General features: G+C 31.4%; 103 protein-coding genes and 4 riboswitches (1 of these 107 running past the window's edge). Of the genes, 92 read left to right on the top strand and 11 right to left on the bottom strand.

From position 1 onward, the window contains the following. From lonB to yihA, 3 genes are all read left to right on the top strand, one after another. On the top strand, positions 1–906 hold the 3' portion of the coding sequence (lonB, locus tag KPL44_RS00515; RefSeq protein WP_216246448.1) for an ATP-dependent protease LonB. It extends 777 nt beyond the left edge of the window; only the last 906 of its 1683 coding nucleotides appear in the window; the start codon falls outside the window, past its left edge; it ends in the stop codon at positions 904–906. Positions 907–1197: 291 nt separating this feature from the next. Further along, a complete protein-coding gene (gene lon / locus KPL44_RS00510; RefSeq protein WP_216246447.1) occupies positions 1198–3555 on the top strand; it encodes an endopeptidase La in 2358 nt (785 codons plus the stop codon). Beyond that, the gene (gene yihA, locus KPL44_RS00505; RefSeq protein ID WP_216246446.1) at positions 3536–4159 is read left to right on the top strand and encodes a ribosome biogenesis GTP-binding protein YihA/YsxC; all 624 of its coding nucleotides are present in this window, start codon (positions 3536–3538) and stop codon (positions 4157–4159) included. The genes lon and yihA overlap by 20 nt, the downstream gene beginning before the upstream one ends. A gap of 183 nt (positions 4160–4342) precedes the next feature. Here yihA and KPL44_RS00500 read toward each other — a convergent pair whose 3' ends face one another. Further along, the gene (locus tag KPL44_RS00500; protein ID WP_216246445.1) at positions 4343–5071 is read right to left on the bottom strand and encodes a hypothetical protein; all 729 of its coding nucleotides are present in this window, start codon (positions 5069–5071) and stop codon (positions 4343–4345) included. A gap of 348 nt (positions 5072–5419) precedes the next feature. Between KPL44_RS00500 and KPL44_RS00495 the strand changes: the two genes are divergently transcribed. From KPL44_RS00495 to KPL44_RS00485, 3 genes are all read left to right on the top strand, one after another. Continuing rightward, complete coding sequence (locus KPL44_RS00495) at positions 5420–5845, top strand: hypothetical protein (RefSeq protein ID WP_253201568.1); 426 nt, start codon at positions 5420–5422, stop codon at positions 5843–5845. Between the two features lie 121 nt (positions 5846–5966). Next, a complete protein-coding gene (locus KPL44_RS00490; RefSeq protein WP_216246444.1) occupies positions 5967–6191 on the top strand; it encodes a hypothetical protein in 225 nt (74 codons plus the stop codon). Positions 6192–6246: 55 nt separating this feature from the next. Next, positions 6247–7194 (top strand): hypothetical protein, encoded by a 948-nt coding sequence (locus KPL44_RS00485; RefSeq protein WP_216246441.1) that lies wholly within the window; start codon positions 6247–6249, stop codon positions 7192–7194. A 74-nt stretch (positions 7195–7268) separates the two neighbouring features. Here KPL44_RS00485 and KPL44_RS00480 read toward each other — a convergent pair whose 3' ends face one another. Both KPL44_RS00480 and KPL44_RS00475 read right to left on the bottom strand, forming a co-directional pair. Then, positions 7269–7646 (bottom strand): bactofilin family protein, encoded by a 378-nt coding sequence (locus tag KPL44_RS00480; protein WP_216246440.1) that lies wholly within the window; start codon positions 7644–7646, stop codon positions 7269–7271. 285 nt (positions 7647–7931) lie between these two features. Beyond that, entirely contained in the window at positions 7932–8897 is a 966-nt protein-coding gene (locus KPL44_RS00475; RefSeq protein ID WP_216246438.1) for a VCBS repeat-containing protein, read from the bottom strand. A 104-nt stretch (positions 8898–9001) separates the two neighbouring features. Between KPL44_RS00475 and KPL44_RS00470 the strand changes: the two genes are divergently transcribed. Next, positions 9002–10255, top strand: a complete 1254-nt coding sequence (locus KPL44_RS00470) for an ABC transporter substrate-binding protein (protein ID WP_216246436.1) — start codon at positions 9002–9004, stop codon at positions 10253–10255. A 91-nt stretch (positions 10256–10346) separates the two neighbouring features. Here the strand turns inward: KPL44_RS00470 and KPL44_RS00465 are convergent, their stop codons facing one another. Further along, on the bottom strand, positions 10347–10757 hold the full coding sequence (locus KPL44_RS00465) for a Fur family transcriptional regulator (protein WP_216246434.1): 411 nt from the start codon (positions 10755–10757) through the stop codon (positions 10347–10349). A gap of 179 nt (positions 10758–10936) precedes the next feature. Between KPL44_RS00465 and KPL44_RS00460 the strand changes: the two genes are divergently transcribed. From KPL44_RS00460 to KPL44_RS00335, 26 genes are all read left to right on the top strand, one after another. Further along, entirely contained in the window at positions 10937–12349 is a 1413-nt protein-coding gene (locus KPL44_RS00460; RefSeq protein WP_216246432.1) for a PhoH family protein, read from the top strand. A gap of 283 nt (positions 12350–12632) precedes the next feature. Next, a complete protein-coding gene (locus KPL44_RS00455; protein WP_216246429.1) occupies positions 12633–13640 on the top strand; it encodes a phosphodiester glycosidase family protein in 1008 nt (335 codons plus the stop codon). 47 nt (positions 13641–13687) lie between these two features. Further along, positions 13688–14716, top strand: coding sequence for a hypothetical protein (locus KPL44_RS00450; protein ID WP_216246427.1), 1029 nt, complete (start codon positions 13688–13690; stop codon positions 14714–14716). Between the two features lie 152 nt (positions 14717–14868). Beyond that, positions 14869–15489, top strand: a complete 621-nt coding sequence (locus KPL44_RS00445; RefSeq protein ID WP_216247091.1) for a site-2 protease family protein — start codon at positions 14869–14871, stop codon at positions 15487–15489. Positions 15490–15538: 49 nt separating this feature from the next. Next, positions 15539–16201, top strand: coding sequence for a tRNA (guanosine(46)-N7)-methyltransferase TrmB (trmB, locus tag KPL44_RS00440; RefSeq protein WP_216246425.1), 663 nt, complete (start codon positions 15539–15541; stop codon positions 16199–16201). 153 nt (positions 16202–16354) lie between these two features. Then, positions 16355–16537, top strand: a riboswitch (cobalamin riboswitch). Positions 16538–16707: 170 nt separating this feature from the next. Then, positions 16708–17448 (top strand): energy-coupling factor ABC transporter permease, encoded by a 741-nt coding sequence (locus KPL44_RS00435; protein WP_216246423.1) that lies wholly within the window; start codon positions 16708–16710, stop codon positions 17446–17448. A gap of 5 nt (positions 17449–17453) precedes the next feature. Continuing rightward, on the top strand, positions 17454–17807 hold the full coding sequence (locus KPL44_RS00430) for an energy-coupling factor ABC transporter substrate-binding protein (RefSeq protein WP_216246420.1): 354 nt from the start codon (positions 17454–17456) through the stop codon (positions 17805–17807). After that, positions 17804–18586, top strand: a complete 783-nt coding sequence (cbiQ, locus tag KPL44_RS00425; RefSeq protein WP_216246418.1) for a cobalt ECF transporter T component CbiQ — start codon at positions 17804–17806, stop codon at positions 18584–18586. Before KPL44_RS00430 ends, cbiQ begins: the two co-directional genes overlap by 4 nt. Positions 18587–18660: 74 nt before the next feature. Beyond that, positions 18661–19515: an energy-coupling factor ABC transporter ATP-binding protein gene (locus KPL44_RS00420; protein ID WP_216246416.1), complete on the top strand. Its 855-nt coding sequence runs from the start codon at positions 18661–18663 to the stop codon at positions 19513–19515. Between the two features lie 160 nt (positions 19516–19675). Then, positions 19676–19900: riboswitch (cobalamin riboswitch) on the top strand. Between the two features lie 144 nt (positions 19901–20044). Beyond that, positions 20045–21589, top strand: coding sequence for a cobyric acid synthase (locus KPL44_RS00415; protein WP_216246414.1), 1545 nt, complete (start codon positions 20045–20047; stop codon positions 21587–21589). A 320-nt stretch (positions 21590–21909) separates the two neighbouring features. Then, the gene (gene cbiB, locus KPL44_RS00410) at positions 21910–22860 is read left to right on the top strand and encodes an adenosylcobinamide-phosphate synthase CbiB (protein WP_216247090.1); all 951 of its coding nucleotides are present in this window, start codon (positions 21910–21912) and stop codon (positions 22858–22860) included. A 47-nt stretch (positions 22861–22907) separates the two neighbouring features. Further along, on the top strand, positions 22908–24092 hold the full coding sequence (gene hemA / locus KPL44_RS00405; RefSeq protein WP_216246410.1) for a glutamyl-tRNA reductase: 1185 nt from the start codon (positions 22908–22910) through the stop codon (positions 24090–24092). Beyond that, positions 24056–24754: an NAD(P)-dependent oxidoreductase gene (locus KPL44_RS00400; RefSeq protein ID WP_216246408.1), complete on the top strand. Its 699-nt coding sequence runs from the start codon at positions 24056–24058 to the stop codon at positions 24752–24754. Before hemA ends, KPL44_RS00400 begins: the two co-directional genes overlap by 37 nt. Then, positions 24751–25626 (top strand): hydroxymethylbilane synthase, encoded by an 876-nt coding sequence (gene hemC, locus KPL44_RS00395; RefSeq protein WP_216104111.1) that lies wholly within the window; start codon positions 24751–24753, stop codon positions 25624–25626. Before KPL44_RS00400 ends, hemC begins: the two co-directional genes overlap by 4 nt. A gap of 28 nt (positions 25627–25654) precedes the next feature. Further along, positions 25655–27112 carry a uroporphyrinogen-III C-methyltransferase gene (cobA, locus tag KPL44_RS00390; RefSeq protein WP_216246405.1) on the top strand — a complete coding sequence of 486 codons (1458 nt, stop codon included), beginning with the start codon at positions 25655–25657 and terminating at the stop codon, positions 27110–27112. A gap of 127 nt (positions 27113–27239) precedes the next feature. Next, positions 27240–28205 (top strand): porphobilinogen synthase, encoded by a 966-nt coding sequence (hemB, locus tag KPL44_RS00385; RefSeq protein WP_216246403.1) that lies wholly within the window; start codon positions 27240–27242, stop codon positions 28203–28205. 101 nt (positions 28206–28306) lie between these two features. Then, positions 28307–29581, top strand: coding sequence for a glutamate-1-semialdehyde 2,1-aminomutase (gene hemL / locus KPL44_RS00380; protein WP_216246401.1), 1275 nt, complete (start codon positions 28307–28309; stop codon positions 29579–29581). A gap of 262 nt (positions 29582–29843) precedes the next feature. After that, on the top strand, positions 29844–31175 hold the full coding sequence (locus KPL44_RS00375) for a TM7S3/TM198-like domain-containing protein (protein ID WP_216246399.1): 1332 nt from the start codon (positions 29844–29846) through the stop codon (positions 31173–31175). Positions 31176–31279: 104 nt separating this feature from the next. Then, positions 31280–31843, top strand: coding sequence for a precorrin-6Y C5,15-methyltransferase (decarboxylating) subunit CbiT (gene cbiT / locus KPL44_RS00370; RefSeq protein WP_216246397.1), 564 nt, complete (start codon positions 31280–31282; stop codon positions 31841–31843). 351 nt (positions 31844–32194) lie between these two features. Further along, positions 32195–32485, top strand: coding sequence for a hypothetical protein (locus tag KPL44_RS00365; protein WP_216246395.1), 291 nt, complete (start codon positions 32195–32197; stop codon positions 32483–32485). A gap of 261 nt (positions 32486–32746) precedes the next feature. Further along, positions 32747–33004 carry a helix-turn-helix transcriptional regulator gene (locus KPL44_RS00360; protein ID WP_216246393.1) on the top strand — a complete coding sequence of 86 codons (258 nt, stop codon included), beginning with the start codon at positions 32747–32749 and terminating at the stop codon, positions 33002–33004. After that, positions 32985–33437 carry a peptide deformylase gene (def, locus tag KPL44_RS00355; RefSeq protein WP_216246391.1) on the top strand — a complete coding sequence of 151 codons (453 nt, stop codon included), beginning with the start codon at positions 32985–32987 and terminating at the stop codon, positions 33435–33437. Before KPL44_RS00360 ends, def begins: the two co-directional genes overlap by 20 nt. A 152-nt stretch (positions 33438–33589) precedes the next feature. Continuing rightward, the gene (locus tag KPL44_RS00350; protein ID WP_216246390.1) at positions 33590–34348 is read left to right on the top strand and encodes an alpha/beta fold hydrolase; all 759 of its coding nucleotides are present in this window, start codon (positions 33590–33592) and stop codon (positions 34346–34348) included. A gap of 86 nt (positions 34349–34434) precedes the next feature. After that, a complete protein-coding gene (locus tag KPL44_RS00345; RefSeq protein ID WP_216246389.1) occupies positions 34435–35226 on the top strand; it encodes an alpha/beta fold hydrolase in 792 nt (263 codons plus the stop codon). Between the two features lie 86 nt (positions 35227–35312). Continuing rightward, a complete protein-coding gene (locus KPL44_RS00340; RefSeq protein ID WP_216246388.1) occupies positions 35313–35810 on the top strand; it encodes an HD domain-containing protein in 498 nt (165 codons plus the stop codon). Between the two features lie 67 nt (positions 35811–35877). Further along, positions 35878–36015 carry a GyrI-like domain-containing protein gene (locus tag KPL44_RS00335; RefSeq protein ID WP_216246387.1) on the top strand — a complete coding sequence of 46 codons (138 nt, stop codon included), beginning with the start codon at positions 35878–35880 and terminating at the stop codon, positions 36013–36015. 562 nt (positions 36016–36577) lie between these two features. Here the strand turns inward: KPL44_RS00335 and asd are convergent. Then, positions 36578–37660, bottom strand: a complete 1083-nt coding sequence (asd, locus tag KPL44_RS00330; RefSeq protein ID WP_216246386.1) for an aspartate-semialdehyde dehydrogenase — start codon at positions 37658–37660, stop codon at positions 36578–36580. Between the two features lie 272 nt (positions 37661–37932). Between asd and speD the strand changes: the two genes are divergently transcribed. From speD to KPL44_RS00250, 16 genes are all read left to right on the top strand, one after another. After that, positions 37933–38751 carry an adenosylmethionine decarboxylase gene (speD, locus tag KPL44_RS00325; protein WP_216246385.1) on the top strand — a complete coding sequence of 273 codons (819 nt, stop codon included), beginning with the start codon at positions 37933–37935 and terminating at the stop codon, positions 38749–38751. A gap of 435 nt (positions 38752–39186) precedes the next feature. Then, positions 39187–39513, top strand: a complete 327-nt coding sequence (locus tag KPL44_RS00320) for a hypothetical protein (protein WP_216246384.1) — start codon at positions 39187–39189, stop codon at positions 39511–39513. Between the two features lie 288 nt (positions 39514–39801). Continuing rightward, positions 39802–40956, top strand: a complete 1155-nt coding sequence (locus tag KPL44_RS00315) for a glucose-1-phosphate adenylyltransferase (protein ID WP_216246383.1) — start codon at positions 39802–39804, stop codon at positions 40954–40956. 18 nt (positions 40957–40974) lie between these two features. Next, entirely contained in the window at positions 40975–42084 is a 1110-nt protein-coding gene (gene glgD, locus KPL44_RS00310) for a glucose-1-phosphate adenylyltransferase subunit GlgD (protein ID WP_216246381.1), read from the top strand. A gap of 73 nt (positions 42085–42157) precedes the next feature. Next, positions 42158–43591, top strand: a complete 1434-nt coding sequence (gene glgA / locus KPL44_RS00305; RefSeq protein ID WP_216246379.1) for a glycogen synthase GlgA — start codon at positions 42158–42160, stop codon at positions 43589–43591. 83 nt (positions 43592–43674) lie between these two features. Continuing rightward, on the top strand, positions 43675–46107 hold the full coding sequence (locus tag KPL44_RS00300) for a glycogen/starch/alpha-glucan phosphorylase (protein WP_331701824.1): 2433 nt from the start codon (positions 43675–43677) through the stop codon (positions 46105–46107). Between the two features lie 160 nt (positions 46108–46267). Further along, positions 46268–47422: a glucose-1-phosphate adenylyltransferase gene (locus KPL44_RS00295; RefSeq protein WP_216247082.1), complete on the top strand. Its 1155-nt coding sequence runs from the start codon at positions 46268–46270 to the stop codon at positions 47420–47422. An 18-nt stretch (positions 47423–47440) separates the two neighbouring features. Continuing rightward, complete coding sequence (gene glgD / locus KPL44_RS00290) at positions 47441–48559, top strand: glucose-1-phosphate adenylyltransferase subunit GlgD (RefSeq protein ID WP_216246377.1); 1119 nt, start codon at positions 47441–47443, stop codon at positions 48557–48559. 77 nt (positions 48560–48636) lie between these two features. Then, positions 48637–48738, top strand: a riboswitch (purine riboswitch). Positions 48739–48880: 142 nt separating this feature from the next. Beyond that, complete coding sequence (locus KPL44_RS00285; protein WP_216246375.1) at positions 48881–49456, top strand: xanthine phosphoribosyltransferase; 576 nt, start codon at positions 48881–48883, stop codon at positions 49454–49456. 54 nt (positions 49457–49510) lie between these two features. Continuing rightward, positions 49511–50617, top strand: a complete 1107-nt coding sequence (locus KPL44_RS00280) for a BMP family ABC transporter substrate-binding protein (RefSeq protein WP_216246373.1) — start codon at positions 49511–49513, stop codon at positions 50615–50617. Positions 50618–50741: 124 nt separating this feature from the next. Then, positions 50742–52262 carry an ABC transporter ATP-binding protein gene (locus KPL44_RS00275; protein ID WP_216246372.1) on the top strand — a complete coding sequence of 507 codons (1521 nt, stop codon included), beginning with the start codon at positions 50742–50744 and terminating at the stop codon, positions 52260–52262. Beyond that, a complete protein-coding gene (locus KPL44_RS00270) occupies positions 52263–53342 on the top strand; it encodes an ABC transporter permease (RefSeq protein WP_216246370.1) in 1080 nt (359 codons plus the stop codon). It begins immediately after the preceding gene. Beyond that, positions 53335–54273 (top strand): ABC transporter permease, encoded by a 939-nt coding sequence (locus KPL44_RS00265; RefSeq protein ID WP_216246368.1) that lies wholly within the window; start codon positions 53335–53337, stop codon positions 54271–54273. Before KPL44_RS00270 ends, KPL44_RS00265 begins: the two co-directional genes overlap by 8 nt. A 352-nt stretch (positions 54274–54625) precedes the next feature. After that, entirely contained in the window at positions 54626–55642 is a 1017-nt protein-coding gene (gene cbiG / locus KPL44_RS00260) for a cobalt-precorrin 5A hydrolase (RefSeq protein WP_253201565.1), read from the top strand. A gap of 160 nt (positions 55643–55802) precedes the next feature. Continuing rightward, complete coding sequence (gene rpsA, locus KPL44_RS00255) at positions 55803–56975, top strand: 30S ribosomal protein S1 (RefSeq protein ID WP_253201564.1); 1173 nt, start codon at positions 55803–55805, stop codon at positions 56973–56975. 99 nt (positions 56976–57074) lie between these two features. Continuing rightward, positions 57075–57521 carry an HNH endonuclease gene (locus tag KPL44_RS00250; protein ID WP_216246366.1) on the top strand — a complete coding sequence of 149 codons (447 nt, stop codon included), beginning with the start codon at positions 57075–57077 and terminating at the stop codon, positions 57519–57521. Between the two features lie 25 nt (positions 57522–57546). On the opposite strand, the gene KPL44_RS00245 is transcribed toward KPL44_RS00250, so the two are convergent. Genes KPL44_RS00245 through KPL44_RS00235 form a run of 3 tightly spaced genes read right to left on the bottom strand, consistent with a single transcriptional unit; the run spans position 57547 to position 59847 of the window. Continuing rightward, positions 57547–58326: a nitroreductase family protein gene (locus KPL44_RS00245; RefSeq protein ID WP_216246357.1), complete on the bottom strand. Its 780-nt coding sequence runs from the start codon at positions 58324–58326 to the stop codon at positions 57547–57549. 54 nt (positions 58327–58380) lie between these two features. Then, positions 58381–59178, bottom strand: coding sequence for a metal ABC transporter permease (locus KPL44_RS00240; RefSeq protein WP_216246356.1), 798 nt, complete (start codon positions 59176–59178; stop codon positions 58381–58383). A 9-nt stretch (positions 59179–59187) separates the two neighbouring features. Further along, entirely contained in the window at positions 59188–59847 is a 660-nt protein-coding gene (locus tag KPL44_RS00235; protein WP_216246354.1) for a metal ABC transporter ATP-binding protein, read from the bottom strand. 295 nt (positions 59848–60142) lie between these two features. Here KPL44_RS00235 and KPL44_RS00230 point away from each other — a divergent pair, with 295 nt between their 5' ends. From KPL44_RS00230 to cobS, 5 genes are all read left to right on the top strand, one after another. Further along, complete coding sequence (locus KPL44_RS00230) at positions 60143–60403, top strand: DUF3892 domain-containing protein (protein ID WP_071615060.1); 261 nt, start codon at positions 60143–60145, stop codon at positions 60401–60403. A 233-nt stretch (positions 60404–60636) separates the two neighbouring features. After that, a complete protein-coding gene (cobT, locus tag KPL44_RS00225) occupies positions 60637–61725 on the top strand; it encodes a nicotinate-nucleotide--dimethylbenzimidazole phosphoribosyltransferase (RefSeq protein WP_216246351.1) in 1089 nt (362 codons plus the stop codon). A gap of 13 nt (positions 61726–61738) precedes the next feature. Next, on the top strand, positions 61739–62326 hold the full coding sequence (locus KPL44_RS00220; RefSeq protein WP_216246349.1) for a histidine phosphatase family protein: 588 nt from the start codon (positions 61739–61741) through the stop codon (positions 62324–62326). Positions 62327–62339: 13 nt separating this feature from the next. Next, complete coding sequence (cobU, locus tag KPL44_RS00215) at positions 62340–62888, top strand: bifunctional adenosylcobinamide kinase/adenosylcobinamide-phosphate guanylyltransferase (RefSeq protein ID WP_216246347.1); 549 nt, start codon at positions 62340–62342, stop codon at positions 62886–62888. 58 nt (positions 62889–62946) lie between these two features. After that, positions 62947–63699, top strand: a complete 753-nt coding sequence (gene cobS, locus KPL44_RS00210; RefSeq protein WP_216246345.1) for an adenosylcobinamide-GDP ribazoletransferase — start codon at positions 62947–62949, stop codon at positions 63697–63699. A 229-nt stretch (positions 63700–63928) separates the two neighbouring features. On the opposite strand, the gene KPL44_RS00205 is transcribed toward cobS, so the two are convergent. Next, positions 63929–64840, bottom strand: coding sequence for a transposase (locus KPL44_RS00205; protein ID WP_331701811.1), 912 nt, complete (start codon positions 64838–64840; stop codon positions 63929–63931). Between the two features lie 239 nt (positions 64841–65079). Next, positions 65080–65209, top strand: a riboswitch (cobalamin riboswitch). A 161-nt stretch (positions 65210–65370) separates the two neighbouring features. Between KPL44_RS00205 and KPL44_RS00200 the strand changes: the two genes are divergently transcribed. From KPL44_RS00200 to KPL44_RS00120, 17 genes are all read left to right on the top strand, one after another. Beyond that, complete coding sequence (locus KPL44_RS00200) at positions 65371–66204, top strand: sirohydrochlorin cobaltochelatase (protein WP_216246342.1); 834 nt, start codon at positions 65371–65373, stop codon at positions 66202–66204. A 71-nt stretch (positions 66205–66275) separates the two neighbouring features. Further along, the gene (locus KPL44_RS00195) at positions 66276–67364 is read left to right on the top strand and encodes a pyridoxal phosphate-dependent aminotransferase (RefSeq protein ID WP_216246340.1); all 1089 of its coding nucleotides are present in this window, start codon (positions 66276–66278) and stop codon (positions 67362–67364) included. A 301-nt stretch (positions 67365–67665) separates the two neighbouring features. After that, positions 67666–68991, top strand: coding sequence for a cobyrinate a,c-diamide synthase (locus KPL44_RS00190; protein ID WP_216246338.1), 1326 nt, complete (start codon positions 67666–67668; stop codon positions 68989–68991). Positions 68992–69088: 97 nt separating this feature from the next. Beyond that, a complete protein-coding gene (locus KPL44_RS00185; protein WP_216246336.1) occupies positions 69089–69715 on the top strand; it encodes a precorrin-8X methylmutase in 627 nt (208 codons plus the stop codon). A gap of 64 nt (positions 69716–69779) precedes the next feature. Then, on the top strand, positions 69780–70043 hold the full coding sequence (locus tag KPL44_RS00180) for a ribosomal protein L7/L12 (protein WP_216246334.1): 264 nt from the start codon (positions 69780–69782) through the stop codon (positions 70041–70043). Between the two features lie 29 nt (positions 70044–70072). Then, entirely contained in the window at positions 70073–71158 is a 1086-nt protein-coding gene (gene cbiD, locus KPL44_RS00175) for a cobalt-precorrin-5B (C(1))-methyltransferase CbiD (RefSeq protein WP_216246332.1), read from the top strand. Between the two features lie 281 nt (positions 71159–71439). Then, positions 71440–72045: a precorrin-6y C5,15-methyltransferase (decarboxylating) subunit CbiE gene (gene cbiE / locus KPL44_RS00170; protein WP_216246330.1), complete on the top strand. Its 606-nt coding sequence runs from the start codon at positions 71440–71442 to the stop codon at positions 72043–72045. 105 nt (positions 72046–72150) lie between these two features. Beyond that, complete coding sequence (locus tag KPL44_RS00165; RefSeq protein WP_071614265.1) at positions 72151–72816, top strand: cobalt-factor II C(20)-methyltransferase; 666 nt, start codon at positions 72151–72153, stop codon at positions 72814–72816. Between the two features lie 154 nt (positions 72817–72970). Then, on the top strand, positions 72971–73723 hold the full coding sequence (gene cobM / locus KPL44_RS00160) for a precorrin-4 C(11)-methyltransferase (protein WP_216246327.1): 753 nt from the start codon (positions 72971–72973) through the stop codon (positions 73721–73723). A 20-nt stretch (positions 73724–73743) separates the two neighbouring features. Further along, on the top strand, positions 73744–74460 hold the full coding sequence (gene cobJ / locus KPL44_RS00155; RefSeq protein ID WP_216246325.1) for a precorrin-3B C(17)-methyltransferase: 717 nt from the start codon (positions 73744–73746) through the stop codon (positions 74458–74460). Between the two features lie 233 nt (positions 74461–74693). Next, a complete protein-coding gene (locus KPL44_RS00150) occupies positions 74694–75476 on the top strand; it encodes a cobalt-precorrin-6A reductase (protein WP_367302933.1) in 783 nt (260 codons plus the stop codon). 406 nt (positions 75477–75882) lie between these two features. Then, on the top strand, positions 75883–77661 hold the full coding sequence (locus tag KPL44_RS00145) for a glucosaminidase domain-containing protein (protein ID WP_216246323.1): 1779 nt from the start codon (positions 75883–75885) through the stop codon (positions 77659–77661). A gap of 247 nt (positions 77662–77908) precedes the next feature. Beyond that, a complete protein-coding gene (locus tag KPL44_RS00140) occupies positions 77909–78757 on the top strand; it encodes a DegV family protein (RefSeq protein ID WP_216246322.1) in 849 nt (282 codons plus the stop codon). Continuing rightward, positions 78739–79113, top strand: a complete 375-nt coding sequence (locus KPL44_RS00135; RefSeq protein ID WP_216246320.1) for a PadR family transcriptional regulator — start codon at positions 78739–78741, stop codon at positions 79111–79113. The genes KPL44_RS00140 and KPL44_RS00135 overlap by 19 nt, the downstream gene beginning before the upstream one ends. Before the next feature lie 233 nt (positions 79114–79346). After that, positions 79347–79595, top strand: a complete 249-nt coding sequence (locus tag KPL44_RS00130) for a type II toxin-antitoxin system prevent-host-death family antitoxin (RefSeq protein ID WP_216246318.1) — start codon at positions 79347–79349, stop codon at positions 79593–79595. A gap of 2 nt (positions 79596–79597) precedes the next feature. Continuing rightward, positions 79598–79909: a type II toxin-antitoxin system RelE/ParE family toxin gene (locus KPL44_RS00125; RefSeq protein WP_216246316.1), complete on the top strand. Its 312-nt coding sequence runs from the start codon at positions 79598–79600 to the stop codon at positions 79907–79909. A gap of 330 nt (positions 79910–80239) precedes the next feature. Next, positions 80240–81940 (top strand): methyl-accepting chemotaxis protein, encoded by a 1701-nt coding sequence (locus tag KPL44_RS00120; protein WP_216246314.1) that lies wholly within the window; start codon positions 80240–80242, stop codon positions 81938–81940. Between the two features lie 97 nt (positions 81941–82037). Here KPL44_RS00120 and KPL44_RS00115 read toward each other — a convergent pair whose 3' ends face one another. After that, the gene (locus KPL44_RS00115) at positions 82038–83063 is read right to left on the bottom strand and encodes a PTS transporter subunit IIC (RefSeq protein WP_216246311.1); all 1026 of its coding nucleotides are present in this window, start codon (positions 83061–83063) and stop codon (positions 82038–82040) included. 314 nt (positions 83064–83377) lie between these two features. Here KPL44_RS00115 and KPL44_RS00110 point away from each other — a divergent pair, with 314 nt between their 5' ends. Then, complete coding sequence (locus tag KPL44_RS00110; protein WP_216246309.1) at positions 83378–87004, top strand: 5'-nucleotidase C-terminal domain-containing protein; 3627 nt, start codon at positions 83378–83380, stop codon at positions 87002–87004. An 85-nt stretch (positions 87005–87089) separates the two neighbouring features. Here KPL44_RS00110 and KPL44_RS00105 read toward each other — a convergent pair whose 3' ends face one another. After that, entirely contained in the window at positions 87090–87794 is a 705-nt protein-coding gene (locus KPL44_RS00105; RefSeq protein WP_253201563.1) for a DUF4397 domain-containing protein, read from the bottom strand. A gap of 249 nt (positions 87795–88043) precedes the next feature. On the opposite strand from KPL44_RS00105, the gene KPL44_RS00100 reads away from it, so the two are divergent. The 20 genes from KPL44_RS00100 (at position 88044) to KPL44_RS00005 (ending at position 115084) form a co-directional block, all read left to right on the top strand. Further along, positions 88044–88403, top strand: a complete 360-nt coding sequence (locus KPL44_RS00100; protein WP_216246307.1) for a hypothetical protein — start codon at positions 88044–88046, stop codon at positions 88401–88403. Positions 88404–89152: 749 nt separating this feature from the next. Further along, positions 89153–90451, top strand: coding sequence for a hypothetical protein (locus KPL44_RS00095; RefSeq protein WP_216246306.1), 1299 nt, complete (start codon positions 89153–89155; stop codon positions 90449–90451). 89 nt (positions 90452–90540) lie between these two features. Next, positions 90541–94149, top strand: coding sequence for a beta strand repeat-containing protein (locus KPL44_RS00090; RefSeq protein ID WP_216246305.1), 3609 nt, complete (start codon positions 90541–90543; stop codon positions 94147–94149). Positions 94150–94314: 165 nt separating this feature from the next. Next, on the top strand, positions 94315–98010 hold the full coding sequence (locus KPL44_RS00085; RefSeq protein ID WP_216246304.1) for a beta strand repeat-containing protein: 3696 nt from the start codon (positions 94315–94317) through the stop codon (positions 98008–98010). A 515-nt stretch (positions 98011–98525) separates the two neighbouring features. Further along, positions 98526–99080 carry a hypothetical protein gene (locus KPL44_RS00080; protein ID WP_216246303.1) on the top strand — a complete coding sequence of 185 codons (555 nt, stop codon included), beginning with the start codon at positions 98526–98528 and terminating at the stop codon, positions 99078–99080. Between the two features lie 34 nt (positions 99081–99114). Beyond that, entirely contained in the window at positions 99115–99294 is a 180-nt protein-coding gene (locus KPL44_RS00075) for a hypothetical protein (RefSeq protein WP_216246302.1), read from the top strand. A gap of 346 nt (positions 99295–99640) precedes the next feature. Then, positions 99641–99799, top strand: a complete 159-nt coding sequence (locus KPL44_RS00070) for a hypothetical protein (RefSeq protein ID WP_216246301.1) — start codon at positions 99641–99643, stop codon at positions 99797–99799. Between the two features lie 192 nt (positions 99800–99991). After that, on the top strand, positions 99992–100354 hold the full coding sequence (locus KPL44_RS00065; RefSeq protein ID WP_216246300.1) for a hypothetical protein: 363 nt from the start codon (positions 99992–99994) through the stop codon (positions 100352–100354). A 2-nt stretch (positions 100355–100356) separates the two neighbouring features. Beyond that, the gene (locus tag KPL44_RS00060; RefSeq protein ID WP_216246299.1) at positions 100357–101262 is read left to right on the top strand and encodes a tyrosine-type recombinase/integrase; all 906 of its coding nucleotides are present in this window, start codon (positions 100357–100359) and stop codon (positions 101260–101262) included. 100 nt (positions 101263–101362) lie between these two features. After that, positions 101363–104131 (top strand): Ig-like domain-containing protein, encoded by a 2769-nt coding sequence (locus KPL44_RS00055; protein WP_216246295.1) that lies wholly within the window; start codon positions 101363–101365, stop codon positions 104129–104131. Positions 104132–104335: 204 nt separating this feature from the next. Then, on the top strand, positions 104336–104482 hold the full coding sequence (locus KPL44_RS00050) for a hypothetical protein (RefSeq protein WP_216246293.1): 147 nt from the start codon (positions 104336–104338) through the stop codon (positions 104480–104482). A gap of 113 nt (positions 104483–104595) precedes the next feature. Continuing rightward, positions 104596–104973, top strand: a complete 378-nt coding sequence (locus KPL44_RS00045) for a hypothetical protein (RefSeq protein ID WP_216246291.1) — start codon at positions 104596–104598, stop codon at positions 104971–104973. Beyond that, positions 104949–105476 carry a JAB domain-containing protein gene (locus tag KPL44_RS00040; RefSeq protein ID WP_331701792.1) on the top strand — a complete coding sequence of 176 codons (528 nt, stop codon included), beginning with the start codon at positions 104949–104951 and terminating at the stop codon, positions 105474–105476. The genes KPL44_RS00045 and KPL44_RS00040 overlap by 25 nt, the downstream gene beginning before the upstream one ends. Before the next feature lie 18 nt (positions 105477–105494). Then, a complete protein-coding gene (locus KPL44_RS00035; RefSeq protein WP_216246289.1) occupies positions 105495–105821 on the top strand; it encodes a DUF960 family protein in 327 nt (108 codons plus the stop codon). 147 nt (positions 105822–105968) lie between these two features. Beyond that, positions 105969–107186, top strand: a complete 1218-nt coding sequence (locus KPL44_RS00030; protein ID WP_253201562.1) for a transposase — start codon at positions 105969–105971, stop codon at positions 107184–107186. A 136-nt stretch (positions 107187–107322) separates the two neighbouring features. Beyond that, on the top strand, positions 107323–107661 hold the full coding sequence (locus KPL44_RS00025) for a hypothetical protein (protein WP_216246287.1): 339 nt from the start codon (positions 107323–107325) through the stop codon (positions 107659–107661). A gap of 517 nt (positions 107662–108178) precedes the next feature. After that, complete coding sequence (locus tag KPL44_RS00020; protein WP_216246286.1) at positions 108179–108985, top strand: SLAP domain-containing protein; 807 nt, start codon at positions 108179–108181, stop codon at positions 108983–108985. Positions 108986–109403: 418 nt separating this feature from the next. After that, entirely contained in the window at positions 109404–111197 is a 1794-nt protein-coding gene (locus tag KPL44_RS00015; protein ID WP_216246285.1) for a dockerin type I domain-containing protein, read from the top strand. A 47-nt stretch (positions 111198–111244) separates the two neighbouring features. Next, positions 111245–112060 (top strand): hypothetical protein, encoded by an 816-nt coding sequence (locus KPL44_RS00010; protein WP_216246284.1) that lies wholly within the window; start codon positions 111245–111247, stop codon positions 112058–112060. A 3-nt stretch (positions 112061–112063) separates the two neighbouring features. After that, positions 112064–115084, top strand: a complete 3021-nt coding sequence (locus KPL44_RS00005) for a cohesin domain-containing protein (RefSeq protein ID WP_216246283.1) — start codon at positions 112064–112066, stop codon at positions 115082–115084. Positions 115085–115343 lie beyond the last annotated feature (259 nt).

Raw genomic sequence — 115343 nt, 5'->3', positions numbered from 1 at the left:
GAAATATTTTTTAGAGCATTATTACCTGAAGAGTTACAACAAATTGCCAAAAATTCAATAAGTAAAATGGACCTTAAAATTTGCGATAAGGCACTAGACCTTGTAGGTAAATACTCAAGTAATGGACGTGATACTGTTAATTTAATTCAACTAGCTTGTGGAATGGCAATTAATGACGAAAGAGATGAAGTGAGTATTGAAGATATCGAGTGGGTTATAGAAAATGGTCAATATTCCCCTAGGGTTGAGTCTAGGATATCTGATAAACCACAAATTGGTTATGTAAATGGGCTTGCAGTTTATGGAGCTAATATAGGAGCTGTAATGGAAATTGAAGCTAGTGCCAAAAGAGTAAAGCTTAGAAAAGGCATTCTTAAAATTACAGGAATTATTGAAGAAGAGGAAATAAGTAGTAGTAATAAAAAACTTCGACGAAAAAGCACTGCAAGATCTTCAGTAGAAAATGTAGTTACAGTACTTGAAAAATATTTTAACATAGATTGTGACGATTATGATATTCATGTTAATTTCCCAGGTGGATCACCAGTGGATGGACCTTCTGCTGGAGTAAGCATAACAACTGCAATGTACAGTGCGATAAAAGGAATACCCGTGGATAACATGGTTGCTATGACAGGAGAGATATCAATACATGGTAATGTATTGCCAATAGGTGGTGTAAATGCTAAAATCGCCGCGGCTAAAAAAGCAGGAGCCACAAAAGTAATTATTCCAAGGGATAACTTTCAAGATAGTTTTAATACCATAGAAAATATTAAAATCATACCAGTTAATAACATTAGTGAGGTAATAAAAGAAGCGTTGCTTCTAGAAATACCTAAAAATATTAAAACTACATTCGAGCCAGAGGTAGACGTTATAGCGGCAAAGTCATTAAAAATTTAGTTTGTCATTTTTTTTAAAAAGGTAATCCATTTTAAAATATAGTGGATTACCTTTTTTATTTTAAAGGTTGTAGTATTGAAAAATAATTATATTATAGGTATACTATAGTAGTGTCACTATAGTAATATAGTGTTGCTATATTTATATACTGCTATTATGTAAATGTAGTGTAACTATAAAAATAAAACAAATAAGTATTTATAGTTTATGATATGGAGTTTATATAAAATTAAAATAATAATTTTATATTTATAAACGACGATTAATATAATATAGAAAAGAGGGAGAAAAATGGATAAAACAACAAAACTTCTTCCGTTAATTCCGTTAAGGGGTATGAATATATTTCCATATATGGTATTGCATTTTGATGTTGGTAGAGAAAAATCTATACTTGCCTTAGAAAATGCTATGCTAAATAATCAAGAAATTTTTCTGGTTTCACAGAAAGTATCGAAAATCGAAGAGCCAGAAGAAAAGGATATATATGAAATTGGTACTATTTGTAACGTTAAACAAATATTAAAGTTACCGGGAGATTCAATTAGAGTACTAGTTGAGGGAATGCAAAGAGGAAAAATTTCAGAGTATAAGGATAAGGAACCCTTTGTAAGTGTGGAAGTAGAGCTTATTTACGATGAACAAAGCGCAGATGATAAAAAATGTAAGGCATATATTAGACTTATAGATAAAGCTTTTGAAGAATACATAAATTTATCGGTTAACAGTTTTCCTGATGCGTTATTCAGTTTAGAAGAAACAGAAGAACCTGGAAGATATTGTGACATTGTAAGTTCCTATTTAATATTAAAGCCACAAACAAAACAAGAATTGCTTGAAATATTAGATGTTACTAAGAGACTTGAAAAACTGTTATTTATATTAAAGAATGAGCTTGAAGTCTTAAAAATAGAAAAGAAGATTGGAAGCAAGGTTAAAGGTAAAATAGATAAAATTCAAAAGGAATATTATCTAAGAGAACAAATGAAAGCTATACAAGAGGAACTAGGGGAAGATGACGAAAACAAAAAAGAAATAATTGAGTATGAAATCAAAATAAAAAAGGCAAAACTGCCTAAAGAGCCAAAAGAAAAAGCAAATTATGAGCTAAATAGATTAAAAAGTTCAGGAAATTATTCTGCCGATAGTGGAGTATCAAAGTCGTATTTAGATTGGATATTAGCTCTACCTTGGAATAAATCGACTAAAGATAACATTGACATAAGTAAGGCCAGAGAAGTTTTTGATAAAGAGCATTACGGGCTTGAGGATGTTAAAGAAAGAATAATAGAATATTTAGCAGTTAAAAAAATTAGCAAGACGCTTAAGGGACCTATACTTTGTTTGGTAGGGCCACCAGGAGTTGGTAAAACATCTATAGCGAAGTCTGTTGCAAATGCATTAAATAGAAACTTTGTTAGAATGTCACTTGGTGGAGTAAAAGATGAAGCTGAAATAAGGGGGCATAGAAAAACTTACGTGGGAGCAATTCCAGGTAGGATTATATATGCAATGAAACAAGCCGGATCAAAGAATCCATTGTTCTTATTAGATGAAATTGATAAGATGAGTGGTGATATTAAAGGCGATCCTGCAGATGCTCTTTTAGAAGTATTGGATAGTGAACAAAATGCTAGCTTTAGGGATCATTACCTAGAATTAGATTTTGATTTATCAAAAGTCTTATTCATAACTACTGCAAATAAATTGGACACTATTCCAAGAGCTTTATTAGATAGAATGGAAGTCATTGAGGTATCAGGATATACATCAGAGGAAAAATTTCATATTGCTAAAAATCATATTATTCCAAAGATGTTAAAAGAACATAATATGGATGATGGTAGTATAACCTTTTCGGACAATTCAATAACTTGTATAATTGAAAACTATACAAGAGAATCAGGGGTTAGAAGTCTTGAAAGACAAATTGCTTCTGTAATTCGAAAGGCAATAACAGAAATGGTAGAGAAAAACAAAAAGGGTGTTAATGTTACAGCATCTCATGTTAAGAGATATTTAGGTGCAGTTATGTTTACTTATGACAAAGCTGAAACTGAAGATAAAGTTGGTGTAGTAACTGGACTAGCATGGACTGAAGTTGGTGGGGTTACATTACCAGTTGAGGCGAGTGCTATGGATGGAACGGGTAAGCTAGAACTTACAGGACAACTAGGGGATGTTATGAAGGAATCCGCTAAAGCTGGATATAGTTATGTTAGAGCTAATGCTTCTAAGTATAATATAGATAAAGACTTCTATAAAAATAAGGATATCCATATTCATGTTCCAGAGGGGTCAGTACCTAAAGATGGACCATCGGCTGGTGTAACTATGATAACTGCAATGGTGTCTGCATTGACTAATAGAAAAGTAAGGCATAATGTAGCAATGACTGGCGAAATTACGCTTACAGGAAGAGTGCTACCTATTGGAGGGCTTAAGGAGAAATCATTAGCTGCATATAGAGCAGGTATTGATACAATTATAATTCCTTGTGAGAATGAAAAAGATACAGAAAAAATACCAAAGAGTATTAAGGACAAACTAAAATTTATATTTGCAAGTAAAGTAGAAAATGTACTTGAACATGCATTACTTGAAAATACATTAAATGGAGAGATAAATAATGGAGATAAAACAATCTGAATTTATAATATCAGCAGTAAAACCTGCTCAGTACCCAACAGATAATAGAGTAGAATATGCTTTTGTTGGAAGATCGAATGTAGGCAAGTCATCTTTGATAAATACTATAACAAATAGAAGAAAATTAGTTAAAGTTAGTGGAACACCAGGAAAAACTAGACTTATAAATTTCTTTTTAATAAATGATAGTTTTTATTTTGTAGATTTGCCAGGTTACGGATATGCAAAAGTATCCAAAACTGAACAAGCTAAATGGGGAAAAATGATGGAGGACTATTTAGTTCGTAGGCCTCAACTACAAAAGGTAGCATTACTAGTGGACTGTAGACGTAAGCCAACTAAAGATGACCTTCTAATGTACGGATGGATTAAACATTTTGGATATGAAGTTGTAATAGTTGCAACTAAAAAAGATAAACTAAACAGAGCAGAATTAGTAAAGAATAATAAGTTAATAAGGGAAACTTTACAACTAGATCCAAGTGAGGCGATTATAAATATCTCATCACTTAAAAAAATAGGGGTCAAAGAACTTTTAGGAAATATGTTTAACGACAGTTCAGAAGATGAACCACTAACTTCTAATGGAAATCCAATACTATAATAAGAAAAAAATTTCAGTAGAGATATAAAATAGATCTATATTACGGTGTGCAAGTTATTACTTGCACACTTCGTAATAAGGTCTATTTTTCGTTAACACTCCATTTTATATTAATTTTAATGTTTAACGACAGTGTTGGTAATATGACAATTTTTAAAGGAAGACAAAAATGGCTTCCTTAAATTATTTACACCGTTTTTCAATCAGGTTTAATGCCCTATATGCTTCTTTTATGATAAGGTCTTCATTATCATTGCGTATTATTTTTTTTAGTTCAGAGGTTGCAAATTCAATATTAAAAGCCGAAAATGCCATTGTAATTTTCCAACGAAGAATGTAATCATATTTATATTTTTCATAACACTTGATAAGTTTTTTAACAACAAAACATTCGTTAGGAATATCATTATAAAAGCATAAAAATCCTATGCCATCAATAACCTCTCGAATTACAAAAACATCATAATCGTTAAGGGATTCAACTAATATAGGCAATACCGATTTATTCATTTTCCCCATTACCCTTGCGATAATATCTCTTGGCAAAGGATAACTTATTTTTTCGGAAACTTTATTAGGTAATTTAATATGTTGATTTTTCCCTATTTTACCCACATAACTAAGCATTTGTTTCGCAATTTCACTATCTCCTTTTTCTAATGAACTACATATTTCTATTTTTGTATAGAGGGATTTCTCTTTCACAAGAGTTTCTAATAAAATAATACCTAAATCTAATTGCGAAATATTATTACAGTTTTCTAACAACCTTACAGCAATAGTTCTTTCTAATGCTTTTTTTGATTTTAACAAAACACATAATTCATCAATTGTCAGTAATTTATAATCATTAGTAATATCAGCATTATCTATATAACCACGTTTTTTCAAATCTTCCTTACTACTTTTCATATCTTACTCCTTATTGTTTACTAATTATAATTCTGTGATTAATAAACCTTATCCTAATATTGCGTCCGTATTTAATTGTACAACAGAGTAGTGTAAATATTCAATTTTTTCTCTCATATTCCATTTAGAAATTCTTATTTTGTAAATGGAAATTTCACGTTTTAATCTCTTATTACAAGGAATGCAGGAGAAAGTTATATGGATACATTTTATTTCATAAGTATTTATATGAAAATTTGTATCAATTTATTTCTGGGAGAATAGTATATATTAGAAACAAAAGAAAAAGATTTTAAAAGTAAATTAAGAAAAGTAATTAAAAGGAGCAATTAAAAGGAGGGTATTTAGATGGATATGAATAGCTTATTAAGTGGATTGGCTGAATCTCAAAAGAATGGTTCCAATAAAAGCTGCAATTGTAACAATGATGGCGGCGGATGTAACAATGGTGGTAACTGTGGCGGTGGATTCGGTGGTGGCAGCGGTATTTGGATAATCGTTTTATTACTTTTGTTTTGCTGCCAAGGTCAAGGACAAGATAGTGGTACTGTATGCGGATGTGAGCCAAAACACTGCAAGGAGCTTTGCAGATGTGGATCAAGTGGTAATGGTAATGGATTCTTTGGTTTAGGTGGATTCGGTGGCGGATGTGGCGGCGGTAGTGGTATTTGGATAATAATTTTAATTCTTTTATTGGTATGTAGTGGCAATGGAAGACAAAACAAAGGATGTACGAACAATATCATTAATTTAGATGGCTGCGACGACGAATAACTAGGAAAATTAATCATATGTGAAAAATATATATTAAGTAAACAATAGATAAATTATATGTTCTTAACTTTAGTTGAAATATGTAACACATTAAAATTTGGCCCAGAAAGGGGAGTTTTATATGTCTAAAAAAAGATGTTGTGGAAATGTAGCTGTAGCACCTGTAGTAAGCCCAGTAGGAAATCTATGCACAAATCCGATTTGTGCGATAATATTATTAATTATACTTCAAAGAACATGTCTACTTGAAAACAAAAATGCTTTCTTATTAATATTGTTATTCCTAGGTTTTTGTTTCTGTAAAGGTGGATGTGGCGGAAATGCAGTGAAGAGCTGCGGATGCTAATTTAAAAATAAGGGGGAGCTTAAATGCTCTCCCATTTATAAATGAGGTGATAAACATGTCAAAACATCATAAGCGTGATAGAAATAATATGGATAATAATAACATGAATAATAATAATAATAATAATAATAATAATAATAATAATCAGAACAACAATGGTAATGATGGAAATGGTAATAACAATAATCAGAATAACAATGCTAATAATCAACTAGCACAAATGATTAATGGAAACGGTGCAAATCCTTTGGTGGGATTAATATCTAGCCTTCTTTCAGGAAATGGTACTGGTAATGGGACTAGTAATGGTGGAAATATGATTGAGAGTTTACTTTCTGGGTTAGGAGGTAACAATAATAACATGTTAGGTAATTTACTAGGTGGGTTAGGTGGGCAGGACGGTAACATTCTAGGTAATTTACTTGGTAGTTTAGGTGGTCAAGACAATATTTTAGGCAATCTTATGGATAGTTTAGGTGGTCAAAGTAATAATATGAAAGTAAACTCAAATAATGCTTCTAACTCGGGTAATGTAAAATCTACACCAAATGTTGCAAAGAATAATAAAACCAATAGTAGTAGTAACAATAAGGTTAATATAAACAATGATACTGAAAACAATGATATAGTAAGTTCAAATAAAAATGATCAAGACAATGTATTTACAAATATATTTTCAGGTATGGGAAATATAGATTTAAGTGAAATTTCAAATATGTTATCTGGAATAGATTTAAATAATTTAGATTTAAATAGTTCTGATTTTAATGATATGATGAGTTCCATATCAAATAATGATTCTTTTGTAAATGATGATTCTTTTGAGAATAACGACGTTGAATTTAAACATACAAGTCCTAAGGAAAGTACACATAGTATTTTAGAAGGCCTAGAAGATGAAGATAAGGGGCAACTTATATATATATTAGCTCATCTAGTAGATGAGCAAAAGCTTGGAATGCTAAATAGAATTGTAGAGGAAAATTCCAACTTAAGACATTAGAATTATATAGATAAAAATTAGTAAGAGCAACACATAAATTTAAAACTTATGTGTTACTTTTTTATTTAAAATGTTTATAAATTATCAATGTTGTCATCAGGTTGTTCATAATTTGCCATGGTACATTTGCCATCAAGAATTCCACCCTCGGAGATCATTAATTTTTTCACCGAAATATCACCTCGGACTTTGCCACAACTTTCTATAGTTAAGGTGTTTGTGCAAGAGACATTTCCATTTATTATTCCATTTATATATGCATTATTACAGGTAATATCGCCTTCTATTCTGCCTGTTTCACCTAATACTATATCATCTTCACAAATTATATTTCCATCAATAGAACCATCTATTTTAATAAGACCATTTCCATTCAAAGAACCAATTATAGAACATTGCTGGCCAATTAAAGTTTCAATTCTATTTACATCTTTTTCTTTATTATTAAACATATACGATTCCCCCAATTTATATTATATTTTAAATTACCTATATACATAATAGGTTTGTAGTAAACCATCTTTATATAAAAATATTTTAATTTATCATTTATAATGAATAAAACTAAGTAAAAAGGTTAATATTATAAATGTAATCGGAGTTTAAATCTCCATTTGCATAAAATTAAAACATTTTATGCGTAACCCCCATCCCCCCTTGGGACCGGTAATACGGTCCCTTTTGTAAGTTTATAAGTGATATTAATATTTTATACATAATGTAATAGTTTTATGTTTTTACTTGATATCTATAGAGCTAATTTTAAAAGAAGGATCTTTATTAGTATTTGGGATAAGCTTTAAAATTAATTCTATAGTATAGTTTCTTGTTTCTTTTAAATCGCTTACCTTAGGGTCTAATAGATCATTTGTATTAGTTCCTTTAAAATTTAATGTCCATAAAACATCGCTAGCATTACCATCCTTGTCCCAATTGAAATCTTTAAAAACACCATCTTGGAAAGTTAATTGTACTTTTTTGTTGGATAAATCACTTAAGAGTGAAATATCATTACCATTTAAATCAGATGTAAAAAGGTCTTTTGGTATAGTTAATTCAGAAACTGGAAAGGTTGCCATAAGATTTATGAAACCGAGTACTGTGGTTTTACCCATATAATTATCAACATAGTTGTAGTCAAAAGATTTTAAACTATCTTGAATAAAAATATAACTAATAAGATTTAATTTTCCATCTTTGATATTCCCAGATAACATTTTAGGTGTTTTATTATTTTTACTGTCTACAAAACCTAAAATATTGTTTGTGCTGCTAAATATATCTTCATATTTTTCACCAGTCCAAAGGAAAACATGCTGCACTGCTTTATTATTTACAGATGCTTGAGTAAATATTTCAGGTACGTTGTTTCTAGATATGTCCATTAATGTTAGTCTCATAGGCCACTGCAGATAATAATTGCCAACGGTGTTGATTTTTTTAGAAGGTTCTAAATAATAGGATTTGTCTCCAGAATTTATTTGAATAAAGTATTTATCAGCATCTGTTTTTATGTAGAGTATATCCTTAGTTCCATCACCTGTTAAATCAACTTGCATCATTTTTGCTTCATTTACGATATTAAATGTACTTATTGCACTTGTTTTGAAAAGAAATAAAAATGTAAGCGATATGGTAAAAATGATAATGCCTAAAACATAATAAATATATTTCTTTTTTAAAAATATTATCTGTATCTTCATTTATTCCACCCCCCCTTAAATTATATGTAACAACTGCATATTTAATTAATTTATATTTAATAAATCTTAAAAATTAACATTTAATAATATAATGAGGTGAACTTATGAGAAAATCAAATAAATTTTTAAGAAACATATGTATAGTTCTTTTAATTCTAATTACGGTGTTTAGTTTGTCATCTTGCAAATGGGGAAGTGATAAAAAGAGTGAAGATCAAAAAAAATTAAATATATTTCTAGATACGACAGATGAACATTCTTATAAAATAAATAAGTTTTTAATTGATGATTACAAAAAAAACAATCCAGATGTTGTAATAAAATTAAATGATATAATAGGTGATAAAAGTAACATTATGGATACAATTAATTTGGGTACAGAAATAGATGTGATGTTCACGAGTAGAAATGATTTTATTGAACTTAGTAAAAAGGGAGTTCTAAGTGATATGGATGGAACATATGAGGACAACAATATTAATAGTAGATATTTTAATATTATGAGTTCTTATGGAAGAATAGGTGATAAATATTATGGAATAGGGGTTGTACCATATTCTATTGAATTATTTTATAATAAAGCAAACTTAGAAAAGCTAAAAATAGCTAATCCTAATAATTTAAAAGAGTGGTTAAATGTGTTAAAGCAAATTAATGGTAAGGGATTGAAGACACCTGTCGTACTAAATGAAGATATAGATGCGAGTGGTATTTTGTTTTCATTAATAGCTAGCACAGGCATAAATACTCATGAGGTTGAGGAAAGTTATGATAGTGGTGAGCAAGGCTATAAGAAACTTAAAAATATGCAAGGAGTATTTGATGAATTTAACTTGCTTACTAAAAACAATGGAATTACAAAAGATTCTTTTGAGTTAGGTAATGAGCAAAGTGTTACTAATTTTAATACTGGTGATTCACCACTACTCATGTGTGCTTCATATTATAATCCTAAACTTAATGGAAATAATATAGGTGTAATTAAAGACTATGATAATAATTCAAAGTTTGGGGCAAATATGCCTATTATAATTAACTCTATATTAAGTATCCCTGTAAATGCAAAAAATAGGGATAGTGCAGATGGTTTTATTCAATATGTATATAGTGATGAAGCTCAAGCAAGACTTGTGCAAAAGGGAATTATAACTGGAAATAAAGTTGCAAATAATAAAATATTAGGTATTGGTAAATCAATGGTTCAACATATGTATAAGGCTAATGACAATAGCATACCTATATTATATAATTTACCTAAAAAGATAAAAACCAATGTACTTTTGACCTTGAAAAAGATCATAGATGGAAATTATAGTTCTAAAGAGTGGGAAGAGATATTAAAGGAAAGTTATAAATGATATTAATATACAAAAAAATATGTTTCAAAGGTACATTATTAAATAAAAAGAAGTATGAAATTAAATTTCATACTTCTTTTTATTTAATGATTTATTTTTTACAATTTTCACATAAACCATAAAAATAAAGTCTAGTTGCTATTACGTCGTAATTAGTATATTGTTTTACATCTTCAAGTACATTTGAAAAACTTATACCTTCTATGTCATCAACTTTACCACAATTCACGCATTGTATGTGAGGGTGAGGTAGCATATTACAATCATATCTAAAATTACCTTCACCAACATTAAGTTCTATAATCAGTTCAACGCTTATAAGAGTTTTTAATGCTTTATAAACTGTAGCCAAACTCATAGTAGGATATGTTGGTTGTAAAGCTTTGTAAATTATTTCAGCTGAAGGATGTTCTTTTGTAGATTGTAAATATTTGTAGACAGCAATGCGTTGGGGTGTAAGCTTTAATTTTTTCTCTTTAAAAACTGTTGTAATGTTCTCCATATACACCATCCTATAATATTATTATATAATATAGAACTTATTATATAATAAAAGCTATTACTTGTCAAAATTATTATTATATAAAAAAGTAATAAAAAGTAAAATTTTATTTTGTTTTTTATTCATTTATAGAATTAATTACATATATTAGTAATAGAGAGAGAGGGGGAACTAATACTTTGAAAAAAACATATGTACTAGATACCAATGTTATTTTATATTCACCGAGTGCGATATTGTCCTTTGGCGATAATGATGTAATAATACCAGAAGTAGTATTAGAAGAACTAGATAGTTTTAAGAAAGATAAAAGTGATTTAGGAGCTAATGCTAGATATTCAGCAAGGCTTATTGACGAACTCAGAAAACAGGGGAAATTAAACGAGGGCATTGATTTAGAAAGTGGAGGAATATTACGGGTTGAAATGAATCAATATGATACCGAAATTCCGGCTTCTTGGAGTAAAGAAAAAGCTGATAATAGAATATTGCAAGTATGTAAAGGTATTAAGGAGCAAGGTGAAGATGTTTGGCTCATAACCAAGGATATATTTCTACGTATAAAGGCGGATGCTGCGGATATTAATGTAGAAGATTATTATGAAAAATTTGTGCCAGAGTATGACAATCAGTATACAGGGAGGATAGAGGTATTTGTGTCTCCAGAAAAGCTTCAGGAGTTTTTTAGTAAAAAAAGTATAGAGGCTACTGTATTGCTTGAATATAATGAGGAGTTAGAAGAGTATACTACTCCATTTTTATACACAAATCAATTTTTAATAATGCATTCAATGGAAAATCCAAAACAAACTGCATTAGCAAGGTATGATGGAAGAAATGTAGTGCCGCTTTATTATAAAGACAGTAAACCGTTAGGAGTTATACCAAGAAATGTTGGGCAGAGATTTATGTTAGAATCTTTAAGTATTGATTCAGTAAAAGCACCACTTGTAATTATTAAAGGTCCAGCTGGAACTGCTAAAACACTATTTTCATTAGCGGTAGGCCTTCAAAAGATATTACAAGAAAGTGGCGAACACCACCATGGTGGTGAACAACTCCTTGGTAGTGAAGAGTACAGAAGAATTTTAATTTGCAGGCCCAATGTTACTATGGATGAAGAAATAGGTTTTTTGCCTGGTACAGAGCAAGAAAAGATTTCGCCATTTATGAGGCCAATATTTGATAATTTAGAAATACTTGTGGAATCTGATGAAAAAGAGCGTTATAAGAATGAAAAACAATTATCAGATAAGATAAAAGACTTGTTCGATAGGAGAATTATAACTACTGAAGCGGTTGCTTACCTTAGAGGAAGATCAATAGTGAAAAATTGGGTAATAATAGATGAGGCCCAAAACTTATCACCAAAACAAGTAAAAGCAATAATAACTAGGGCTGGAGAGGGAACCAAATTGATCCTTATAGGTGATCCAGAACAAATAGATCATCCTTTTCTAGATAAAAGATCAAATGGATTATGTTATGCATCCGAAAAAATGAAGGGCAGTGACTTATGTTATCAGGTGACTTTAAAATATGATGAATGTGAGAGATCTCCTCTAGCATTTGAAGGATCAAAAAAATTATAATAAGGGGATTTATAGAAGAGAGTATAAAAATTTATACTTTCTTTTGTATAGAAGAGAGTATAAATTTTTATATTTTCTTTTGTGTAGAAGAGAGCATAAAAATTTATACTCTTTTTTTTATACTCGATTTTGTATAGAGGAGAGTATAAATTTTTATACTCTCTTTTGTATTAAATTATCATATATTAGTTTAATTTACAAAAATAACATAAAAATGTTGTATTAAATTATATGATTATACTGTACAATATAAAAGTACATAATAAAGAAAAGGATGGGAAGTATGAGAAAAATAAAAAAACGGAGAAAAACCAAAAAGCGTACAAGTACACTTGTTTTGTTATTTGTAATATTCGAATTGATTTTCACAACAATTACTGGCCCATTTATGCTTTATTATGGTCCCTTTAAAAATGTGAAGAGTACAGTGGTAGGTGCGGCAATGACTACTTATTCATTACAATGGCTTGCAACAACATTTTTATCTAAAGAAGCAATAGCAAAAATTATGAGCGATCAAACAGTGGATACTTTAGTTCAAAATAATTTAGATGGTGTAAAGGTAGAAAATAAAAATGATGATAGTATAGAAAGATATGATGTAACAGGAAATAAATTTAAAGGTTACATATTAATAATTAATGACCCAACTAGATTAAAAGTAGGGTATAGTAGTATGCTTCGTAAGGAAGGGCAGATAACTAGCGATATTGCAAAGGATAACAATGCAATTGCGGCAATCAATGGTGGTGGATTTAAAGATGAGGATAATGGATCGAAATGGACAGGAACAGGAGCAAATCCAACTGGAATTATAATGGCCAATGGAAAAACTGCTTTTAATGATATAACTGATGTAGATAAAAAAACAGAGGTTGTAGCAATGACTAGTTCAGGAAAATTATTAGTTGGTCCTCATAGCCTTTCTGAGATGAAAACAGCTGGAGTAACTGATGCAGTATCTTTTGGACCAGCACTTATAGTTAATGGACAAAAAACTATTACTAAAGGTGATGGTGGTTGGGGTATTGCACCTAGAACATGTGTAGCGCAAAGAAAAGATGGAGCGATAATATTTTTAGTAATTGACGGTAGACAGGCAAAAAGTTTAGGAGCTACTTTAAGGGAAGCACAAGATGTATTATATGATTATGGTGCTGTTAACGCTACTAACTTAGATGGAGGTTCTTCTTCTACATTATTTTATGATGATGAAATAATTAATAGCCCATCAGATAGTTTGGGAGAAAGGTCAGTACCTTCAATTATGTATATAGAGAGTAGAAAATAAGTATAAAATTTAAGTATAGGATATTTTGAAGTTAAAGGAGAAAAAATATGAGTTGGACGAAAAGAATAAGCATATGGATAGTAGTATCTTTATCTTTGCAATGTTTAGGTCTCTTTTACATTGATCATTATTTTTTAGCTACTGATTCAAAGGCAGTTTCCAAAAAAGTTGTCGAAGATATAAGTGCAAAAGTCAAAGATGTTGATATTAATATACCAGCAAATGCAAAAAATATATTAGCATCTTATGATGCCAAATATATATCTTATTACGATGATGAAAAATTGGTAATTGTTAATTGTTCGACTGGGAAAACTAAAAACATAAAGTCGGAAGATGGATGTAACGTTTCTTTTGCTACATGGGTTCCAGGTAGAAATAGAATGGTTTTCGTAGAAAAAGAAAGTGATGATGAATCTAGTGATTTAATATTATATTCTTATGATGTAGTAAAAGGTGAAAAAGTAAAAACAATAAAATTAGATTGGGGTGGTACTAACCCTAAAGTAGAAGATATTCAAACATCTACTTTAACAGGACTTATTTACGTGAAGGTATCAAACAATGCTAATAAAAGCAGCATTTATAGAATTGATAGAAACCCAGATATGTCAAAAATAGATACAATACCTAAACTCGTGGGTAATATCGCATTGATTCGCCATGAAGATAAATTGGTCTATGAAGGCTCGGTGTATAATAAAATATATGTTACCGGTAAAAGCAATGCTATAAGTGTGGGTGATGTTGATAATCTTACTTTAATTGGGGCTGCTGATGATGATAATATCTATCTTGCACAATTAAAAGATAATTTGATAAGCAAAGTTTATTATGGTAAAACGTCACAAGATACTAGTACATGGAAAACCATTAATTTACAAACACCTTGCGCTAAAGAAAATTTACTTCTATCAACTGGCGGTAAAATATATCAGAATGATCCACTAAAAGGTGTCATAAAAGATATAAGTTCTGGAACTCAAACTAGCTATAAAGGTAAATTTGTGCAATTGTATAATAAGGGAGTAGTATCTCTTGTAAATAACAAAATATCTTTTGTGCTTTTCAAGTAATAAGTGGATCCAGACTATGCCTTTGGCATAGTCTTTTGTTTACTAAGAAATTTGAAATTAAAAGTTTATACTAGATATTTAGTGAGTTTAATAAAAAATGAATGTGAGGGGGAGTAAATTTGGATACACAGCAAATATTGTATAAAATTTTAATGATACCAGCAATTTTAATAGCATTTACATTCCATGAGTATGCACATGCTATTGTAGCGGATAGGTTAGGCGATAAAACTCCTAGATTTCAAGGAAGACTTACACTAAATCCAATTGCTCATATAGATCCAATAGGATTTATTCTGATTATATTAACGGGATTTGGATGGGCGAAACCCGTTGAAACAAATCCTAGTTCTTATAAAAATTATTATAGGGATGATTTAAAAATTTCATTTGCTGGTCCATTTGCAAATTTGATTATAGGGTTTGTATTTGCAATTTTAACGGTGCTATTCTGGAAATTCTCACCTATTCACGGTACGGTACTTACCATTATTATAGAAATATTAAAGATTACAGTATCTATAAATTGTATGTTGTTTTTTCTTAATTTAGTTCCAGTGCCAGGATTCGATGGATATCATATAATTAGGGATTTGTTTCCAAAGTTTTTTTACAATATGTCAGATACATTTACTAGATATCAATTTTTGATATTTTTGGTTTTAATATTACCTATATTACCTGGTAATCAATCAGTTTTCACTTATATAGTGCAAGTGCCAGCTAATTGGGTATATAATATTTTTATGAACATCGCGTTAATGCTTCAATAAGAAAGTAAAGTTAAAAATTGTTATTATTATAAATGTAAGGAGAAAATATATGCGCTTAAGAAAAAAATATTGGGCTAGGCCGGAACTAGAAGCCAGCCATATTGTAAGAACAGATCAATATGATCATAAAGGAAATTGGAGTGAAGAATTTAAAAATGAAAATGAAATACATCTAGAGCTTGGATGTGGTAAGGGCAGTTTTATTGCAGAAAAATCTAGGCAAAATGATAACATTAATTTTGTAGGCATAGATTTAAAAGATGAGGTACTAGTGTTTGCACTTAGAAAAGTTATAGAAGCTCGCGGGGTTAAGGCAGAGCAAAATATAAATGTACGTCTTATGCCTTTAAACATTATGTTTATTGATGATGTATTTGCAAAAGATGAGATAAGTAGAATTTATATAAATTTCTGTAACCCTTGGCCAAAAGAACGACATAATAAAAGAAGATTAACTCACACTAAATTCTTAACAAATTACAAGAAATTTTTAAAAGTTGGATCTGAAGTTTGGTTCAAAACAGATGATACAGACTTGTTTGAAGACTCTGTAGAATATTTTAAACAATGTGGTTTTGAAATATTATTTTTAACATATGATCTTCATAAGAGCGGTTTTGAAGAAAATGTAATTACGGAATATGAAGCTAAATTTGCAAGTATAGGTAAGAAAGCTATGTTTTTAAGGGCTAAATTAATTAAAGAAAATTAGTAAGTTTAATAAAAGATAAATAAAGTTATTAACAAAGTTGTCCACATTAGTTCCATAAAATTATGGATTAATGTGGACAATTTACGTAGTTGATTTCTTGTATTAATAATGATATTATTGTATTGTAAGTATTCATATTAAATTGTTATTAAAATTAAATAATAAAATATAGGTTTAATTAAAATTGATTAATTAAAAGGGAATCAGGTTAAAATCCTGAACTATCTCGTAGCTGTAATAGATGAATTTAAGTACAATATGTCACTCGGAAACGGGGAAGGCGTACTTAAATAATGATTCTTGAGTCAGAATATCTGCCTATGTTTTGCACCATAAACTCTACGAGTGATAGGGAGGGCTTTGTAATAGAAATTTGTTTGCTGATTTATATGGTTAAACATAATTTTAAATCGTTTCCTTTTAACGCTCCAGTTAAAGGGCTTTTTTTATTTTGAAAAAATTACAAGAAAAAATAAATCAGATAAAATAATATGGGGGGCGCTTTTATGTTAAAGAAATACCAAGTTACACTCGGAGTTTTAATGATGTTGCTGTTTATACCGAGGAATGTATTCGCAATGCACATAATGGAAGGATTTTTACCGCCGAAATGGTGTATAACTTGGGGTGCAATATGTATACCGTTTATTGTTGTTGGTTACTTTTCTATAAAGGAAAAAATAAGGATAGATCCAAAACTTAAGATGTTAATTGCAATGGTAGGAGCATTTGCATTTGTTCTATCAGCACTTAAAATACCATCAGTTACAGGAAGTTGTTCGCATCCAACAGGGGTTGGCCTTGGTGCAATTTTATTTGGACCTACAGTAATGAGTGTACTTGGCTTAATAGTTTTGATTTTTCAAGCCTTACTCCTTGCACATGGAGGACTCACAACTCTTGGAGCTAATACTTTTTCTATGGCTGTAGTTGGACCAATAGTATCTTACGGCGTATACAAACTTTTAAAGAAATTAAATGTTTCAACATCAATATCTATATTTTCTGCCGCAATGCTTGGTGATTTAATGACATATGTTACAACTTCTTTTCAACTTGCAGTGGCATTTCCAGATGAAATAGGAGGGTTTGTGGCATCGCTTATAAAATTTATGAGTATATTTGCAGTAACACAACTTCCGCTTGCAATAAGTGAAGGGATATTAACAGTTATAGTATTTAATCTTTTAACTAAATATAATAAGGAAGAACTTAAAGAATTAAATGTTTTATCAGAGGAGGAATAGTAAAGATGAGTATCGATAAAAAAAGTAAGAATAATAGTATGCTTAAAAAAAATTTGATACTTGCTGTACTTGTTGTTGCTATTGCTGTTATTCCCCTATTATTTCTAAAACATGCGGCTTTCACTGGTTCAGATGATTTGGCCAAAAATGAGATAACAAAAATTGCTGCAAATTATAAACCTTGGTTCTCATCAATCTGGACACCGCCAAGCGCTGAAATAGAGAGTCTTATATTTTCACTACAGGCAGCTATCGGATCTGGAGTTGTATGTTTTTTCTTTGGGTATGCAAAAGGAAAAGCAAAAGCAAGGGCAGAGATAGAAGTGAAAGAGAAAACAATTGAAGGTGAGAAAAATTGATTTCTATAGACAAGTTAGCATATATTTCGAAACTTAAAAATGTTAATCCTATGGAAAAATTTATTTTTTCAATGGCTACGATAATTGTATGTATATCACTTAATAACATAGCTGACTCTATAATAATATTATTACTTATGAGTTTTATAACGGTTTTTAAGGGAAAATTACCATTAAAAAATTATATTGAGTTAATGTCCATACCATTAGTTTTTTTGATAATGGGTGTTATAACAATAGCAATAAATGTAGCAACAAGTAGTAAAGGCTTAATATTTAGTTTTAGTATTTTTAATGTTACATTAGGATGTACTTATGATAGCCTAATAACTGCAGCAAGATTATTTTTTAAGTCACTAGCAGCAGTTTCTTGTTTATATTTTTTAACACTAACAACGCCAGTTTTTGAAGTTTTATCAGTGCTTAGAAAACTTAAAGTACCTAAATTATTTGTTGAATTAATGGGTCTTATATATAGATTTATTTTTGTATTATTAGATACTGCTAATATGATTTATATATCTCAAAGTTCAAGGCTTGGATATTCAACATTTAGAAGAGGGTTCAATTCATTAGGAAATTTAGTTATTTCATTGTTTTTAAGTGCGTACAAAAGGTCACAAGATATTTATATGGCTATGGAATCAAGATGTTATGATGGAGATATAAATTTATTGGAAAATCATTATGTGACTTCATACAAAAATATATCCCTAATTATATTAGTAGAGGTGTTTTTAATAATTGTAAGTTTTAGTAAAAACATTATATTTTCGTAAAGAGTTTAATTATAAAAAAATCATTTGAAGATATTTCAAGGTTGTAAAATTTAAGCCCCCAGGGAGATTATATAATGAGTCAATATATATTGGAGACAAGAAATTTAAGTTATAAGTATCAAGATGGAACTAAAGCATTAAACAATATAAATATAAAAATAGAAAAAGGTAAAAAGATATCATTTGTTGGGGTTAATGGTTCAGGTAAATCAACTGTTTTCTTGAATTTTAATGGTATTTTAAAACCAACTAAAGGTAATGTAATATATAAAGGAAATGAAGTAAAGTATAATCAAAAGTCATTATTAGAATTAAGAAAAAATATAGGTATAGTGTTTCAGGACCCTGAGAATCAATTATTTTCTGCAAGTGTATATCAAGAAGTTTCATTTGGTGCTATGAACTTAAAGCTAAACGAGACAGAAGTAAGGCGTAGGGTGGATGCTGCACTTATGGATGTGGGCATGTATGATTATAAAGATAAAGCAGTACATTTTTTAAGTTATGGACAGAAAAAAAGAGTGGCAATTGCAGATATACTTGTTATGAACCCAGAAATAATAGTATTCGATGAGCCTACTTCAAGTCTTGACCCTAAGCATTCAAAACAAATTGTGAAAATATTTGATGATTTAAACAAAAAAGGAATAACTGTTATATTATCAACTCATGATGTGGAGCTTGCTTATGCGTGGTCAGATTATATTATAGTACTTAAAGATGGCGAAATAGCTAAGGAAGGTACACCTTATGAAATTTTTTCGGATGATAAACTAATTCATGAGTGTTACCTTGAAAAGCCATTTATCCTTGAAGTTTTTGAGCAGCTTAGGAGCAGTGGAAAAATAGATTCAGAGGCAGCAATACCTAGAAATAAAAAAGAGCTTTTTGAAATAATAAATCATGGGAATATAATCAACAATGATTAAAAAATGAATGGTCTACATTGTTGATTAATAATGGGATTTTTAAAGTTAAAGGTTTACAATCATATTTATTGACATAACTAAGCTAATGTTATAAACTTATTTTGTAGAAATATATAAATTTCAGAATCAAAGTGACTATTCTGTTGGAAATATTAGTAAAAATTAAATAGATTTTTTAGGTGCCTTTTATTGATTAACTACTTTAGTAGATGAGCTACACTAGTAGATGATTGATAGGGTGAAAAGGGAATGTGGTGTAAGTCCACAGCAGCCCCCGCTACTGTAATTGACAGCAAACTTTATAATTGCCTAGTGTATTAAAAAGGTAAGTAATAGGGGAGTGATTATCAAGAGCCAGGAGACCTGCCTAAATTAGCAATATTAAGCTTTCGGCGGGAAAGAACTTGTAGGTTTTAAGTTAGTGCAATAAAAAATTGCATATAACAGCAGGTGTGATAGCTTGCTGTTTTTTATTTTTAAAAATGGAAATAAGAATCAAAGACAAACAAGAGGGAAGGGAGAAAAAGTAATGGCTAAAATAATGGTTCAAGGAACAGCTTCATCTGTTGGGAAAAGCATATTAGTTACGGCGTTATGTAGAATTTTAAAACAAGATGGGTTTTCTGTATGTCCTTTCAAGTCACAAAACATGTCATTAAATTCTTATATTACATTGGATGGAAAAGAAATGGGACGTGCACAGGTGCTTCAAGCATATGCAGCAGGTCTTGAGCCGGAAGTATTTATGAATCCAATACTTCTAAAACCTACCTCGGATAAAAAGTGTCAAATTATAGTTAATGGAAAGGTTTATGGAAATAGTACAGCTATGGAGTATCATAATATGAAACTAAAATTCAAAGATATGTTAAAATCACAGTTTGAAGAATTAGAAAAGAAGTTTGATATTATAGTAATGGAGGGAGCAGGTAGTCCTGCAGAAATCAATTTAAGGGAAAGAGATATAGTGAATATGGGAATGGCAGAACTTATAGATGCCCCTGTAATACTTGCTGGAGATATAGATAAAGGTGGTGTGTTTGCATCACTTGCAGGAACTATGCTTTTACTAAAGGCAGATGAGAAAAAAAGAGTTAAAGCTACTATTATAAATAAATTTAGAGGAGATTTAGAAATTTTAAAGCCAGGACTTACAATGCTTGAGGATATTATACATATTCCTTGCGCAGGGGTAGTTCCACACTTTAGATTAGACCTTGAAGATGAGGATGGCGCAGTAGAATTTAACAAGAAAATTACTGCACCTATTGACATTGCAGTAATAAAACTTCCGCATATATCAAATTTTACAGATTTAGATGCATTGAAGGCAGAGGAAGATGTATCAGTTAGATTTATTACAACTAAAGCGGAACTCGGAAATCCAGACTTACTTATAATCCCTGGAACAAAGAATACTATTGATGATTTAATTACCATAAGGGATTCAGGACTTATGGACGCTATAAAACAATACAGTGGCAAAGGAACAATATTAGGCATTTGTGGAGGATACCAAATGCTAGGTAATAGTTTAAGTGACCCAAGTGGTGTAGAGGGAAGTTTTGATAAAGTAGAAGGAATGAAGCTTTTAGATATAGATACATTATTTGAAGATGAGAAAATAACTACAAGAGTAAAGGCTCGTAGCATTAACATGAAAACTAGTAATGTTAAGACATATGGTTATGAAATACATATGGGTAAATGTAGTTATGGGGAAAAGGCAAAACCTCTATTTGAAATATATGATAGAAACGGTGACGATACTTCCGTGCAAGGTAACCACAATTTATCCTTTGATGGAGCAATTAACGAAGGCGGAAATGTTATGGGTACGTATATTCATGGGGTATTTGATGGAACTGAATTTAGAGAGTTTATTATTAATGGCTTAAGAGTTAAAAAATCTATAAAACCTAAAAAATCTAAGACTTATGAGAGCCTAAGAGAAAAAGAAATAGACAAGCTTGCAGATATAGTAAGAAACAATATAGATATGAATATGATTTATAAGATCATAGGGATAGAAAAAAGAGACAAGTCTTTTAAGGCGGGGACGGTTAACAACTAATTAGTGTTTAGTGTTTCTAAAAGGCGGGGACGGTTAACAACTAATTAGTGTTTAGTTCTTCTAAAAGGCGGGGACGGTTAACAACTAATTAGTGTTTAGTGTTTCTAAAAGGTGGGGACGGTTAACAACTAATTAGTGTTTAGTGTTTCTAAAAGGTGGGGACGGTTAACAACAAATTAGTGTTTAGTGTTTCTAAAAGGTGGGGACGGTTAATAACTAATTAGTATTCAGTGTTTCTAAAAGGCGGGGACAGTTAAGAACTAATAGTAGGAAAAATAAGATAGTGAGGAATTATAATGGAAATGTTGTTTCAAATGAATATAATGGATTTAATAGCAGCAATTTTGTTAGATTTATTAATTGGAGATCCGTATTGGTTTAAACATCCGGTGATTTATATAGGCAAACTTATTAGGGTCTTAGATAAATTAGGTAGAAAGTTATGTAAAACTAATAAGCAAATTAAAATATTTGGAGGAGTAATTGTAGTTATAGTAGCATTTTCTAGTTTTTTAGTTCCATTTATAATTTTAAGAATATCCAAAGAGTTCTTTTGGGTATATAATATTCTTAATATCATTTTGCTTTGGACAACAATAGCAACAAGATGCCTCCACACGGAGGGTATTAAGGTTTATGATGCTTTGGTTAAAAATGATATTGATGACGCTAGAGTTAAATTATCGTATATTGTAGGAAGAGATACTAAAGACCTTAGCGTGGATGAAATAGTTAGAGCAGATGTGGAGACCATTGCGGAGAATACGGCGGATGGTGTTATAGCTCCCATATTGTATGCAATACTAGGGGGAGCGCCACTAGCTATGATGTATAAGGGTATAAATACTATGGACTCAATGCTTGGATATATGAATGAAAAATATAAGTATATTGGATTCTTTCCAGCAAAAACAGATGATGTATTTAATTATGTGCCTGCAAGATTAACTGGATTTTTAATCTGTCTTGCAGCTCCAATTGTTAGGGGAAATATTTTAGATAGTATAAAAGTCATGATAAGGGATAGAAAAAATCATAAAAGCCCTAATTGTGCTTATCCTGAAGGTGCAGTGGCAGGAGCTATGAGGGTTCAATTAGGTGGAACAAACGTATATTTTGGAGAGAAAATGTATAAACCAACTATAGGAAATAGAATAAAAGATTTAGGTAGGGAACATATTGTGGATACAATAAAATTAATGTATGGATCATTGTTTTATATAACATTAATATGTGTAATATACGAAATATGTGCCAATATATATAAATAATAAATATGAAGAATTATCAATAGTTAAGTATTTTTGGAGATGATATAGTGATACAACTTATAGGGGTAAAGCATGATGTTAAAATAGAAATTAGAGAAAAACTTTCAATTATACCAAAACGTCAAGAAAGGTCCCTTGCGGCTCTTGTTAATATTTGCGATGAGGCGGTTATTTTAAGTACTTGTAATCGGATAGAAATATATTTTAAGTCAAAAGATGAAGATATTGTTAAGAAAATATTTAATGTACTAAATTGGGATGAGACTTTAATAAAGTGTGTATTTAATTATAAGGAAGAAAAAGCAGTACAGCACTTAATGGAGGTAGTTTGTGGATTTGATTCACTATTACTTGGGGAAGACCAAATACTAGGTCAAGTTAGGGATGCGTATGAAGTGGCGAAAGACTCTGGGGCGACTAAAAAGGAATTTCAGAGGCTTTTCGAAAATGCTATTGCTTGTGGCAAGAATTTTAGAACTAAATCTAAAACAGGTGAAATACCAGTTTCCTCGTCATCAATGGTAGTTAAAAAGGCAATAGATATGGGATACAAAAATTTTATGATATTAGGTTATGGTACGGTTGGACAATTAACTACAAAATATATACTAGCAGAAAAAATAGATTCACTATATATTGCGGTTAGGGATGCTCAAAAGGTTGATATAGAGGACCCACGAGTGAAAATAATACCTTTTAATGATATACAAAAAAATTATGAAAAGGTAGATTGTGTTATATCTTGTACCACAGCTCCTCATACGGTGGTTCGTTTGAATGAGTTGCCAAGTAAGCACTTATTATTGTTTGATTTAGCTGTGCCAAGGGACATTGAGGAAATAGTAAGTGGAAATCCTTTATATGAAGTTTATGATATAGATAAGATAAGGGATATTCATGATGCAAATTTTAAAATACGTAAGGATTCAATGAAAAATAATAGATATATTGTGGATAAAGCCATAAGGGAATTTGTAGAGTGGAAAACTATAGAAGAGTTGTCTCCTTTTATTAAAATGATAAAACATAATGGTGAGGATATATATAAGGAAAGACTTGCAACCTTTAAGCATAAAAAAGAGACAAAAGATAATGAAAAATTAGCAGAGATTTTATTAAAGAGCACTTCAAACGCCTTTGTAAATAAGGCTATACAGGTTTTAAAGGAGGAACATTTGAAGGGGAGGTCTAAGGAATGCGTGGATATAATAAGCAGGATTTTTCAGCAATAAATTATACCATGATTTCACTCTTATCTAGTAAGGTTAACATACTTATTGTTGGTGGGGGAGAGGCTGCTTTTATAAAATGTGGAACGTTTTCAAAGGAAGGCTGTAATATTACAGTAGTTTCAAAGGAATTTAACAAAAAGTTTTATAAGTTAAAAGATGTTTCTAATATAAAATTAATAAAAGATGAGTATAAAGAGTCTTATGTTGATATTAATCATATTGTAATTATTGCAACAAATAATAATATTATAAATGAATCTATAAAAAATTATTGTGATGAGAAGTGTAAGTTATATTTAAACTGTGAAGATTTCACGCAGGGGTTAGTAGTTAAACCAGTTCAAAGGGATACTTCTAATATGAAGTTTGCATTACATACTAAAGGTGGTAGTCCAAAAACATCACTTTTTATGTCAAAAATTATAGAAGATAAAATTTATGAGTATTCGAATTTTATAGATTATACTTGTAGTATTAGAAATATAGTTAAGATGCGGTCAGAAAAAAAAGAAATCATGAATTTTGTATGTAGTGAGGATTTCTTTTTTTTCTATACTAAGGATGTCCAGAATATTATCTTAGAAATGTTTTATGAAATTGGATCGGTATCTACCCCAGGGGTGATGTCGGAAGGTAAGGATTTGAGGAGGGCAAGATTTTGAAAATTAATATAGGAACTAGAAGAAGTGAACTTGCACAAGTTCAAGCAAATACAATTATGGCTATGATTAAAGAAAAGTTCGATATTGATTCAGAGAAGGTGCTAATTGAAACAAAGGGAGATAAAATTCTAAATGTTACTTTGGATAAAATAGGCGGTAAAGGACTTTTTGTAAAGGAAATAGAGTTTGCAATGATAGAGCAAAAAGCTGATATGGCAGTACATAGCATGAAAGATGTTCCATATGATGTTCCAAAAGAGTTTGAAATAGTCGCAATCCCAGTGAGGGAAGATGTTAGAGATGCATTTGTTGCATTTGATAACATCAGCTTCTATGATTTACATGAGGGTGCAAGAATAGGTACCAGCAGTATAAGACGGGGTACACAAATTAAAATTTTAAGACCAGATATAGAAATTGTCCCTATAAGGGGTAATGTACAGACTAGAATAGCAAAGATAAAAAAGGAAAATCTAGATGGAATAATACTGGCAGCGGCAGGTCTAAAAAGGCTAGGCATGGAAAATATAATTACTAATTATTTTAGCATAGATGAGATAGTACCAGCAATAGCTCAAGGCGCACTAGGAATAGAAATGGTTAAAAATCATCCACAAATAAATATGATTAAAAAATTAGATTGTTATGATGCTAGAATATGTGTAGATGCTGAGCGAAGTTTTATGGCAACGCTTAATGGAGATTGTCACGATTGTATAGGAGCATATGCTTATCTTGATAATGACCTTATGCATATGACTGGAGTATATAGAGTAAATGGAAAAATAGTTAAAAAACAATTATCGGGAGATAAAAATGATTATATAAAATTAGGAGATGATTTAGCTAAGAAGATACTTGAAAACAAATAGGCTTATGAAAAAATAAGGAGTGGATACAATGGGAAAGGTTTATTTAATGGGAGTAGGCCCAGGAGATGAGGAGTTAATAACTCTTAAAGCTATAAGAATGCTTGGAAAATGTACAGCGGTTATGTATGATAGGCTTGCGAGTACTAGTATACTTAAATATCTAAAAGCAGATTGCTTAATATATTATTGTGGAAAAGAGCCAGGGTGTCATTATAAAACTCAGGATGAAATAAATGATATGTTAGTAACTCTTGCTAAAGAAGGCAACATTGTTGGAAGGATTAAGGGCGGAGATCCATTTGTATTTGGAAGGGGTGGAGAGGAAGCCTTAGCTCTTCTTAGCGAAAATATTGAATTCGAAGTTATACCAGGAATAACCTCGCCAATAGCAGTACTAAGTTATGCTGGAATACCTATAACTCATAGAGGAATAGCTCAAAGTTTTCATGTATTCACTGCTATGAGTGCGGAAAAACTAGAGATTGATTGGAAGGCAGTTGCAAGCCTTGGTGGAACTTTAGTGTTTATGATGGGATTTAAAAACTTAGAAAAGATAGCACAAAATCTTATATTTAATGGAAAAAATAAAAGTACACCTTGCGCAGTAATAATGAGAGGAACTACATCGAAGCAAAAAAAGGTAGTAGGAACTTTAATAGATATTATAGGCAAGGTTCAAGAAGCAGAAATATCTTCTCCTTGTATTATTGTAGTAGGAGAAGTAATCCAGTTTAATGATCAATTTAATTGGTATGAGAAGAAACCGCTATTTGGTAAGAATATTTGTATAACTAGGTCAAAAGCTCAAGCAAAAGAATTAAGGGAAGAATTGATAGATTTAGGAGCAGAGGTGTTTGAAATAAATTCTATTGAATTTAAAGATACTTCAATTAACTTAGAAAAATGCAAGGGGAGGCTTACGGGTTATGATTTCATAACATTAACAAGTGTAAATGGAGTTAATTACTTTTTTGATTACTTAAGAGATATCAAATTTGATGTTAGAAAACTTAAAGCTAAAGTTGCAGCAATAGGACCAGCTACTGCGAAGGCTATTGAAAACAGAGGCATTATACCAGATATTGTGGCAGATCATTTTGTTGCTGAGAGTTTGTTTGATAAAATGAGGGGTTATGTAAAAGAATATGACAAGGTGTTAGTACCTAGGTCAAAAGATGCAAGGCCTTATTTAGTTGAAGCATTAAGAAATATCGGATGCATTGTTGAGGAAGTTTTCACTTATGAAACTATTTGTGGTAAATTAAAATCTGATAATGGAATTGAAGATGTAGATGTAATAGTCTTTACTTCACCATCAACAGTTAAAAATATGATTAAGATGGTAGGAATTGAAACTATACAATCTAAAAAAGCAATTGCTATAGGACCAATAACTGCAAAAGCACTAATAGACGTAGGAGTGAACCCAACTATATGTGATGTTTATAGCGTAGAAGGTGTTATAAATAAACTTTTAGAAATGTAATAATGATTTAATAGTAGAGAAAATGATTATTAATAACAATTTTGTGATTATTTAATAACAATTTTGTGATTACTTAATAATAAATTGTGGATAACATTAAAATATATTTAACTAGGAGTGGATAACTTTGTTCAAAAGAAATAGAAGATTAAGAGAAACAAAATATATAAGAGATTTGGTACGTGAAACAGTATTAACTCCATCAGATTTTATATTTCCTATATTTGTAGTAGAAGGTGAAAATATTAAAGAAGAGATATCTTCAATGCCAGGGAATTATCATTTTTCTTTAGATAGGCTTCATGAGATTATTGAAGAGGTTATCAAGGTAGGAGTACGTGGAGTAATTTTATTCGGATTACCGGATCATAAAGATGAAGTAGGCTGCGGTGCTTACGATAAAAATGGCATAATTCAAAGAGGAGTTAAAAAAGTTCGCGAAATATCAAAAGATTTAGTTATAATAACTGATGTATGTATGTGTGAATATACAAGTCATGGACATTGTGGAATACTAGAGGGAACGAAAGTTGATAATGATAAGAGTCTAAAATATATAGCAGAAATAGCATTATCTCATGCTCGATCTGGAGCTGATATGGTAGCGCCATCTGATATGATGGATGGACATGTTGCTGCAATAAGAGAACTTTTAGATAGTAATGGATATAAAGATGTATTAATAATGGCTTATAGTGCAAAATACTCCTCAGCGTTTTATGGCCCCTTTAGAGAAGCCGCTAATTCAACGCCACAATTTGGAGATAGAAAAGCTTATCAAATGGATCCAGCAAATATAAGAGAAGCCATGAGAGAAATAGATGCTGACGTTGAAGAGGGCGCAGATATTATAATGGTTAAACCAGCATTATCATATTTAGATGTAGTGAGATGGTCGAGAGATAGACATGATGTTCCAGTAGCCGCTTATAGTGTTAGTGGAGAATTTGCAATGGTAAAAGCTGCTGCAAAGATGGGCTTTATTGATGAAAAAGCTATAGCTATGGAAATGCATTTATCTATGAAAAGAGCAGGAGCAGATATGATAATTACTTATTATGCAATTGATTTATGTAAGTGGCTTAAAGAGTAATTGTGAACTTGAGGTTTACAATTTATTATAGATAATTGAGTCCTAAATATCTATTGAGGGGAAAGAATTAAAATCAAATATTTAGAAAAGAGGAAATTACTATGAGAAATTTAGATATATTTAATGAATCAAAGAAGTATATGCCTGGTGGTGTTAATAGTCCAGTAAGAGCATATAAAGATGTAGCTGTAACTCCTCCGATTATTAAAAAAGGTAAAGGGGCTTACATTTATGATGAAGATGGTAATAAATACATAGATTTCGTATGTGCTTGGGGTCCTATGATACTTGGGCATTGTGATGATGATGTAGTAAAAGCTATACAAAATACTGCAGCCCAGGCGATTGCTTTTGGTGCATCTACAGAGATAGAATTAAAACTTGCAAAACATATTTGTTCAACTGTAGACAGCGTAGAGATGATTCGAATGGTTAATTCAGGTACAGAAGCTACTATGAGTGCAGTAAAACTTGCAAGAGGTTATACAAAAAAGAATAAAATGATTAAATTTGCAGGATGTTATCACGGACATGCTGGTGGATTTTTAGTCGAAGCAGGTTCAGGAGTGCTTACTGAGGGAATACCAGGTTCTGCAGGGGTTCCTAAAGAAAGTATTGTAAATACATTAATAGCAAATTACAATGATATAGAAAGTGTAAAAGTTTTGTTTGAGAAATATGGTGATGATATTGCTTGCGTAATTATTGAACCAGTAGCAGGTAATATGGGAGTTATTCCAGCAGAGAAAGAGTTTTTATTAGAACTTAGAAAAATATGTGATAAATATAAGAGTCTACTTATTTTTGACGAAGTAATGAGTGGATTTAGGGTAGCATATAAAGGGGCACAAAGCATATATGGAATACAACCTGATTTAATTACTTATGCAAAAATCATGGGAGGCGGACTTCCTTGTGGTGCTTATGGTGGTAAAAAAGAAATAATGGAGATGTTATCACCTATGGGACCAGTTTATCAAGCTGGTACAATGTCTGGAAATCCAGTTGTAATGGCAGCAGGTTATGCAAGCTTAACTAAGCTTTATAACAATCCAAGTGTTTATGAAAACATGGAAAAGCTATCACAAAAACTTCAAAAGGGATTACTAGAAATTGCAAAAGAAAAAGGGATACCTATGGTAGTCAATAGATGTGGTTCAATGATTACAGCTTTCTTTACAAAGAAGAGTGAAGTTAAGAATTTTGAGGATGCTAAAACTTGTGATGCAAAATTATTTGCAAGATATTTTGAACATATGATAAAAAGTGGGATAAATATTGCACCTTCTCAATTTGAAGCAATATTCTTATGCACTAAACATATGGATAAGGATATTGAATCATTCTTAGAGGCATTTAGGAGTTTTGAATTATAAGAAGTTAAGAATAACCTTATTTGCTGTTTCATTTTTTCTAAAAAAGTGCTCAAGTGATTAATTTTAAATCACTTGAGCACTTTTTTAATAAACATAGGTTATTTAATATTACAGCGACCCAGGAGATGATTTAATTATTGATTTCTCCAAAAGTTATAAATATATGCTTATTAAGTTGAATACTCTATTAAGAGAAAACAAATTGTGATATAAAAATAATCTCATATACCATATGCAAAATTATTATAAAAGGAGTGGTTTTATGCGAATATCTGGATTTTTGGCTGTTTTACAACAGCTTAATTCTATGGTAGAAGATCCCACTGGAATCAGTGGTTTTGCTAGCGAATGTATAAGGATTATTGCAGTCGTAACGTTTTTATTTACATTCTTACAATGTTTTTTAGGGTATAAGCTGTTTAAGTTTTGGGTTACTGTTTGTGGCTTTTTTACATTTGGAATAATGGGTGGAGTAGTTGTTAATACTAGCTCGGGCAATGCAGGTATGGCGATGTTAATTGTTATACTATCTGCTTTGCTAGGCGCATTTATAACATTTAAATTGTATAAAGTAGGTATTTTTATACTCTGTGGGGTTATGGGATTTTTATTAGGCTATGTAATTACACAGGCGGTTACATTAGGAATTATTATGGCATTGGTTTTAGGGGTATTAAGTGTTTTTTTTGTAAGACCAGTAATAATTGTTTCCACAAGTTTATCAGGTGGATTAATTGCGGGAATAAGTTTAGCTAAAATATTAGACATAAGCAGTTTTGCAACTAGTATAATTATAGGTGTTTTGTTTGCTATATTTGGAATGATATTGCAATTTGCAACAAATAAGAAAATTAGTATTGTAAATGAAGATAACTCACAAAATAACACGCTAATTGTTTCATCAATAAAGGACTCATCAATGAAATCAAGTAGCAATTTTTTTGAAAAGGTAAAAAATAAAATTGAAATAGAAAATTTAATTGTTATGGAAAAAACAAATGGACTAACCTTGAATGAAGTATCAGTGAATCTTGAGGGAGCATTATATTCCATTAAAATTCTAAAATATATAATGCCATTTGTTGAATATATTTTATACTTTGCATGCTTCATAGTAATTATATATCCTTTATTCATGGCGAGTGGACTAAGAGATGGTAATATTTCATTATTACTATTTATAGGCATCTTATGTTTTGCAAGAAAAAAATATAATGCCATTGCTATAGCTTTTTCATTTGTTACAATCTCGAAATTAGTAATGATACCTTCTTCTGCAGATAATTTACCTATTGTATTAATTGATACAGTAATTACAGGATTCATTTCATTTATAGCATTGAAATATTTTTTTAAATCAGAAAGTGTCGTTAGTTTTAAAAATAGGGTGGTAGAGTTGTTTAACAAACAAAGAAAAAAACCACATCAAGAAAACAACGTTAAAGAAATTACGTATTGTTGGAACTGCGGTGAAGTGAACAATATAACTGATAATTTTTGTAGAAACTGTGGTGGAAGATTATCTAGGCAAATAAAGCAAGTTACGGATAAAGAGGCTGGGGAAGCGGCGGTTGTAAAACATAGTGAAAAGTAAAAAATTAATTTCCGTATAAACTAAAAGAAGATTTCTGAAATATATGCTTCTGTTGTATAATAGAAATATATATTGTAGTGGAATAAATCAGGAGGTCCAAAAATATGAGGTTTATTAAAGACGATGAATTTATACGGGGCAATTGCCCAATGACAAAGGAAGAAGTAAGAATATTAAGTGTAGTAAAGCTAGAACTTGAAGATAATTATAGAGTTATAGATATTGGCGCTGGAACAGGATCTGTAAGTATTCAGATAGCGCAGATCTGTAAAAATGGTAAAGTTATAGCTATAGAAAAAGATAATGAGGCGTTAGAGGTTTTAAAACAAAATAAAGAAAAGTTTAAGACAAGTAACTTAGAAATAATAAATGACCAGGCTATGGAGATAGAGTCAAACATAATAGGAGAATTTGACGCTATATTTGTAGGCGGAAGTGGTGGAAATATAGCTGACATTATTGAAAAGTATGGAGATAAACTTAAAAAAGGCAAAAATATTGTTTTAAACTTTATAACTATAAATAATGTATACAAGGCTATGGAAGCTTTAAAAGGGTTAAAATATGAAGTAGAATGTGTACAAATTCAAGTAAGTAAAACAAAAGGAAAGAGTTATATGTTAATGGCTAATAATCCTATATTTGTGGTAACTGGGAAAAAAATATAGGGTATTCCTATGACTTTCGTTTTTGTGAATCCAAATAAGAGTTTGAAACATGAAATTCCATTGAGAAATTCTAATCTCTTGCAAATAGAAAATTCTCTTTCGCTCACATTCGGCTTTCAGCCGGTTCGCTAGACTGCTTGTAGCAGTCTCACGAGAATTTTATATTTGCAAGAGAAGAATTTTAAATAGAATTTCAATTGTTTCTGCTCTTCTTATTTTGAGTCACTGACCGAGAAAGTCATATTAGTATGTAGCATCGTAATAATAACCTAAGAGTGATAATACATAAAAAAATAATAAACTAAATTGTGAAAAAGTGAAACTATTTATAGTTTAAGGAGGTATGGGTCTGTGAAAAAAGAAAGTATATTTACAAAATGTTCATTAGGCATTTTAATAGTATCCCTTTTGGTATTAGTAAATGAGTTTATTCAACTAATACCGACTCATTCTACACGTTTAGAAGGACTATTATTATATTTCGGACCATCTATATTTGCAATTATTGGTGGAATCCTTTCAATAATTGGATTAATTAAACATAAAACAAAATTAGGGGTATTTTTAATAGCAATTAATGTTATATTACTATTTTGGCCAATGATTCTTATGTATGTAGGAACTCTCATTTGGGGAGTATAAAAATTCATAAATGTTGTAAAATATAAAAGAGAAGCAGAAGGCAATAACGTGCTAATTATAAAATTAATTAGCATGTTATTTTTATTTGTATAAGGTTATCTAAAGCATAAAAGAGCGATGCATATATCATTGTAGATAAACTCGAAGTTTGTTATAGATAACAAGTTTAACTATTCTATATTATGTAAGGTTGACTTGATATGGAAATAAAATAATGTTATATTTTACAATATAATGTTAACATTATGGAGGCGTCAATTAATGAAAAATAGAGTAAAAGAATTTCGTGAATCACTTGGATTAACACAAGAACAATTAGGAGAACTTATAGGTGTATCAAGACAAGCAATTAATTCCATTGAAACAGAAAAATTTGAGCCGTCTATATGGTTAGCTTATGATATTTGTAAGACCTTCCACAGTCCTATAGAGGAAATTTTTCTCTTTAAAGAAAGTGTAAGAAAATCAAGAGCACAACAAAGTAGGGGGTGTATTTTAAATGGCATTAAGACAAATTAGACTTTTCGATGATGAAATATTAAGAAAAAAGAGCAGAATAGTTGAATTGGTAGATGATAAAATAAGACAAATACTAAGTGATATGGCAGAAACTATGTATAATACAGAAAATGGTGGAGGATTAGCAGGCCCACAAGTAGGAATATTAAAACGATTAGTTGTAATAGATATGGGGCAAGGACTTATAAAACTAGTTAATCCAAGGATAATTAAGCATGAAGGTATTCAAGAAGTTACAGAGGGATGTTTAAGCATTCCAAATACATTTGGAAAGTTAAAAAGACCTGCAAAGGTTACTGTGCAAGCATTGAATGAAAATGGTGATGAGATTATATTGACTGGTACAGGAGATTTAGCAAAATGTTTTTGCCATGAAATAGATCATTTAGAAGGCATTCTTTTTACTGATTTAGTTACTGAATATATAAAGTAATGTTATTGAATTTATAAACTTAATAGAAGTTGATAAATAATATTATTAACGTTCTTAAAATGGTAGGATATTATCAATTCTAAACCTATTATATCTCAGCAGAGGTAGAGTAGCTCAATAAAATGGGGGTAATCTATGGAGGGGGAGAGCACATGATATTTAAAGAGTTTGGAAATAGAAGTATGCCTGTTATTATTTTTCTTCATGGGGGTGGATTGTCTTGGTGGTCATGGAAACCACAAATTGAGGTTTTACAAAAAAAATATTATATTGTAACACCTATTATTGATGGACAAGGCGATGCATTTGATACCAATTTTATAAGTATAAAAAAATCGGGTGAGCAGGTTATTAAATATATAAAAGACAATTATAATGGAAAAGTTTTTGCAATCTGTGGTCTATCTATCGGTGCTCAAATAACTGTTGAAATACTTTCTAGAGAAAAAGATATTACGGATAATGCTGTTATAGAAAGTGCTTTAGTTTATCCAATGAAGCTTGCAAGTGCATTAGCTGTACCAATATATAATATGTGTTATGGGCTAACTAAAAAAAGGTGGTTTGCAAAGCTACAGGCCAAGACACTAAACGTACCAGATGATTTGTTTGAGACCTATTATGAAGAAAGTTCAAAAATTACGAAGGAATCATTAATAAATATTACTAAAAGTAATGGGAATTATCCAATGCCGAAAACTTTGTGTAATACAAAAGCAAAAGTATTAATATTAGTTGGTGAAAAAGAATTATCAATAATGAAAAAATCTGCTTCGCTACTTCATGAAACTATTAATGGCAGTTTTTTGAAGATAATAAAGAAAAGTGGACATGGAGAAATAAGTCTAATCTATCCAGAGAAATATCTTGATTTACTGCAACAACTTTTTTCGAATAATATAAAAGAATAATAATCTATATGTGTTTATGAATCCAAACCTATTGATATGGAGAGTTAAATATTATTTATATTTTGCTAAAGTGAGGTAAATTAAATATGGAACATAAAAGTGTAAAATCGGAGCGTGGGACAACTCATTATTGGATAAACAAAATTGAAAATGCAAGATGCATTGTTTTCACACATGGGTTAACTGCGAATCATATGATGTTTGATAAACAGGTTGACTATTTTTCAAATAAATATACTGTTATTACATGGGATGTCCCTTTGCATGGAGAATCTCGTCCTTATACTAATTTTTCTTATGAAAATACTGCTATAGAATTGAAAACAATACTTGATGGTGAGAATATTCAGCAGGTAATATTGGTTGGCATGTCAATGGGTGGATACCCAAGTCAAGAATTTGCAATACAATATCCAGGTAAAGTAACTGCGTTTATTGCTTTAGATACTACACCATTAGGCTTGTGCTACTATTCTGTATTAGACAGATGGTGGTTGAAACAGGTTGAACCCATAGCAAGATGTTTTACTGATAAAAGGTTGCGTAATAGTATTGCAAAATCTGTTTCAAAAACACAATATGCTTATGATATGATGCTTAAAATGCTAAAGCCTTTGAGCAAGTCAGATATTGTTGAACAAATGGGCATAGCTTATGGTAGAGTTTTTGATAGAAAAGAATCAGTACATTATAATTTCCCTGTTCTAATTTTGGTGGGTGAATATGACAAAATAGGAAAAGTAAAGCAGTATTGTGAAGCGTGGTCGAAAAAAGAGGGCTATCCGCTTCATATAATCAAAGGTGCGTCACATTTTTCTAATGCGGATAATTATGATGATGTTAACAAAGAAATAAATAATTTCATTTGTGGATTATGAGCATAATCAATAATTACAGTTAAGTTGCTTTGGTTATATAAATCAAAATCAAGAAATAAGGTTTTATAATTTTAGGGAGGATTAATATGAATAAAATTAACTGTTTAATTTTAGAAATGTTTAAATTTGATGAAGGCGCGCCAGAATTAATCCAACATTTTATAAAGGTACATGCGTTTGCAAAGCTGATTGGTAGCATGGAGAAAATTTCATCTTATAACATGGAAATTTTAGAGGTGGCCGCTATTGTTCATGACATAGGGATTAAAGTTTCTATGAAAAAATATGGAAAATGTAATGGTAAGCTTCAGGAAAAGGAAGGACCTATTTACGCAGAAAAATTGTTAAACAGACTTGAATTTAAGAAGGAGGTAATTGAGAGGGTAAGTTATTTGGTAGCTCACCACCATACTTATTCAAATATTGATGGGATTGATTATCAGATTCTAGTAGAGGCAGATTTCCTTGTGAATTTATATGAAAATCAAAATGATAAAGAGACTATACAAAATACTTATAATAAAATTTTTAAAACTGAATCAGGACGAAAACTTTGCTTTGAAATGTACATAATAAAAGATTAAAAACTTGCTAAATGGAGCTATTTTCCCTACAAATACCTATGAACCAGGTAAATTAGATTTAGCCACGTTGAAAAAACGTATTTTTTCAGAATGGATTCAAACTGCAAAATATAAAATTTTAGATGGTGGCAACTTCGAAATGTATTGTATGAATAATAAAGGCGAAGAATTTTGTGAATTGTGGTATCGAGTAGAAGAAATATAGGCTATGAATAGAAGAGTAGAAATGTTGGCGATACCCATAATTTGAATTAAAGGAAACTTAAAATTTAGCTATCATTTTATAGGTTGTAAAATAATAAAGATAAGCAGAAGGTTTAACATACCCTTCCGCTTATCTTTTATTTCTAAAATACATACCATCGGATATCCTATCGAGTCTGAGCCGATTGTCCTTAGCTTTTCCCAACTATTGTTTTTAAAAATTTATGTTTTACTACCATGTTTTGTTACTATACGATTTCCGTTCCAAAGGAACGGAAGAGCCCCTTTTTCTAAATGTAGCAACACATAATAAAATGAACTTCCTCTGGAAGTGGATTGAAATAAGAAGAGCAGAAACAATTGAAATCCCATTTAGAAATTCTTCTTTTGAAAGTAAAAATCCACGTGAGCCTGGCAGAAGGCCAGGCTAGCGAACCGGCTGCAAGCCGAATGTGAGCGATAGAGAATTTTTACTTTCAAAAGATTAGAATTTCTTAAAGGAATTTCATGTTTCAAACTTTTATTTCAATTCGCGTAAGAGGAAGTTCATTGGATTACACTTTTTATTTAGAAGTTAGGTAACCTTCATTCATTAGAAGCTCAGCAGATAACACTGCACCACCAGCTGCACCACGTAGAGTATTGTGGGATAAACAAACAAATTTATAATCAAATATTTTGTCTTCTCGTAGTCTACCAAGTGATATTCCCATACCTTTTTCAATATTCCTATCAAGGCGCGTTTGAGGTCTATCATTTTCCTCAAAGTATGTTAAGAACTTTTCAGGAGCATTTGGAAGCTTCAAATCTTGAGGTTTTCCTTTGTAAGTTGCCCATTTTTCTAAAATAGTTTCTTTTGATGGTTTCTTTTCAAAGGAAACAAAGACAGCAGCTAAGTGACCATCAGCCACAGGAACCCGTATGCATTGAGTTGAAATTATAGGTGCCTTTGCATTAACTACTTTATCATTTTCTATATGACCCCAAATCTTTAGAGGTTCCTGTTCACTCTTTTCTTCTTCTCCACCTATATATGGGATAACATTATCAATAATTTCTGGCCAGTCTGAGAAAATTTTACCTGATCCAGATATAGCTTGATATGTGCAAACTAATATTTTTGTAGGTTTGTATTCTAGAAGAGCACTTATAGCAGGGACATAACTTTGGATTGAGCAGTTTGGTTTTACAGCAATAAAACCTCTCTTAGTTCCCAGTCTCCTCCGTTGTACATCGATTAATTTGAAATGGTCTGCATTTATTTCTGGAATAACCATTGGAACATCTGGAGTACTTCGATGTGCAGAGTTATTTGAAATTACAGGAGTTTCAGCTTTGGCATAACTTTCCTCAATTGCTCTTATTTCATTTGCTGGCATATTAACAGCGCAAAAGACGAAATCTACCTCACTGCTTATTAAATCTACTTCGTTTATGTTTTTTATTACTATATTCTTGACGTTTTCAGGCATTGGAACATCCAATTTCCACCTTTTATTTACTGCGTCAAAATAAGTTTTACCCACAGAGTTCTCACTAGCAGCAATAACAGCTATTTCAAAATAAGGGTGATTTTCAAGTAGTGTAACAAGACGTTGACCAACAAATCCAGTTCCACCTAATAATCCGACTTTTAGTTTTTTCATTGTATTAATACCTCCGATTCTAATGATGTATAAATGTGTAAAATTACAAATATTGCACATGAATAAACTCATACTCATGTTATATTGGGAATAGTAATAATAAACATAAAAATTTTATATGTTACTATTATAAATGATTATAATGTTAAAAAGTATATACTTCAAGCAATTTATTATATAGAATGGTTATGGATGAAAAATTTATGACTTTATAATGAAGTAATAAGTCATATAATTTTCCATAAAAAGACTAAAAGAAATGGGGAATAAAGTTGGCTAAAAATGACAAAAACAAAATAAAACTATATGGATTTAACAACCTAACAAAATCATTAAGTTTTAATATTTATGATGTTTGTTATACAAAAACAACTGAGGATCGAAAGAAATATATAGAATATATTGATGAACAATATAATGCTGAGAGGTTAACAAAAATTCTCACGGATGTTACGCAAATGATAGGTGCTAGTGTATTAAATATTGCGAAGCAGGATTATGATCCACAAGGAGCAAGTGTAACATTACTTATTTCAGAGGAAGAAATTCCATTATATGTGGTAGACCCTTCTTGTAATAGGGGGATTCTAACTCCAATTAGGGAGAATATTGTAGGGCATTTAGATAAAAGTCATGTAACGGTTCATACTTATCCTGAAAGTCATCCTCAAAATGATATAAGTACTTTTAGAGTTGATATAGATGTAGCTACTTGTGGTGAAATTTCACCATTAAAAGCTCTAAATCATTTAATAGATAGTTTTGATTCAGATATTATTACTATTGATTATAAAGTTCGTGGGTTTACTCGCGATATGGATGGTAAAAAACATTTTATAGATCATGAAATTAATTCTATACAAAATTATATTGCTAAAGAAACAATTGATAGGTATACCTTAATGGATATGAATATATATCAATCAAATATATTTCATACAAAAATGATATTAAATGACTTTGAACTTGATAATTATTTGTTCGAGATTAAACAAGAAGATTTAAATGAGGATGAAAAAGCGAGTATTGTTGCAAAACTTGAAAAAGAAATGAAAGAAATATTTTATGGTATGGATATTTCTAATGATTAATGTTATATTAATGTTATATTAAAAATATGTAGGAATAATATATAAAAACATACAGAAAACACATAAAAAGCATATTTAAATAAATGACAATTAATTGATTTTGTTAAATATTTAAATGTGCTTGAATAATAAAAATTACTCTATTATCTAAACGATTTCAAAATTTATTGAAATAAAAATAATTAATTCTATAATTATTTTAAAAAATTAATTACAATTTTTACCACACATCTACTAATTTATATGGTATAATTTATAATATATTGTAAATATGTTATTAAAAACATTTTAAATAAATAAAAGTAAATAAAGTAAAATTTTGTTTGATAAAAATTTAACATATGATATTTATACTTTAGTGATGTGTTTACTATTATAGGAATCAAAGAAGATTCGTATAAATTATAATTTGTTTAGGGTTTGAAGGGGGGAGATATGAACAACGTAGAGGCTTTCTTATCTCATAGACATGAATTTAATAGTTACAAATTTATGGGATGTAAACTTAAAATAAAAAATGGCGAAAGGGGAGCTGAATTTTCAGTATGGGCACCAAATGCAAAAGACGTGATGGTGGTTGGGGATTTTAATAATTGGGATGGGTATAAGCATTCCATGAAAAATATAGGAAAATCAGGTTTCTTTAACATTTTTATCGAAGAGATCAAAGATGGTGATTTATATAAATATAAAATAATAACAAATGATGGAAAAGTACTTTTTAAGGCTGACCCATATGGAAATTGCAGACAAGCTTCTTAGTTGTGTAATATACATGGGATATGCTCATATAGAATTGCTCCCTGTGATGGAGCATCCATTGGATTATTAAAGAATATATTACTTAATTAGTAAATTGCGTGGAAGTATTTAATAGTGATAACAGTATGTTTGGTGGTAATAATAAGTTAAACAATAAACCTTATTGTATAAATATTACGCTGCCAGCATTATCTATAATTTTTATAAAAAAAGAAAAGCATGATGTTTTATTAAAAACAAGTATATATTAGGTCACGATAGCTTAAGTATAAAAGGGGGAAGATTAGAATGGTTAAAAAAGAGATGATAGCTATGATACTCGCAGGAGGTCAAGGATCACGCCTAAAGCAATTAACGAAAATGACGGCAAAACCTGCAGTACCATTCGGAGGGAAATATAGAATTATAGATTTTTCTTTAAGTAATTGTTCTAATTCTGATATTGACACAGTAGGGGTTCTCACTCAATACCAACCATTGGCACTGAACTCTCATATAGGAATAGGCGCTCCTTGGGATTTAGATAGAAGAAATGGAGGGGTGAGTCTTCTTCCACCTTACCAAAGTGAAGACGGTGGTAATTGGTACAAGGGGACAGCTGATGCGATATTCCAAAATACAAATTATATTGATAGCTTTGACCCAGAATATGTTCTTATTTTATCAGGAGACCATATTTATAAAATGGATTATTCAAAAATGTTAGATTATCACAAAGAAAAGGGTGGCGATGCCACTATTGCGGTAATAGAAGTCCCAAGGGATGAGTGTAGTAGATTTGGAATAATGAATACTCTTGAAGATGGTAGCATATTTGAATTTGAAGAAAAACCCAAAGATCCTAAAAGTAATTTGGCATCTATGGGAGTTTATATTTTTAGTTGGCCAGTACTTAAGCAACTTTTAAAAGATGATAACCGTGATGAAATATCTAGTAATGATTTTGGTAAAAATATAATACCAAAAATGTTAAACAATGAACAGAAGTTGTTTGCATATCATTTCAAAGGATATTGGAGAGATGTTGGTACTATTGAAAGTTTTTGGTCGGCTAATATGGATTTATTATCTGATGATAATAAACTTGATATGCACGACGATAAATGGAGAATATATACAGTTAATCCAATGCTTCCACCACAATATATAGGACCTGATGCAATTATAAATAATGCAATGCTTAATGAGGGGTGCACGGTACTTGGTGAAGTAAATAATTGTGTTCTTTTTCAAGATGTACATGTTGGAAAAGGATCGAAGATATCCAATTCAGTTATTTTGCCTAATACTAAAATAGGAAATAATGTGGTTATAGATAAAGCGATTATAGGAAGCGATGTTGTTATAAGACGTAACTCATATATTGGCAATGGTCGAGATATTATTGTTATAGAAAAGGGTCGTGAAATTAAAGCTGATTTAAAGGTAGTAAGTAAATTATAAAATTAAGGAGGTGTCAAAATGCTTAAAAACTATATAGGAATGTTAATGTTAAATGAAGAAGAAGATAATATTAAAAGTCTTACAAAATCAAGACCTATAGCATCTATACCAATAGGTGGAAGGTATAGAATCATTGACTTTGTGCTTTCAAATATGGTTAATTCGGGTATTCATAATATAGGTATATTCACAAACACAAAATCTAGGTCTTTAGTTGATCATGTAGGTTCAGGGAAACCTTGGGATTTAGATAGAAAACTAAATGGATTATTTGTATTTAATCTTACATCAGAAAGATCGCAATTAAGGGATATAGACGTATTAAGTAGTAATATGGAATATATATATAGAACTAAGCAAGAGTATGTAATAATATCTTCTTCATATATGATATGTAACATGAATTATAATGAGGCAGCTAAGTACCATGAGCAGTCCGGCAGTGACATAACTTTAATATACAAAAAAACAAATAATGGAAAAAAACATTATATGAATTGTAGTACATTATATATTGATGAAGATAACAAAGTTTTGAGCATTGGTAAAAACATAGGTTCTGAGGAAAAATTAAATATATCAATGGAAATGTTTATAATGAAAAAGACCACCCTTATAAGTATTGTAAACAGGTGTATTCAGACAGGAAGTTATAATTCAATAAAGACGGCTATATATAATGAAGTATCAAAATATAACGTAAATGCATATGAGTTTAAGGGTTATCTTCAGTGTGTAAATTCGATTCAGAATTATTACAAAACCAGTATGGACATGTTAAACGCTAAAATAACCAAGGAATTATTTTTTAACAATGGCCGAATATATACAAAAAGTAAAGATGAAGCTCCTACTAAATATTTTAATGGGTCAGAAGTTAATAATTGTTTGATTTCAAATGGATGTATTTTGAAAGGGAAAATAGAAAGAAGTGTAATTTCAAGAAGGGTTACTGTTGAGGCTGGTGCTGTTATTAAGAATTGCATAATATTTCAGAATTGTGAAATAAAAAAAGGCTGTAAACTCACTAACGTTATAATTGATAAAAATACTGTTATAAGTGAGAATACAGTACTTGAGGGTGATGAAGAGTTCCCAGTTGTTATAGAGAAAAAAATTAGAACGTAAAAACATTAAATTTAGGAGACAAACAAACAACTACAATAATATGTTATTTGTTTGTTTAAAGTGGGGGGTTTATATGAAAGTATTATTTGTGGCGTCGGAAGCGTATCCTTTTATAAAAACTGGAGGTCTTGGGGATGTGGCATATGCGTTACCTAAGGCTTTAAGAAAAATTGGAATAGATGCAAGGGTAATTATACCTAAATATAGTAACATTCCTTTATCATTTAGAAGTTGCATGGAGAACATAGCTTCTTTTAATGTAGAGGTTGGATGGAGAAATAAGTATTGTGGATTAGAACATTTAATGTACGATGGAGTTCCTTATTATTTTGTAGATAATGAGTATTATTTTAAAAGACCTAACATTTATGGAGATTATGATGACGGTGAGAGGTTTGCTTATTTTTCCAAAGCAGTGCTTGAAGCAATAAAATATATGGGAGATTTTAAACCGGATATAATTCATTGCAATGATTGGCAATGTGGTCCTGTACCAATACTCCTTAAAGACAAGTATAGTGAAGATAATATATATAATAAGATAAAGAGTGTATTTACTATACACAATTTGCAATATCAAGGAATATTTCCAAAAGAAGTATTAGGCGATCTACTAAATTTGGATTGGAAATATTTTAATGAAAATGAAATGAAATTTGATGACTCTGTCTCTTTTATGAAAGGTGGAATTGTATTCGCAGATGCTGTAACTACAGTAAGTAAGACATATGCAAAAGAAATTCAAACTCCTTTTTATGGAGAAAGACTAGATGGATTATTATCTTCAAGGTCAAGTAACTTATATGGAATAGTAAATGGTATAGATTATGAAATCTATAGTCCTAAAGTTGATAAAAAAATATTATATAATTACGACATTAAAAATGTAAAACAAAAGGCTAAAAATAAATTAAAGCTTCAGGCAAAACTAGGGTTTCCAGTAACTGAGGGTATACCGATGATAGGGATTGTTACAAGACTTGTAAAACAAAAGGGTTTAGATCTAATTGTGGAGAAATTACAAGAACTCCTTAGTCTTCCTATTCAAATAGTATTACTTGGTAATGGTGATGAATATTATGAGGATATATTTCAGTATTATGCTTCTATTTATCCAAGTAGAATATCCACAAACATTATTTTTGATGAAGGATTAGCACAGCAGATATACGCTGCTTCAGATATGTTTTTGATGCCATCATTATTTGAACCTTGTGGTATAGGTCAACTTATAGCGTTGAAATATGGAAGTATCCCAATAACACGCGAAACTGGAGGACTTAAAGACACAATTATTCCTTATAACAAATATACTGGTAAGGGTAATGGATTTTCTTTTAATAATTATTCTGGTAAAGAATTACTTGAGACTATAAATAGGGCTCTCGATTTGTACAAAGATAAAAATTCGTGGAACAAATTAGTTCAGAATGCTATGAGTTCAAATAATAGTTGGGAAAATTCGGCTAAAAATTATATGAAATTATATAGTAATCTAAAAAAATAATGGTTAGCATTTAAAAAAATAATGTTTATTTTTTAATATGTTATGCACATAAGCGAAATCTAAAATTTTAGGTGGTGAATGTTGTGGTGATTGATAAAAAGATGTTTAAAATGGATTATATAGAAAAACTACAAACAATGTTTGCAGAAGAAGCAGTTGATGCTTCCCCTTTGCATCAATATTATGCGTTAGGTGCACTCATAAAAGATTATTGTGCAAAGCCTTGGATAGAAAGCAATAAGGAATATGCAAAAAACAAAGGAAAACAAGTATATTATTTTTCTATGGAATTTTTGGTTGGTAGATTATTAAATAGTAACCTAGTTAATCTCGGGCTTAAGGATATATGCGAGCAGGCACTTCACGAACTAGGAATTAATTTGATTGAGGTAGAGGATATAGAAGCAGATGCTGGGCTTGGTAATGGTGGACTTGGAAGACTAGCAGCATGTTTTTTAGACTCTATGGCGTCGACGCAGGTACCAGGTCATGGCTGTGGCATAAGGTATAAATATGGATTATTTAAACAGAAAATAGAAAATGGTTATCAGGTAGAGGTTCCTGATAATTGGTTAAAAAATGGTAATGCATGGGAAATAAGAAAAGAAAATAAGGCTGTCGAAGTAAGATTTGGAGGAGATGTGCATTTAGAGGATGAGAATGGGGTAACAAAAGTTATTCATAAAAATTATGAATGTGTACGTGCAGTGCCTTATGATACTCCGATAAAAGGGTATAAAAATAATACTGTAAATACTTTAAGGCTTTGGAGTGCCGAAACTATGGAAGAAGATTTTGATTTTTCATCCTTTAGTCAAGGTAACTATGTAAAAGCTGGAGAGAATAAATATTCAGCAGAAGCTATCTCACAAATTTTATATCCGGATGATAGTTATGAAAAAGGGAAATTATTAAGACTAAAGCAAGAGTATTTTTTTGTAAGTGCTGGGCTTCAAAGTATTATAAAAAATTATAAAAAGAAGAAAATATCGCTCCTTGAGTTTCATAAACACGTTGCAGTGCAAATAAATGATACTCATCCTGCAGTAGCGGTGGCCGAGCTAATGAGACTTCTAATGGATACGGAGAACTTATCTTGGGATGATGCATGGTACGTTACAACAAGAACTACAGCCTATACGAATCATACAATTATGGCAGAAGCATTAGAAAAATGGCCTGTGGATATGTTTAAAAAATTACTTCCAAGAATTTATATGATTGTTGAAGAAATAAATAGGCGTTTTTGTAATGAAGTTTATCATAGGTATAATGGTGATTGGAGCAAAGTAAATAATATGTCTATTATTTATGATGGATATGTACGAATGGCATACCTTGCAATTGTAGGGGGACACTCTGTTAATGGAGTAGCAAAACTTCATACAGAATTATTAAAACATCAAGAACTTTCCAATTTTTATGAATTTTTTCCGCAAAAGTTTAATAACCAAACTAATGGGATAACTCATAGAAGGTGGTTACTAAATTCCAATGTTCAGCTTGCAAAACTTATAACAGAAACTATTGGTGATAGTTGGATAAAAACTCCGAATGATCTTAATAAATTAATGGATTATGCAAAGGATTCAGCTTTTCAAGAGAAAACACAAATTATAAAAACAAATAATAAAATAAATTTTTCAAATCATGTATTATCAAAGTATGGAGCTTCAATAGACCCGAGTTCAATATTTGATGTTCATGTAAAAAGAATGCATTCATATAAAAGACAAACTTTAAATGTACTTCATATAATGTATTTATATAACCAGATACTAGCAAATCCAAATATTGATATGGTTCCAAGAACTTTTATATTTGGGGCAAAAGCGTCACCTAGTTATTATATAGCAAAACAGACTATTAAGCTTATTAACACTTTGGCAAGTAAGATAAATAATGATCCTATAGTTCGCGGAAAAATAAAAATATTATTTCTTGAAAATTATGGAGTGTCACTTGCCGAGAAAATCATTCCTTGCGCAGATGTAAGTGAACAGATATCAACTGCATCAAAAGAAGCCTCAGGAACTGGCAATATGAAATTTATGATGAATGGTGCTATAACAATAGCTACTTTAGACGGAGCAAACGTAGAGATATTTGATGCGGTTGGAAAAGAAAATATTATATTATTTGGTCTTACCTCCCAAGAAGTAATAGAGTATTATAAGAATAAAACTTATAATTCTTATGATATATATAACAATGATTTGAGAATAAAAACCATATTAGATCAATTGGTAAATGGATTTTTAGAAACACCTAAAACGGAATTTGCTGGTTTATATGAGAGTTTGCTAACTAATAATGATGAGTATTTTGTGCTAAAAGATTTTGATGCGTATGTTAATGCTCACAGTGAGATTGATAGGTTATTTAGGCAAAAAGCTATTTGGCAACAAATGTCAATTATAAACATTTCCAAATCTGGTATATTCTCTAGTGATAATACTATAAAAAAATATGCAAAAGAAATTTGGGATACGCCACCTGTTAATATTAAGTTGTAATTTAACTACAATGCTATGCTAGACAATTATCTAGTATGGCATTTTTTTATAATCGTTGTTGACAAATTGTATATATTAATCTATGATTTTGATAAAATGAAATAGAATTTGACATGTTTTGTGTGATATAGGATCTAAAAAATGTAGAAAGGAGAATACTATCATGAAAAAAGAAATGATAGCAATGATACTGGCAGGTGGTCAAGGATCAAGATTAAAACAATTAACAAAAATGATAGCAAAACCTGCAGTCCCATTTGGAGGAAAGTATAGAATTATAGACTTTTCTTTAAGCAATTGTTCTAATTCAGGTATCGACACAGTGGGAGTTCTTACTCAATACCAACCTTTAGCATTAAACGCACATATAGGCATAGGGGCTCCATGGGATTTAGACAGGAGAAACGGTGGAGTAAGTCTCCTTCCACCTTACCAAAGTGAAGATGGTGGCAATTGGTACAACGGTACAGCCGATGCTATATTTCAAAATATAAATTATATTGATGATTTTGAACCAGAATATGTCATTGTTTTATCGGGGGACCATATTTATAAAATGAATTATGAAAAAATGCTAGATTATCACAAAGAAAAAGGCAGTGATGTTACTATTGCAGTGATAGAAGTACCAGATGATGAGTGTAGTAGGTTTGGAATAATGAACACAAGGGAAGATTACAGAATATTTGAATTTGAAGAAAAGCCTAAGAAACCTAAAAACAATTTAGCTTCTATGGGAGTTTATATTTTTAACTGGCAGGTTCTTAAAAAACTTTTAAAAGAGGACAATCTTGATAAACAATCTAGTAATGATTTTGGAAAAAATATAATACCAAAAATGCTCCAGAATAATCAAAAATTATATGCATTCCCATTCAAAGGATATTGGAGAGATGTTGGTACTATTGATAGTTTTTGGTCCGCTAATATGGATTTGATATCTGACAATAATGAGCTTGATATACATGATGACAAATGGAGGATATATACAGTCAATCCAATGCTTCCACCGCAATATATAGGGCCGGATGCAAGTATTAATAATGTTTTGTTAAATGAGGGTTGTACTGTGTATGGAGAAATAAATAATTGTGTGCTTTTCCAAGGAGTACATGTTGGGAAAAATACTAAAATCACTAATTCAGTTATTCTGCCTAATACTAAAATTGGAAATAATGTGGTTATAGATAAGGCTATTATAGGAAGTAATGTTACCATAAGACGTGATTCATATATTGGAAATGGAAACGATATTATTGTTATAGAAGAAGGGGCCGAAATTAAAGCTAATTCAAAGATATTAACTAAATTATAAAATAAACGAGGTGATAAAATGCTTGAGAATTATATGGGAATACTAATGCTAAACGAGAGAGAAGATAATATTAAAAGCCTTACAAAATCAAGACCGATAGCAGCTATTCCTATAGGTGGAAGATACAGAATTATTGATTTTGTACTTTCAAATATGGTTAATTCGGGTATTCATAATGTAGGTCTATTTACTAATACAAAATCTAGGTCACTAGTTGATCATCTAGGTTCAGGGAAACCTTGGGATTTAGATAGAAAACTAAATGGACTATATGTATTTAATCTTACATCAGAAAGATCGGAGTTAAGGGATATAGATGTATTAAATGATAATATGGAATATATTTATAAATCAAAGCAGGAATACGTAATAATATCTTCTTCATACATGTTATGTAATATGGATTACAATGAAGCGGCTATTTATCATGAGCAATCGGGTAGTGATGTAACAGTATTATATAAAAAAACAAATAGTGGGAAGAGTGATTATTTAAGTTGTAGTACATTATATATTAATGAAGAAAATAAAATCTTAAGTGTTGGGAAAAACATAGGGTCATCTGATAAGATAAATATATCAATGGAAATGTTTATAATGAAAAAAAGCACTCTTATAGATATTGTGAAAAAAAGTAAAGAAACAGGATATCATAATTCAATAAAAGCAGTTATCTATGAACATATTTTGAAACTCAACGTAAATGCATTTGAATTTAAAGGATATATTAAGCGTATAGATTCTTTGAAAAATTATTATACTGCTAGTATGGATATGTTAAATACTAAGGTAACCAAAGAATTATTTTTTAGCAATGGGTTAATTTATACAAAGAGTAAAAATGCGGCTCCTACTAAATATTTTAATGGAGCAAAAGTAAATAATGCTTTAATTTCAAATGGATGTATTTTGAAGGGTAAAATAGAAAATAGTATAATTTCAAGAAGGGTGACCATACATGAGGAAGTAGAAATTAAGAATTGTATAATATTTGAAAACTGTGAAATTAAAAAGGGGTGTAAGCTCACTAATGTAATTGTGGATAGAAATGTAATTATGTGTGAGAATACAGTGCTTAATGGTTCAGTTGACTTCCCTGTAGTAATAGAGAAAAAAGTCGAACCATATCAATTTTAAAAATAGATATTGATTTAATAAAATAAATGTTGTAATATTGTAATAACAAGTATAAACACGAACAATGAAATGATAAAAAAAAATTATATTCGCAAACTCATATAAGCTTAGAAATATGGTCTAAGCGTTTCTACCAAGTAACCTTAAAAGACTTGACTATGGGTGTTTTGATAAATAAAGTAATAATAATTTTAGTATGAATTATTTTTATTGAAGATTTTATTATAAACCCCTTAGTTAACGTATTAACGCGTTATCTAAGGGGTTATTGTTTTATATTACATAATATGCGCAAAAATTTATTGACGAAGGAGAAAATGTATGGAAGCACTAAAGAATAAGATATTAAGTGAAGCAGCAGTAATAGGTAGTGAGATTTTAAAGGTTGATAGTTTTTTAAATCATCAAATTGATATAAAACTGTTAAATGAAATAGGACAAGAGTTTAAAAAAAGATTTGCAAAGGATGAAATAACAAAAATATTAACAGTTGAAGCATCAGGTATAGGAATAGCATGTATTGTGGCACAATACTTTAATAACGTACCTGTAGTGTTTGCAAAAAAACACGATTCCACAACAATGGATAATAATGCATATGAGGCTGATGTATTTTCTTTTACAAAAAACAAAAATTATAAAGTTAGGACTAGTAAAAAATATATAAATAAAGGGGACAAAATCCTAATAATTGATGACTTTTTAGCAAATGGAAATGCGGCACTTGGTCTTATAAAAATCGCACGTGATGCTGAGGCTAGTATTGTTGGAGTGGGAATTGTGATTGAAAAAGCATTCCAAAATGGTAGGAAATGCATAGAAAAGGAGGGCATTAAAGTAGAGTCACTAGCAATAATAAAATCTTTAAAAGATAACAAGGTAGTTTTTAACAAATAAAAAAATTTTAAATAATAGTTGTTTGACGTAAAAGAATTAAAGGGGGCATTAATAATGAAGAAAAAATTAGGAAGTTTATTATTAGCATTTACATTACTCACATCTTTAGCACTTGTAGGATGTGGCAGTGCGAAAAAAAATGATACAACAGCTACGAAAGAAAAGGACATGACAGTAGGATTTATATATGTAGGACCTGTAGGTGACGGAGGTTATACTTATTCTCATGATATGGGAAGAAAAGGGCTTGAAAAGCAGTTAGGTGTAAAGACTTTATATAAGGAATCTGTAAAAGAGAATGTAGCGGATGTAGAACAAACATGCGAGGAAATGATTAATAAAGGAGCAACTGTTATTGTAGGAACAAGTTTTGGTTTTATGGATGGAATGGCTGCATCAGCTAAAAAACATCCTGATGTTAAATATCTTCATGCATCTGGGTACACAACATCGACAAATATGTCTACATATTTTGGCCGTATATATCAAGCAAGATATCTTTCAGGTATAGTTGCAGGCATGAAGACTAAAACTAATAAAATAGGATATGTAGCTGCATACTCAATACCAGAAGTAGTAAGAGGAATTAATGCATTTACTTTAGGAGTACAATCTGTTAATCCTAAAGCTATAGTAAAAGTAAAATGGACTAATACTTGGTATGACCCCGCTAAAGAAAAAGAAGCAGGGAAAGCATTAATTGCAGAAGGTGTGGATGTTATTACTCAACATCAAGATACTGCAGGCCCACTTCAAGCAGCAGAAGAGGCAGGAATATCTGCTATTGGATACAATACAGACATGAGTGCTAAAGCACCTAAAGCATATATGACAGCTCCAGTTTGGAATTGGACGCCTTATTATGTTGAGCAAATAAAAGCTATTAAAGCTGGGACTTGGAAATCAGGAAGTTACTGGAAAGGTCTAGAGTCTGGAGTAGTTAGTCTTGCACCACTTACAAAAAATGCACCAGCAGGAGCAGCAGAAGCTGTTGCTAAATCAAAAGCTGATATTCTATCAGGTAAAAATAAAGTATTTGTAGGACCAATAATAGATCAAAGTGGAGCTGTTAAAGTTGCAAAAGGTATAGTTATGACAGATAAGGAACTATTATCATTTAATTGGTTTGTTAAAGGTGTAGAAGGAAAAATAGCAAAATAAAAAAATAATATAAAATTGTCTTTTAAAGTTGATAAATATAGCAAACATGATATTATGGTTGCTATATTTATTAAATTTGTGGGCAATATGATCTAATAAATACGCTAGAAAGTAGGAGGTAAATATGGATAAAATCCCTTATGTATCTATAGAAAATATTAGTAAAACCTTCGGGAAAGTAATAGCTAATAATAATATGAATTTAACTTTGCATGGCGGAGAAATCCATGCACTACTAGGTGAAAATGGGGCAGGTAAAAGTACCCTTATGAACATGTTATCAGGAGTTTATACTCCTGATAGCGGTTCTATTTTTATTCATGGAAAAAATACTAACTTTAATAGTCCAAAGGATGCAATTAAAGCTGGTGTAGGAATGATTTATCAACATTTTAAATTAGTTGAGGAAATGACTGCAAAACAAAACATATTACTTGGTCAAACAAGTGGGATTTTCTTTAATAATAAGATGGAAATTAAAAAGATTAATGATATATGCGAAAAATTTCATTTGGAAATGGATTTAAATAAATATGTTTCAGAGATGCCAGTAGGTGAGAGGCAAAATCTTGAAATACTTAAAGTGCTTTATAGGGGTGCTGATATTTTAGTATTAGATGAACCTACTACTGTGTTTACAGAAAGTGAGACAGAAAAATTATTTAAAATAATGAGAAGTATGAAAGAGAAAGGCAAAGCAATTATATTCATAAGTCATAAAATGAATGAAGTAATGGAGATTTGCGATAAGATTACTGTATTAAGAAAAGGTGAAGCTGTAAAGACGCTTAAAAAAGAAGAAACCAATCCTAAGGAATTAACAGAGCTAATGATGGGCCGCAAAGCAGATTTATCTATAAAAAAGGTAGATAAAGAGGCTGGTGAGGTAATGCTTGAGGTATCTGATTTAGTAGTTGTAAATGCTGAAAAAGCAGAGATTCTTAAAAACATTAGTTTCAGTCTTAGAAAAGGCGAAATTCTTGGTATTGCTGGAATTGCGGGTAGTGGACAAAGAGAATTATGTGAAGCTATTGCAGGTATTGAGAAGGTAGCGAGTGGCAAAATAGTTTTAGAGGGGGAAGACCTTGTAGGGAAATCTCCAAGAGATATTATTAATAAAGGTATAAGTATGAGTTTTATACCAGAAGATAGATTAGGAATGGGACTTGTTGCGTCTATGGGTATGGTGGATAATCTTTTGCTTAAGGATTACCACACTCAAAAAGGAATATTCATAGATAGAAAGCCAGTCATTAAAAAAGCAAAAGAAATGGTGAAAAAATTTGAGATTAAAACGCCGGATATATATCATCCTATAAAATATTTATCAGGTGGTAATATTCAAAAGATATTAGTTGGAAGAGAATTAAGCATGCATCCTAAAATACTTATTATGGCATATGCCGTTCGTGGACTTGATATTAATACATGTTATACGATATATGACCTTATAAGTGAGGAAAAGAAAAAAGGAACTGCAGTTTTATTCATAGGAGAGGACCTCGACGTATTAATTCATTTATGTGATAGGATTATGGTGATTTGTGATGGCAAGATTACTGGAATAGTTGATGCAAAAGAGTCTTCTAGAGAAAAAATCGGTATGATGATGGTTGGAAATACTGATGATACGGAGGTGGTATAGATGATTCAGATTGTTAAAAGGTCTAAAATCAGCAAAACAGATAATTTTAAAATTAGGTGTATTGCAATACTCATATCACTTGTAGTACTTGCTATGTTTTTGATAATCATTAACCTTAATCCAATAGATGTGTACGCAGCTATTGTTCAGGGTAGTTTTGGTTCAACTTATAGCATCCAGCAAACATTTATTAAGGCTATACCACTTATTATAAGTTCTCTTGGAATAGCTATAGCATTTAGAATGCAATTTTGGAATATTGGAGGAGAAGGACAAATACTTATGGGAGCATTTGCTGCTACTTATTTTGCTTTGAAATTTCCGAGTATGCCTAAGGTTCAATTGCTTTTAATAATGTTTTGCGCTGGAATACTCGGTGGGGGATTATGGGCATTAATTGCAGCATTACTTAAGGGTAAATGGAATACTAATGAGACTATTGTAACCTTAATGTTAAATTATATTGCAATAAAGTTTATAACTTATCTTCAATATGGACCTTGGAGAGATAAAAACGCAATGGGCTTCCCGAAAATACCTAGTTTTGCTGCAAATGCAACACTTCCAGATGTTTTTGGTATAAATATGGGATGGATAATCGCAATTATATTAACAATTCTAGTATATATTTTTATCAAATATACTAAGAAGGGTTATGAAATTTCGGTCCTTGGAGAAAGTGAAAAAACAGCTATATACGCAGGTATAAAAATTCGAAAAACTATGTTTATAGCAATATTTTTAAGTGGTGCCTTATGTGGAATTGCAGGCGTAATTCAAGTTTCAGCTGTTAGCAGAACGCTTTCTGCGGATGTTGCGGGTGGAGTAGGATTTACAGCTATAATTATAGCATGGTTATCATCACTTTCTGCACCTATTATAGTAATAGTATCTATACTATTTGCGGCACTTGTTCAAGGTGCATCATTTATTCAAACAGCGTTTGGAATACCAGAAGCTGCCGCACAATTAATACAAGCAATAATTTTATTCTTTGTATTAGGTAGTGAATTCTTTACTAAGTATAAAATAAATTTTAAAACTAAGGGAAAACTAAAGGGGGTAAATAAAAATGAATAGTATAACAACATTTTTAGCCGCTGCAGTAGTAGCTGGTACTCCTCTACTTTTTGCAACGCTCGGAGAATTATTAACTGAAAAAGTAGGTAACCTTAATTTAGGGGTAGAAGGCATGATGCTTATGGGATCTGTTATTGGGTTTATGGCAGGAGTAAGTACAGGTAATCCAATAATAGCAATGGTAGCTGCAGCAATTGCAGGTGGTTTTGGTGCTCTTATTTATGCGTTTTTAACCATATCACTCAGGGCGAATCAAGTTGTATGTGGTCTTACACTAACTATATTTGGAACAGGTTTTTCAAGCATGGTAGGTAAAAATTTGATAGGGCAAGTTACACCAAATACAATTAAAAATTTCTTTGTACCTATAAGAATCCCAATAATAGGAAACATACCTTTTATAGGAGATATATTTTTTAATCATGATGTGTTTGTATATTTTGGATATATTATGACTATCCTTTTATTTATATATTTATATAAAACAGCTATGGGACTAAACACAATGGCAGTTGGAGAAAATCCAGCAGCAGCCGATGCAGCTAGTATAAATGTTAGTCTTTATAAATATGTTAACACATTAATCGGAGGAGCTCTTTGTGGCCTTGGTGGAGCATATTTATCCCTTGTTTATGTACCAGCTTGGCAGGAAAATGTAACAGCAGGTAGAGGATGGATTGCTGTTGCCCTTGTAATTTTTGCAACATGGAAACCTCAAAAAGCAATAATTGGAGCATACCTTTTCGGTGGGCTTGATATATTAGGATTTAGACTTCAGGGGTTACCGGGTTTTGAGATATCGCAATATCTTATTGATTTGTTACCTTATGTAGTTACAATAGTTATTCTGGTAATAGTATCAATGAGGAAATCGGGTAAAAACTCACCACCAGCTGGACTCTCAGTTCCTTATTTTAGAGAAGAAAGGTGATCTGATTAGAGGGGGAGATTTAGGGTGGGACAAGCTGGGCGATTTTGGGGGTTAACCGGGGGACGGTTAACAACTAATTGATGTTTTAATGATTAATGTTGAGGGACGGTTAACAACTAATTGAAGTTTTGATGATTAATGTTGAGGGACGGTTAACAACTAATTGATGTTTTAGTGATTAATGTTGGGGGACGGTTAACAATTAATTGATGTTTTAATGATTAATGTTGAGGGACGGTTAAAAACTAATTGATGTTTAGATGATTAATGTTAACCGTCCCAACTTTTTTCGCTTTTTTTGATTTATTCATTTGTTTTAGCAATTGCTTTGTAATTTGTGTGCAACTATAGTATGATGTATAGTAGGAATGGTGACAAAATGAAATATGCAGTTGTTACGTTTACCCAAAAGGGAGATCAAATAGCGGAAATTTTAGCCTCAAGTCTTAATATTGATTTATATTCAAAGAAAAAACATAGCAATTTTGATTTTGCAAAGGTTAGTAAAAAAGTAATGGAGAACTATAGAGGTATAATTTTTATAAGTTCTACAGGTATTGCAGTTAGATCAATAGCACCATACATAAAAAGTAAAAATCTGGATCCGGCAGTATTAGTTATAGATAATTCTTGTAATTATGTTATAAGTCTTTTAAGTGGTCATTTAGGAGGCGCGAATGAACTTGCATTAAAGGTAAGTAAACTTTTAGATGCAAAACCTATAATAACTACAGCAACGGATAATTTAGGCCTTTATGCCCCGGATATGATAGCAAAAGATAATGGATTTGTTATTGAAGATTTGAAAAAAGCAAAAGACATAGCGGCACTTTTAGTAGAAGGAAAAAAAATTGGATTTTTTGATGAAAAAGGAATAATACAAACACCAGCTGGATATAGTAGTAGTTTAGAGAATATTTCTGGATTGCTGTATATTTCTAGTAACGATATTATTAATTCTAAGTTAGGGGAATATAATGTACCAACGCTTAAATTAATAAGACAAAATATCGTACTTGGAATAGGATGTAGAAAAAACTTTTCGCAAAATAAAATGAATCAGACAGTAATAAGGGTGCTTAAGCAGTACAATATAGATGTTAGGGCTATAAAGTCTATAGCAACAGTTAATGTTAAAAAAGATGAATTAGCAATAAAGGCATTAGCAGATTATTTTAAATGTCAGCTTAAAATATTTACGACAGAAGATATAAAGAAGGTACAACATAAATTCAGCGGAAGTGATTTTGTTGAGAAAACTATTGGAGTTAGAGCTGTTTGTGAGCCTTGTGTTGAACTTAGTGGGGCGAAAATTATGACAATTAAGATGAAATTAGATGGTATGACCTTATGCATAGGGGAAGTATGATATAATAGAGAAGGTGTTTTTAGATAAATGCTGAGTAATCTAGTGAGTTATTAAAAATAAGAAGGATTTCAATGAATATTTATAGAATATATAATAGTAGACTATAAATAATTTAAGAATAGATTTAACAACAATTATGAAATTAGAGGAGTGTATTTATATGACAACAGATATTAAGGAAGAAGTTACAATGAAAGATGCTATGGAAAATACTGCAGAAACTATGGTTATTAATAGTGGAGACGTTGTACTTGGAACTGTACTTTCTGTAAGTGAAGAAGAAGTACTAGTAAACATTGGTTATATGACTGATGGTGTTATAACAAAAGAAGAATTATCAAACGATAAAGAAGCAAATATTGCAGATGTTGTAAAAGTTGGAGATCAAATCTCTGTATATATAATGAAAGTTAATAACGGAGAAGGAAATGTGCTTTTATCTAAGAAAAGAGCAGATGGTCTTAAAATATGGGATGAATTCCAAGAAATTTTAGATGCAAACAAAACTTTAGAAGTAACAGTTAGTGATATAGTAAAAGGTGGAGCTACAGCTTACATAGAAGGAGTTAGAGCATTTATACCAGCATCACAAATATCAGATTCATATATAGAAAACTTAGAAGACTATAAAGGTAAAACTTTAGTAGTTAAAATAATAGAACTTGATAAAGAAAATAAAAATATTGTTCTATCTAGAAGAGTAATTGAAAAAGAAGAAAATGCAGTTAAAAGAGATCAAATTTGGAATGAACTTAAAAAAGGTGAAAAGAGAAAAGGCGTTGTAACTAGACTTGCTAAATTTGGTGCATTTGTAGATTTAGGTGGTATTGATGGTCTTATTCACGTTTCACAATTATCATGGAAAAGAGTTCAAGAACCATCAGAAGTAGTATCTGTTGGCGAAGAAGTAGAAGTTACAGTTTTAGATTTTGATAAAGAAAAAGGAAGAATATCTCTAGGACTTAAGAGTGAACAAGGAAACCCATGGAACAACATAACAAGCAACTACAAGCCTGGTGCTATAGTTGAAGGAACTGTTGTTAAATTAATGGATTTCGGTGCTTTTGTACAACTTGAATCAGGAGTTGAAGGACTAGTTCATTTATCAGAAATATCAGAAGAACGTATTGCAAAAGTTTCTGACGTATTAAAAGTTGGAGAAGTTGTAAAAGTTAAAATCGGTGAAATAAACGAAAAAGATAGAAGAATAAGCCTAAGCATTAGAGAAGCAGCAAGAGGAAATGAAGATTTTTCAGATTATAAGCAAGAAGAAGAAAGTGGATTAACTCTAGGAGATATATTAGGAGATAAACTTAAAAACTATAAATTCTAGTAAAAATTCCATATCATAAAGATCTAAATTAAAGTAAATATTATGAGACAAAACAACTAATAATTGTTTTGTCTTTTAATACTTTAAGGGGGTAATATATTGCTTACGTGTGAAGTCTGTGGAAATCCAGCGGATAAACATCATATAGTTTATAAAAGCCAAGGTGGCATTGAATTTCCACTTAACTTTAGATATCTTTGTACATTGCATCATAGGGGGAAAACAGGTCCTCATAAGAATAGGCGATTAGATTTAGAATACAAAATTGATATGCAGAGAAAACTTGAAAATATTTTAGTAAAAGAAATTTATTCAATTGAAGAATTAGAAGTCTTGCTTAAAATAAACAAGGGAATGATAAAAAGACTCTTTAAGGATTATAAACTCAAGATCAAAGGGGTTAGAAAAGCTGTTATTATTGTTAATCAAAATAATGTAGGATATAAAAGAGATGATATTATTTTTAGGCTAATGGGTGGTCAAAAATATGATGAGAATATGCTTTTACAAGAAATTTTAAAAATTATTAAAAAAAACTATGAATAGCATAAGTCGCTTTCATAGTTTTTTTTTAATCCTTATTTAAGATAGCACTTATAATGTAAAGAGAACTTCCTATATCTTTATGAGAAGCCTTTTTAAGGTCCACTTTGTAGTCAAGTTCAATTGCTGAATTATATAAATGACTAAGCCCTATGCCCATATCGATGTGATTTGTGTCTTTAAGAATCTTTTTACTTAAAATATTTCTATTTTCTAAAAGTAGGTCAAATTTATTATTGTTAATTGCCAATTTCCAAGGTTGAGAGTTAATTGATGAGGGAGCATCAATAAGTGATTGTATTATAGGTTCATATTTAGGGTCAAAAGTACTAGTAATTAGTTTGCTTTTATCGAACCTTTTCCTTGTAACAACTTGTTCTAATGGTTTAACAGGATAACCGAAAGCAACTAGAATTATATAACTTTGTTTTTCGCGTACAGTAAATAGTGTTTTGAATAGATCCTGCTTAATAGCACTACCTAACCAACATGTCCCAATTCCGAGTCCGGTTAGCTTAAGAACTATTTCTTCGCCAATGAAGCCTATGTTCTCTAAATGACCTTCCTGGATTTCAGAAGTAAAGGCTAAATAGTGAGGAGCCTTTACTTTTGTATATTTAGAAATAAGCCCCTTAAATGTATCCGTAATTTTTGTACCATCTTCAATCAATAATACTTCCATTGGTATATTGTCAAATAAAGGCTTAGCTTCATTTATAATAGTTTTGATATTTTGTATATGCTGGGGGGATACAACTGAATCTTTATAATTTCTTATGGACTTTCTTAGTTTTATAGCCTGCAACATAATAAATACCTCCAGTGTGATTTTAGCTTATATTATCAGTAGTATTTCAAGCATCTAACCCCTTGATAATAATTTTTTACTACTGATTACAATAATTAATACAAAAACAGAAGTCAAAGCAATACTGCCTCCTGGGGCACAATTCACGTAGTAAGATATAACAAGCCCTAAAATTATGTCAATGAAGCCAAACATTATAGAGCAAAACAAAGTTTTCTTAAAACCTTTATTTAGCTGCAATGCTGTTGCTACAGGTAGGGCTATCATGGATGACATGACAAGGATTCCAAGTATTCTTAATGATACTGAAATAGTGGCACCCACAAGTAGAGCGAAGATGTAGTTAATTACTTTAACTTTTGCGCCAGAAACCTTAGCTCCTTCTTCATCGAAAGTAATATATAGTAATTGATTGTATAATGAAAACAATGTTATTATTGAAACAATGCTAAGTACAAGCATTATGTACAAGTCAGTTTGTGTAACAGTTAATAGGCTTCCGAATAGATAAGAATTAACATTAGCACCTGCTTTACCTGTACTTATTAAGGTTATTGCAATACCTACACTAAAGGTAAGTATAATTGCTAGAATTAATTCTGCGTATTTTTTGTAATAATCTCTTAAAAATTCAATAGATAAACCACATAGGGCTGTGAAAGCAAAAGCGCCAAGTATAGGATTGAAACCAAAAACAAGGCCTATAGCAACACCGGCCAAGGAGGCATGTGCCATTGTATCTCCCATCATGGAATACCTTTTTAGCACAAGAAAAACACCTACAATTGGAAAAAGTATAGAAATTAGAACTGAGGCAATTAAAGCATTTTGCATAAAACCATATTCAAACATAAAGTAAAGTTAGCCCCTTTCCTGGGTTATTTTATATTTATAATCATTAATAGTATAAAGTATTCCATTTCTGTTACTCATTTCGAAAATATCTGTTGAGTTATCTAATGCAGCTTTTAAATTATGTTCTACAGAGACAACTGTGATTCCTAGGTTGACATTTAAACCCTTAATAATTCCATATATATCTTCCATGCTTTGCATGTCTATTCCAGTAGAAGGTTCATCTAAAATCAATAGCTCGGGATTTCCAATTAAACTCCTAGCTATAAAAATTTTTTGTTGCTGACCTCCGGAGAGATTTCCAATAAGAGTATGGGTATGATCCTCCATCCCTACTGCTTTAAGACTTTTTGAAATTAAGCTTTTATCTTTAAGTTTTAATACCTTCCTATGACAATTTAGCATTTCATAAACAGTTATAGGGAACTGAGCATTAAAATTTTCAACTTTTTGTGCAACGTATGCTATTCTTGATGTATCTATAATGATCTGACCACTATTAGGTTTTAATAAATTTAATATTAATTTAAGTAAGGTACTTTTAGCACTACCATTTTCACCTAAAATTGAAACGTAGCTGCCTTTTTCGATTTTAAGATTGACGTTATCTAGTATGTATGGCTTTGAATTTGTATATGTAAAACATAAATTCTTTATGTTAATCATCAATTTCCTCCTTATTAGTTATAACAAAATTAACCATACAATTATGCAATAATTATATGATTAAAATAATAGTAGCAACAGATATTATACACCCAAATGCGAATAACTTGCAAGAACTCTCTCCATATTATTGCCAAAAAAATTAAATAATACATATCATAAAATTTATATAATTGGTAAAACTGTATATGAAGATACTTTATTTTATATAATAGCTAATATTGCTTTAGTATCTATCTATCAATAAAAATGCGTTTTGTTATGCATTTAATATAATAGGAAAGGTAGTGTTATTATGAATAAAAGCGAAGGCTCAACTCATGTAATTAGTAAAGTGGCGAAAGACAATCAAGGAGAAATAACAGCATATGAACTTGAAAATGGAGAAATAATTTCTAAAGAACAAGCCGTCTCACTTGCTAAGCAAGGGAATATAAGTGGAGTTTCTGTCTCAACTTCTAAAAAAGGTGAAGAATTCTTAAGAAGTCTACCTGATCAAAATAAAGCAAATAACTTAGAAAGTTTACCAATTATAGATGATAATGATATATACTAGGAAAAATAATAATGAGAAGGAGCAGGTACATTTTGGTGTGCCTGTTCTTTTGGCTTAAAGAAGAATAAGTGGGGGACGGTTAACAACTAATGAATGTTGTTTGGGTGTTTAAAGTGAGGGACGGTTAACAACTAATGAACATTCTTGATGTTAATTAGTTATTTTGCTTGAAAAAGTTTTTCCTTTGGAATACTATTAGTGTAATAAACTTAGATGAGCAGGGGGATAAACAAATGGGACTTCTAAAAGAAACATTACAATTTATAGAACCGCTAAATAAGGAAGCAATGAAAAAGGCTTGGGATAGACTGGATAGTTTATCAAAACCTATAGGAAGTCTTGGTGAATTGGAAAATATCATAGCTAAGATGGCAGGAATTACTGGAAACATACATAATAAAATTAATAAAAAGAATGTCGTTATAATGTGCAGTGATAATGGAGTTGTGGAAGAAGATGTATCTAACTGCCCTAAAAGTGTAACTGCTACAGTAACTAATAATTTCACTAAAAAGATAACCGGCGTTTATGTGTTATCAAAATTTTCTGGAAGTGATATTACTGTCGTAGATGTGGGCATTGATGCTGATTTAAACAATCCTAAAGTTATAAATAAAAAAATAGCATATGGTACTATGAATATGATGAAGGGTCCTGCAATGACTAGGGAGCAGACAATTAAGGCTATAGAAGTTGGGATTGAAACAGTTGATAATTTAATTCTCGATGGTTACGATTTGTTTGGAACTGGAGAAATGGGTGTAGGGAATACTGCAACAAGTGCAGCAATCTTAAGTGTTTTCTCTGGACTTGAAGTTGAAGAGTCAGTAGGTAAAGGGTCAGGAATAACAGAGGAGCAATTCATTAATAAAAAAAGGGTTATTAAAAGATCTATTGAAGTAAATAATCCAGATAGAAATGATGTTATAGATGTTATTTCAAAAGTTGGGGGATTTGATATTGCAGGATTATGTGGTTGCTTCTTAGCTGCTGCTAAAAATAGGGTGCCTATTGTTATTGATGGGTTTATAGCATCAGCGGCGGCGCTTTGTGCTTATAAATTAAACCCTTTAGTAATAGGGTATATTTTTGCATCGCACTTGTCTGCGGAACCTGGAGCGGCTTTTATAATGAAAGAAATTGGATTAAAACCTATGCTAAATTTGAACATGAGACTAGGAGAGGGCTCAGGGTGTCCTCTGGCTTTTAATATTATTGAGGCGGCTTTGTACACAATGGATAATATGGGGACGTTCGAAGATGCGAAGCTTGATAGTAAAAAGTATATAGATATAAGGGAGAACCCCGTAGAAATATCGTAGGGTGTGATGAGTTATGAATATTTATCTGTTAAGACATGGTCAAACTGAAGAAAATAGAAAAGGATCTTATTATGGTAATTTGGATATAAGTCTAAATGAAATAGGTGTAGTTCAAGGAAATAAGGCAAAAGATTTCTTTAAAGATATTAAATTAGATAAAGTATATGTTAGTGATAAAAAAAGAACTTTGGAAATGGCAAAATTAGCTTTAGGTTTGAATGAAATGGAAATTATACAAGATAGTAGAATAAATGAAACTAATTTCGGAGACTTTGAAGGTAAAACTTACGAAGAAATTAAAATACTTTATCCTAAAGAATGTTTATGTTGGATGGATAATTGGAAACAATTTACACCACCAGAGGGTGAAAGTTATATTGAGTTATGCATGAGAGTTAAGAGTTTTATGGATAATATTAAAAAGTTAGATTTTGATAATATTTTAATATGTGCTCATTCTGGAGTTATAAGAGCTATATATTGTTATATTATGGATGGGAATATAGATTTATTTTGGAAATTTGGATGTAAAAATGGCGATATAAGCATTATTAAATATGAATATGGTAATTTATATATTGATGCAATTATGCATATCTAGGAGGCGAGCATAAATGGGCAAAATAATTTTAGTAACTGGTGGAAGTCGAAGTGGGAAAAGCACTTTTGCTGAAAACATTTTTAAAGATACTGATGATGTTTTATATATTGCAACAGCAATAGTTACAGATGAGGAAATGGGAGATAGAATTAAAAAACATATAGACTCTAGAAATGCAAGATGGACAACCTTTGAGGGCTTTTATGATTTAGATAAGGCTATAGGGAATTATGATATAAATAATATATTGCTTGATTGCGTTACAATTATGATAACTAATTTAATGTTTAAGGAAAAAATAGATTTTGATAAAATATCTATGGGGAAAATAGATGAGTTATTAGATGATATAAAAACTCAGTTTGAAAAGCTAATATTAAAGGCGAGGGTAGCAAATATTAATTTTGTTATGGTAACTAATGAGGTAGGTTCTGGGCTTGTACCTGAGAATAAGCTTAGTAGAGTATTTAGGGATATAGCAGGGTTTGTAAATCAATACATAGCAAGTCAAAGTGATGAGGTATATCTAATTTCTTGTGGGTTACCTTTAAAATTAAAATGAATATTATTATCTAGGAAAGAGGTGAACCTTGCAATGGTAGGCAGTTGCAAGCAATAAAATGAGAGAATATTTAAATGATTTTTTGCTATTTTTTCAGTTTTTTACAAGAATACCTATAAATAAAAGTTTAAACTGTGAGAAAGAAAATTTTAAGAGGGGATCTATATTTTTTCCTATAGTGGGATTATTTATAGGAGTTGTTCAATGGATAGTATATTATCTATTGATAAAAGTGTTACCAGTAAACATTACAGCAGTATTTGTAGTTATAATACCAATAATTATTACTGGAGGATTGCATGTTGATGGACTTGGAGATACATGTGATGGCTTCTTTTCGCTAAAAGGTGATAAATACAAAATTATAGAAGTTATGAAAGATAGCTCAGTTGGTACTTTCGCGACTATAGCTATAGTATTTGACATGTTAGCACGATATGCGGCGGTGACTACTATCATACAAATTGATTTACCACTTATATTAATTGCGGCTCCAATAATTGCAAGATTTACTGTAGTATTTATATCTTTTATAGGTAAAAATGCTAAAGAGACAGGTTCAGGTAATATATTTATTGGCAATATTGATGTTAAAAGACTAGTAATTGCAGGGGTAATAACTATTATACTTGGAACTTTATTAATAGGAATCAAAAATAGTGTTATATTAATAATTCCAGCGCTATTTTTAAGTCTCTTATTTAATAAATTCTGTGAGAGCAAAATTACAGGACTCACAGGTGACAGTTTGGGAGCTAACAATGAATTAGTTGAGATTTTAACAATGATATTGTTTATAGCAGTAATTTAGGGAGGCCTCAGGTGGGGACGGTTAACAATTAATTAGCTTATATTTTGGTGCAAATTTTTTTAAAATTTGCACCTTTTTACGACTAAATTGACTAATTAATATAGCATTTTTATTATGTATATTAATAAATATTTTATTTACAATGCTTGTCCAATGTTAGCCTAATAAATATAGTTAGCTGTCATTCTGAAATTTTTATTGATTACATGAATATGAAAATTAATAAAAATTAAGCATAACATTTAATAAAATCATCAATAATCTTTCCATATTTTTCTTCTGACCCAATTAAACCTATACCAATAGTGCTTAATCTAGATATTCTGGCTTGTGTAATGTTACCAAGTATGTTAGATATATCTTTTGATTTAAAATTGCATAGACTCCTCATTAAAACAACAGCTAAAGCTTTTGCATTAACGAAATTTCTACTGTACTTTGTATAAAAATTGATTTTTGACATATTCATCTTTAATGCTATAAAATCTAATATGTCATCTGATTTAAAATTGCGTACCAGTATGTTCCTTTCACTATTATAATCTGTTTTTTCATCTTCAAACTCCATTTCCTGTTCTAATTTTTCTTCATTACACCTAAATAGAAGGTTATAGTAATTTTTTCTTGCACCTTTAAGGTTATCACCAAAGAGACTCATAACAAATACATAATCAACTAAGTTAAAAGAATCAGTTGTTTTTCCTAAAAATATTGATAGACTAGAAAAAGCGTATTTTTCAGGAGAATCTTTATATTCGATTATGTCTGTAGGATTATTGTGCACATAAAGAGATAAGGTCCTTAAATATCTATCGCTATAAACTATTTTGCTCTTAAATCTATCTTTAAAAAGGTGTCCTTCTCTTTTATATTTTCTATTAAAGTACATTGCATAAGAAAAATTTATACCATGCATTATTTTTGATATATCACATCCATTAGCATCAATCATTAAATGTACGTGATTATCCATAAGACAGTACCCGTAAAGCTTAAAATTATGAAGGGTTTTATACTTCTTTATAAGCAATAAATACCGTTTCTTATCTTCATCATCTTTGAATAAAGTTACTTCGCTTATACTTTTGCACATGATATGAAATATCGACTCATCTGTTTTTACTCTTGCCGTTCTTGGCACAAAAATCACCTCTCCTTATAAAGTATTATTTTAATTGTTTCCCATGGAGTATAATGCTATTCATTTTTTTAGGTTAATGTTCATTAGTTGTTAACCGTCCCCACCTTAGATGTTATCTAAGACAGCAATTAGTTGTTAACCGTCCCTCAACTTTCTCCATTGGGACTAAAGATAACCCTCCAACCCTTAAGTTTTACAATGATATTGACACCGCCACTTAATTATAATAAACTAATAGTACAATAGAATATAATTTTAGGTGCCTAGAGTATTAGGTGAAAAGGGAATGTGGTTTAAATCCACAGCAGCCCCCGCTACTGTAATTGAGAAATCAAAAGCCAGGAGACCTGCCTAAATGATGTTAACAAAGCTTTCGGAGGGAAAGAACTTTTTAATGCAGTTAATTTTATTACGAATTAATTAAAAAGTAGTCGCTATCTTAAGTGAACTACTTTTGTTTTTTTGAAAAGATATTAGGAGCAAATAGAGTTCAAAATTCCGAAAAATACATGATAAGGTGGAAGAAAACAATGAAGAAAGCAATTTTAGTTGTAAGTTTTGGAACAACATATGAAGACACAAGAAAAGTAACTATTGATGTAATAGAAAATAAAATAAAAAATACCTTTGTAGATTATGATATAAGAAGAGCGTTTACTTCGCATGTTATTCTTAAGGTTCTTAAAAATAGAGATAATATTTATATAGATACACCAGAAGAAGCTTTGGAAAAACTAAAAAATGAAGGTTATAATGAGGTAATTGTTCAGCCTTTGCATGTTATTCCAGGAGCGGAATTTGATTATGTAAATAATGTAGTTAATAAATATAAAGAATGCAATGCATTTGACAATATTTTGGTAGGAAGACCACTTATATGTTTTAAGGGAGAAGAGGCTGGCGTGCCGGATGATTACACAATAATGGTGGACGCTTTATCAAATCAATTACCAAAAGATGACACAGTAATTTTAATGGGGCATGGCACAAATCATATTGCTAATGCTGTATATTGCTGCTTCGAAAGTGTTTTAAGGGATAGAGGATTTAAAAATGTTCATGTGGCTACAGTAGAGGGATATCCAACTTTGGATAGAGTAATACCAAATGTTATTGTTCAGGGAACTAAAGAGGTTATTCTGATGCCACTGCTTTTAGTTGCAGGCGATCATGTTAAAAATGATATGGTTGGAGAAAAGGAAGAGTCATGGAAAAATATTTTAGAAGCAGAGGGATTTAAAGTAAGAATATACCTACATGGATTAGGAGAAAATATTGCTGTACAAGATATTTATATACAACATATTAATGATGTAATTAATGAAAAATTTAAAAATGTAGGAAAAACACATAAGGGTATTTAAAATCATTTGTGACTACTTGTAGATGAAATTATAAGTACAGGGGGATCCCAAAAGGAGAAAGGAAGGTATTTATGATACATGGTGGAGATATTTATACTAATGGATTACTTGAGGGACGAGAACTAATAGATTATAGTTCTAATATAAATCCACTTGGCATTCCTAAAAGTTTTACTGACAATATTAGTTTTGCTGTAGATGCATTAACTAGATATCCAGATATTCAATATAGAAATGTATTAAAGGCACTCGGCAAATACAGTAGTTGCCCAGAGGAGTATTTTGTTTTAGGAAATGGGGCAGCAGAAATAATTGATTTAGTTATATCTTGCCTTAGAAGTGTACTAATTGTAGTACCTTCCTTTGTAGAGTATGAAATTGACGCTAAAAAGTGGGCTTGTAATATAGAATATTCTTTCTTAAAAGAGAATTTTAATGGGACTGTTTTGCTAAAGCATAAGTATGGGCAGCTCTCTTATGATTATGATGATATCCTTAATAAATTACGAAGTGTAGAAGGGGTAATCCTAGCTAATCCTAATAATCCTAATGGTAATATCATTGATAAAGCTAAGTTTAAAAAAATTCTTGATTATTGTGAGAGTAATAACAAAATCATAATAATAGATGAGGCTTTTATAGAATTTACGGGAGATGATTTTCACAGTTTTGCGCAGAGTGTTAAAACTTATAAATGTTTATTTGTAATAAGGGCTTTAACAAAATTTTTTGCAATGCCAGGCATAAGATTTGGGTATGGAGTTAGCAGTGATGCTAAATTAATAAAAAAAATTAAAGATAAACAAAATCCTTGGAATATAAACTGTTTTGCAGAAGTTGCAGTAATTAATGTGCTAAAGGATGTCGAGTATATTGAAAAAAGCAAACAATGGATAAGAGATGAAAGACCTATTTTCTTAAAAGCGTTAAATAGTATCTCATTTATAGATAAGGTCTTTTTAACCTATGGTAATTTTGTGTTATGTAAATTAAAAGAAGTAGATGCAGATGAGCTTTATAAACTATGTTTGGATCAAGGCTTTGTTATAAGAAAAGCAGACAATTTTAGGGGGCTGGACAAACAATTTATAAGGCTGGCTATTAAGGATGATGTCAGAAATGAAAAGTTGATTGTGTGTTTAAAAAAATTAGAACTTTAGGGAAGGGAAAACTTAAGGGACGGTTAACAACTAATTAAACTTAAGGATGAGTCAAAACTTGAGGGACAGTTAACAACTAATTGAACTTAAAGGTGAGTCAAAACTGAGGGATGGTTAACAACTAATTGAACTTAAGGATGAGTCAAAACTGAGGGACGGTTAACAACTAATTGAACTTAAGGATGAGTCAAAACTTGGGGGACGGTTAACAACTAATTGACCTTTAGGGTGAGTCAAAACTGAGGGACAGTTAACAACTAATTGACTTTAAGGGCCAGTCCATAAAAGGATGTGAGTGTAAATGAAGAGTATAGTTATAGCTTCAAATGCAAGTGGTGGTGGTAAAACCACAGTAACCCTTGGTATTATGAAAGTCTTAAAAAATAGGGGCTTCAATGTGCAGGGTTATAAAGTAGGGCCTGATTATATAGACTCGGCTTTTCATTCAAAAATAACGGGCCAAGATTCAAGAAATCTGGATTTATATCTTATGGGAGAGGCCGGAGTTAAGGCTAGCTTTTCTAGAGGTCACGGTGATTTAGGAGTAGTTGAAGGCGTAATGGGATTATATGATGGCAAAGGCATAGATACATCATATTCTACATATCATGTGTCTAAGGTTTTAGATTTACCTATTATACTTGTACTGTCTCCGAAAGCTCAGGTAGCGACCTTTTGTGCAGAAATAAATGGAATAGTTAATTTTAAAGAGGCAAATATACGTGGCATAATATTAAATAACATAACAGAGAGTTACTATAATTTGCTTAAATCGGCAATTGATAAAAATTGTAAAATAAAAGTTTTAGGGTATCTTCCTAAAGATGAGAGATTATCTTTGAAAAGTAGGCATTTAGGATTAATTCAAAGTAGTGAAATAGAGGATCTTGAGGAAAAAATTGAAGTTTGTGCAAAATTATTAGAAAAACATTTGGATATGAATCTATTATTAGAACAATTTAAGGAAAGTAAGAAATATGTAGATGATTTTCATGTTGAAAATAAGGGGAAAAGAATAGCTGTAGCCTATGATAAAGCTTTTAGCTTCTATTATAAAGAAAATTTAGAGCTTCTAGAGGAATTCGGAGAGGTTATATACTTTAGTCCACTTATTGATAATGAACTACCAAGCAATATTGATTTTCTTTATTTAGGTGGGGGGTACCCTGAGGTATTTATAAAGGAGTTATCTGAAAATACGTCTATGCTTTATAGCATTAAAAAAGCTCTAGATGGTGGACTACCCTGTTACGCTGAATGCGGGGGGTTAATGTACCTTACTTTAGGACAAAAAAAATTAGGTGAAGAACAAATAACATTTAAAACTGTTGGCTTTTTTGATGGGTATTATTCCTTAACCACAAAACTTCAGAATTTTGGATACGCAAATATTAAGGTAGAGCTAGAAAATACTATTTTGCCAAAAGATATGAGCATAAACTGCCATGAGTTTCATAAATCGTTTGTTGATTTACAAGAAGAAAAAATATTTAAACTTTCTAAAGACGTTTATGACGGAAGCAAGAAAAATTGGTTATGTGGATATATTAAAAAAAACACTATAGCGATATATGGACATGTACATTTTTTTGGAAATTTATTATGGTTTAGAAAAATTTTCAAATAGGTGAATTAAGTCAATTAATTGTTAACCGTCCCCAACTTTTGGGTCAATTAGTTGTTAACCGTCCCCATCTGATTCTAAAACAAAAGGAGATTAAAATATGGATTACATAAAAATTCCTATGGACATAGAAAAGAGAAGTTTTGAAATTATTGGACAAGAAATGGGAGAGCATAAATACTCACCTAGAGAACTTTCAATAATTAAAAGAGTAATACATACTACAGCAGATTTTGATTATAGAAATATATTATATATTCGAGATGGAGCAATAGATGCGGCTGTAGAGTTACTTAAAAAAGGAGTAACAATATATACTGATACAAAAATGGCATTAGCAGGTATAAATAAAAAAGCTCTTAAAGATTTAAATTGTAATGCCTTATGTTTTGTTAGTGATGAAAATGTGGCTGAAATTGCTAAAGCACGTCACATAACACGTTCTATGGCAGCGGTGGAGAAGGCAGTAGAAGATGGTGTTGAGTTCTTTATTTTTGGTAATGCACCTACAGCTTTATTTAGATTAAAGGAATTAATTGAGGAAGGAAAATGTAATGCAAAATTTATAATAGCGACACCTATTGGTTTTGTGGGAGCTGCAGAATCTAAAATAGAAATTGAAAAATTGGACATCCCAATGATTGTTGTTAGGGGAAGAAAAGGTGGAAGTACAGTGGCTGCATCTATATTAAATGCATTAATGTATATGATAGTAGATAGAGGTTAGCATGTAGTTTAAGAACTTTGTTTTAAAATTCTAAATTATTATAATAGGGGAGAGCAGATATCATATGAATTATCTAATACTCTGTATAATCGTACTTTACATTTCAATACTTACAAGTAAGATTGATTCATTGCAAAAACATATAACTCGCATGAATTCGAATATAATTAAGATCGCAAAGCAGGTTGGAATTCCAGAAGATCCTTTAAATGATGAGTTAAAAAGTATCATAGAAAAAGATGGGAAAATTAAGGCGATAAAAAAATGTAGAGAGGTTACTGGATTTGGATTAAAGGAAGCAAAAGATTATGTTGATAACCTAAAATAAAGGACAACCTTAGCAGGGGGTACATGATAATGCTTGATTTATATGTTAATTTTAATGGTAAAAAACTTAGGTGTGGATATACAACTGGATCTTGCGCTGCTGCGGCCGCAAAAGCAGCTACGCAAATATTGTTTTATGATACTGATATAGATGAGATAAAGATAGACACCCCAAAGGGTATAGAATTATTGCTTCCTATATATAAGGTAGTAAAAGGGGAAAACTTTGTTGAGTGTTGCATTATAAAAGATGGTGGAGATGATCCTGATGCAACTCACGGCATGGAAATCTGGTCAAGGGCTGAAAAATCAGATTCAGGATATACCTTAAAAGGTGGAAAAGGCGTTGGGATAGTTAGGGGAGAAGGATTATATGTACCTAGGGGTGAATGGGCGATTAACCCAGTTCCTAGAAAAATGATAGAAAAGGAAGTAAGGAAAGTGTTGCCAAAAGACACTGGGATTACAATAACTGTATTCGTACCCAAGGGGGAAGAGGTAGCCAAGAAAACATTTAATCCAAGGCTTGGAATTGAAGGTGGCATATCGATACTAGGAACAACAGGCATTGTAACACCAATGTCACAGGAAGCACTTACAGAATCTATTAATATAGAAATATCTCAAAAAATAGCGCAAGGGCATAAAAATCTCACTTTGGTTTTTGGTAACATGGGAGAAGATATGGCAACAAAGATAGGGCTTAAATCAGATAATATAGTAATGGTTTCAAACTATATAGGATTTGCTTTAAATAGTTGCATGGAAAAACATATAGAAAACATTTTGCTTATAGGACACATCGGAAAAGCATGCAAAATAGCAGCGGGATGTTTTCAAACTCATAGTAGGGTATGTGATGTGAGGTTAGAAGTAATAGCACTAGAACTAGCTTTAATAGGCGCTCCTACTGATATTGTAGCTAAGGTATATAAGGAAAAAACTACTGAGGGTGCAATAAAGTTATTAGAGGATGATTATAATGAAATATATATTAACATTGCAAATAAAGTAAAGAAAAGATTATTTCAGTATACTTACGAAACTATTCCAGCAGAAGTTATTATGTTTTCTATGAATAAAGGGATTTTGTGTGACACTAGGGAAAATAAGTAGGGACAGTTAACAATTAATGAGCATAATGCTTGTCCTAGCAAATAAGGAATCAAATGAGTAATCAATCAAATAAGTAGGGACAGTTAACAACTAATAAACATAATGCTTGTCCTAGCAAATAAGGAATCAAATGAGTAATCAATCAAATAAGTAGGGACGGTTAACAACTAATGAGCATAATGCTTGTCCTAGCGAATAAGGAATCAAATGAGTAATCAATCAAATAAGCAGGGACAGTTAACAACTAATGCATGAATAAATAGTGAAAGGTTGCAAAAAATATGGTTTATATAGTGGGTATTGGGCCTGGAAACCCAAAATATATTATTCCTTTGGCAATAGAGACTATGGAAAAGGTTGATGTAATCTTAGGGTTTGAAAGAGCTGTAGCGAGTATACCTAAAACTAAGGTTCAAAAGATAATAGTTAAAACATTAAAGAATATTATGGATTATATAACAAAAAATATTGATAAAGATATCGCAATAATAGCATCGGGTGATCCGTGCTTTTATGGTATAGTAAACTATATAAATAATAACTTTAAAGGTGAAACAGAGATAGTTCCAGGTATAAGTTCTTTTCAATATTTAATGTGTAAGCTCAAAAAACCATGGCAAAATGCTCATCTAGGCAGTATGCATGGTAGGCAAGAAGATTTTATAGAGATTGTGAAAAGTCATGAGATATCTGTGTGGCTTACTGATAAAAGTAATTCACCACAAGCTTTATGTAGAAAACTTTTTGATAATAATATTAAAGCTACGATTTATGTTGGCCTAGAATTATCTTATGCGGATGAAAAAATAATAAAAGGTACAGTTGAAGAAATTAAGGATAAAATTTTTGATGATCTTAGTGTGGTTGTCATAGAAAATATAAATTAATTAGCTACATGATAATATATTAAAGCACTGACTTATAATTAATTTGTTAGTGACGATTAAAAAGGTATGGCTAGAGACTATTTTACTGGAGATGGAGGGCTTATAATGGCAAAATTATATGGGGTAGGGGTAGGACCTGGAGATAAGGAACTGCTTACGATAAAGGCAATAAAAACTATTGGGAAATGTGATGTTATAGTAGTTCCGAGTGCTATGAATGGTGGGAAAAGCATAGCCCATGAAATAGCAGAGGAGTATATTAACAAGGACTCAGAAGTGTTAGTTAAACATTTTCCTATGGGTGGAGCAGAGCAGGAAGCGAAGATTTATGAAGCTTTTAAGTCTATTGAAGAGAAATTAAAAGCTGGAAAAGATGTAGCTTTCTTAACTATAGGAGATCCATTTGTATATAGCACATATATATATCTTTTAAATTATATTAAGGAAAGTGGATACGAAGTTGAGACAATTCCAGGTATAACCTCATTTTGTGCTTGCGCAAGCATTGCTAATGAATATTTAGTAATTGGGAACGAACCGCTTTTAATACTTCCAGCATCAAGGCTTGATACTATAAAGGATGAAAAATTTCTAGTAATTATGAAGGTTTATAAAATCGAAGAAGAAGTTTTAGATTGCCTAGAAGCAAAGGGTTATAAATATGTATATGTTAAAAGAGCTGGTAGAGAGGGACAAGAAGTCCTTCGATGTCGCGAAGATATATTAAAAAATAAAGAATATATGAGTTTAATAATTGCGAAGAAAGAATAAAGGTAGGGACAGTTAACAACTAATCTTTAAGAAAGAGTAAAGGCGGGGACAGTTAAGAACTAATCCTCAAAACAATAGGCGGGGACAGGTAATAATTAATCAGAGCAAAAGGTAGGGACAGTTAATAATTATTCTAAAAGGAGAGGTGAATTTAATGGTTTATTTTATTGGTGCAGGCCCAGGTGATGTGGATTTAATTACAGTTAAGGGAAGAAATATATTATCGACTGCAGATGTAGTTATTTATGCGGGATCGCTTGTAAGTGCAGAGCATATCACATTTTGCAAAAAAGATGTAGTAGTTCACAATTCAGCTTCCATGACTCTCGAGGATGTTATCGATGTTATGAAAAAAGCAGATAGAGAGAATAAAAGCATAGTAAGACTTCATACCGGGGACCCAGCTATATATGGAGCAATAAAAGAGCAGATGGATGAGTTAGATAAATTAAATATAGATTATTCTATTGTGCCAGGGGTAAGCTCCTTCTCAGCAGCAGCATCTGTTATCAAAAAAGAATTTACGCTACCAAGTGTAACTCAAACCCTTATTCTTACAAGGGTTGAGGGCAGAACTCCAGTGCCAGAAACTGAGGATTTAGAAAAGCTTGCTTCTGTTGGGGCGTCAATGGCCATTTTCTTATCTATAAGTATGATAGATAAAGTTGTCGCAAAACTTAAGGCAGGTTATGGAAGAAATGTTCCAATAGCTGTTATTGAGAGAGCTACATGGGCAGATGAAAGAGCTATTATTGGAACTTTGGATGATATAGCAGATAAAGTAAAAGAAGCTAAAATAACAAAATGTGCTCAAATTCTTGTAGGTGATTTCATAGATTGTGAATATGAGAAGAGCCTATTATACGATAAGACATTTACACATATGTTCCGTGAAGGAAAAAAATAGGGAGTGAAGGAGAAGATAAATTGGGAAAATTATATGTAATTGGAATAGGCCCGGGTGGACTTCCACATATGACAATAAGAGCAATGGACGCCATAAAAGAAAGCGATATAATTGTAGGTTATAACAAATATATAGATATGATAAAACCTCTACTCGCTGGCAAAGAAATATTCTCAACAGGCATGAAGGGTGAGGAAGAGAGATGCAAAAAAGCGTTAGAACTTAGCCATGATAAGATAGTCAGCGTAGTAAGTACTGGTGATTCTGGAATTTATGGAATGGCAGGATTAATTCTTCAGCTAAGAGTGGATGAAGAAGTTGAGGTTATTCCAGGGGTTACGGCCTCATCTGCAGCAGCGTCGGTACTTGGTGCACCATTAATGCATGATAACTGTAATATTAGTTTAAGTGACTTAATGACCCCCTACGAATTAATTCAAAATAGAGTAAATCTAGCCGCAGAAGGTGATTTTGTTATATCGTTGTACAATCCTAAAAGCAAAGGGAGACCTCATTATTTAAGAGAGTGTATAAATATAATAAAAATGCACAGAGACGGAACTACTCCAATAGCTGTAGTTAAAAATGCACTTCGAGATGGACAAGTAGTAAGTATCTCAACACTAGATACTTTTGACGATAACATAGCTGATATGTTATCAATTGTTATAATTGGTAACAGTCAAAGTTATGTAAAAGATGGTAAATTTATAACACCAAGAGGATATAACGTTTAGAATAACAGAGGAAGGTGAGGGATGTATTAGAGGGACGGTTAACAACTAATAAGTTTTTAGCATAACAATAAATAGGGGAAAGTTATTAACTGTCCCCGCTTTTGTCTGCTTTTTTCGCTTTTAACCACCGCTTTATCCGTGATTTTAGGCATCATAAACACTACTTAGTTGTTAACCGTCCCCACTATTTTTCCTTGTTTTCCCACGAACACTATTAAGGGTGACAGGAGTGAATGATGATGATAGGTTTAATTGTAGGTACTTCAGAGGGGAAAAATATTCTCTCAGGGTTAAATAAATTTACAGAGAATATTTTCATATCAACAGCTACAGCATATGGTGCAGAGCTTTTGAAGGATTATAAATATAAAGTTTTTAATGAAAAACCATTAGATTTAGTTGGGCTTATGGAAGTTATAAAAGAGAATGATATAAAAATTCTAATTGATGCATCTCATCCATATGCGCTAGAAATTACAGAAAATGCAATTGAAGCTTGTAGAGTCTATGGAGTACAATATGTTAGATATGAGAGACCACCGCTTCTTAAGAAGTTTAAGGATAATAAAAATGTTGTTATGGTGGAAGATTATGAGAGTCTATATGAGCATCTTAAAACGATAGATGGAACTATCCTTAATACCACAGGTAGCAGAAATATAGGTAAAATTCTAGATTTTAATTTAAAGAATAGGGTGATACATAGGGTGTTGCCATCAATTAAAGTATTAGTAGAGATGTTAGACTTAGGTGTTGGGGTTGAGGATATAGTGGCAATGAAGGGACCAGTGGGATATGAACTGAATTGCGGCTTTATTAATGAATATAGGGCCAAAGCCATACTTATGAAGGATAGCGGAGTTCAAGGTGGGACCTACGATAAAATAAAAGCTGCTATAGATAATAATATAATGGCATTTATAATTGGAAGAAAACCTATGGAGTATTCAAAAGTATTTTATAGTGAGATAGAAGTTGTAAAATATGTTTCTGGTTTAATGGAAGTAACTGAATAAAATTTGGTTTCTTTATGAGCAAAAAATGATTAACATAAACTTATACGTATAGATTAGATACTCTTAAAAAAGTATTTGATCTATACGTATTTTTTTATATGCTTTTTTCATGAAAATAGGGTGACAAATGAGCAAAATTATATGTTAAGTTGTCTTAAATAATCTCGATAATAAGAATAATGGTTTATTAGAGCATGCGAATAAATATCTTGTATTTTTTTACAAATTTTATATAAAACAATATAAAAATGCAACTAAATTACAATTGCAAGCGTTATATGAGTGTAAACAATTGAAAAAGTTTATAATTTTTTAACTTATGAAGAAGATTTTAATATTAATGTTTTATTGGGGTATTAAGTAAAGAATAACAAAATTAGAGCATAGAAGATGGGGGTATATATTAATGAATAAGAGAATTACGAGTTCAATTATTGCTGCTTTAATGATAGCAGGTTCAACATCCATTACGACATTTGCAGCAATGGGAAGTGGTAGTGTTGTTATAGGTAACAAAGCTTTTGACTTAAAGTATGCTAATGATCAGGCAAATGCTAATGAGATTGCTAGTGCAATAATAGCTGGCGGAGAGGTTTATATTAAAGATTTTGAGGGAAATTGGAAAAGTAATATTTCAGAATCAATAATTAATGCAAATATTATACCAGCTGTAACTTATAAAAATGATGATGGGACATCTAATTTTGATGTTGGAGATAAAGACCATGTGGATATAATAACAGTTCAATCTGTTAGTTCTATTGCTGATAAAAATGTAATATACGGGGGAACAGCTGCAAATGTTGGACTACCAACAACAGTAACACTTAAATTAAGTGATAATACAACTAAAGACGTAAGCGTTACTTGGACAAGCTCTACTTATGATGGGACTAAAACAGCAACATACATATTTACTGGTGCTTATGCACTTCCAAGTGGCGTAACTGGAACAAAACCATCAATAAAAGTTAATGTTGTAGTTGGTGTAAAACCTAATGCAGCTGATATAGCTTCTGCTAAAGCAGTAGATACTAAAATAATAGCATTGCCAGCATTAAGTGCTTTAACATTAGCAAATAAAACAGGCGTAGTAGCAGTTAGAAATGCTTATGCATCAATAACTAGTGCACAAAAGCTTTTAGTTACAAAACTTAGTACACTAGTAGCAGCAGAAGGTAAAATAGCTGATCTTCAAGCAAACGCAGATGAAAAAATAGCAGAAGTTGCGGAAGAAGCAGCAGTAAGCATTGCTGAGAAATCAAAAATGAATGTCGATGTTACTAAAGCAAATGGACTTATACAAGCAGTTAAAAATGCTGCAAAACAAGCAGAATTTAGTGAGAGAATATCTAACATTAATATATTAGATGAAATAGTATCAAAGGGAAATAATACATTTAAATTAACACCATATGATGTTTCATTAGATGATTTTATTAACGAAGAAATGGGAAATACTCCAGCAGCTAGTATTGGTGGCAAGTGGCTTTATGCGGCAATAAAAGGTGGAAAACTTGGGTATACATTAGAAGGTAACAATACATGGGTAAATTCTCCAACGAATTATAATAGCATTAAAAGTCAACTTACAAGCAATATAAACCCAATAAATTTAGGAAATGATCCAGTTAAAGTTTATCAATTTGTAGAACTTAATTATTCTGATTGTGTAAGTGCTGATACATTAAACACAATGTTTGGAGAGAATAATGCATTAAGTGGAAAAGGTCAAGTATTTATTGATGCAGCACAAAAATCTGATGTAAATCCCCTATACTTAGCAGGTCATTCAATACTAGAAACAGGACATGGTACTTCACTTTTGGCAAATGGTGGTACAAAAAAAGTTACTGGCGAGTATACTTATGGTATGCCTGTATATAATTTGTTTGGAATTGGTGCAATTGATAGTGATGCGAATGCAGCGGGGACAAGCACAGCATACAAAAATGCCTGGACAGATATAGACTCTGCGATATATGGAGGAGCAGCATTTATTTCAGGAAAATATATAAGCAAAGGCCAAAATACGATTTATAAAATGAGATGGAATAATTTAGATGTTAATCATCAATATGCAACAGATGTTAGTTGGGCAAATAGTCAAACAAAAATTATTAAACAATATTTTGACTTATGTCCTGAGGCTAAGTTAACATTTGATATTCCAGTTTATAAGTAAGACAAGCATTAGTTGTTAACCGTCCCCACGGTTAAGGATTTAAAACAAGGGATAGTTATTAACTGTCCCTCATATTTAAGGGTTTAAGACAAGCATTAGTTGTTAACCGTCCCCCACATTTTAGTGATTGTATATATTTATGTTTATTGGACAAACTAATATATAAATGATTACATATGTATCAGTATTGATACACATAAATTATAGTGATATAATGATGATAATATTTAATGTAGGAGGGGTTAGTTTGGACAAGATAGCGCTTATAACAGACACTACAAGCGATTTGAGAAGTGACTTAATAGAGAAATACAGCATTAATGTATTGCCCTTTAGGATTATCTATTCTGATAGAGAGTATTTGGATAATGTGGATATAACGCCACAGGATGTTTATGATAATATGAAGATAGAAGTACCTACATCCTCATTGCCATCAATGAAGGATATGGAGGAATTATTTTTAAGATTAGAAGAAGAGGGTTACACTCATGCGATAGCAATAACTTTATCTACTGGTTTATCTGGTATATATAATGCGATGAAACTTACAAGTGAGAATCACCCAAGTATTATCACTCACGTATGTGATTCACAATCCATAGCACTTGGTGAGGGATTAATAGTTACAGAGTGTGGAAAGCTTATACAAGAAGGTAAGAGTTTTGAGGAAGTAGTTAAAGCTATTCCATCTATTAAAAAAAGAATCCATCTATACTTTTTAGTAGGTACTCTAGAATACTTAAAAAAGGGTGGAAGAATAGGGAAAGTTGCAGGAACAATAGCTGAGCTTTTAAATATCAAACCTATAATTTCACTAGATGAGGATGGTAAGTATTGTACCGTCGAAAAGGTACGAGGTAGAAAACAGTCTCTTAATAAACTTATAGAACTTACAAATAAAATTTTGGATGAGAAGAAATGTAGGGTTTATATGTTGCATGGTGATGCAATGGATGAGACAAAACAAGTAATGGAGAAAATAGGCAAACATCCAAATGCTATTTCCACAGAATTTGTAGGATATATAAGTCCTGTATCAGGTGTTCATAGTGGACCAGGTTTGGTAGGAATGGTTTGCATAGAGGAACCTTAGATAAAAAGGAAAAAGAAGCAGTGGGTCAAGTATTCACAAAAGGATTACTACCTTTGTATGTGTTATATACTCTAAGCCTCGGAGAAACTAATGGAAATGATATATCTCATAAAATAGGCGAGAGAACAAATGGTCATTGGATTCCTAGTACAGGCGGAATATATCCTCTTTTAAAAAAACTGGAAAAAGATAAACTAGTAGTTGGAGAGTGGAACGAATCTAAAAAAGCACAAAAAATTTACAAAATCACAGAGCAAGGTAGATTAGAATTAGAAAATAAAAAATACTTACTACGTGATAAGATTGAAGAAGCTCTAGAAGTATTTAAAATAATTTATAATGATTTGTATAATTAAAATATTAAAGGTTGTAGGTGAATTATAATAGGTTCATCTGCAACCTTTTTAATACAAAAAAATATGATTAAGAAAGAAAATAAAAAATAGTGAGTGATATAAAAGGTATTCAAAAGTTAGCATACATCTACAATGTTAATGTAATAGCAGATAAAATGCTAATTGTTAATTTGCTGTTGTATTTTAAGTAAAATTAGCATACAATAATAACAACATTATACGGAGGTGATTCTATGCCAAATATAAAGCCAATATCAGATCTAAGAAATTATAATGAGGTTTTAAAGGATTGCCAAAATGGTGAACCTGTGTTCCTTACTAAAAATGGAAGAGGTAAATATGTTGTTGTTGATATAGAAGAGTATGAGAGACAACAAACCATTATGAAGCTTCTTACAAAATTAAATGAAGCTGAAGAAGTTATTAAAACAGGAGACGAATGGCAGACATTAAATGATTTGAAAAATAGCGTGGGGGTTTAGAAATGATAGTTAATATTAGAATTAACCCTTTAGCTACAACTGATTTGAAGGAAATAAAAAAATATATATCTGAAGATAGTATTGAAGCAGGAATAAAAACGGTTAAAGATATTATTGATAAAATTGAAACCTTAGCGGATTACCCAGAGATGGGAGTTATGTTAATGTACAAAATAAGACTTAAGAGTAAGTACCGATATATTATTTCTGGTCAGTATATTATTTTTTATATTTATGAGCAGAGTGTAGTATCAATTCAACGAATTTTACATGGTAAGAGAGATTATATGTCATTATTAAATGACCATGAATAGCATCAAGCTGGCAGGTTACAACAAAATATATTTTATAGAGTATAACAAAGTATCATATATATAAGAAAGCTTAAAGTTTGAATTAACACAAGGAAAGCCCGTACAATACATTAACTGTATTGTACGGGCTTTCTTTAACTTATAAACATGCCACTTGCCACGTGGGTGGCACTATGTTTCTTCAGGTGAACTCAAACCTGCAGCTTTTTTACTCTTTTTTCTTATATTATAATATATTTTGTTCTAATTTATATAAAATTTGAAGGAAATCTGTAGTATAAGTAGAATAGTAGAATATAATGGCGGGTTAAAAAAGGGGGAAATTCAAAGATGAAGACAAAATTTAAAATTAAGTTAAGAGGTAAAATTTTAGGCATATTTATTTCACTTTTAGTATTATTGAGTATACTTGTTCTTATAATAGTTTATACAGAAATGAAATCATTGGCTTTCAAAGATATTAATGGGTCGTTAAACTCATCGAGTGATATAGGATATTCCTTATTGTCAGAAAAATATCCAGGAGAATGGAAATTAGAAGGAGACAAATTATATAAGGGTGATAAAATCATAAATGGTGACACTGATTTTGTTGATATTGTTAAAAAAGGTACAGGCAACCTTGCCACAATATTTTCAGGGGACACAAGAATATCAACTAATGTCCTACAAGCAGATGGTACAAGAGCAATAGGAACAAAGGTCTCTGATAAAGTGGCGAATATAGTACTGAAAAGTGGACAAGTGTACGTTGGCGAAGCTACAATTCTTAATGAATTATATCAAGCAAAATACGTTCCTATTAAGGATGGTACAGGTAAGGTAGTTGGTATTTGGTTTGTAGGTGTTAGCAAGGCAAGTATTAATAATAATATTACTAGTTTAATGTTAAAAATCTTAATGATAAATATTGTGATTTTAATATTGTCGATTATTCTTGTAGTTGTTTTTGTAAACACACTTAAGAAAAATATAAATATAATTTCTACGTCTTTAAATTCAGTTGCGAAGGGTAACTTAGAAGGCACGTGTATAGTAAAATCTAAAGATGAATTTGGTGAAATTGCGGATTACGTTAATGCTATGATCCTAAATCTTAAAGAAATTGTTCAAAAACTTCAAGATAGTTCTAAAATGGTAGACTCTTCCTCTTCTAATTTATTGGGCATTTCCACCGAAATGAGTTCTGTGTCAGAAAATATAGCAAATTCTATTCAAGAAGTTGCTGGTGGTACGGGTAATCAAGCCAGTGATATGATGAGCATTACTTCCTTATTAAATAGTTTTGGAGATGAAATAGAATTAATTGCTTTGAAAATTAGCAATGTAAATCAATCTTCTGGTTATATAAATACAATGGCAAGTGAAAGTAGTGAAGGAATGGAATCGTTAATAAGCTCAATTAAAAAAGTTAAGGATGCTTTTGACGATTTTACCACAAGGTTTAATCTTTTAGGGGTTAATTTAAATAAGGTTAATGAGATAACAGATTATATAAAGGGCATTTCCGAGCAAACAAATTTATTGGCATTGAATGCTGCTATAGAAGCAGCTAGAGCTGGTGAAGCCGGTAGGGGATTTTCTGTTGTAGCTGATGAGATTAGAAAGCTTGCAGAACAATCAAAGGAATCATCCGAGAGCATAAATGGACTTATTAATACTATTTCTAATGAAAATAAGATTATTACTAGTTCTACAGATATAATGTTATCAGAAATAAGTAATCAAGTTATAGTTATTAACTCCGCAACTGATTCTTTTAGAGGAATATTAGTCGCTGTGAGTGACGTAATTCCTAAAATTGTGGAAGTCAATGACTCAATTTCAACTATAAATAAAGATAAAAATATTATTATTGATAAGATAGAGTCGAGCTCTGCAATTGCAGAAGAAATATCTGCTTCTGCGCAGGAAATTGCGGCTGCGTCAGAGCAATTAAATGCTTCATCCCAGGAGGTTGCGGCTACCGCACATATATTAAATTCAATGACTGGAGAAATACTTGATATAGGTAATAAATTCAAGTTATAAAAGGAGAAAACTATAAGGAGATGATTTCCGTCAAATACGGAAATCATCTCCTTATCTTTTATAAATTTAGAACTTGCCACGCCACGTGGCAGTGGAACTATAGTTTCAGTTTCATGTCACCCTCTTTTATAAGCCCTTTCTTTCTCATAATTTCTGAGAAAAGTAGGGTTAGAGCAGCAGGGGCTATAAAATGTAATAATAATATTTTTAAGACTATAATATATGTTGGTGCGCTTCCTTCCATAGCGGCAAGGGTTCCAAATTGACCGACAAAGCCACTTGTACCCATACCTGCACCTATGGAATTATTTTTCATAGCAAAAACAGTGGTAGATAAGGGGCCGAGTATTGCACCGGCAAGTGTTGGAGGTATCCAAATTAGAGGCCGGCGCAATATGTTAGGTAATTGAAGCTTTGAGGTACCAAGGCCCTGAGCTATTAAACCACCTGTCTTATTTTCTCTAAAACTTGCCACTGCAAAACCTATCATTTGAGCACTACAACCCACAGTTGCAGCTCCGGCTGCAAGTCCAGACATGTTTAATGAGATTGCAATTGCAGCACTACTAATAGGCGATGAAAGTGTCATGCCCATTAAAGTAGCTACAGCGATACCCATAGGAATAGGCATAAGAGTAGTTGCAGAGTTTATTACTGAACCTAAATGCGTCATAAAAGCTGAAATAAAAGGGCCTACGAATTTACCTGCTATACTTCCAGCAACAATAGTAACAATTGGAACTATAAGAATATCAAGTTTTGTTTTACCAGCAACTAGGTTCCCGAGTTCTGCACCTATAAGGGCTGCAACGAATGCCCCAACTGGACCGCCACCCATATACATATATCCGAAAGCACCAGTTGCAGCGGAGGAGAACATTGTAAGTGGAGTAACTTTTAAGCCCCAAGCTACAGCTACGCCTATGGTACAACCAACTACAGGGGATTTAGATGAAATGATTTCTGTAAACTCTTTAAGGAAGGTGAGTCCAGGTATCTTTGATAATTGACTTAAAATTAGTCCGATAATTAATGATGCAAATAAACCTAAGGCCATTGCGCTAAGCGCGTCGATAAAGTCTCTTTTAAAGATTTTCTTCGCAAATAGTTTGAATTTTTCCATGATTTCCCCCTAATAAAATACAAAATTTAATGTGGATGGATATGAAATATATTTTTGTAGCATTAATATAGATTGTGTTAGTATTACCATAAATAATTATAATATATCTACATAAAGGTATACTATCATAGATGTATACCTTTGTATATATACTTGTGTATATACAGATATAACTGATGCTTGCCACGTGGGTGGCACTTATGTTAAATAAAAATAACATATAAATCTAGACTCTTAACTGTAAAATATTATATCATATGGTATAATGTTATATGTAATGAAATGTCAAAAATTTACTTAAGGGGGGAATTTAAATGCATAAAAAGAATCATCAAAAATTACTTAGTTTAGTAATAACATTAACATTAGTCCTATTTAATTTTAATGGGCTTTTGGGAGCCCGAAATGTAAAGGCAGATCCCATAATAACATCAACGGCAGAGACGGTAACAACAACAGGATCAAAATCAACAGCGGTAACAGCAACTACAAATAAAATATTTGATATAGTAGATATTACAGATTTTCATGGTCAACTTTTAGATTCAACTAATAAAAAACCCGTAGGCGCAGCATTGTCTAAAATAGTTAAAGACGTAAAAGCTACAAATCCTGATAGAACACTCGTCATTGGAGGAGGAGATTTGTACCAAGGAACTCCAGTATCTAATGTGCTTCGTGGACTTCCTGTTCAAAAGGTGTTTTCAGACATGGGAATGGAAGTTACGGCCCTTGGTAACCATGAATTTGATTGGGGACTTGATGCTATAGATAAAACAATGATTGGCGCAAGTTACAGTATTGTTTGTGCTAATATGTACAAAAAAGGCACAAGTGAGAGACCTTATGCACCATACAAGATAATTACTAAAGACGGAGTTCGGATAGCAGTAATAGGAGCAATACTTCAAGATGCCCCAAATATAATTATGCCATCAAGAGTAGCTCCTTATGATTTTAAGGATGTAGCTACAGAAACTAATAAGGAAGCTAAAAGTATAAGAGATAATGGCTTGGCAGATATTGTATTATTAGATGTCCATGATGGTGGTGAATCACTTAATGCTACAGTTAATAAATTACATGGAGTAGATGCAGTATTTGGTGGACATACACATACTATTGGGGATGTTGTAAACAAGGATGCTGATAATAAGGATGTTCCTACATTAACAGCATCATCAGTGGGTAAAGGTTATATTGATTTGAAAATCACTGTAGGGAATGATAAAAAAATCATAGCTTTCTCACCAAAAGGTACAAATTGGAATCCGATTACGGTAACGGAAACTTCCGCAATAGACCTTACAGCTAAGAAGATTGTTGATGATGCAAGTGCAGCATTATTACCAACATTTAATGAAGTGATTGGAAAGGATGATACTGCTTTAACTAAAGATCAAGTTGATTCACCTTATGGCGAGTCACAACTTGGGAATTGGATGGCAGACGTTGTGAAAAACTACTCAAAATCGAAAGCAGAAGTGGGAATAGTAAATAACGGAGGTATAAGATTAAGCCCAATTGCACAGGGGAATGTAACTGTTGGAACAATATTTAATATTATGCCTTTTGATAACACTATTTGTACTACGACAATGACCGGAGCACAGCTTAAATATATATTTGAGCAAGCGGTTAAAACTGATGGAGTAGGTATACAAATTTCTGGAGTTAAATTCACCTATGATTCTTCAAAACAATCATACGTATCAGCTAAAGTAGCGACTGATGGAACGATTTCACCAGAAGTATTAGGAAAAAGGGTACAAAACATAGTGAGAGAAAGTGACGGCAGTATTGTAAAAGATACAGATATAATTAAAGTCAATGCACCTGATTTCGTAGCAACAGGTGGAGACAGCTTTACTGGATTCGTGAATCCTACTATAAAAGCTACTTTAGTAGATTCTCATTACACAGTTCGAGATGCTTTAAATGATGATGTTCGTGCTAATGGCAAAATTTCAGCCATAATGAACAATAGAATAGATAATGTAATTAGTAAAATATCAATAATAGGAACATCAGATGTACATGGAGCAATATACCCACTAGATTATAATACAGGACTTGCGGCAAATGTAGGACTTGCGAAGGTTTCAACATATGTTAAAAGTGTCAGGGCTATTAATCCAAATACAATGTTAATAGATGCTGGCGATACAATTCAAGGAACACCTCTATCATATTATTATGACATGATAGATACTACATCTGAGTATCCAATGATGAAGGTAATGGGAGCTATGGGATATGACACATGGACACTTGGTAACCATGAATTTAACTATGGGTTAACAACTCTTAATAGAATTATAGGCGATGCAAATAAAGAAAAGATAGCAGTATTATCAGCTAACACTTATAAATCGGATGATTCAAATTATGTTAAGCCTTATATAATGAAGTCATTCACTGTAAATGGTAAAACAACAAAAGTCGCAGTACTAGGACTTACTACTAAAACTATAGCAAGTTGGGAAGATCCAACTCATTATGCAGGTCTTCACTTTAACGACTTGGTAATAGAGGCACAAAAATGGGTTCCAATAATAAAAGCAGCTGGAGCAGATGTTGTAATAGCATCAATTCATAGTGGAATAAAGGGAGCCAGCGATACAATTCCAGAGAATCAAACAGATGCGGTAGCACAGCAAGTATCAGGAATTGATGCAATTCTTTGTGGACACACGCATACTGGTAAAACTTATTCATTTACAAATCCAGAGGGAAAAGTAATACCTGTAGTTGAACCAAAGAATGGTGATGGAATCTTTAGTCAGATAGATCTTAATATTGACGCTAAGGGTAATTATGTAGGGGTAGATGCATATGATGTTACCATGCCTGCGACTACAACTCCTGATCCTAAAATACTTGCAATCGCAAAGCCATACCAAGATGCTACACTTAAATATACAAATACAGTGATAGGAAAATCAACAGCATTATATGAAGGAGAAAAACAATTAACGGAGCCTTCAACAATAATGGAACTTGTAAATAAAGTGCAAGCAAATGCAGCAGGTACATCGCTTTCAATAGCAGCGCCATTAAGCTTATCTGCAAAAGTACCAAAGGGCGATGTTAAAAGGCAAGATATTATGGGAGTTTATGTTTTTGAAAACTACTTGTTTGGATTAAAAATGACGGGTAGCCAGCTTAAAGATTGGCTTGAATGGTCAGTAAGATATTATGCACAAGTAGCAAAATCCACTGATCCAATAGTAAAAGACTCAGTACTTAATATTGCAGATTATAATCTTGACCAATTATATGGAGCAACGTATGATATTGACTTAACACAAAAAGCTTGCACCGTAGATTCAAAAGGAAAAGTAACCAGTGGTAGTAGAATAAAAAATTTAAAAATTAATGGAGTACTAGTTAAGGATTCGCAGGTTTTAAAGGTAGCGGTTAACAATTATAGATATAATGGTGGCGGTGGGTTTATGGCAGCTGCTGGATTTACACCTGGAAGTAAAGCTACAATAGACGCGACTTTCTATGATTCAGCAAAAGTACTAGGAGATGATGGACAGATTAGAAACATTATGTTCAAATACGTTCAAGATAAAGGGACGATAACACCTACTTTATCAAATAATTGGAAAATATCAACAACTAAGGTTCAGCAAGATGCTTCAACTAATATTATTGATGTACCAACAGCAATAAAACTAGTACCATCAAAAAATAGTATTAGTATTAGCTGGGATAAAGTAACCGGGGCAAATGGGTATGGGGTTTACAGAGCAACAGCAAGTGCCGGTCCATACGTATTAATATCAGCTCCAAAGATTACAAAGTATAATAGTATTGGTCTTACTTCAAATAAAAACTATTACTATAGTATAAGATCATATAAGATAGTAAAAGGAGTTAAGGTATATAGTGCTTATTCAGATTTAATAAGAGTAAAATCTCTAGCATCATAATAAAATAATCCGACATGCCACTTGCCACGTGGGTGGCACTAGGTAGCACCAAAAAAGACAAGCGAATATTCGCTTGTCTTTTTGGTTAGTCTTCCCTAAAATCTAAATAAGAACTACCGTCTAGTGGAATCAAAGCTTGAAGGCCTGGGTGACCGCCTGCAAGTCCTATAGCATATACAGTATAAAAACGTTGAGATTTTAATCTTACGTTTGGGACATATAAAGCAATAGTTTGAGTACCTGTAGGTCTAACTTCTAATGTATAGGTTCCAGGTGGAACTTCTATATAATCAGTAGATTCTTTGTATTTAACGTTCTTAAAAAGAATTTTACCATCCGGGAGAGTCACATCAACAGCTCCTGCATTGGGTGATAAGTGAGCAAATTTAATATAAGCATTATTAGAAGGATTATTAACTTTAGGTTCTAAAACTAAGAGCAAATCAATGTTTGGCAAAGTCCCAATTGCTGCGACCGTATAAATCTTTTCTTTCGGGATAAAAATATTCTTATTAAGTACAGGTGTGATTTTAGTGCCAGCAGGATACAATTTTATATTGTAATCACCGGATATAACCTCCACATAATCTGTAAAAGTACCATACGTAAGATTTCTGAACTTTAATATATCATTAATATACACATCAACAGCGGGGGAATTAGGGGAAGAATGAAGAACTCTGATATACGAATTCATGGTCGCAACCCTATATAGAGAGTTATCCCTATAAAAAAGGTTATCTCTATATAAAGAATACGGATCATTATAATTTTTTGGACAATAAAACATAAAAGGCTCCCTTCAAACATTTTTACTATACTAATATATGAAGCAATATCATATAAGGTTACTAAATTGTTAAATAGCCACTTAAAGTATTATTTCATAGTTTAACAAAAAACTTTTAAGAAAGTGCAACTATATTACAAGGAGAACCGTTATACAGTGTGGAAAGATTAAAAATACAGCAGAGATAAAACTTACACGTAAGTAAAACCTACACGGAAGTAAAACTTACGAGTGATGGGAGGCAATTATATGAATAATAAAATTACAAGTTCAGTTGACACTGATTTAATGATGGCGAAAGCTACAACATTAGCAACGGTTGATGCATTGCCAAATGGTACGGTTGTAATAGGAAACAAGGCTTTTGATTTAGCTTATGCTAATGACGCAAACAATGAGGAAGAAATTTCTAAAATGATAGTCGCAGGCGGAGCAGTTTATGTTAAAGATTATGATGGAAATTGGATAGAAAATGTTACAGGAGAGATTATCAATGTGAGTGCTATACCAGCTGTAGTTTACAAGAATGAGGGTAAGGTAATTAATTTTGAGAAGGCAAATAAAAACCAAAATGAAGTATCTAAAGAAAAAGTAGAAAATAAGTTGTAATAAATCATGAATACTATAATAAACATATAAAAGCGCTTATATCAAGTAAGTTATCTATATTAAATAAAGAATATATTCTAGTTTATATGTTTAAGTTTTATATAATATTAAAAAGAATTTTGAAAAGTGCAACTAAAGTAGAGGGACAAGCGTTATATAAGTGAAAAGAATGTAAAAAGATATCAACCAATCTAAATTATAAATGAGTTATTTATACTAAATTTATTTATAAAATTTAAATAATGTAAAATAACTCTTAAAACTTGCAACTAAAATATAACCATAAACGTTATATAAGTGTAACCAATGAAAATACATGAATTATATGAAAACACATGAATAATATGAAAATTTATGAAATGTGTGAAGAAATATGAAATATGTGAAGAATAAAGTAAACATGTTAAATTTAATTTAACATATTGAGATTTAACCAAAAGTGTTATATAATATAAATATCGTAAATTTTGTGTAAATAGGTTCAAATTATCAGAATATTATACTGCATTCGATGTTTTGATAAGAAATTAGAAATTCAAGAAAATGGTTACATGCAAATTAAAGTCTTTAATTACTATGTTACTTTAAAACAAATTTAGGTTGTTTTATAGTAACAAAAAAAATAGCTCCCTAGGGGGTGTAGTTAAAGAAGAACAAATTGTATTCTTTATAAAAAGACTACAATAATAATTAGGTTTTTATTTTCAAAATTATAAAAACATATAACAATATGGGAGGGGACAAAATACATGATAAAGATTAAAAAAATACTAAGTATGTCTTTAGTAGCATTATTTGTAACAGTTGGATCTTTAACAAATGTTACAGCAAACGCAGCAACAGTAGCAACACCAACAATTAACTACGCAGGTATAGAACATTCACCACTAGTGGTTGGGGACACTGAAACATTTACAGTAACTGCTGCAAAATTTTCAGGAGATGTTCAATACAGAGCATTTATTGGAAACGAAGCTGGTAAATGGACTGAGCTAACAACTGGATACACAGCTGCAGTAAATTCTAAAACACCTTATGTGTTACCAGCATCAAAAGCATTAACATTAGGAAAATATAAAGTTTCAATATGGGTTAAAACAGCAGGAAAAACTGGAGTTAAATCAAATGCAACTGGTAACTTTGATAGTTATTATGTAGCAGGACTTAATTGCGTAAGCAAAGATGATAACAACAGAGTATATACAAATGGAGCAGCAGACGTTGCAGTTACTGGCTTAACAGCTAAATTCAACGGAATAAGCCAAATAGGCGGAATCGCTGGACCATACCTTTATCAATTATTCGCAATGGATACAGCAACAGGAACATGGTTAAACGGACCAGCAGATTATTCTGCAACTCCTTCAATGACATTTAAAACACCAGGAACTTATATGCTTATTGCACATGTTAACACAGCAAAATCAACAACATGGGCTAAAAAAGGATATGAAGGCTGGAAAACAGTAATGGTAAAAGTAACAAATTCATCAACAACAATATTTGATACTACAATCAAAGCAGCAACATTTGGAGCAGTTGGAAACGTAACTATGACAGCTGATGGCCTTAAAGCTTTCCCAAAAGCTACACAATATCAAATAGTTACTGGTACAAGCAACTTAACAGCTAAATCAGCATTAGGAACAGCTACAACAGTATTCCCAGCTAAAGTTGCAGGAGATGCAGTAACAGTTAAATTACTTGATGCAAGTAACAATGAAATTAAAGCAATAGATGTAAAATTAGGACAATCTGGAACAATTGATGTTGCACCTGTAGTAGTAGTACCAGGAACAGCAACAATTTCAGCTACAGTAAAATCTGCAACCTTTGGAGCAGTAATAACTGCTACTTCAAGTCAAGCAGGAGCAACTCAATACCAAGTATTTAGTGGTGCAAGTAAATTATCAACAATAGCTAATTTAGGAGCGTCTACTACATTATTCCCAGCTAAATCAGTTGGAGATACAGTTACAATTAAATTAACAAATGCAGCTGGAACAATAGTTGGAACAAGTGATGTAGTTTTAACAGCAGCAAACTAATAACTTTCAAAAGGAATTAACCCTTAATTAAAATTAATTAAGGGTTGCCAATAAAAAAACAAACTAAAATTAATCGGAGGTATATTTATATGAACAAGAAAATTACAAGCACAGCTCTTGCTGCCTTAATGATAGCAGGATCAACATCTTTCTCAGCATTCGCAGCAATGGCTGATGGTACAGTGGTAATAGGAACTAAAGCTTATGACTTAGCTTATGCTAATGACCCAGCTAACGCAACAGAAATCGCTGCTGCAGTAGTTGCAGGTGGAACAGTTTATGTTAAAAATTTCGATGGTAATTGGATAGACAATCTTACAGGCGCATCAATAAATGCAAGCGTTATACCAGCAGTAACTTATACAAATTCTACAGGAACAACTCAAATTGGTGCTGGAGATGCAACTGTTACAGCAGCTACATCAGTAACAACAGCAGCTATTAACGCTAAAAGCTTCAAAGCAACATTTAATGGTACAGTAGCTGATACATCAAAAGTTGTATTTACAGTTAAACAAGGATCAGCTGTAGTTTCAACTATGACAGCTACTTGGAATACTGCTAAAACAGAAGCTACATTAACTAATGCATCAAATTTACCACCATCAGATTATACAGTTAACGTAGTTAATGACGGAAAAGATTTCGGAACATCAACTATAAATGTAGCTTCACAAAAAATTGCTAAAATTGATATAACTTCAACTAAATTAGGACTTGGTAATATACCTAAGGGTGGTACTAGTGCTGATAGAGTTGGATATGCAACTTATCAAGTATTAGATCAATATGGAAATGATATTACAACTTCTTCTCTTGCTAACGGTTTAACATTCCAATCTGGAGTAGGTTCTGCAACAGGAAAAGATGGCGTAATTACAGTAACACCATCTGCAAATATGAATATTTTACAACTTAGTACAGTTGTAATAAGTGCTTATGATACAACAACTGGAGTTAACAAAAGTGCTACATTAGCTGTAACTTCACAAGTTGGTACATTAAGTGACATAAATATTTCAGCAATAACAAATAAAGATGGTAAAGTTTTAACAGCACAAGATACTTCAAGCTTATTCTATCTTACTTATACTGCAACTGATGTAAGTGGTAACCCTACAACAGATTACGATATAGTAAAAAATGGTCTAATATTAATTGACGGTACTGATGAATTAACTGGAACAAATGCTTATATAACAACTAAAGTTGTACATGATCCAATTGATTCAAAGAAAGCAGCTATTCAAGTTCAAGTTAAGAGTGCAACAGATACTAATTCAATAGATATGCCAATAGTAATTAATGCTATGACTTATACAGGAAAATCATCAATACTTAACGTAATAATGAAAAGAGAAGCAAAAGTAGATTCAATACAGTTACAAGTTCCTGCTTATAATATAGCTACTGGAGAAGACAAAATAATTCCATTTGTAGCATTAGATCAAAATGGAAAAGTATTAACAAAATATGCAGATGTAGTTACAAAAGATGTTTCAATTTCAGGTGCATTCTGGTCTAAAGATGCTAATGGAGATGCTGTATTAAGAATTGGAGATCAAGTTGGAGATACAGGTAGAGGTATCGGATATCCAAATGATGGACAAAGAACTATAACAGCTTCAGTAGCATCATCAACAGGTAAATATAGCACTATAACTGTAAATGTTCAGAAAAAAGTTATGGCTGATACATTAACTTTAGATACTTCAAAATATAAGACTATTATGCAAGCTGTACAAGGTACTGATGCAGCAATTCAACGTGTTGATTTTGGATGGGATAAAGAAGGACTTTCTGTTAAAGATCAATATGATAGAGTAATTGATATGACTACAGGTGCTGATAGTAGTAATACAATAAGTCAATATTATGTTAAAGCAGTTTCTTCTGCACCAACAGTTGTTGGCGTTTCTTATCAAGATAAGGACAAAAATGATACAACAGCTACTTCATTAGCTACAGGAAATAAATATCTTGCACTTAAAGCAGGAGTAGCAGGATCAGCAACAATTACATTTGAGTTGTATAACACTGATAGATATAAATCTGATGGTATTACTTTGAGAACTGCAACAGATATAGCTTCACCAGTTGATTCTCAATCACAAACATTCACAGTATTAGATAATAAAGATATCAAAGATTATGTATTGGATGCAGTAACTAAGCCAATATATGCTGATATTGATCATAATACTAAAACAGTTTCTGATAGACAAATAGATTATAAAGCTAACCCAAAAGTTTATGGTACAACTTCAAGCGGATCAAAAGTATTGTTAGCAGGTAACCCAATAATTGCTGCATCTGTTGATAGTAAAGACTTTGTAATTGCAAAAGGACCTGCAGCAACAGGATCTTGCGCTTATGATGCTCTTAAAGTAGTTGCACTAGACTTTGCAGATTCTGCAAAAACTGGATCAAGTACTAAATTAACAGTAAGTATTCAAGGTGCTGATAAAACTATATATGTAAAAACTGCAGATATTACATCTTCAACAGTAGACCCAGTAGCTTCTTCAATATATGCTTCTGTATCTACAGAGGTAAATGGTATTTCAAAAGATAACGATACTATAACTCTTACTCAGTCTGCTGGTAATAGTTATGCAGATATGTTAGGAAACTCTTTATCTCAATACCTTCCAAACGGAGCTAAAGCATCTACACAAAATGTTTATATCGGAGCTAATGATCAATATGGTCAAGATAGTATGGAGTTATCAACTTTCTTAACAGTCAATGATATAACTAAAACTAAATTTGCAACTGGATCAGATTTTAAAGTTGCTCTTGATGGAACAATAACTGGTACTGCACAACCTGGTGATTTCATTACAGTTACTGGTGTTGCTCAAAGTGGACCTAATAAGACAATTAAGATTGTATTCGCTGGTACACCAGTAGTAGATAAAGCATTAACAGATGCAAAAGCAGCAGCAACTGCAGAAACTGGTAAAGTAGTAGCAGCACAAACTGCTTATACAGCAGCAACTGGACTTGCTACAGCTTCAGTTTATACAGATGTAACAAATGCTAAAACTGAATTAGATAAAGCAGTAGCAACAAATGTTACAGCTACTATAACAGCTGCAACAACAACATTAGCAAATGCAAATACAGCATTAACAGCTGCAACTAAAGTATTAACAGATGGAACTAAAGCATTAACAGATGCAAAAGCAGCAGCAACTGCAGAAACTGGTAAAGTAGTAGCAGCACAAACTGCTTATACAGCAGCAAAAGGACTTGCTACAGCTTCAGTTTACACAGATGTAACAAACGCTAAAACTGAATTAGATAAAGCAGTAGCAACAAATGTTACAGCTACTATAACAGATGCAACAACAAAATTAGCAACTGCAAATACAGCATTAACAACTGCAACTAAAGTATTAACAGATACACCAGTAGTAACAAATGATGCTACTTTAAATGCTGGTTATACATTTAACCCAGGATTAGGAATATTAGATGGTAAAGTATCAGGTACTAATCTAACTGGTTTAAAAGTTGTATTAGTTGGAGATACAATGGGAAATGATCTTAAAACTGGAGCAATTGCAGCAGATGGAACATTTACTATCACAGGATTTGGAACTGATTTGTTAGGATCATATTCTTACAAAATAATCGATGCAAGTTCAAAGGTAATTAAAACAGGAGCTGCAGCATCTATAGTTACACAATAGTTAAATAGTTAAATAAATAAGTAAATAAATAAGCATTTTAATATAGTCGTGCGTAACAGTACGACTATATTTAAAATTATAAGTAACTTAAAATGTACACATGATACAATTTATGGTCTGACGAGCATAAATAATAAAGCGGTCTAATCTTAAGGGGGAAATATAATGAAAAGTAACACTTACAAAAAGATAGCAATGGCTTCTTTTGCTTTAGCAATTGCAGCAGGTAGTACAAGCTTAGCTCATGCAGCAACAGGGGACATTATAAATACTACAAATAAAAAAATCTATGCTGTCTCTTCTTCAGAAACTATAAAAGCATTAATTGCAGATTTAAAAGATGCTGGTGGAGATGTATTCCTAATAGAAGACGCTAGTGGAAAATATTTTGATTCAAATGCTAAATTAACTGCACAATCAGCAGAAGTTGCGAAATATCTTTTAGCTGGAAATGTAAGCCTTACTGATCCAACAGCAATTAAAACATATGTTACAGCTAATGCTGCAAGTATAACAGCTGCAGTTAAAGTTGCAACAGATAAAGTTGCTACATCAACAGTGGATATAACTACTTACACACCTCCAGTAATTGTTACAACAGATGCTGAAAAAGCAGCAGCAGTAGATACTACAATAGCAGCTTTACCAGCAGTAGCTGATTTGAAATTAACTGACTCAGCAGCAGTAACAGCAGCAAAAACAGCTTATACAGCATTAACAGATACACAAAAAGCTTTAGTAACAAAGCTTGATACATTAACAGCAGTAGAAGCTCAAATTAAAGTATTAACAGAGGCAGCAGCTCTTCCAGTAGTTTCATCAGTTAGTGCTATTAACGCTACAGCAGCAACAGGTGATTCTTATACATTACCAACAACTGTAAAAGCAACATTATCTGATGGTACAACTAAAGATATAGCTGTAACATGGGACAAGGTAGCTTCTGCAACAGTAGCAGGAAGCTTCACATTTACTGGAACTTTAGCAGCAACTAGTGGTGTAGTAAACACAAACAATGTAACTGTTTCAGCTACATTAACAGTAACTAGTGCAATAAAATCAGAGCTTGCTAAGGTTACTAATGCAGTAGTAACAACAGTACCTTTTGGAACAGCTAACACTCAAGTTGGTGTTGAAGCAGCAATGCTTGTATTAGCTAATCATGCAGTTGACACAGGTTACACTGTATCAATCCAAGCAGATTCAACTTATAGTCCTACATTAAAAGTATGGACAGGTAAGTTCATAGTAACTAATAATACGAATCTTGCGGTTACTACAGACGTAGCAGCTAGATCAATCACAGTGGCTACTTCAGCATCTGCAGCAGGAGCTATTGCACAACTTGCTTTGGTTACTCCAGCAGTAGTAACAACAGTACCTTTTGGAACAGCTAACACTCAAGTTGCTGTTGAAGCAGCAATATTAAAATTAGCTAATGCAGCAGTTGACCCAGCTTATACAGTAACAATTGCAGATGGTTCAACTTATAGCACAGCATCAAAATCATGGATTGGTAAACTTATAGTAACTAATAACACAACAGCTGAAAACACAACTACAGATGCAGGATACAGAACAATTACAGTAGCTACTGCAGCTGATGCAGCAGGATCAGCAACAGAACTTGCTAAGATTACTAATGCAGAAGTAACAACAGTACCTAATGGAACAGCTAACACTCAAATAGCTGTTGAAGCAGCAATGACAACATTAGCTCAAGCAGCAGTTGATCCAACATACCATGTAGCAATCGCAGCAGGTTCAACTTATAGTACAGAATCAAAATCTTGGACTGGTAAGTTTACAGTAAATAACATCGCAACACCTGCAAACACAACTACTGATGCAACATACAGAACAATCACAGTAGCTACTGCAGCATCTTCAGCAGGAGCTATTGCACAACTTGCTTTGGTTACTCCAGCAGTAGTAACAACAGTACCTTTTGGAACAGCTAACACTCAAGTTGCTGTTGAAGCAGCAATATTAAAATTAGCTAATGCAGCAGTTGACCCAGCGTATACAGTAACAATCGCAGATGGTTCAACTTATAGCACAGCATCAAAAACATGGATTGGTAAGCTTATAGTAACTAACAACACAACAGCTGCAAACACAACTACAGATGCAGGATACAGAACAGTCGTAGTAGCTACTGGAGTATCTACAGCAGGATCAACAACAGAGCTTGCTAAGATTACTAATGCAGTAGTAACAACAGTACCTTCTGGAACACTTAACACTAAAATTGCTGTTGAAGCAGCAATAGTGAATTTAGCTAATGCAGCAGTTGACCCAGCTTATACAGTAACAATAGCAGATGGTTCATCTTATAGCACTACTTCAAAATTATGGACTGGTAAGTTAACAGTAACCAATATCATAACTGGTGCAAACACAACTACAGATGCAACATATAGAACAATCACAGTAGCTACTGCAGCATCTGCAGCAGGTTCAGTAATAGAACTTGCTAAGGTTACTAATGCAGTAGTAACAACACTACCTTCTGGAACAGCTAACACTCAGGTCGCTGTTGAAGCAGCAATATTGAAATTAGCTAATGCAGCAGTTGACCAAGCTTATACAGTAACAATAGCAGAAGGTTCAACTTATAGTACAGCATCAAAATCTTGGACTGGTAAGCTTATAGTAACTAACAACACAACAGCTGCAAATGCAACTACAGATGCATACAGAACAATTACTGTAGTTAATGCAGCATCTACAGCAGGAGCTACAGCAGAACTTGCTAAGGTTACTAATGCAGCAATAACAACAGTTCCTTTCGGAACAAATACTACAGGTGCAGGTGCTCAAGCTGCTGTTGAAACAGCAATTACTACATTAGCTCAAGCAAAAGTTGGTTCAGGTTACACAGTTACAATTGCAGCTGGTTCAACTTATAGTACTGTATCAAAAGTATGGACTGGTAAGTTAATAGTAACAAATGATGTAACAAATACAAACACTATTACAGATGCAACATATAGATCTATAACAGTAGCTGTAGCAGTAGATGTAACAGGAGCAACAGCACAACTTGCTAACGTTACAAATGCAGTAGTAACAACAGTACCTTCTGGAACAGCTAACACACAAGCCGATGTTGAATCAGCAATGTTGGCATTAGCCAATGCAGCTGTTGACCCAGCTTACGTTGTAACAATTGCACCAGGTTCAACTTATACTCCTGCATCAAAAGCATGGAGTGGTGAGTTCACTGTAACTAACATTGCAAACCCTGAAATAACTAAGACAGATGCAGCCTATAGGGTTATCGTAGTAGCAACACAAGCCCCATCAACAATCGTATTTGGAAGTGGAGCAACAGTAGCTAAATTAGCAACTGATTCAGCATTTACAAATGCAGCTAGCGGTATTGGAGCTGGAACTATCACTTATTCAAGTGCAACACCAGCAACAGCTACAGTTAATCCAACAACAGGCGAAGTTACAATTTTTGCACCTGGAACAACTGTAATTACAGCTACGAGAGCAGCAACAACTGCTAATACAGCTGTAACAGCAACTTATACAGTAAATGTATCAGCAGCACTAATTGCACCATCAACGATATTAGTTGCTACACCAGCAGTTGATGGAACACCAGCAACTACAATAGCAGCAGGAACAGGTTACACAGGAACAATTAGTTGGACAACACCAGCAACTGGTAACTTTGTAGCAGCAACACCAGCAGCAACAGTTGTATTAACAGCAGATGCTAATCATACATTCACAGGAATAGCAGCAACAGGAGCTATTACAATAGCAGGATCTACTTCAGCAACTTATGTTGTAAGTGGAGCAGGTCACATATTAACAATTACTGTTGGATATGCAGCAATAAGCTAGGTGGCAAGGAGCCTACTTTCAGTCATCTCCTATGCCCCAGTGTAAAAATTTTCAGAGGCAAACGGTGAGCTGGTAAAGGCAACTAAGCAATCAAAACAAATATGAGAGAAGAGCAGTTTTAGAACTGCTCTTCTCAAATTAATTAATCCTAATTTTAGAGAATAACATTTCATAAAAATATATCTCATCGACTTAAAATCATTTCAGTTACAACTTAAGTAAAGTCAGATCTCATCGCTGACTACACCACAAAACATATTGTGGATATAAATTTAATGTTTTAAATAATATGAGTCATTATATCTATTTAGTTAGGTATGATGACTTATGTTATTTTATGATTTGCTTAATTATAAAAATAATTCACTAAACAATACTTCTACAATTACATTTCCATGAACCATACCATATATTCTAATTTCAAGGAACCAAACAAATAATAAACAGTATCTATTAATGATATAAATAATGATATAATAAGTATAAAAACTATCTACACTAGGAGGAAATATTATATGGCACAAGGATATCTTACAACTACAAATTCATTACAATACGATAATACTTTAACTATAGATATATCACAATTCTATACTATGAAAGAGGAGGAGGTAGTAACTATTGATTTTTGTAAAGAAGTAAATGAAAAACAGAGTTTAGAAAATAATATAAATCAAGAAGATAGCATTACAAAAATAGAGAATATATTTTCATTAATGAACAAATACATGGAAGTCAGTAAAAGTAGTAATCTAAAACAGATAGAAGTTAAGCTTATAAAAATACATAATGATAAATTTGGGCAGTTATTAAACAAAGTAGATTATGATTTTAAATCTTTAGACGATAACATGGAAAAATATAAAGAAATTAAAAAGCAAATAGAGAGTCTCCAAAAAAACATAAAATTTGTTTCAAGTAATAGCTTAAAGGATGCCATAATGGGTGAAATAAACGCACTGAGTAACATAAAAAGTTACATAGGAAGTAAACTAATGGAATTATTAAACTGTGATAAGGAGTCATTAGAGCAAGCAGTAAAATCACAATTGCTTATGGACACTAAATAACAGTAACTCGTCAGAAGAAATAGACAATGCAATAATGGAAAATAACGATGTAGATTATATAAATTTAAGGCAAAAAAGAAGAAAAAAAGCACTAGATTTATTTATATATAAAAGCAATAGGAACTATACTACAATAGCAGATGTAAAAAGGGATTTAGATTTAGTACAAGTGCTTACAAAGCAGAGTTTTGCTTCAGATACGATAAAGATTTAAATCAATTACTATGTACAGAAAATATTAAATACTTGCTATAGTGGTGAACTGAAAATGAAATATAAGAGGAGGGATTTGTCATTTCGGTGGCGATTCTCTTCTTTTCTGTTCACTGCAAAAGTATTCTGTTGCTCCTAACTAAATCGCCCTTCCAGTCATATCAACATTTTATGCCACTTTCAACAATCAATTTTTCAAGGCATAATCTAAATAATGCAGTGAAATGGTACAATAACAAAATAATAGAACTAAAGTATTTTTACAAAAAATAGAAATAAGCATATTTTATTCTATAAAAGTTAATAATGTAGAAAAATAAAAACAAAATAGCATTGGAGGTTTTATTATGGCTTTAAAAGGTATGTCTCAAGGTGTAATTGTAAAAATAGGTCCCATTGTAATAAAAGATGCAGCAGAGAAGATCGGTGGTTTGTTTGGAGAAAAGGGAAGGATAATAGGAAAAAAAATAGATGATAAGACTAAATGGTTAACTATTGGAAAATAACAGGATGTAAGTAGGGATAAAAAACGATGGAAATAGGATATATAGTAGGTAGAGATGTTAATATAGTAAAAATATACAAGCTTAAGATGGAGTAAAATCTGTTTTAAGCATTTTTTATACCTGTAACAATGCTAAATTTAACCATATATTATTTCTTTGAATATAAAAAAGTAAAATCAAAGGAGGATATATATGATTAAAATAGCTCATAAAACAGAAACAGAATTAGAAACACTAAGTGGTCTACCAGCAGAGGTAGTAGCCAAAGTAGTAGAGATAGCAACAATTCTAAATGATTGCTATGGGCATACAAGAGATGAATACCTTGACCTGGGTGGCTATATTTTAATTGCTGAGGATGAAAAAGATGTGGAGACAATAAGAAAGAAAATAGATTTAGGTTGTACTTTACCAGAATTCGTGGATAAAATAATCTGCTCCAATGGTGAGATATATACTAATTCCCTTATGATCCTAAGTTCCGATTATAGTATAAGTGTCATTATTCCAAAAGGTCTAACTCCTAAAGAACTGCTAAAGTATATGGATGAATAGTCATGAATGATAATAATACTGAAATACTATCTGAAAAATTAGTATCTAGTTTCTATGAAGCACTACTTGAGAATGGACTAGCACCTAAAACTATTGAAAGCTACGTGGGTGACATTAGAAGCTTCGTCGAATGGCTAGAATCTAAGGGGAACATTTTCACAGGTAAACTAACAAGATTCCATGTTACAGCCTATAAAAATTTTCTTGTACAAAATAACTATGAGATAAACACTATTAATAAGAAAATTAATAGCTTGCAATCATTCAATCAATTCCTAATAGATGAAAAATATCTAACGGAGAAAGTAGTAGACTTATGCAGGGATAAGTTGAAAATAGCTGCAGGAAGTGAAAAAGAGGTAGAAGTATTTACAGATGCAGAGGGAGAAAAGCTACTGTTTTATATTCAATCTGAGGAAGTAACATCAAGGGATAGACTAATTATACTACTGCTACTATATACAGGTGTTCGTGTATCTGAACTAGTAAATATAAAGTTAAAGGATGTAGACCTTCTATCTATGAATCTAACTATTTCCTGGGGAAAGGGAGGAAAAAGAAGAGAAGTTCCTCTTAAGGGAGAAGCCATAGAAGCAATAAAAGAATACCTTGATGGAGAAAGAAAAGACAATAAGTTTGCTCAAAGCGAATACCTAATCCTAACAAACAGAGCAGCCAAAATGGATCGAGATGCTATCAACAAGATCCTAAACAAGCTGGAGAAGAGGCTGGATATAAGACTCTATCCACATAAATTTAGGCATGCATTTTGTACTACACTAATTAAGAAAGGGGTCGAATTGACTACAGTAGCAAAGCTCGCTGGTCATGCAAGTATACAAACCACCGCAAACTTTTATATAAACACATCAAGTAAAGACAAGAGAGATGCTGTGGAACTTCTCTAAGGTATATAGATAATATCTATATATATAAATATTGTAGAATAAAATGTAAAATCATGATAGAATAAAGATGGTATTATATAGAAATAAAGGGGGATATATGATGAAATACATAAAAGATATAAAAATAACAATCATTTCTTTTGTATTAGTAATTGTGACAGCTAGCACTAGTATAGCGAATGCTGCAACAGGGGGGATTATAAACACTACAAATAAGAGGATTTATAATGTTACTTCTTCTAATGATATACAAGCTTTGATTTCAGATTTGAAAGATGGGGGCAATGATGTATTTTTAAAAGAAGACACTTATGGAAAGTACTATAATCCATCTGATAAAGCAGCTGCACAATCAGCAGAAGTTTCTAGATTACTTAAAGCAGGGAGTGTTGATTTTAAAGATCCAACAGCAATTAAAACGTACATTAAAAATAATGCTGCTACAATAGTGGCTGCTATTAAAGTAGAAACTGATAAGGTTCCTACAAAAACAGTGGATACGACTACCTACACAACTCCAGCAGTTACAAACTTAACAGTTAGCTCTGTTAGTACTATTAATATTACAAAACGTACAGGTGATGCTTATACATTACCATTAACAGTACTAGCAACATTATCTAATGGAACAACTAAAAATTTTTATGTAACATGGGATAAGATAGGAAATACAAGTGTAGCAGGGAAATTTATATTCACAGGTACATTAATAATGGTCGATGGAGTAGTAAATACAAACAAAATATATGTAACCACTAAATTAACTGTAGAAGATAAAACAACTCCCGCAATTTCTATAGGGGCAGTTCCTGATATCACTTCAAGTTCTTTTGGTTACAATGTTGCTACAGAAATAGCTAATTCAAAATACAAAGGTAGACTAGCAGGTACTGAAGGATATACTGCATCTGCAAATTACGTATCAAATGTATTTCAATCACTTGGATTAACTGCATCAGGAGATAATAATACTTATCTACAAAGGTATGGTATGAACATCGCAGAGTATGCAAGTATACCAACTCTAAATATTAAAGGTACAGAATTAACTTTTCTAAAAGATTTTAAACTTCACGGAAATACTGGCTCAGGTATAATAAATAGTAATGAGACAGTATTTGTTGGAAATGGTTATGAAGAAAATTACTTAGGCTTAAGTGTCACAGGTAAAACTGTTCTATTCCTAGGCGATATATTACCTAATAAACCTTTAGGAGTATTGGACAGAGCAGTAATTGCTAAAGCTAAAGGAGCGGCATCAGTTTTAATTATACCTAATATGTATATGCCTATATATACATTCGAAAAACCTATAAAATATGAAGGCGTATCTTTTCCTGTCTTCTATTTATCTAAAGACGCTTCTAGTACTTATTTAGAAATAAACACATCTTCAGCTTCAATAGGAGATATATCTAGTGTTAAAGTTGAAGGCAATATTGATTTAACTAAAACGGCTGGTGCAGACTCTTACAATGTTTTAGGAATGATTAAAGGAAATGATCAATCTAAAACTATAGTTGTTAGTGCAAGTCTTGATGGATATGGTTCTTTACCAGATGGAAGAACTGCTAACGGTGCATCTACAAATGCGGCGGCTGTTGGTGATTTATGTGACTTAGCAAAATATTATACAACTACAAAGCCTGAATGTAATATACTATTCGCTGCATTTGGTAGTCAAGCTGAATTAATGGAGGGTTCTCAATACTTTGTTAATAACTATTCAGATATCAGCAATGTAATTGCAAATATTGATGTATATGACATTGGTAATCCTGAAAGTAATACTACAGTATTTAATGCAATTGACAAAAACTATACAGCACTACATAATGCTGTTTCTAAGTCAGGAGAATATGTATTTGATTTGCCATCTGAAGTAAATTATCCTTTTGGTAACAACTATCAGTTCTTTAAAAAGAATATACCTAGTATGTTTATAAGATATGGAGATAATTTAGACTCATTAAATGATAACAACATTCAAATAGATGCAATGGCTAAAGTAAAGACTAATATAATAAATATTATAACAAATCTAGTACCAAAACAAGTAGTAATTGACCCATCACAGCCAGTAAAAGAATATGTAGCTTCAATAGATGAAACTCTTAATGTAGTTGAAACAAAATATGCAAAAGTTTATTATGAAGATAGTTTCCCACAATCAGAAGTAGATAAATTGACAAAAGATGCTGATGCTATTTTTATAAATACTCTATGGTGGAACTTCAACACTATCGTGCCAACAGAAAAAGTTAAAGTATACTGTGTTGATGGATGGGAAGAAGGGCCGCTAGTTATAAATAGAACAGATAAAATAGGAACAGGAGAAAAGAGTGGAGGCTATCAAAGTTTTAAAGATTACAGTTTAAGTATTGTAAGAAATTCTGAAAATACACAAGGTGGCAATTATGACTTAGTAGGTACATTTGCTCATGAACTTAATCATGTAATAGCAAATCATACTTTAACGGCCCATGATAGTGATTCAGATACAGATAATCAGGAGATATCCGGCCATGTATACGCTTTTGCTACAGGTATAAATGCGGATTTGAAATCATATTTTAAAGCAACAGTTCCTCAATTAGCAGTGGGTACAGATGTCTCAAAATTAGATTGGTCTGAATTTACTGCAGATAATAATAAAAACTTAACAACCTCAGCTCAATGGCAAGCACATTATGATAAATTGGCTAGTGTTGAATATTATATTTGGAAGACATATGGCAAAGAAATTTGCAGAGAGATTCAATACGAGTTTTATAATAGCCCTAGACCATCAGTGCAGTCAGTACTTGAAAGCAAATTAGGAAAAGACTTTAATACAATTTTAAAAGAATGGTATGTGTTTTATCAATAGTATAATAGATAATATGGAATCCCTTACATCAATAAAAGATGTAGGGGATTTTCTTATGCCAGTTGCCTCAAGTGATACAATTAGGGATGTATCAAGATAAATGGCTTAAATTAGAAAATAATAGTATATTATAAATTTAGTACATTCATATTAAATGGAAAGTAACTTAGGAACACACAGGATCATAAAAAGGAGGAATTATATATGATAGTAAAATGGGCAATAGGTGGTGCAGTAGTAGGAGCTATAGCAGCAGTAATGACAGGAACAAGTATCGGTTCAGGAATAATCTTTGGTGGAATAGTGGGTGTAGTATTTAGAAAATGGGTAGCAAGGACTCTTTGGATGTAGGAAAGAATGATAGTAAATAAGACCATTTAGAACACAGAAATCAACAATAGCATCTAATCTCAAATAAATGAGGCTAGGTGCTATTTTTATACCCAAAATTAAGTAGGAGAGGAATGAAAACAATGATAAAAAGTTTATTATCATCAATGGACTTTGAATATCTTGAAGTAAGAACAAAGAAAGCAATAGAGGAGTTTGGTATAGAGAACCTAATGGAATATACAGTAGATTCAGTTGTAGGTTGTGATATAGGGGACTTCTACAAAACTATAGTGGAGGGAGTAATCATTGAAGATACATATGTTGCCGTATCAGAGATAAGTGATGGTAAATACGAAGTAACCATTGAATTTGAAGGTAAAGACAGATGGTACATTAGCAGTTATGCGTGGGATTCAGTAGAAATAGTAATAGAGAATCTAATAAATAATGTAATGATACCACACATAAAAAGGGGGAGAATATCATGGGAAAATCAATATATTGCATAGGTAAAAACATAGGGGATCAATTGGTAATGAAGGTGTGTGAGGATATAGAAAAGAAGATACCTGCTAAAAGAGTAAGTATAGTATCAATAAAGATGGTGTGTGAAAGTAGCATTTTATATGCTGGAAGAAGAATTAATTCCCCCTCAGAAGGAGCAGAACTTGCTAGAGGATTCTTAGAAAATTGCGACAGGGAGGAGCTCATACTAATTTGTCTTAATAATAAGAATGAGCCAATCTCAGTCAGTACGATAAGTATTGGTTCATTGAATGCTTCAATAGTGCATCCACGTGAGGTATTCAAAGTGGCAATATTATCCAACAGCGCAAGCGTTATTCTTGCACATAATCACCCCTCAGGTGATACAACTCCGTCATCAGAAGACGTGAGTATAACTAAGCGATTAGTTGAGGCAGGTAAGATAATTGGCATACCGATTATCGATCATATTGTCATAGGGAAAGAATTTAGCTACTGCAGCCTGAAAGAAAAAGGAATGTTGTAGGAGAAGGAGATGGTTAAGATGTTTGATAAAAATAATAGGTACATCACTAGAGGAGTACAAGCTGATATACCATTGGAGTTACAATTATTTATGTGGTGTTGTATAGATAAATTAAAAGAGCAAGGGCTCAAACGTGATTATTTACAAATTTTTGAGCTAACGGAGCATAAAGCTGATGATATATTCTACCAGGTAATAGAACATAGAGAAGAGGTGCCAGAATACAATAAGACATATAAAATACTAGCAAAAGAAACTGTAAATGCAAAGGTATTTGTTATTAATGATGGTGAAGATGAGATAGGAAAAGGTTATTCAACAATGCTACTGGCAGAAGAATACTAAATGAGGCAGCAGTTTCGCTTCACTATTAGACGAACCCATAAAAGTCAACAGATTAAACAGTATTTGAAAGTAGTAGTAAATTCCGACAAAACGCTTGATATATAGTTTATTTCCTATTAAAATAATTAGAGGGAAATGAGGTATAAAATGGGGATAAAGTATTTAGCAAAACTAGTGAAATATATTAAAGAAGTCTATAAAATAGAGAGAGGGATTAGTAAATTAAGAGATAAAAGAAGAAAACCAATTTATAGTACAGGCGAAGTAATATTGCCTGTACTATTTGGGTTCATGATAAGAATCCAAAGTTTCAATGAATTAAATAATAGAATTAAGAGCAATGATTTTAGAAGACTTGTTTCTAGAAAAACAAAAATTCCACTTATAGATACAATACGAGATACTTTGAAAGGTATAAATGTACAGGGATTAGATGACATAAATGTAGGAATAATAAAAAAATCTGTAGAAAACAAAGTATTTAGAAAGGGAACAATTGAAGGATATAAGGTAGCGGCTATAGATGGAACCAAGATATTTGGAAGTAATAAAAAGAGTTGTGAGGAATGTATAGTTACAGTCAAGGGGGAGAAAAAGCATTATTCACATAGTGCAGTTTTTATATCTACTGTAGGAAAAAAGCCAAGACTTGTATTAGACTTTGAACTATACAAAGCTGGAGTGGATAGCTCAAAAAAGGCTGAAGGTGAACTAACTGTAGCAAAGAGGCTACTCGAAAAAGTAACTAATGAACATAAAAATCTAATAGATATTGTGGTTTATGATGCATTGGCATGTAATTCAGTATGGATAAATCATTGTTATAAATGCAACGTAATTGCTGTAGTTCAAGTTAAAAAAAATAATGTGAAGAGCATAAAAAGAATAAAAATAGAAACAAATAAAGAAGATAAAAAAGAAAATTGGTATGATAAAAATAGAGCATTAGAGATTAAAGCTTACGAAAAAAGTTTCTATATGGATAATGTAGACAGGCCATTAAGGTATGTAAAATTTACAAAGAAGAAAAACGACAAAGAGTATTCAAAAGTATTACTTATAACAACATCTTTTGAAATTCCACTTAAAGTATTGTATAAGATAATAAGTGCAAGATGGGATATAGAGAATAGTGTATTCAATAATTTGAAAACTTATTCTGCCTTAGATAGATGTTTTGTTCATAATATAAACGCAATAGAGGCCATATCATATTTAATGATAATCGCATCAAATCTAATGCAATTATTTATAAATAGAAGACTTAAAAGTTTTATAAAATCACAGAAAGAAGTAATCAGGCTGATAATTAAAGAGCTATATTTATTAAGGGAAAATAAAGAGTTAATTTTTAATACTACTTAGTATATAGACAATATAGTAAGCAATGGTACTTTGGGGTAATGGGGAGGGGGAAAGTCTGTTCATTTGTAAAGTAAAATAACAAATTATTCAAGTTATGATGTAAATGAAATTGGATTTAGTGGAGGAGCTAAAGTGCTTGCTTGAACCAATATATAAACTAGTTAAAATACAACATTTTGACAAGGGGACATATTCAGATTATGTGGCACTATCAACAAATCCTAAAAGTGTATTATCTGAAGGGAAATTTGCGGCTTATAGAAAAACATATAATCCTAGTCAATTATTTAAATATAATTCAGATAGCATTAATGGGATTATGAATCATATGAAAGCTGAAAAAGAAAAGGACAACTTGTATAAGATATATTACCTAAAAGATATAAATAGTGAAAATGAAAAAAATATGCAAACTATTGGATGGTTATTAAAAAAGATGGTAAATGGCTACTATATAATGATATTTAACGTTTAGATAGTAGATCTACATATGTCAAAAAATCAAAACATCAGCAAGGAGAAATACTAAAATAATATTTCTCCTTGCTGATAAACAAAACGCTTTAGTAACAAAGCTTAATAACATAAACAGCAGTATATGTTATTAATACTAGCATACAACAATTTTCTACACAATGCAACAACAATAATAAGGTAAGTAGAAGAAAGTGTGGATTTAATTGTACGCAATTCATATTAATTCAATTTAATTAAAAAATATTGCGAATATTTAAACGAAATATAAATATATATTTCTCAATATTTTAATGAAATGAATTCTTTTAGCTTAGCTATGCAGATTGTGCTAAATCCGTACTAATAGTATAATGAGGTAAAGAATTATTTTATAAATGATAAATAGAGTGAGTTCTACCAATCTAATAAAACTATGACTAGTTTAAATTGGATGCTTGTATTTATATAAGAATAAGACTGTAATACAAAGCTTAGTATTACATAATTAATTCACATTTTAATTTAGGGGGACAATTATGAAGGATGATGTAAAAAAAGCCAAATTAGAGCTTTACGTAAATGATGAACATGAAGCTGCGCATGCCATTTCAAAGAAAGAATTTTATAGTGATGAACTGGAATCACTACCAGATATTAGCAATGGTGATATAAATATAAGCACTACCTATGTATTTGATTTAGGAGATAAAGTGGAAGTAGGTGTTTATTTTAGAAATGCTCTCTCTAAAGTGATAAATTTTGATAAAGTACCGCTTAAGATAATGAATTCAAAGGATGAGGTTGTGGCTAAGCAAATTTTTACGCTTAGAGATGTGGGTGACATACCAGCTTATTCAGCGGTGCCATGGAAACTCTATTTTGATAAAATAAATGTTTTTACTGATGCAATATCGATTAAAGATGAATTGCATATAGTTTTCGACACAAATATAAAAGCATATAGTACTATCAAGATTAAATTTGATAATATTCCTAATAAACCTGAGTTTATTAAATTGAATAGATATTTGGATAAACTTCCACCTATGACTTCAGGAGAGATTAATATATCCTTATATGAAATTCAAAAGGCTGAAAATGGACAATTAGATGTTGCTTTAATAATAAGAAATGGGTCAGATAAAAAAGTGAAAATAGAAAAAATACCTATTATTATTAAAAATAATGCAAATAGTAGAATAGTATCTAAAGGAACATTTAATACAACGGATTTGGAGGTGGACTCATTAAAGGCGAGAGTTTTAAAGGTATCATTTAATTCTGATCAAATTACAGAATCTAATTTTAAACTAGAGAATTTATCTGTACTATTTAATGAATAATAAAATGATGCGGGTGGTTATTTTTTATTTCACAGTAATGATTTCGAAGGCGAGTAATTTAGTATGTTGTATGAACAGATTGATTGTAGTCTTTGGGGAATACTAGCAATATTGGTTGGCATTAATGATAACATGTATAACATTTACTAGAATTAATTATTAAGAATTAGAAGAAGTTTAACGGAGAATGTAGTAAATAGGACCATAAAAAAATATAAGAAGCATATAGGCATCTAATCTCTAATTAATGAGGGTGGGTGCTATTTTTATATTCAAACCGCTGAATTTTATAGATTTATTATATACTCGCGTAAAAGCTCAAATAGTAGTGAATTATACACAAAAACAATATACTAAAATAAAATTTTAGTATATAATTGTATTTTAAGGAATATTAAATCAAAAAGGGGACTAAATAATGACAAAAAGAGCAAAACAAACTATTTCATTTCTGATTTTTGTATTTACAATACTAATTGGATTTAACACAGTTGTATTTGCAGATGCTAGTAGTGGGGAATTAAAAACAGAGGTGAGGGGGTATGTCGATAGTGACACTACATGGACTGCTTCTAAGAGCCCATACTATATTACAGGAAAAATAACTGTTGCAGAGGGTGCTATACTTACTATAGAACCAGGCGTAACAGTTTATTTTGCTGATGAATACTATCCATGTGACTTAAGTGTTTATGGTAATTTAGTTATGAAGGGAACTACTGATAACAAAATAACACTGCAGTATGCCACAGATAAAGTTACAGGTGGAATTGTTTTTAATAACATTAATGGCCAAACTATTGAAAATATAGATTGCAAGGTTCCTATTACTTTAAATGGAAGTAATACTACTATTCAAAACTCTAATATCGGATCTATGTATATTACTGGAGATGGAAACAAGCTTCTTAATTTAAAAACTTATAATGATACTACTTATCTCAGTTCTAGTGCTTATAGAGGATTTACTCTAAAAGGTAACAAAAACGAAATTTTGAATTGCAAATTGAACATATATGGCGATGGGATCTATACCTTTATAAATGGTGATTATAATAGCATTATGAAATCTACTTTAAAATTTTATGCTAATGAAACTTATAATCAGGGTTATATATATGGTTACCCACATATAAAAGGGAACTATAATAACATAATACAAAATACTTTTTATTCACCAACCTATAACTTCACTTTATATCTTGAACAGAATAATAATTCATTTCATCATAATAATTTAAACGACACTGCTGTAATCGTACAAAAGGATGGTTTAACAAATTTAAAAGCTAATAATTATAATACTACTTACTATAATCCCAAAGGAGAAACTACCAACTCAATACCAGTCTACGCCCCTGTATCCAATAACCTAATTGACATCACGAAAGACTTAACTTTCGATGAAGCAGGCCCAATACTAAAAGCTTATACTCCATCAAAAACTCAAGTTGGAATAAATGAGGACGTTGCATTATCGGTAAGACTTACAGACGACTCTAATATCTTCGGCGTTTTCTGGGTAAAGGATCAAACATCAGGTTTCTTTAAGAACAATCAATTTACTTATGATGATAAAACTGATACTTACTCTATAGCAATGCATTATGATGCAGCAGGAGTAAACAAGCTTCCTCTACTTGCTTTAGTTGATGACTATAATAACATTACTTATGTAGATGTAGCTACATACCAAAGTGGTAAATTCAATAATTCAATTACAGTTGGTACTGCTGTAGCCTCTAATGATGCAAATTTAAAATCTATTTCGGTAAATGGAACTGTTATTCCTAATTTTATTCCATCTAATAAAACATACAGTCTTACATTACCAAAATCAACTTCATCGGATAAATTAGATGTTAAAGAATACAATGATAGTACTGCATCCGTATCAGTATCAGGAGATACTCTTGTTAATGGATCTGCTACTATTAAAATAATTGTTACCGCTCAGGATGGAATAACTAAAAATACTTATACCGTAAATGTAACTAAGGAGTCAGATACATCCACTGGAGGAACCATTATAAAAGGTGATGTAACTGGAGATTCAAAGGTTACTATTATGGACGCAGTTAAAATTGCAAAATATATTATAGGTTCTGAAACTTTAACTGATACTCAGATACTAGCTGCTGATTTTAATGGGGATGGAAAAGTTACCATTATGGATGCTCAAAAGATTGCATTATTTGTAGTAGGAAAATAATAAACTACAAACCAATCCATTAAAGACTAACCATAGGGGGCAAAAACTTGAAAATTAAAAAATACTTACTTGTAGTTCCATTTTTTATCTTCTTTTTTAGTATAACAACAGTCTGCTTTGCAGCTACAACCTACGATACTTGGACAAGTAAAACAGCGGTTTCATCTAATAAAATATGGTCTGTAAGTTTTACATCAGAGGCTAATTCAGCTGATGTAACAGATGCTCATATATATGTGAAAGATTCAAGCAATAATGTGGTACCTGTGACGCTTTCTTTATCTAGTGATAATGAAACAGTGTTGGTACAATCTTTAATATCTTATGAAGCTTCTAAAACTTATACTTTATATGTAGAAAACATGAAGTCTAAAACTGGAATTTCTTTAGCAAAAAATATAAAAATGAATTTCACTATTTCAAGTTCAAATACTTCAACATCTAAATATTCTTACGGTGTAATACAAAATATGGATGATGAGAATGGTCAAGTAATAGTAAATATTTTAGGAAAAGGACTTGTTAAATATGACTATACTGACGAATGGGCAAATTATGAAAATAATAGTATAGTAATGCTGGACAGCAGTGATAAGTTATTTATTTATGATAGTAAAAACTTTAAACAGGACAATCTATTTGACTATAAGGAATCAAAACTTAAGTTTTCTAATATAACTGGAAGCTATGACGTTGCATCTGATGTTTTAGTAGTTTTATGTGATAAGTCAGGTAATTACGTAAAACAGGGAGTTTTAAATGATTTAGTACAAGCAGTATCTAGGGAAGATGTAGCAACAGTCCTAATAGACCCTGATACAAACAAAATAAAAGTAATAGTCATAGAACAAGGAGGTGAGTAATTTATGAGAAAAAAATATAAAATATTATCTTTTCTTTTAATATTTTCAATGGTTCTATCCATAATAAACTTAGGAACAATAAAAACCTTTGCAAGTGATACTACAAAAATTTATTTTGATGATATCCAAGTTAAAACAGATGCTACATCTATAGTTATCCCTGTAAAAGTAGATGGTCTTTCTGATATCAATACTTTAGATGGAATATACATGGAAGTTTCTTATGATAACACTAAATTAACATATACTGGTTTAGAAAGTGGAAGCTCTGCGCCAGCCTTTCAATATAGTGCGAACCCAAGTGGAAATACTATTAAAATTAGTGGATTTTCTGCAGGTAGTGTAAAAAGTAATGGCGACATATTAAAGTTAAAATTTGATATAAAAGACAAAACTTTATCACCTAACTTTAAAATTAGCAAATGTGAAATCAATGATATAGCCACAACTATTCAAAATGGGACTATTTCAGTTCCTGTAGCTCAAACATCAACTAAGAATAGTATATATTTTGACAATTTGAATGTGGCAGCGGATAAGAGTGAATTTGTATTGCCAATTAAGATTAAAGGAATTACTTCAGACAAAGCTATAGAAGGAATTCTTTTAAAACTATCTTATGATGGACAAACAGTAAGCTATACAGGGTATGAAAATGGAACAGAAGCACAAGGATTCCAATTCTTTGATAACAATACCTCAAATAATCTTAGCATCACAGGATTTGGAGCATCTTCTATAAAAACAGATGGAGAACTTCTAAAATTAAAGTTTAAAATATTGAATAAAAATAACCCTATTAATATTAGTATAGTTAAGGCACAAGCTAATGATATTAATGCGGATATTCAAAATGGAGTTATATCTGTTGCCTCTGGAAATACAACAAATAATACGAAAGTATATTTTGCAAATACAACGGTTGCTTCAACTGATGACACACTTATAGTTCCTGTAAAAATTATGGGTCTTACTAGTGATAACTCAATGCAAGGTATATTATTAAAACTTGAATATGATAACATCAATTTAGATTATCAAGGTGTAGATGTAGCAAGTAGGACAACTGGTTTCCAATATTTTGATAATAAAAAAAATAACGCTATAACTATTACGGGATTTGGTACAAATGGATTAAAATCCGATGGAGAAATACTAAATCTAAAATTCAAAGTACTAAAAAGAGTAAACCCAACTTCTGTAACTATTAAACAAGTTCAGATTAATGATGTTGATGTTACAGCTCAAAGTGGTAGTATAACATTTGCAGATGCTCCAGTTGCAACTTCTGGTTTAAAGGATTTCACTATAAATAGCGGTAAAGTAGTTATAGCGAGTTCTAGTCTATTTGATTATAGTGTTAGTGTAGATAAAATAAGTGATCTTACTGTAGCTGCAACAACAGTTGATAGCAATGATTCTATTAATATAGATAAAGGTAGTTTTAATGCTAATGGTATTGCTAAAGTTACAATTAAAGTTATGTCAGCAAAAAATCCTTCTGACATAAAGACATATAACATAACTGTAGTTGCGAAAACTGCAACTGAGAGTTCTGATTTGAAAAACATTAGTGTGAATGGTAAACAAATATCAGAATTTGATAGAAACACCCTAAATTATAATGTAACTATATCTAACCAAATAAAGTCATTAAATATACAAGCTAATTCAGTAGATACCACAAATACAGTTAGAATAAGTGGGAATTCTTTAGATAGCACTGGAAATGCCACAGTAACTATATCGGTTGTAACACCGTCTGGAGCAGTAAAAAATTATATAGTTAATATAACTTCACAATCAGATGGCGATGTTTTTAAAATTATAGCTATGAATCCAGGTGAAGACGCTGTAAATGTGACCGTGGATTCAAACATAATAATTCAATTTTCCAAAGAACTTTACAGCTTAACTGCTGATGAAAATTCAATTTATATTCTTGATAAAAACGGTGTAGGAGTTCCAGCTAGTGTAAAACTAGATCTGAATGGAACTAAAGCAACAGTTCATCCGTATTCAAGTTTACAATATAATACTGAGTATACAGTAGTTGTTTCACAAGACTTGAATAGTAAGGATGAGGAACCCTTTCCTAATAAAGTCTCATGGAAATTTACAACAGCTGAATTTGCTCCAACACCTGTTGTTGTTCCTAATAAGCCAACAGTGTTAAAAGGAACTTCATTATCATCTTTCTCCATAAAGTGGACATGGACAGATAATAGCACTAATGAAACGGGCTTCTTAATAAAAGATGAGAATGGTAAAACTATTCAAAAAATAGATAAAGCAAATAGTAATTTATATACAGAAACTGGGCTTAATCCAAACACAGAATATAAGAGAACTGTATCTGCCTACACTGTAGATGATTTGGGAACAATAGTAGAAAGTGATCCTTCACTTCCAGCTTCTGTGAAAACAAAAGCATTTAAACTTAAACCTATTGTAATATTTGCAAGGGTTAACGAAATAACATCAGAAAAAATAATTTGGAGATGGTATCAAAAGGGCGATACCTCAACTGAAATCAAATTATATGATAAGGATATGAAATTAGTAGACTCCGTAAGTGCATCTTCACAAAAATATGAAGACAACATTGATATAGACAAAAATGATGCTGAATTTGTAAGATACTTTACAGTATACGATCCTACTCTAATGGTAGAGAGTGCGCCTTTTAAAGCGACTGTAGTTAATCCATACTATGGAACTGGCAAGAGCTTAAATGCTCCAATAGCAAAAGCAAGTTCTATTGCTAATGGAACAATAACTCTAACTATTAAAGATAAATCTAGAGATGAACAAGGTTTTAGAATTTATAGAACAAATGTAGCAGGACAGATTCAAGAGATGGTACAGGAGGCGCCTACCAGTGATGCTAATGGCATTAACGAGAACATTGGGGTAAAGATTACTGGACTTGATACTCTAGCCACCTATTATTATGTTGTAAAAGCTTATAATAGTACAAGTGAGGGAGATACTTCTGAGGTTATATCAGTAAACGGTCAATAATTAAAACTTGAGACATGAAGTAATCTAGAGTTGTTTGCAAAGACACTCAACATCCATAAATCTAAGCTTAAACTAAGCTAATTTTTTTAGCTTAGTTTAAGGTAAAATTTTAAATTTATTTAAAAGTTTATTATATATCATGGTATTGTTAAATTATAATATAGGGGGATAAATACTAATGAAAAAGAAAAAATTATATGCGGGGTTATCAAAGTTTGTAATAGCTGTAATGGTTGCATCATCATCAGTTAGTGGGGTT

The sequence above is a fragment of the Clostridium sp. DSM 17811 genome, from assembly GCF_018861905.1.
Lineage (GTDB): Bacteria > Bacillota > Clostridia > Clostridiales > Clostridiaceae > Clostridium_AD > Clostridium_AD frigoriphilum.
The sequence above is the reverse complement of the archived record's forward strand: the minus strand, read 5'-3'. Positions and strand labels throughout refer to the sequence as shown.

What these genes read in the sequence shown, in the direction of transcription:
- lon (WP_216246447.1), top strand. Translation starts at nt 1,198, where the DNA reads ATGGATAAAACAACAAAACTTCTTCCGTTAATTCCGTTAAGGGGTATG.
- yihA (WP_216246446.1), top strand. Translation starts at nt 3,536, where the DNA reads ATGGAGATAAAACAATCTGAATTTATAATATCAGCAGTAAAACCTGCT.
- KPL44_RS00500 (WP_216246445.1), bottom strand. Translation starts at nt 5,071, where the DNA reads ATGAAAAGTAGTAAGGAAGATTTGAAAAAACGTGGTTATATAGATAAT.
- KPL44_RS00495 (WP_253201568.1), top strand. Translation starts at nt 5,420, where the DNA reads ATGGATATGAATAGCTTATTAAGTGGATTGGCTGAATCTCAAAAGAAT.
- KPL44_RS00490 (WP_216246444.1), top strand. Translation starts at nt 5,967, where the DNA reads ATGTCTAAAAAAAGATGTTGTGGAAATGTAGCTGTAGCACCTGTAGTA.
- KPL44_RS00485 (WP_216246441.1), top strand. Translation starts at nt 6,247, where the DNA reads ATGTCAAAACATCATAAGCGTGATAGAAATAATATGGATAATAATAAC.
- KPL44_RS00480 (WP_216246440.1), bottom strand. Translation starts at nt 7,646, where the DNA reads ATGTTTAATAATAAAGAAAAAGATGTAAATAGAATTGAAACTTTAATT.
- KPL44_RS00475 (WP_216246438.1), bottom strand. Translation starts at nt 8,897, where the DNA reads ATGAAGATACAGATAATATTTTTAAAAAAGAAATATATTTATTATGTT.
- KPL44_RS00470 (WP_216246436.1), top strand. Translation starts at nt 9,002, where the DNA reads ATGAGAAAATCAAATAAATTTTTAAGAAACATATGTATAGTTCTTTTA.
- KPL44_RS00465 (WP_216246434.1), bottom strand. Translation starts at nt 10,757, where the DNA reads ATGGAGAACATTACAACAGTTTTTAAAGAGAAAAAATTAAAGCTTACA.
- KPL44_RS00455 (WP_216246429.1), top strand. Translation starts at nt 12,633, where the DNA reads ATGAGAAAAATAAAAAAACGGAGAAAAACCAAAAAGCGTACAAGTACA.
- KPL44_RS00450 (WP_216246427.1), top strand. Translation starts at nt 13,688, where the DNA reads ATGAGTTGGACGAAAAGAATAAGCATATGGATAGTAGTATCTTTATCT.
- KPL44_RS00445 (WP_216247091.1), top strand. Translation starts at nt 14,869, where the DNA reads ATGATACCAGCAATTTTAATAGCATTTACATTCCATGAGTATGCACAT.
- trmB (WP_216246425.1), top strand. Translation starts at nt 15,539, where the DNA reads ATGCGCTTAAGAAAAAAATATTGGGCTAGGCCGGAACTAGAAGCCAGC.
- KPL44_RS00435 (WP_216246423.1), top strand. Translation starts at nt 16,708, where the DNA reads ATGTTAAAGAAATACCAAGTTACACTCGGAGTTTTAATGATGTTGCTG.
- KPL44_RS00430 (WP_216246420.1), top strand. Translation starts at nt 17,454, where the DNA reads ATGAGTATCGATAAAAAAAGTAAGAATAATAGTATGCTTAAAAAAAAT.
- KPL44_RS00420 (WP_216246416.1), top strand. Translation starts at nt 18,661, where the DNA reads ATGAGTCAATATATATTGGAGACAAGAAATTTAAGTTATAAGTATCAA.
- KPL44_RS00415 (WP_216246414.1), top strand. Translation starts at nt 20,045, where the DNA reads ATGGCTAAAATAATGGTTCAAGGAACAGCTTCATCTGTTGGGAAAAGC.
- KPL44_RS00400 (WP_216246408.1), top strand. Translation starts at nt 24,056, where the DNA reads ATGCGTGGATATAATAAGCAGGATTTTTCAGCAATAAATTATACCATG.
- cobA (WP_216246405.1), top strand. Translation starts at nt 25,655, where the DNA reads ATGGGAAAGGTTTATTTAATGGGAGTAGGCCCAGGAGATGAGGAGTTA.
- hemL (WP_216246401.1), top strand. Translation starts at nt 28,307, where the DNA reads ATGAGAAATTTAGATATATTTAATGAATCAAAGAAGTATATGCCTGGT.
- KPL44_RS00375 (WP_216246399.1), top strand. Translation starts at nt 29,844, where the DNA reads ATGCGAATATCTGGATTTTTGGCTGTTTTACAACAGCTTAATTCTATG.
- cbiT (WP_216246397.1), top strand. Translation starts at nt 31,280, where the DNA reads ATGAGGTTTATTAAAGACGATGAATTTATACGGGGCAATTGCCCAATG.
- KPL44_RS00360 (WP_216246393.1), top strand. Translation starts at nt 32,747, where the DNA reads ATGAAAAATAGAGTAAAAGAATTTCGTGAATCACTTGGATTAACACAA.
- def (WP_216246391.1), top strand. Translation starts at nt 32,985, where the DNA reads ATGGCATTAAGACAAATTAGACTTTTCGATGATGAAATATTAAGAAAA.
- KPL44_RS00350 (WP_216246390.1), top strand. Translation starts at nt 33,590, where the DNA reads ATGATATTTAAAGAGTTTGGAAATAGAAGTATGCCTGTTATTATTTTT.
- KPL44_RS00345 (WP_216246389.1), top strand. Translation starts at nt 34,435, where the DNA reads ATGGAACATAAAAGTGTAAAATCGGAGCGTGGGACAACTCATTATTGG.
- KPL44_RS00340 (WP_216246388.1), top strand. Translation starts at nt 35,313, where the DNA reads ATGAATAAAATTAACTGTTTAATTTTAGAAATGTTTAAATTTGATGAA.
- asd (WP_216246386.1), bottom strand. Translation starts at nt 37,660, where the DNA reads ATGAAAAAACTAAAAGTCGGATTATTAGGTGGAACTGGATTTGTTGGT.
- KPL44_RS00320 (WP_216246384.1), top strand. Translation starts at nt 39,187, where the DNA reads ATGAACAACGTAGAGGCTTTCTTATCTCATAGACATGAATTTAATAGT.
- KPL44_RS00315 (WP_216246383.1), top strand. Translation starts at nt 39,802, where the DNA reads ATGGTTAAAAAAGAGATGATAGCTATGATACTCGCAGGAGGTCAAGGA.
- glgD (WP_216246381.1), top strand. Translation starts at nt 40,975, where the DNA reads ATGCTTAAAAACTATATAGGAATGTTAATGTTAAATGAAGAAGAAGAT.
- glgA (WP_216246379.1), top strand. Translation starts at nt 42,158, where the DNA reads ATGAAAGTATTATTTGTGGCGTCGGAAGCGTATCCTTTTATAAAAACT.
- glgD (WP_216246377.1), top strand. Translation starts at nt 47,441, where the DNA reads ATGCTTGAGAATTATATGGGAATACTAATGCTAAACGAGAGAGAAGAT.
- KPL44_RS00285 (WP_216246375.1), top strand. Translation starts at nt 48,881, where the DNA reads ATGGAAGCACTAAAGAATAAGATATTAAGTGAAGCAGCAGTAATAGGT.
- KPL44_RS00280 (WP_216246373.1), top strand. Translation starts at nt 49,511, where the DNA reads ATGAAGAAAAAATTAGGAAGTTTATTATTAGCATTTACATTACTCACA.
- KPL44_RS00275 (WP_216246372.1), top strand. Translation starts at nt 50,742, where the DNA reads ATGGATAAAATCCCTTATGTATCTATAGAAAATATTAGTAAAACCTTC.
- KPL44_RS00270 (WP_216246370.1), top strand. Translation starts at nt 52,263, where the DNA reads ATGATTCAGATTGTTAAAAGGTCTAAAATCAGCAAAACAGATAATTTT.
- KPL44_RS00265 (WP_216246368.1), top strand. Translation starts at nt 53,335, where the DNA reads ATGAATAGTATAACAACATTTTTAGCCGCTGCAGTAGTAGCTGGTACT.
- cbiG (WP_253201565.1), top strand. Translation starts at nt 54,626, where the DNA reads ATGATGTATAGTAGGAATGGTGACAAAATGAAATATGCAGTTGTTACG.
- rpsA (WP_253201564.1), top strand. Translation starts at nt 55,803, where the DNA reads ATGACAACAGATATTAAGGAAGAAGTTACAATGAAAGATGCTATGGAA.
- KPL44_RS00245 (WP_216246357.1), bottom strand. Translation starts at nt 58,326, where the DNA reads ATGTTGCAGGCTATAAAACTAAGAAAGTCCATAAGAAATTATAAAGAT.
- KPL44_RS00240 (WP_216246356.1), bottom strand. Translation starts at nt 59,178, where the DNA reads ATGTTTGAATATGGTTTTATGCAAAATGCTTTAATTGCCTCAGTTCTA.
- KPL44_RS00235 (WP_216246354.1), bottom strand. Translation starts at nt 59,847, where the DNA reads ATGATTAACATAAAGAATTTATGTTTTACATATACAAATTCAAAGCCA.
- KPL44_RS00230 (WP_071615060.1), top strand. Translation starts at nt 60,143, where the DNA reads ATGAATAAAAGCGAAGGCTCAACTCATGTAATTAGTAAAGTGGCGAAA.
- cobT (WP_216246351.1), top strand. Translation starts at nt 60,637, where the DNA reads ATGGGACTTCTAAAAGAAACATTACAATTTATAGAACCGCTAAATAAG.
- KPL44_RS00220 (WP_216246349.1), top strand. Translation starts at nt 61,739, where the DNA reads ATGAATATTTATCTGTTAAGACATGGTCAAACTGAAGAAAATAGAAAA.
- cobU (WP_216246347.1), top strand. Translation starts at nt 62,340, where the DNA reads ATGGGCAAAATAATTTTAGTAACTGGTGGAAGTCGAAGTGGGAAAAGC.
- cobS (WP_216246345.1), top strand. Translation starts at nt 62,947, where the DNA reads ATGAGAGAATATTTAAATGATTTTTTGCTATTTTTTCAGTTTTTTACA.
- KPL44_RS00200 (WP_216246342.1), top strand. Translation starts at nt 65,371, where the DNA reads ATGAAGAAAGCAATTTTAGTTGTAAGTTTTGGAACAACATATGAAGAC.
- KPL44_RS00195 (WP_216246340.1), top strand. Translation starts at nt 66,276, where the DNA reads ATGATACATGGTGGAGATATTTATACTAATGGATTACTTGAGGGACGA.
- KPL44_RS00190 (WP_216246338.1), top strand. Translation starts at nt 67,666, where the DNA reads ATGAAGAGTATAGTTATAGCTTCAAATGCAAGTGGTGGTGGTAAAACC.
- KPL44_RS00185 (WP_216246336.1), top strand. Translation starts at nt 69,089, where the DNA reads ATGGATTACATAAAAATTCCTATGGACATAGAAAAGAGAAGTTTTGAA.
- KPL44_RS00180 (WP_216246334.1), top strand. Translation starts at nt 69,780, where the DNA reads ATGAATTATCTAATACTCTGTATAATCGTACTTTACATTTCAATACTT.
- cbiD (WP_216246332.1), top strand. Translation starts at nt 70,073, where the DNA reads ATGCTTGATTTATATGTTAATTTTAATGGTAAAAAACTTAGGTGTGGA.
- cbiE (WP_216246330.1), top strand. Translation starts at nt 71,440, where the DNA reads ATGGTTTATATAGTGGGTATTGGGCCTGGAAACCCAAAATATATTATT.
- KPL44_RS00165 (WP_071614265.1), top strand. Translation starts at nt 72,151, where the DNA reads ATGGCAAAATTATATGGGGTAGGGGTAGGACCTGGAGATAAGGAACTG.
- cobM (WP_216246327.1), top strand. Translation starts at nt 72,971, where the DNA reads ATGGTTTATTTTATTGGTGCAGGCCCAGGTGATGTGGATTTAATTACA.
- KPL44_RS00150 (WP_367302933.1), top strand. Translation starts at nt 74,694, where the DNA reads ATGATGATGATAGGTTTAATTGTAGGTACTTCAGAGGGGAAAAATATT.
- KPL44_RS00145 (WP_216246323.1), top strand. Translation starts at nt 75,883, where the DNA reads ATGAATAAGAGAATTACGAGTTCAATTATTGCTGCTTTAATGATAGCA.
- KPL44_RS00130 (WP_216246318.1), top strand. Translation starts at nt 79,347, where the DNA reads ATGCCAAATATAAAGCCAATATCAGATCTAAGAAATTATAATGAGGTT.
- KPL44_RS00125 (WP_216246316.1), top strand. Translation starts at nt 79,598, where the DNA reads ATGATAGTTAATATTAGAATTAACCCTTTAGCTACAACTGATTTGAAG.
- KPL44_RS00120 (WP_216246314.1), top strand. Translation starts at nt 80,240, where the DNA reads ATGAAGACAAAATTTAAAATTAAGTTAAGAGGTAAAATTTTAGGCATA.
- KPL44_RS00115 (WP_216246311.1), bottom strand. Translation starts at nt 83,063, where the DNA reads ATGGAAAAATTCAAACTATTTGCGAAGAAAATCTTTAAAAGAGACTTT.
- KPL44_RS00110 (WP_216246309.1), top strand. Translation starts at nt 83,378, where the DNA reads ATGCATAAAAAGAATCATCAAAAATTACTTAGTTTAGTAATAACATTA.
- KPL44_RS00105 (WP_253201563.1), bottom strand. Translation starts at nt 87,794, where the DNA reads ATGTTTTATTGTCCAAAAAATTATAATGATCCGTATTCTTTATATAGA.
- KPL44_RS00100 (WP_216246307.1), top strand. Translation starts at nt 88,044, where the DNA reads ATGAATAATAAAATTACAAGTTCAGTTGACACTGATTTAATGATGGCG.
- KPL44_RS00095 (WP_216246306.1), top strand. Translation starts at nt 89,153, where the DNA reads ATGATAAAGATTAAAAAAATACTAAGTATGTCTTTAGTAGCATTATTT.
- KPL44_RS00090 (WP_216246305.1), top strand. Translation starts at nt 90,541, where the DNA reads ATGAACAAGAAAATTACAAGCACAGCTCTTGCTGCCTTAATGATAGCA.
- KPL44_RS00085 (WP_216246304.1), top strand. Translation starts at nt 94,315, where the DNA reads ATGAAAAGTAACACTTACAAAAAGATAGCAATGGCTTCTTTTGCTTTA.
- KPL44_RS00080 (WP_216246303.1), top strand. Translation starts at nt 98,526, where the DNA reads ATGGCACAAGGATATCTTACAACTACAAATTCATTACAATACGATAAT.
- KPL44_RS00075 (WP_216246302.1), top strand. Translation starts at nt 99,115, where the DNA reads ATGGAAAATAACGATGTAGATTATATAAATTTAAGGCAAAAAAGAAGA.
- KPL44_RS00070 (WP_216246301.1), top strand. Translation starts at nt 99,641, where the DNA reads ATGGCTTTAAAAGGTATGTCTCAAGGTGTAATTGTAAAAATAGGTCCC.
- KPL44_RS00065 (WP_216246300.1), top strand. Translation starts at nt 99,992, where the DNA reads ATGATTAAAATAGCTCATAAAACAGAAACAGAATTAGAAACACTAAGT.
- KPL44_RS00060 (WP_216246299.1), top strand. Translation starts at nt 100,357, where the DNA reads ATGAATGATAATAATACTGAAATACTATCTGAAAAATTAGTATCTAGT.
- KPL44_RS00055 (WP_216246295.1), top strand. Translation starts at nt 101,363, where the DNA reads ATGAAATACATAAAAGATATAAAAATAACAATCATTTCTTTTGTATTA.
- KPL44_RS00050 (WP_216246293.1), top strand. Translation starts at nt 104,336, where the DNA reads ATGATAGTAAAATGGGCAATAGGTGGTGCAGTAGTAGGAGCTATAGCA.
- KPL44_RS00045 (WP_216246291.1), top strand. Translation starts at nt 104,596, where the DNA reads ATGAAAACAATGATAAAAAGTTTATTATCATCAATGGACTTTGAATAT.
- KPL44_RS00040 (WP_331701792.1), top strand. Translation starts at nt 104,949, where the DNA reads ATGGGAAAATCAATATATTGCATAGGTAAAAACATAGGGGATCAATTG.
- KPL44_RS00035 (WP_216246289.1), top strand. Translation starts at nt 105,495, where the DNA reads ATGTTTGATAAAAATAATAGGTACATCACTAGAGGAGTACAAGCTGAT.
- KPL44_RS00030 (WP_253201562.1), top strand. Translation starts at nt 105,969, where the DNA reads ATGGGGATAAAGTATTTAGCAAAACTAGTGAAATATATTAAAGAAGTC.
- KPL44_RS00020 (WP_216246286.1), top strand. Translation starts at nt 108,179, where the DNA reads ATGAAGGATGATGTAAAAAAAGCCAAATTAGAGCTTTACGTAAATGAT.
- KPL44_RS00015 (WP_216246285.1), top strand. Translation starts at nt 109,404, where the DNA reads ATGACAAAAAGAGCAAAACAAACTATTTCATTTCTGATTTTTGTATTT.
- KPL44_RS00005 (WP_216246283.1), top strand. Translation starts at nt 112,064, where the DNA reads ATGAGAAAAAAATATAAAATATTATCTTTTCTTTTAATATTTTCAATG.